Here is an 86,295-nt window from a genome sequence, read left to right as displayed (position 1 = left end):
ATCAACGTGCCGATTCCTGTTCCGATGGCCTGGCACTCGTTCGGCGGCTGGAAGCGTTCCTTGTTCGGCGATCACCACGCATACGGAGAAGAAGGCATTCGTTTCTACACACGCTACAAGAGCGTGATGCAGCGCTGGCCTGACAGCATCGCGAAGGGCGCGGAATTCACGATGCCGGTGGCAAAATAAGACGGAACCCTGCACGGGACCAGAGTAAGCGCAAAATCGCCAACTCTCGTCGACATGCTCTGCATGGGACCGACGTAAGCGCTAAAGCGCTAACTCCGGTCGACTTAGGAGACAACGATGAAACAAACCGCCCGCAAACCCGAAGGCGAATTCGACTACATCATTGTCGGCGCGGGCACGGCAGGCTGCGTGCTCGCCAGCCGCCTCACCGAAGACGCCGACGTGAGCGTTCTCCTGCTCGAAGCAGGCGGCAAGGACGACTATCACTGGATCCACGTCCCCGTCGGCTATCTGTATTGCATCGGCAATCCCCGCACCGACTGGCTCTACAAGACGCAAGCCGAACCGGGCCTGAACGGCCGCGCGCTGTCGTATCCACGCGGCCGCGTGCTCGGCGGCTGCTCGTCGATCAACGGCATGATCTACATGCGTGGCCAGCGCGAAGACTACGACGAGTGGGCGCACCTCACCGGCGACCCGAACTGGTCGTGGGACGCGGTGCTCCCCGTCTTCAAGCGCAGCGAGGATCACCACGGCGGCGCCAGCGAATTCCACGGCGCGGGCGGCGAATGGCGCGTCGAAAAGCAGCGCCTCAAGTGGAAGATCCTCGAGACGTTCTCGCAGGCGGCGCAGCAAACCGGCATCCCCGCTACGGACGACTTCAATCGCGGCGACAACACTGGCGTCGGCTATTTCGACGTCAACCAGAAAAGCGGCATCCGCTGGAACGCATCGAAGGCGTTCTTGCGCACCGCGATGAAGCGCTCCAATCTCACGACGATCACCGGCGCGCACACGCAGCGCCTCGTGTTCGAAGGAAAGCGCTGCGTCGGCGTGGAATATCGGGGCGGCGACGTCGACTACATCGCGAAGGCGCGTTGCGAGGTGATCCTGAGCGCGGGCGCGGTGAATTCGCCGCAGATCCTCGAACTGTCGGGCATCGGCAATGGCGCGCGGCTGCAGCGGCTCGGCATCGACGTGGTGCGCGACTTGCGCGGCGTCGGCGAGAACCTGCAGGACCATCTGCAATTGCGCATGGCGTATAAGGTGAACGGCGTGCGCACGCTCAACACGCTGTCCGCGCACTGGTGGGGCAAGCTTTTCATCGGGCTGCAATATGCGCTGACGCGCGGCGGGCCGATGTCGATGGCGCCGTCGCAACTCGGCGCGTTCGCGAAGTCGAACCCGAACGATGCATCGATCACGCGGCCCGATCTCGAATACCACGTGCAGCCGCTGTCGCTCGATCGCTTCGGCGAGCCGCTGCATGCGTTCAATGCGTTCACGGCATCGGTGTGCACGCTGCGTCCGACCTCGCGCGGCAGCGTGCATATCGCGTCGCCCGATGCGCACGCGGCGCCGCTGATCGCGCCGAACTATCTGTCGACGGAGCGCGACCGCGAAGTCGCAGCCAACGCGCTGCGGCTCACGCGCCGCATCGCCGCCGCGCCGGCGCTTGCGCGTTACGCACCACAGGAGATCCTGCCGGGCGTCGCGTTCCAGACCGACGAGGAACTCGCACAGGCGGCGGGCAACATCGGCACGACGATCTTCCACCCGGTCGGCACCTGCCGCATGGGAACGGACAACGATCCAGGCGCCGTCGTCGATAGCCGATTGCGCGTGATTGGCCTGCGCGGGCTGCGTATCGTCGATGCATCGATCATGCCGACTATCACGTCGGGCAACACGAATTCGCCGACGCTGATGATCGCGGAACGGGCCAGCGAAATGATTCGCGCGGACCGTCGGAATGTCGAAGTGCAGGAAGCGATCGCGACAGCGCTCGCATGACATCCGTGACAGCTTGGTGACCAGCTGCGCCAGCAATCTTCGCGCCTTCCAATGCGGCCCTTATGGGGCCGTTCGTACATCTGCGCTCCGTGTGGCAAGGCTGGCAAGCGCAAGCGCCGATGCCTCGAAACCGTGCGCGCGCAGCCTGTAACCACTAAGTGCAAATCCCGATGATTGCGCTGCATCATTGGCGCGACAATGGCGTCTGGCCTTTGAGTAATCGGTTTATCGCGTGCCGGGTTTTGTGCAGCACGCAATCCGCGGCGAAACGCACCCGAGAACCTGAAATAACGCACGTCTTGCCGCGCGCGAAGCAACCAAAAATATCGCGTGGGCAGCGGCATCGCCCAGCGGCTCATTTCGCATGGAAGGGGACATGATTCTCGGCGACACGATTCTTGAAACGCGTGGCCTCACAAAAGAATTCAAAGGCTTCACCGCCGTGAATGGCGTGAACCTGCGCGTGCGCCGTGGCTCGATCCACGCGCTGATCGGACCGAACGGCGCAGGCAAGACCACCTGCTTTAACCTGCTCACCAAATTCCTCGAACCCACCGCGGGACAGATCGTCTTCAACGGCGTCGACATCACGCGCGAACGTCCCGCGCATATCGCGCGGCGCGGCGTGATCCGCTCGTTCCAGATCTCCGCTGTGTTTCCGCATCTGACGGTTTTGCAGAACGTGCGCATCGGCTTGCAGCGGCAGCTCGGCACGTCGTTTCATTTCTGGCGTAGCGAGCGCTCGCTCGATACGCTCAACGACCGCGCGATGGACCTGCTCACGCAAGTCGGTCTCACCGATTTCGCGGACACGAAAACCGTCGAGCTTTCGTACGGACGCAAGCGCGCGCTCGAAATCGCCACGACGCTCTCGATGGAACCCGAACTGATGCTGCTCGACGAACCGACGCAAGGCATGGGGCACGAAGACGTCGATCGCGTGACCGCGTTGATCAAAAAGGTATCAGTGGGCCGCACGATTCTGATGGTCGAGCACAACATGAACGTGATCGCGGGCATCTCCGACACCATCACCGTGCTTCAGCGTGGCGAGGTGCTGGCCGAAGGCAGCTATGCGGAAGTGTCGAAGAATCCGCTCGTGATGGAAGCCTACATGGGCAGCGCCGATGCCGCGCTGGCGGGAGCGCACGCATGAGCACGACGGTAGAGGAACGACGTCCGCTCGATACATCGGGCGCCTCGGGCAACGCAGCCGCGCTCGAACTCAGCGGATTGAAGGCGTGGTACGGCGAATCGCACATTCTTCACGGCGTCGACCTGAAGGTGAATCGCGGCGAAGTCGTCACGCTGCTCGGGCGCAACGGCGCCGGGCGCACCACGACGCTGCGCGCGATCATGGGCCTCACCGGACGCCGCACCGGATCGATCCGCGTCGGCGGCCGCGAAACCATCGGCATGTCTACGCACAAGATCGCGCATTGCGGCATCGGCTATTGCCCGGAAGAGCGCGGCATCTTTTCGAGCCTCTCGTGCGAGGAAAACCTCATGTTGCCGCCGCTCGTCGGCAGCGCGAAAGAGGCGATGGCCCTCGATGAAATCTATTCGATGTTCCCGAACCTGAAGGAGCGCCGCAACAGCCAGGGCACGCGTCTCTCGGGCGGTGAACAGCAGATGCTCGCGGTCGCGCGCATCCTGCGTACCGGCGCGAACCTGCTGCTGCTCGACGAGATCTCGGAAGGGCTCGCGCCCGTCATCGTGCAGACACTCGCGCGCATGATCCTGATGCTCAAGTCGCGCGGCTACACGATCGTGATGGTGGAACAGAACTTTCGCTTTGCGGCGCCGCTCGCCGATCGCTTCTATGTGATGGAGCACGGGAATATCGTCGAGCACTTCAACGCAGGGGAACTCGAAGCGAAGATGCCGGTGCTGCACGAACTGCTCGGGGTGTGATCGTTCAACGTTCGTCGCAACGCGGCAAGCGCGGGCCTGACCACGCGCGGCAGCACGCAAGCAACAACCATAAACCCTTGGAGACTGGAATGAAAAAGAAGACCCTCGCGCGCCTCTCGTCCTTTTGCTTTGCGGCTGCGGCGGCGGGCGTCGCGTTGAGCTCCGGCAGCGTCCACGCCGCCGACGGCAACACAGTAAAGATCGGTTACGTCACCGACTTGTCGGGCCTTTATGCCGACATCGACGGCCCCGGCGGCCTCGAAGCGATCCGCATGGCGATTGCCGACTTCGGTGGCAAGGTGAACGGCAAGCCCATCGAACTCGTCTACGCGGACCACCAGAACAAGGCGGACATCGCGGCATCGCGCGCGCGTGAATGGATCGACCGCGACGGCGTGAACGTGATCATCGGCGGAACGAATTCGGCGACGGCGCTTTCGACGGCGCAAGTCGCGGCCGAGAAGAAGACGCCGTACATCAACATCGGCGCGGGCGCGGACAACCTGACGAACGAGCAGTGCTCGCCGTACACGGTCCACTACGCGTACGACACGATGGCGCTCGCGAAGGGCACGGGTTCGGCCGTGACGAAGCAGGGCGGCAAGTCGTGGTACTTCCTCACCGCCGACTACGCGTTCGGCAAGGCGCTGGAGAAAAACACGTCGGACGTCGTGAAGGCGAACGGCGGGCAGGTGCTCGGTCAAGTGCGGCATCCGTTGTCGGCGTCGGACTTTTCGTCGTTCCTGTTGCAGGCGCAGGGATCGAAGGCGCAGGTGCTCGGCCTCGCGAACGCGGGCGGCGACACGATCAACTCGATCAAGGCGGCGAAGGAATTCGGCGTCAGCAAGACGATGAAGATCGCGGCGCTCCTCATCTTCATCAACGATATCCACAGCCTCGGGCTCGAAACGACGCAGGGCCTCGTCGCGACGGATAGCTGGTACTGGAACAAGGACGACACCACCCGCAAGTGGGCGCAGCGCTACTTCGGCAAGATGAAGAAGATGCCGTCGAGCCTGCAGGCCGCCGACTACTCGGCCGTGACGACCTACCTGAAGGCGGTGCAGGCAGCCAACTCGACCGATAGCGACAAGGTCATGGAACAGCTTCGCAAGGCGAAGATCAACGACTTCTACGCGAAGGGCTATATCCGCGAAGACGGCAGCATGATCCACGACATGTACCTAATGGAAGTGAAGAAGCCGTCGGAATCGAAAGAGCCGTGGGACTACTACAAGATCACCGCGACCATTCCGGGCGACCAGGCGTTCGGCACGAAGGCGGAGTCGCGCTGCAAGCTGTGGAAGTAAGTGGCGTGCGCTGCATGGAATCAGAGTAGGCGCGTGGGATCAGAGTAGGCGCTAAAGCGCTAACTCTGATCGACAGCGCGAACTCTGATCGACAGAGTTAAGTAGCACGACGGCAGGTGAGGCGGCAGGCGGCTCGAGAGCGGCGTGCCGCCGTTTCTGCGCCAACACCACACTGACGGCAGAATCGATGGAAATTTTCGGCATTCCGCTCGCCGCGATGATGAGCCAGTTGCTGCTCGGGCTCGTCAACGGCTCGTTCTACGCGATCCTGAGTCTCGGGCTCGCCGTGATCTTCGGCTTGCTCAACGTGATCAACTTCGCGCACGGCGCGTTGTTCATGCTGGGCGCGATGCTCGCGTGGATGGGCTTTTCGTACTTCAATATCCCCTACTGGGCGATGCTTCTGCTCGCGCCGCTGATCGTCGGCGTGTTCGGCGTCGTGATCGAACGCACGATGCTGCGCTGGCTCTACAAGCTCGATCACCTCTACGGCCTCTTGCTGACCTTCGGCATCACGCTCGTGCTCGAAGGCGTGTTCCGCTCGATCTACGGATCGTCCGGCCAGCCCTACGATGTCCCCGCGATGCTCTCCGGCGCGACCAACATCGGCTTCATGTTCCTGCCGAATTACCGCGCGTGGGTCGTCGTCGCCTCGCTGATCGTGTGCTTCGCGACGTGGTTCGTGATCGAAAAGACGCGCCTCGGCGCCTATCTGCGCGCGGGCACGGAGAATCCGAAGCTCGTCGAGGCGTTCGGCATCAACGTGCCGCTGATGGTCACGCTCACTTACGGCTTCGGCGTCGCGCTCGCCGCGTTTGCGGGCGTGCTCGCGGCGCCGGTGATCCAGGTGTCGCCGCTCATGGGGCAGTCGATGATCATCACCGTGTTCGCAGTCGTCGTGATCGGCGGAATGGGATCGATCATGGGCTCGATCCTCACGGGCCTCCTGCTTGGGGTCATCGAAGGGCTCACGCGCGTGTTTTATCCGGAAGCGTCCGCGACGGTCGTGTTCGTGATCATGGCGCTCGTCTTGCTGGTGCGCCCGGCGGGACTCTTCGGCAAGGAAAAATAATGCAAAGAAAAGCGCTTTACGTGCTATTGCTGATCGGCCTGATCGCGGCGCCGTTCGCCGGCGTGTATCCGGTGTTCATGATGAAGGTGCTGTGCTTTGCGCTCTTCGCGGCAGCGTTCAACCTGCTGATCGGCTATACGGGCCTGCTGTCGTTCGGCCACGCGATGTTCCTTGCGAGCGCCGGCTACACGACGGGCTACGTGATCCAGACGCTCGGCTTCACGCCGGAAGTCGGTGTGCTCGCGGGCACGGCGGTGGCGACCGCGCTCGGGCTCGTGGTCGGCCTTTTCGCGATCCGCCGCCAGGGCATCTACTTCGCGATGATCACGCTTGCGCTCGCGCAGATGGTCTACTTCATCTTCCTGCAGGCGCCTTTCACGCATGGCGAAGACGGCCTGCAAGGCGTGCCGCGCGGCAAGTTGTTCGGTATCGTCGATCTCGGCTCTGACCTGACGCTCTACTACGTCGTGCTCGTCGTAATGGCGCTGGCGTTCGCGTTGATCGTACGGATCGTGCATTCGCCGTTCGGGCAGGTGCTGATCGCGATCAAGGAGAACGAGCCGCGCGCGATCTCGCTCGGCTACGACACGGCGCGCTTCAAGCTGCTGGCGTTCGTGCTGTCGGCGGGGCTCGCGGGGTTGGCGGGATCGTTGAAGGTGGTCGTGCTCGGCTTCGAAACGCTCGGCGACGCCTACTGGACGATGTCCGGTCTCGTCGTGCTGATGACGCTCGTCGGCGGCATGAGCACGATGTTCGGGCCGTTGCTCGGCGCGGCAATCATCATCGCGCTGGAGAACCGGCTCGGCGATATCGGCACTGGCATCGCGCGGATAACGGGCGTCGACTGGTTCAACTCGCTCGGCGAATCGGTGACGATCGTAACGGGGCTGATTTTCATCGCGTGCGTGCTGGCATTTCGGCGCGGCATCGTCGGAGAGATCATTGCGCGCGTGCGGCCATTGCAGGGTTAATACGACGCTTGGACGTTTGGGCGAATGGGCAGGCGTTTAGTTGATTAACGTTAAAATGCTGCCCATTTAAGGTGCGGTTTATGCACCACTAGGGTAAATGCTAGGTTGTGACGAGTCGTTTCACAATTTAATATGCGTCCTAGTTCTGTTGCACCGAATTTTTGAGGTGGAGAACGAGGAGACAACGAGGCACTAAGTGCCCGACCGAAAGCGCTGTTGGATGATTCCAACAGCGCTTTTTTATTTGTTTTTCGCATTTCCGTATTTATATTGTCGGCAGAAATCGCGGCTGTCTCATACTCGTTTTCCCTTATCATTTTCACCGGATTTTCCGGCGATTTTCGTAGCGGTTAAAAGCCGCACAACTCCCTTCAAAACGCTTGCACCACGCGGGTCGCCTCCGCTACACTCGCCATTCACCGACCGGATGGTCGGTAATTGAAAACGGTAAATCCTCGCTTAAATCATACGAACGCATTCACGGGGTAATAAGGCATGAGGTTGGCATTGCGCGTGAGCGCGGCGGCATTAATCGCCGCATTGGCGAGTACGCAGGTTCTGGCAGATGTGAAAGTGGGCGTTACCGTATCCGCGACCGGACCGGCCGCTTCGCTCGGCATTCCGGAGAAGAACACGATTGCGTTGTTGCCGAAGGAGATCGCGGGGCAAAAGATGCAATACATCGTCCTCGACGATGCCACCGATTCCACCCAGGCCGTGAAGAACGCCCGCAAGCTGACGAGCGAAGACAAGGTCGATGCGCTGATCGGTTCCACGGTCGTGCCGAACTCGCTTGCGATGATCGATATCGCCGCCGAAACTTCCACGCCGATGATCTCGATGGCCGCGGCCGCCACGATCGTCGAACCGATGGATGCGAAGCGCGCGTGGGTCTTCAAGACGCCGCAGAACGACATTCTGATGGCCACCGCCATTGCGCAGCACATGTCGAACCGCAACGTGACGACGGTGGCCTTCATCGGTTTCAGCGATGCGTACGGTGAGAGCTGGTTCAAGGAGTTCAGCAAGGCCGCCGACGTCAAGAAGATCAAGGTAGTCGCGAACGAGCGCTTTGCGCGCAACGATGCCTCGGTGACGGGGCAGGTGTTGAAGGCGATGTCGCAGAATCCGGATGCGGTGCTGATCGCCGGAGCGGGCACGCCCGCCGCGTTGCCGCAGAAGACGCTCAAGGAGCGCGGCTACAAGGGCACGATCTATCAGACGCACGGTGTCGCGAACAACGACTTCCTGCGCGTGTGCGGCAAGGATTGCGAAGGCACGTTCCTGCCGGCGGGGCCGTTGCTCGTCTCCGAACAGTTGCCTGATTCGAGCCCGGTGAAGGGCGCCGCGCTGACCTACAAGAAGGCTTATGAAGGTGCGTATGGCGCAGGCACCGTCTCGACGTTCGGCGGTCACGCGTGGGACGCGGGCCTCATCCTGCAGCGCGCGATTCCGATCGCGCTGAAGAAGGGCCAGCCCGGCACGCCCGCGTTTCGCGATGCGTTGCGCGCGGCCATTGAAGGCACGAAGGATCTTCCCGTTTCGCACGGCATCGTCAACATGAGCACGAACGATCACTCCGGCCTCGACCAGCGCGCACGCGTGATGGTTGAGATCGTGGGTGGGAAGTGGAAGCTCGTTACCAACTGACATCGAGAGCCACGATGAATTGAACGAGAAACCAAGGCGCGTTGCTTCATACGCGCCTTTTTTTCCGCACAAAGAAGCCCGCAAACATGCGGGACGCAATGAGAGAAGAGGGCAATCAGTCAGCGCGCGTACGGTCAGGGAAAACGATGCTAGGCATGCTGTACCGCGCTACATAGATTGTCGCAGCAGTCGAATTGATAACAACTCGCAGCAGCGCACCGTCCGGGTGCGCGACAGCATTTCGCGTTTGGAGACAGGACATGAAAACCACAAAGCAATGGGTACGCACGGGCATCGCCCTGGCGATCGCGGGCAGCGCGCTCTGCGGCACGAGCGCCGTGTTCGCGCAGGTGAAGATCGGGGTGACGCTGTCGGCGACGGGGCCGGCGGCATCGCTTGGGATTCCGGAGAAAAATACGATCGCGCTCTTGCCGAAGGAAATCGGCGGGAAATCGGTCGAATACATCGTGCTCGATGACGGTTCCGATACGAGCCGCGCCGTGCAGAACACGCGCAAGCTGATCGATGAAGATCACGTCGATGCGATCGTCGGCTCGACCGTCACGCCGAACTCGCTCGCGATGATCGATGCGGCTTCGTCAGCCAAGACGCCGATGATCTCGATGGCGGCATCGGCGGCGATCATCTCGCCGATGGACGCGAAGAAGGCGTGGGTCTTCAAGACGCCGCAGAACGACGCGCTGATGGCCGACGCCATCGCGAGCTACATGGAAAAGCGCGGCGTGAAGACGGTCGGTTTCATCGGCTTCGCGGATGCCTACGGCGACGGCTGGTACAACGTGTTCGACAAGGCGGCGACCGCGCACAAGTTGAAGATCGTGACGAACGAGCGCTACAACCGCACGGACACATCGGTCACCGGCCAGGTGCTGAAGACGATGGGCGCGAATCCGGACGCGGTGCTGATCGCGGGCGCGGGTACGCCGTCGGCGCTGCCGGCGAAGGTGCTGAAGGAGCGCGGCTACAAAGGCAAGGTCTATCAGACGCACGGCGTGGCGAACAACGACTTCCTGCGCGTGTGCGGCAAGGATTGCGAAGGCGAGCTGCTGCCCGCGGGTCCGGTGCTCGTCACCGATCAGTTGCCGGAGAGCAATCCGGTGAAGAAGTCGTCGGCGGCGTACAAAAACGCATATGAGAAGGCGTACGGTGCGGGTTCCCTCTCGACGTTCGGCGGTCACGCATGGGACGCCGGGCAGATGCTCCAACGCGCGATTCCCGAGGCGCTGAAGAAGGGCCAGCCGGGCACGCCGGAGTTCCGTGAGGCGCTGCGTGCGGCGCTCGAGAACCTGAAGGACCTGCCGGTCGCGCACGGCATCATGAACATGACGCCGACGGATCACAACGGCTTTGACGACCGCGCGCGCGTGATGGTGCAGATCGTCGACGGCAAGTGGAAGCTGCTGAACGACTGACGCGTTTCTCGACGCGCGCTCGTCAAAGGCGCGCTTCGATGTGCAAAGCGGCGCGCCGGGGGATCGGCGCGCCGCTTTACCTTGTTTTGCCGGACTGATTCTCCGTCTGGCTGATTCGAAGAGGAAGTATGGACCTATCGATTGCGGCGATTCTCGCGCAGGACGGGATCACCACGGGCGCCATCTACGCGTTGCTCGCGCTCGCGCTGGTGCTCGTGTTCTCCGTGACGCGCGTCATTTTCATTCCGCAGGGCGAGTTCGTCGCGTATGGCGCACTCACGCTCGCCGCCCTGCAGACCCAGAAGTTTCCCGCAACGTGCTATCTGCTGGTCGCGATGGGCGTCGGCTGCTTCGTCGCCGAACTGGCCGGCATCGCGCGGCATCCGTCGCGATATCGACAAGTTGCGCGCACGCTGGTCGCTCTGGCCGGCAAATATGTGCTGTTCCCGATCGCCGTCTACGCGCTGACTCAGGGCGTCTTCATGCAGACCCTGCCGATGTTCGCGCAGATCGCGCTGACGCTGCTGATCGTTGTGCCAATGGGGCCGTTCGTGTACCGGCTGGCCTACGAGCCGATCGCGGAGGCAAGCACGCTCTTGCTGCTGATCGTCGCGGTCGCGGTGCACTTCGCGATGGTCGGCTTAGGCCTCGTGATGTTCGGCGCGGAAGGGTCGCGCACCACCGCGTTCTCCGACGCGACGTTCTCGCTCGGAGATGTATCGATCTCTGGGCAGAGCTTGTGGGTCGTCGGCACGGCGGCCGTGCTGATCGTGGCGCTCTACGTCTACTTCGATCGCACGATTTCCGGCAAGGCGTTGCGAGCGACGTCGGTGAACCGTTTGGGCGCGCGGCTCGTCGGCATCGGCACGACGCAAGCGGGGCGCCTCGCGTTCACGCTCGCAGCCGGCCTCGGCGCGCTGTGCGGCGTCCTGGTCGCGCCGATCACGACGATCTATTACGACTCGGGCTTCCTGATCGGCCTGAAGGGCTTCGTAGGCGCGATCGTCGGCGGGCTGGTGAGTTATCCGCTGGCGGCGGCGGGGTCGCTGCTCGTCGGGCTGCTGGAGTCGTATTCGTCGTTCTGGGCGAGTGCTTACAAGGAGGTGATCGTTTTCACGCTGATCATTCCGGTGCTGCTGTGGCGGAGTCTCGCGAGCCCGCATTCGGATGAAGAAGAGGAGTGAAGCGATGAAATTTCTGGTCCAAAATAAATTCTTCTGGGTATTCCTGCTGGTGGTGTTCGCGCTGCCCGTTCTGCCGCAGCCGATCCGCGTGCCCGAGTACTGGGTGACGCTGCTGAACTACATCGGCTTGTATTCGATCGTCGCGATTGGCCTCGTGCTGCTTACCGGCATCGGCGGGATGACGAGCTTCGGGCAAGCGGCTTTCGTCGGCGTCGGGGCATATACGACGGCTTATCTGACGACGCAGTTCGGGGTCTCGCCGTGGCTCGCGTTGATCGTCGGCATCGTGCTGACAGGGCTCGTGGCGCTGCTGCTCGGCATGGTGACGATGCGGCTCTCGGGGCACTTCCTGCCGCTCGGAACGATTGCCTGGGGGTTGTCGCTGTTTTTCCTGTTCGGCAATCTCGAAATGCTCGGGAAGTACGACGGGATCAACGGGATTCCCGTGCTGAATCTGTTCGGGTGGCATCTGGAATCGGGGCGCAGCATTTATTACCTGATTTGGGTCGTCGTGCTGCTGGCGGTCGTATCTGTTCAAAATCTGCTTAACAGTCGCCCCGGACGCGCGATTCGCGCGCTGCGCGGCGGCGGCACGATGGCCGAAGCAATGGGCGTCAATACTGCGTGGATGCGCGTCGTGATCTTCGTTTATGCGGCGGTGCTCGCCGCGATTTCCGGATTTCTATACGCGCATTTGCAGCGCGCAGTGAATCCGACACCATTCGGGCTGAATCACGGCATCGAGTTTCTGTTCATGGCGGTGGTCGGCGGGGTGTCGCACGTCTGGGGTGCGGTTCTCGGCGCAACGATTCTCACCGTGCTTCAGGACTATCTGCAGACGCTGCTACCGAAGTTGCTCGGCGCGAATGGCAACTTCGAAATCATCGTGTTCGGTGTTTTGATGGTTTTGCTGCTCCAGTATGCACGTCAGGGCGTGTGGCCGTTCGTGTCGCGGATCTTTCCGAGCGGGCCACGGGCGCGCGTTCCGGACCACGCCGAGGCTTTGCCGCAGCGCAGCAAGCCGACGACGGGCGAGCGTCTGTTGATCGTCGATAAGGCCCGCAAAGAGTTCGGCGGGCTCGTTGCGGTCAACGACGTGAGCTTCGAGGTAAAGGCGGGCGAGATCATCGGCTTGATCGGGCCGAACGGGGCTGGCAAATCGACGACGTTCAATCTCGTGACCGGCGTCCTGCAAGCGACGAGTGGCTCGATCACCTTCCACGGCGAGCGAATCGATGCGCTGACTTCACGTGAAATCGTCAAGCGCGGCATCGGGCGGACGTTTCAGCACGTCAAGCTGCTGCCGGGCATGATGGTGCTGGAGAACGTGGCGATCGGCGCGCATCTGCGCGGCAATACGGGCGTGTGGCGAAGCATCGCGAAGCTGAACGCGGCCGAAGAGGCGCGGTTGATGGCCGAGGCGGCGCGGCAAATCGCGCGCGTCGGGCTGGAAAAGCATCTCTACGACGAAGCGGGGAGCCTCGCGCTCGGGCAGCAACGAATTCTTGAGATTGCGCGGGCGCTGTGCTGCGATCCGACTTTGCTGCTGCTTGATGAACCGGCCGCGGGTCTGCGGTATCAGGAGAAGCTGCAACTGGCCGACTTGCTGCGGAAGCTGAAGGCCGAAGGGATGAGTGTCCTTCTGGTCGAACACGATATGGATTTCGTGATGAATCTCACCGATCGGCTGGTCGTGATGGAGTTCGGAACGCGGATCGCCGAAGGGTTGCCGGAAGAGGTGCAGAAGGATCCGGCGGTTCTCGAAGCGTACTTGGGCGGGGTGGAATGAAATGAATCAACCAGTTAATGCAACCGATCCGATTTTGCAGGTTAGCGAATTGTCAGTGCGCTACGGGAAGGTCGAGGCGCTGCACGGCGGCAAGCTGACGGTTGGTGCAGGGCAGATAGTCTCGGTGATCGGACCGAACGGCGCGGGGAAATCCACTTTGCTCAATGCGATCATGGGTGCGCTGCCATCGACCGGGTTCGCCAAGGGCGCAGTGCGCTATCTCGGAGACGATATTTCTTCCCTAGCAATCGAGAAGCGTGTTTCACGTGGAATGTGTCTCGTGCCTGAAAAACGTGAGTTGTTCGCCAGCATGACGGTTGAGGACAATCTCGTGCTGGGCGCTTATCGGCGCAAGCGTGCCGGAGAGCGAAACTATCTCGATCAACTGCCACACGTGTTCGAACTATTCCCGCGGTTGAAGGAGCGCAGGAAGCAGGCGGCGGGGACGTTGTCGGGCGGTGAGCGGCAGATGTTGGCAGTGGGGCGCGCCCTGATGGGCAAGCCGCAGTTGCTAATGCTCGATGAGCCGAGCCTTGGCTTGGCGCCGCTGATCGTGAAGGAAATCTTCCATATCATTAGTGCTCTGCGTGAAACGGGCGTCGCTACGCTGCTGATTGAGCAAAATGCTCGTGCGGCGTTGCAGATTTCTGACTACGGTTACGTGCTGGAAACCGGTGAATTCGTGCTCGAGGGTGCGGCGGGGGATTTGGCGCACAATCCGCAGGTCATTGAAACGTATCTCGGATTGGCAAAGAAAGTCGCTTAATTTGCTTTGAAGCAGGTTCTGGACGGCGTGTTTCACGTGAAACACGCCGTTTTTTTATCGTTGGCCGTTCGACAGAATTCGAGTCGAAAGGTAAAGCTATATAATTCTGCGATATCTCTCTCAAGGCTCGCGTCGCTCGCACGCGAAATTTCCAATGCTTTTTCCGACAGAATTTGATGTGATCGTCGTTGGCGGCGGTCACGCCGGCACCGAAGCCGCGCTGGCTTCAGCTCGCATGGGCTCCAAGACGCTGCTTCTGACACACAATATCGAGACACTCGGCCAAATGAGCTGCAATCCGTCGATCGGCGGGATTGGCAAAGGCCATTTGGTCAAGGAAGTGGATGCGTTGGGCGGCGCGATGGCGGCTGCGACGGATGAGTCGGGAATCCAGTTCCGTATCTTGAATTCGTCGAAGGGGCCGGCGGTGCGGGCAACGCGCGCACAGGCGGATCGTTTGCTGTACAAGCAAGCAATTCGGCATCGGTTGGAGAATCAGCCCAACTTGTGGCTGTTCCAGCAGGCAGTCGATGACCTGATGGTCGAAGGGGACCGGGTGGTGGGAGCGGTCACGCAGGTCGGAGTTCGGTTTCGGGCGCGCGCAGTCGTGCTGACCGCTGGGACGTTCCTCGACGGGAAAATTCACGTCGGGTTGAACAATTACACCGGCGGACGAGCTGGCGATCCTGCCGCAGTGTCGCTTTCTGCGCGGCTCAAGGAGCTGAAGCTGCCGCAGGGGCGTTTGAAAACGGGTACGCCCCCGCGCATTGATGGTCGGACGATCGATTATTCGAAGCTCGAAGAGCAGCCTGGCGACTTCGATCCGATTCCGGTGTTCTCCTTCTTGGGACGCGTCGAGCAGCATCCCCGGCAAATGCCTTGTTGGGTAACCCATACGAACGCCCAAACGCATGACATCATCCGCTCCGGGCTGGATCGGTCGCCGATGTACACGGGGGTGATCGAGGGAGTAGGGCCGCGTTATTGCCCGTCGATCGAAGACAAGATCCACCGTTTCGCCTCCAAAGACGCGCATCAGATCTTTCTGGAACCGGAAGGGCTCACCACAAACGAGTTCTATCCCAACGGAATTTCGACCAGCTTGCCATTCGACGTCCAGCTTGAATTGGTACGTTCGATGGTCGGCCTTGAGCACGCGCATATCCTGCGGCCAGGCTACGCAATCGAATACGACTACTTCGACCCGCGAGCGTTGAAGGCGTCGCTGGAAACGAAGGCGATCGGCGGTCTTTTCTTCGCAGGTCAGATCAACGGCACCACGGGCTACGAGGAAGCTGCCGCTCAGGGCTTGCTGGCCGGCATCAACGCTGGATTACAAGTTCAAGGAAAAGAGGCGTGGACTCCACGCCGCGATCAGGCCTACGTCGGCGTTCTTGTAGACGATTTAGTGACCCGTGGTGTGTCCGAGCCGTACCGGATGTTCACGAGCCGCGCGGAGTACCGCCTTTCCCTCCGCGAAGACAATGCCGACATGCGTCTGACGGAAACCGGCCGAGAACTAGGCTTAGTCGACGACCTCCGTTGGGACGCCTTCAGCCGGAAGCGCGACGCTGTTTCACGTGAAACAGAACGCCTCCGCACGATTTGGGTCAATCCGAAAACCCTGCCTGCCGCAGACGCAACGGCACTGCTAGGCAAGCCGATCGATCACGAATACAGCCTTGCTGACCTGCTGCGCCGCCCGGGTGTTACGTATGAGGGAATTTGCGCGTTGCGCGAGGGTGCGTGCGGACCAGAGGCTCCACTCGCCGACGATCCCGTCTTGCTTGCGCAGATCAAAGAGCAGATCGAAATCGGTGTGAAGTACCAAGGCTATATCGATCGCCAAGCCGGGGAGATTGAGCGGAACGGCTCGCAAGAAAACACGCGTCTGCCGGAAAGTATCGACTACGCCGAGGTGAGAGGGCTGTCGTTCGAAGCTCGCCAGAAGCTCACGCAGCATCGTCCTGAGACCATCGGACAAGCCTCGCGAATCTCAGGCATTACGCCTGCCGCGATCTCCCTCTTGATGGTGCACCTCAAGCGTGGCCTCGGCCGCCGCGCCACGACGAACAAAGATGACACTGGCAGCGGAAACGCGCCGGCGATCCAGTGACGGGCCGTTCAGCCGGCGCGTCTGGCCTCGATGATCTAGCGCCGCTTCTTCGCGAAGGCGCCGTGGAATTGGGTCTCACGCTGTCCGATGCCACGCACGCGAAATTGCTCGACTACGTAGCGCTGCTCGGCAAGTGGAACGCTGTCTACAACCTGACTGCGATCCGCGATCCGCGCCAGATGCTGATCCAGCACATCCTGGATTCCCTCGCGATCGTCCCAGCGCTGGAGAAGCGCGGCGTATCCTCGGCACTCGACGTCGGATCGGGCGGCGGCTTGCCCGGCATCGTCATGGCAATCGTACTGCCGGACTGGCAGGTCACGCTGAACGATATCGTTCACAAGAAAACTGCCTTCCAGTCGCAGGCGAAGGTGCAGCTTGGTCTGACGAATCTTTCGGTCGTTACGGGACGCGTCGAGATTCTGAAGCCGGGCGTTGAAGTGCCGGAGAAATTCGATGTGATTGTGTCGCGCGCGTTCGCAGAGCTCTCCGATTTCGTTACACTTGCGCGTCACCTGGTCGCCGACAACGGACGTATCTTCGCGATGAAAGGCATTCGCCCGGATGCCGAAATCGCGCGTCTTCCAGCGGGCACGACGGTGTTGGGCATCAAACGGCTGAACGTGCCGATGCTCGATGCCGAGCGTCACCTGATCGAAATTGCCGTGACGCCGGATTAAATGAACGCCGCAAGCGTATTGAAGCACTTCACGCACGCCTGAACCACCGCTGATCTTCTGGCAGCGAAGAAACGAGGACACTAAACGATGGCAAAAATCTTCTGCGTCGCGAATCAGAAGGGCGGCGTTGGAAAGACGACGACGGCAGTCAACCTCGCAGCGAGCCTTGCGGCGCTCGACCAGCGGGTTCTGCTGATCGATTTGGATCCGCAGGGCAATGCCACGATGGGCAGCGGAATCGACAAGTCGGCCTGCGAAAACACGGTGTACGAAGTGCTGGTGGACGGCGTCACACTGCGCGACGCGCGCAAGCGCCCCGAAGCCGTCAACTACGATGTGCTGCCGGCGAATCGCGAACTCGCCGGCGCCGAAGTCGAACTGGTCACCATTGCGAATCGCGAGCACGTGCTGCGTGGTGCGATCGCCGAAGTCATCGAAGATTACGATTTCGTTCTCATCGACTGTCCGCCGGCTTTATCGCTTCTGACCCTTAACGGCCTGTGCGCCGCGCACGGCGTTGTGATTCCGATGCAGTGCGAGTACTTCGCGCTCGAAGGCCTGTCGGATCTCGTCAATACCATCAAGCAAGTCCACGCCAACCTCAATCGCGACTTGAAGGTGATCGGCCTGTTGCGCGTGATGTTCGATCCGCGCATTACCTTGCAACAGCAGGTTTCCGACCAGTTGAAGGAACATTTCGGCGACAAATTGTTCGACGTGGTGATCCCGCGCAACGTGCGTCTTGCCGAAGCACCGAGCTACGGATTGCCGGGCGTCGTGTTCGACAAATCGTCGCGCGGCGCACAGGCGTACATCCAGTTCGGCACGGAAATGATGGAGCGCGTGCGCGCTCTGTAACCAAACCCAATCGACGCGGCTCGAGCGGCTGCCGGAGGAACCAAGATGAGCGCTGTAATGAAGAAGAAGGGCTTGGGCCGCGGGCTCGATGCGTTGCTGGGCGGAAGCGTCGATATCACGGAGGCCGTTCGTAGCGAAGGCGTGCCGACTGTGCTGCCGCTGTCGAAGATGCAGGCGGGCAAGTACCAGCCGCGCACGCGCATGGACGAGGGCGGCCTGCAGGAACTCGCAGCGAGCATTCGCGCACAAGGTCTGATGCAGCCGATTCTCGTGCGCTCGATCGGCGAGGATCAGTACGAAATCATCGCGGGCGAGCGGCGGTTTCGCGCGGCCCGAATCGCCGGCCTCGATGAGGTTCCGGTCCTCGTGAAAAACGTGCCGGATCAGGCCGCCGCGGCGATGGCGCTGATCGAGAACATCCAGCGTGAGGATTTGAATCCACTGGAAGAGGCGCAGGGCATCCAGCGTCTGCTCGACGAATTCGATTTCACGCACGAACAGGCTGCTGAGTCGGTGGGACGGTCGCGCAGTGCAGTGTCGAATCTGCTGCGTCTGTTGAATCTCGCGACGCCCGTTCAGACGATGCTCCTCGCCGGCGATCTCGACATGGGCCACGCGCGCGCGCTACTCGCCGTCGATGCCGCGACGCAAATTCAGCTGGCCAACCAGGTGGTGAACAAGCGCATGTCGGTGCGCGAAACCGAAAAGCTGGTTTCGTCGACGACGAAGGAAGTGCCCGCGACGAAAGCGCGCGTCGCAAACGACGGCGGACGCGACACGCGCAGGCTCGAAGAGGAGTTGTCGGATTTGCTGTCGGCAAACGTGAAGATCAAGCTCGGCGGGCGGGGGCGCGGCAAGGTGACGATCGATTTTGGCGATCTCGATTCGCTCGAAGGCATTCTCAGCAGGCTGCGCGGCACCGCCGACGCGACGCGCGCGTAATCGTTTTGTCGAGCACGAAGGCAAAACTCATCGAACCGACGAGCACGCTCGCGCGTCTGTGGGCGCTCGTCAGCAAGGAACCGGTGCTCGCGATTCTCGTCGTCGCGTTGCTCGCCCTGCAGATTTTGCATCCGCGACCGTGGACGACGCTCCCCGCGCTCATCGACTGGCAGACGGTACTGACGCTCGCCGGTCTGCTCATGCTGACAAAAGCCGTCGAACTATCAGGATTCCTGATGTGGATGGCGCATCGGGTCGTGCATCGAATTCATAGTGAGCGGGCGCTCGCGTTTCTGCTGATCGGCCTGGCTGCGGCGCTCTCGACGCTCCTGACCAACGACGTCGCGCTGTTCGCCGTCGTGCCGCTCGCGCTCTCGCTGCACAAGCTCGCGCCGCTTCCGATCAAGCGGCTCGTCATCTTTATCGCGCTAGCGGTGAACGCGGGGTCCGTGCTAACTCCGCTCGGGAATCCTCAGAATCTCTTCCTCTGGCAAACGAGCGGCGTGTCGTTCGGCGCGTTCGTGTGGGCGCTCGCGCCGCTCTGCGCCGTGCTGATGGCGATGCTGTACGTGCTGAGCGCGTTCATGTTCCGCGCCGAACCGCTCGACCTCTCAGGCGACGTGGAGGAGCATCGCGTCGATCGGACGCTGTGCGTGGTGGCGGCGCTCGCCTTCATCGCGTTCGTTGCGCTCGCCGATGCGCATCACGCAGGTCCGGGAGTCGCTGCGGTCGCGATCGGCTTCTTGCTGTGGCGCAGGCAAGTGGTCCTGAGAATCGACTGGTTGCTGCTGCTCATCTTCGTGCTGATGTTCATCGTCTTGCGCAGCGCCGCGGCACTACCGCCGGTCCACGATGCCATCGCGCACATCGGCCTGAACACGCCGTTACGCGCGTATGGTGCAGGCGCCGTGCTTTCGCAAGGCATCAGCAACGTGCCGGCCGCGATCATGCTTGCCGAATTCTCGAAGGACTGGCGCGCGCTCGCATTCGGCGTGAGCGTTGGCGGCTTCGGTATCGCGATTGGTTCGCTCGCAAATTTGATCGCCGTGCGCCTCTCGGGCGAGAAGGGCATGTGGACGCCGTTTCACATCGTATCGATCCCGTTCTGGATCGTGGCAACGGCGATTGGTGCTCTTCTCGTATGAGTGCGCAGCACGCCTTACAGCCCCACACGAACTGGTCGCGAAAGCAAGATAATTCTTAGATAAAACGTGGCATTTTAGGCGATGTCTGCTTGCTTTTTGACGCACCTAAACTATTGAATCCGTGACAACAATCGCTTACAATCCCCCGGATTTATCAGCTTGGTGACCCCGAAAGCGCAGCGTAAACGCGGTGGTTGTGCGGCGGCTACGGGTGGGTGACAACGGGACTTTGAGCAGGCAGTGTGATGACGGTGCGAGAGCAGAATCGAGCGCCGAAAGGCGGGCAAGACGGGCGCCGCTCGCCATCCGAAGCTGACGAAGCGAATGGTTCAGGAAGTCAGCCGCACGGTTCGTTTGACGATTCGTGGGACGCCGAAGCGCAAGATAACAATATCGTTCCGCTCACGCGGGCACAGGCAGAAACGCTGTTTGGTCCCGGAGTGAGTCGTCCATCGCGGGTCACGCCATACAAGGTCGTGGCGGCGCAAATGGTTTTGTCCCTGGGTGCAACGCTGCTGTGGTGGCTGTTCTACAGTCCGCCGCGGGATGCCGCGCTGTCCGCCTTCCTGGGAGGAGCGATCTGCTGGGTGCCGAGCGCATTATTCGCGGCACGCTTGAAAGCGAAGAGCGGCGCCGAGACCATCGCGAGCTGGGTGATCGGCGAAGCCATCAAGATGGGTGCGACGATTGCTATGTTCGTCGCGATCGCGGTCTGGTACAAAGGCGCGCTATGGGTGCCGCTTCTGGTCACGTACCTGATCGCGCTGAAGACTTACTGGATTGCAATGGTCTGGCGATGAACGCGAGGCAGCGAAGCCGGGCTGCGGAGCGGTAGAGCAACAGTAACAGAGCAAATAAATACGTGCGGATTCCATATCCTGCACGCGGGCCTCGGCCCCCGGAGACGCAACGCCAACGCGGCGACTCGGGGGACAAGCAGGCGGCGGAAGATTTTTGACAATTTGGGTGGCTTTAACGATATGGCAGCTAGCGAAGGAACGCGCGCTCTGGATCCGTCCGAGTACATTGCGCACCACTTGCAGAATCTTTCCAATCACCATCAGACGGCGATTTTCGATATCCACGTCTGGAATCTCGATACGCTGTTCTGGTCGATTCTGTGCGGCCTGGCGACGATCGCGATTCTCGGCCTCGCCGCCCGCAAGGCGACGTCCGGCGTTCCGGGGCGCTTCCAGAGCGCGGTCGAGATGCTGGTCGAGATGGTCGAGGACCAGTCGAAGTCGATGATCCACGGCAACCGCCGCTTCATCGCGCCGCTCGCGCTGACGGTGTTCGTCTGGGTCGCCCTGATGAACGCGCTCGACTTCATCCCCGTCGACCTGCCGGGCCGCGTGATCGGCTGGCTGGGCCTGTCGGAAGTCATTCCGCATCATCGCATCGTGCCGACCGCCGACCTGAACGGCACGCTCGGGATCGCGCTCGGCGTCTTCGCGCTGATGATCTATTACAACCTCAAGATCAAGGGCGCCGGCGGCTTCGTGCACGAACTGCTGTCGGCACCGTTCGGCGCGCATCCGCTCCTGTGGATCCCGAACCTTGCACTGAACATCATCGAGTTCGTCGCCAAGACGGTTTCGCTCGGCATGCGGCTGTTCGGCAACATGTACGCAGGCGAACTGCTCTTCCTGCTGATCGCACTGCTCGGCAGCATGTGGCATTTCGGCGCGGACGCCTCTGTACTTGGCTTTATCGGCCATGTGGTCGCGGGTACGGTCTGGGCGATCTTCCACATTCTGATCGTTCTGCTGCAAGCGTTCATTTTCATGATGCTGACGCTGGTGTACATCGGCCAGGCGCATGACACCCATTAATACGCTTTAAGTAGTCCCAGAATCGCCTCAGGTTTCACGGTTTCGTCTTTTATAAATCCAGTTCCAAAGTCTTTAATCAAAGGAGTGATCATGCAAGCTTTCATCGCCAACATCCAGGGTCTGACCGCCATCGGTATCGGCATCATCATCGGCCTGGGTGCAATCGGCGCCTGTATCGGTATCGGCCTGATGGGCGGCAAGTACATCGAAGCGTGTGCCCGCCAGCCGGAACTGATGAACCCGCTGCAAACCAAGATGTTCCTCTTGGCTGGTCTGATCGACGCGGCGTTCCTGATTGGCGTTGGTGTGGCAATGCTGTTTGCGTTCGCGAACCCGCTGCTCTCGAAGCTCGCAGGCTGAGGTTCCTCGGAAGTGTGCGTCTAGCCGCAACGTGACGACGACGCAGGACGGAACCGGTGAGGGCGCTTAATCGATGCATCCCGTCGATGAGCGCCTTACCGTTTCACTCTCCCGAAAAAGCAACGTTTAAGGAAACACCGTGAATCTCAACGCAACCCTGTTTGCGCAAATGGTCGTGTTTCTGATCCTCGCGTGGTTCACGATGAAGTTCGTGTGGCCGCCGTTGATCAACGCCCTCGACGAGCGCGCGAAGAAAATCGCCGACGGCCTCGCTGCCGCCGAAAAGGGCAAGTCGGAACTCGAAGCCGCGCACAAGCGCGTCGACCAGGAACTCGCGCAAGCCCGCAACGACGGTCAGCAACGTATCGCCGACGCTGAAAAGCGTGCGGTCTCCGTCGCCGACGAAATCAAGGCTAACGCCCAAGCCGAAGCAGCGCGCATCATTGCGCAAGCGAAGGCCGACGCGGACCAGCAAGTCGTGAAGGCACGCGAAGCATTGCGCGCCGAAGTCGCGGCGCTGGCCGTGAAGGGCGCCGAGCAAATCCTGAAACGCGAAGTCGACCAGAAGGCGCACGCCGATCTGCTGAATCAACTCAAAACCGAGCTCTGATCATGGCCGAACTTGCAACCATCGCCCGTCCCTACGCAGAAGCGCTGTTCCGCGTGGCCGAAGCCGGTGATCTCGCGGCCTGGTCCAACTTCGTCGAGGAGCTGGCACAGGTTGCGCGTCTGCCCGAGCTGCTGTCGGTCGCCACGAGCCCGAAGGTCAGCCGCGATCAGGTCAGCGATCTGCTCCTGTCCGCCGTGCAATCGCCGCTCAAGGACAGCTCGCAGGCCAGGAACTTCGTGCATATGCTGGTCGACAATCATCGTCTGCCGCTGATGAACGAAATCGCCGTGCAGTTCGACGAGCTGAAAAACGCCCGTGAAGGCGCGGCCGACGCGCTGATCGTGAGCGCGTTCCCGCTCGAAGGCGATCAGTTGAACGACCTCGTCGCCAGTCTCGAACGCAAGTTCCAACGCAAGCTGAAACCTACTGTCGAAATCGACCCGTCGCTGATCGGCGGCGTGCGCGTGACGGTGGGCGACGAAGTGCTCGATACCTCGGTCCGCGCGCGCCTCGCCAGCATGCAGACGGCTCTGACTGCCTGACGCTTAAAAGCTGGCACGCAACAGAATTGACTATCAGGAGCGAATAATGCAACTCAATCCCTCTGAGATCAGCGAGCTGATCAAGAGCCGGATCCAGGGCCTTGAAGCGAGCGCAGACGTTCGCAACCAGGGCACCGTGATCTCCGTGACCGACGGTATCGTGCGTATCCACGGCCTGTCGGACGTGATGCAGGGCGAAATGCTCGAATTCCCGGGCAACACGTTCGGCCTCGCGCTGAACCTCGAGCGCGATTCGGTCGGCGCCGTGATTCTGGGCGAATACGAACACATCTCGGAAGGCGACATCGTCAAGACGACGGGCCGCATTCTCGAAGTGCCGGTGGGTCCGGAACTGCTCGGCCGCGTGGTCGATGCGCTCGGCAACCCGATCGACGGCAAGGGTCCGATCAACGCGAAGATGACCGACGCAGTCGAAAAGATTGCACCGGGCGTGATCTGGCGTAAGTCGGTTTCCGAGCCGGTCCAGACCGGCCTGAAGTCGATCGACGCGATGGTGCCGATCGGCCGTGGCCAGCGCGAGCTGATCATCGGCGACCGCCAGTGCGGCAAGACCGCCGTCGCGATCGACGCGATCATCAACCAGAAGGGCAAGAACCTCTTCTGTATCTACGTCGCGATCGGCCAGAAAGCTTCGTCGATCATGAACGTGGTGCGCAAGCTCGAAGAAACCGGCGCGATGGAATACACGATCGTCGTCGCGGCTTCGGCTTCGGAATCGGCCGCGATGCAATACCTCGCACCGTACTCCGGCTGCTCGATGGGCGAATACTTCCGCGATCGCGGTCAAGACGCGCTGATCGTGTACGACGACTTGACCAAGCAAGCATGGGCGTATCGCCAGATTTCGCTGCTGCTGCGCCGTCCGCCGGGCCGTGAAGCGTACCCGGGCGACGTGTTCTACCTGCACTCGCGTTTGTTGGAGCGTGCGGCTCGCGTGTCGGAAGACTACGTCGAGAAGTTCACCAACGGTGAAGTGAAAGGCAAGAGCGGTTCGCTGACGGCACTGCCGGTCATCGAAACGCAAGCCGGCGACGTGACCGCGTTCGTTCCGACGAACGTGATTTCGATTACCGACGGCCAGATCTTCCTGGAAACCGACCTGTTCAACGCCGGTATCCGCCCTGCAATCAACGCGGGCGTGTCGGTGTCGCGAGTCGGCGGTGCAGCGCAGACCAAGGTCGTGAAGAAGCTCTCGGGCGGTATCCGTACCGACCTGGCTCAATATCGTGAGCTGGCTGCGTTCTCGCAGTTCGCATCCGACCTCGACGAAGCCACCCGCAAGCAACTGGAGCGCGGCCGCCGCGTGACGGAACTGCTCAAGCAGCCCCAGTATCAGCCGCTGCAGGTGTGGGAACTGGCTATTGCGCTGTTCGCGGCGAACAACGGTTATCTCGATGACCTCGAAGTCAGCCAGGTGCTGCCGTTCGAAAAGGGTCTGCGCGAATACCTGAAGACGAAGCAGGCCGACATGGTCAAGCGCATCGAAGACAACAAAGACTTGTCGAAGGACGACGAAGGCGCATTGCATACCGCGCTGAAGGACTTCAAGAAGTCGGGCGCTTACTGATCTCAACATTGATCGAAACTTTGGAGCGGCGCGGGCCGCTTCGGGCGAAAAGAGCCGAAGCCACAACCCGCGCCACTTCGATCAGGGAGTAAGCAAATGGCTGGAATGAAGGAAATTCGCGGCAAGATCAAGAGCGTGCAGAACACGCGCAAGATCACGAAAGCGATGGAGATGGTGGCCGCGTCGAAGATGCGCCGCGCTCAGGAGCGCATGCGCGCCGCTCGTCCGTACGCCGACAAGGTTCGCGAGATCGCGGCGCACATGAGCGAAGCCAACCCCGAGTACCGCCACCCGTTCATGGTGAAGAACGAAGGCGCGAAAGTGGCCGGCATCATCCTCGTCACGACCGACAAGGGTCTGTGCGGCGGCATGAACACGAACATCCTGCGTGCGTCGGTTCAGAAGTTCAAGGATCTCGAGCAGGGCGGCGTGTCCATCGAGGCATCGGCGATCGGCAGCAAGGGTCTCGGTTTTCTGAATCGCCTGCGCGCGAAGGTCGTGTCGCAAGTCACGCACCTCGGCGACACGCCGCATCTGGAAAAGCTGATCGGCGCGGTCAAGGTGCAGCTCGACCTGTACTCGGAAGGCAAGATCAACGCGGTGTACCTGGCGTACACGCGCTTCGTCAACACGATGAAGCAGGAAGCGGTGATCGAGCAACTGCTGCCGCTCTCGACCGAGGACTTCAAGCGTCGCGACAGCGCGGACGGTGTTTCCGTCACGCCGAAGACGTCGTGGGACTACATCTACGAGCCGGACGCGCAAACCGTCGTCGATGAACTGCTCGTGCGTTATGTCGAGGCGCTCGTCTATCAGGCGGTCGCGGAGAACATGGCATCGGAGCAATCGGCCCGGATGGTGGCGATGAAGGCCGCGTCGGACAATGCGAAGACCGTGATCGGCGAATTGCAGCTCGTGTACAACAAGAGCCGGCAGGCCGCGATTACGAAGGAACTCTCGGAAATCGTCGGCGGCGCCGCTGCGGTCTGATGATCGCGTGAGCTGAATCAAACAGTATCTAAAGGAAATGCGATGAGTACCACTGCTTTGGTAGAAGGCAAGATCGTACAGTGCATCGGCGCCGTGATCGACGTGGAATTCCCCCGTTCGGACATGCCGAAGATTTACGACGCGCTCGTTTTGGAAGGCTCGGAACTGACGCTTGAAGTGCAGCAACAGTTGGGCGACGGCGTGGTCCGCACGATTTGTCTGGGTGCGTCGGACGGGCTGCGTCGCGGCACGGTCGTGAAGAACACGGGCAAGCCGATCAGCGTGCCGGTCGGCAAGCCGACACTCGGCCGGATCATGGACGTGCTGGGCCGCCCGATCGACGAAGCCGGTCCGATCAACTCGGACGTAACGCGCGGCATCCACCAGAAGGCGCCGAAGTTCGAAGATCTGTCGCCGTCTACGGAACTGCTGGAAACAGGCATCAAGGTTATCGACCTGATCTGCCCGTTTGCGAAGGGCGGCAAGGTTGGCCTCTTCGGTGGCGCCGGCGTGGGCAAGACCGTGAACATGATGGAACTGATCAACAACATCGCGAAGGAACACGGCGGTTATTCCGTGTTCGCCGGCGTTGGCGAGCGTACCCGCGAAGGGAACGACTTCTATCATGAAATGAAGGACTCGAACGTTCTCGACAAAGTGGCGCTCGTGTACGGCCAGATGAACGAGCCGCCGGGCAACCGTCTGCGCGTGGCGCTGACCGGCCTGACGATGGCCGAGCACTTCCGCGACGAAGGCCTCGATGTGCTGTTCTTCGTCGACAACATCTACCGTTTCACGCTGGCGGGCACGGAAGTGTCGGCACTGCTCGGCCGTATGCCGTCGGCAGTGGGCTACCAGCCGACGCTGGCTGAAGAAATGGGCAAGCTGCAAGAGCGTATTACGTCGACGAAGACGGGCTCGATTACGTCGGTGCAGGCCGTGTACGTCCCTGCGGATGACTTGACCGACCCGTCGCCGGCTACGACGTTCGGCCACCTGGACGCAACGGTCGTGTTGTCGCGTGACATCGCTTCGCTGGGTATTTACCCGGCCGTGGACCCGCTCGATTCGACCTCGCGTCAGATCGACCCGAACGTGATCGGCGAAGAGCACTACACGATCACGCGCGGCGTGCAGCAAACGCTGCAGCGCTACAAGGAACTGCGCGACATTATCGCGATTCTGGGCATGGACGAACTGTCGCCGGAAGACAAGCTGTCGGTCGCGCGCGCGCGGAAGATCCAGCGTTTCCTGTCGCAGCCGTTCCACGTCGCGGAAGTGTTCACGGGCTCGCCGGGCAAGTATGTGCCGCTGAAGGAAACGATCCGCGGCTTCAAGATGATCGTCGAAGGCGAGTGCGATCATCTGCCGGAGCAGGCGTTCTACATGGTCGGCACGATCGACGAAGCCTTCGAAAAGGCCAAGAAGATCCAGTAAAGGTCGGGTGTATCGAAGCGGACGCTGGCTTGATCAGGCGGCGTTCGCGCACCGCGTCTCATGGCGTGGTGTTCCAGCGATAGCGCTTGGCGGATTCCTCTGCGAGCGCGGAGATAGACCCCAGGAGTCGAGTCGATATGGCAACCATCAAAGTAGACGTCGTCAGCGCGGAAGAGCAGATCTTCTCGGGCCAGGCGAAGTTCGTCGCGCTGCCGGGCGAAGCGGGTGAACTCGGTATTTTGCCGGGCCACACGCCGCTCATCACACGCATTCGTCCGGGCGCCGTGCGCATCGAGGCGGAAGACGGCTCGGAAGAGTTCGTGTTCGTTGCGGGCGGGATTCTCGAGATTCAGCCGGGCGTCGTGACCGTGCTCGCCGATACGGCGATCCGCGGCGCGGACCTCGACGAAGCGAAGGCCGAGCAGGCAAAGAAGCGCGCGGAAGAAGCGCTGCAGAACACGGATTCGAATCTCGAATACGCGACCGCGCAAGCGGAACTCGCGTATGCGACGGCGCAGTTGGCCGCGATCCAGCGCCTGCGGAAACTTCGCGGGCAGCATTGAGCGCTGGCGACAGCATTTCCATGAAAAAGCAGCCTTCGGGCTGCTTTTTTATTTCTACCGCGCTTTTCTGCATAACAGATGTGCGGCGCTCCCTCAGCGTGCCTAAGTCATTGAATTCACACAATTGCGCGACTAAAGCCGCTAACCGTTGCGGGTAACACTCAATGCCGCCGGTTACTTTTACCGTGCAGAATAGTCTTCCAAATGGCCTGCAAAAAGCAGGTCGAATTCATTGCGGAGACATCGATGGCAATTCAACCGACGCAGGCCGACGCGCAGATCGCACCACGCGACGGCCTCTCTCAAGTCCGCGGTGCAACCGACATCCCCTTGAGCGACGCCACCGTCTCGCGATTCCTGCTCGACACCGTCGCACGATTTCCGGATCGTCCCGGCGTCACGTTCCGCGAGCAAAACATCCGCTGGACGTGGCGCCAGTTCGCCGATGAAGTCGATGTCCTCGCGAGCGGCCTGCTCGCGCTCGGCGTGGAAGCGGGCGATCGCGTCGGCATCTGGTCGCCGAATCGGGTGGAATGGCTGCTCACTCAGTTCGCGACGGCCCGGATCGGCGCGGTGCTCGTCAACATCAATCCGGCGTATCGGCTGGCCGAACTTGAATACGCACTGAACAAGGTCGGCTGCAAAGCGCTGATCGCGGCGGAGCAGTTCAAGACGTCGAAGTATCTCGAAATGCTTCAGACCCTCGCACCCGAACTCGCCGATGCCGAGCCGAACTCGCTGCAAGCGGCGAAGCTTCCCGAATTGCGCACCGTGATCCGCATGGGCGAGGCGAAGACGCCCGGCATGCTCAACTTCGGCGATGTGATGGCGCGCGGCCGCGATCAACTCGACACGGCGCTGCTCGAATCGCTCGAAGCAAAGCTCGACGCGCACGATCCGATCAACATCCAGTTCACGAGCGGCACGACCGGCAATCCGAAGGGCGCGACCCTCACGCACCACAACGTCGTGAACAACGCGCGCTATATCGCGATCGCGATGCTTCTCACCGAGAACGACTCACTCTGCATTCCCGTGCCGCTGTATCACTGCTTCGGAATGGTCTTGGCGGTGCTCGCGTGCGTATCGACGGGTTGCACGATGGTTTTCCCTGGCGAAGCCTTCGATCCCGCCGCGACGCTCGCCGCCGTCCACGAGGAGCGCTGTACCGCGCTGCACGGCGTGCCGACGATGTTCATCGCCGAGCTGGATCATCCGGACTTCGCGAAGTACGACTTCAGCCGCTTGCGCACGGGGATCATGGCGGGTTCGCCGTGCCCGATCGAAACGATGAAGCGCGTCGTTTCGACGATGAACCTGCGTGAAATCACCATCGCCTACGGGATGACGGAGACGAGCCCGGTGTCGTTCCAGAGCTCGACGACCGATCCGCTCGACAAGCGCACCACGACCGTGGGACGTATCCAGCCGCACCTGGAGGTAAAAATCATCGATCCGCTGGGCAACGTCGTCCAAGTCGGCGAGACGGGCGAACTGTGCACGCGCGGCTATTCGGTGATGAAAGGCTACTGGGACGACGAACCGAAGACGCGCGAAGCAATCGTCGACGGCTGGATGCACACCGGCGACCTCGCGACGATCGATGCCGAAGGCTACTGCAATATCGTTGGCCGCCTGAAGGACATGCTGATCCGCGGCGGCGAGAACGTGTATCCGCGCGAAATAGAGGAATTCTTGTTCCGGCATCCGAAGGTGCAGACAGTACAGGTATTCGGCGTGCCGGATCAGAAGTACGGCGAAGAGGTCTGCGCGTGGATCGTGCTACGACCGGGCGAGCAGGCGACGGCCGAGGACATCCGCGAGTTTTGCCAAGGGCAGATCGCGCACTACAAGATCCCGCGGTATATCCGCTTCGTCGACGAATTGCCGATGACGGTCACCGGCAAGGCGCAGAAATTCGTCATGCGCGCGCGGATGATCGAAGAACTGAAAATAGCGGAAGCTAAGACGGCGTGAGTTTGATTACTGGCCTGAAAGGAGAACGCAAGAACATGAAGGCGTTCTCCTTTCAGTTTCTGACGGAGCAACGATCGCGCGATTCATTTTGAAATGCGCGCAAACGTTTGTCCGGGCGAAAAAAAAGCGGGCCTGGAGCCCGCTAAAAACCACACGCTACGGGGTTAGCGCGAGGAGACCAAAGGTGGGAACAACTTCGATACCGCACTTGGACCGAAGAACGACCCCAGCAAAGATGTCCCAGGAGAGGGTTTCGGCTAGGCCGACAAGCAGGTACGTGGTCAAAAAAACACACCGCACCCAACACATCCGTGTTGAAACCGTTTGAACAGATTGTGGGCGAATTGATCTCGGGCGGCCGTAACAAAGTGTTTCAGGTTGTAACCCACGGTGCAAAAGGCGCGCCCGAAATATTCGACTGCCATTCAGGCCCATTCGGAAAATTAATTGCCCGCATCGAGCGCTTTGCGCGGGTGATTGGCAATTAATCGTCGATTGCTGTGTTAAAGCATAGTGCAGAGACTCTAATTTTCCGGGAAAATCGAACGAGCGGTCCTCATGAAATCGAAAAGCATTTTAGATGTGGAGGGAATAAAGCCGCCACACCACAAAAATCGGGAGATCAAATTGACCATCGACAGCGACCTGCTCGCCTATTACCGTGCGTCGGCGGAGGCATTTCCGCCCCTTCCCGCGGATGCCGACGCCCGCGCCGTCGGCCAGCGTTTTCAGGACGTGGCGCGCACGTTCGGACGTCCACGCGGCGCGGATATCGCCGTAAGCGAACTGACGGTGCCGCTGCAAGGACGCGAGCTGAACGCGCGGGTTTACCGCCCGGTTGCGGCGACTGATCCGCTGCCGCTCCTCGTGTATTTCCACGGCGGCGGATGGGTCGTGGGCGATCTGGATACGCACGACGCGCTCGCCGAGCGGCTGGCGATCGATGCCAATTGCGCCGTCGCGAGCGTCGATTATCGCCTCGCGCCCGAGCATCCGTTTCCCGCGCCGTGCGACGACGCCCTCGACGCCCTCATCTGGTTCGCCGAGCATCGCTCGCGGCTGGGTTTCGCGACGGACCGGCTCGCCGTCGGCGGGGACAGTGCGGGCGCGCACCTCGCGGTCGTCGCCGCGCGCGGGGCGAACGAGCGCGTGGCCGGGCTCGTCGGCGCGCAGTTGCTGCTGTATCCCGCGATCCGGCGTCAGTTCGAGAGCGCGAGCTGCCTCGCGAACGCGAACGGCCCCGGCCTCACGAACGAGGAAATGAAGTGGTACTGGCAGCAGTTTCTGTCCGGCGCCGCACCCGCCTCCGACGATGTCCGCGCCTTCCCGCTCGCCGAACCGTTCGAGCGGACGCCTGCGCCAGCGCTGATCGTCGCGGCGGCGCACGATCCGCTCTACGACGACGCGTTCGAACTCGGCCGCTTTCTGGAGAGCAACGGCGGCCGCGTTGAGTTGATCGACGCGCACGACATGACGCACGGCTTCGGCCGCATTCAGCAGCATTCGCCGGCGGCGGCCGCGTGGATGAAGGGCGCCGCCGAGCGCGTCGGGGCGATGCTGCACTAAACGCCGTTTACTTCAGCCATTTATCGACAACTGATTGGAACTCGCCGGTCGATCGCGCGAGGTGCAGCCACTGGTCGACGTACTGCTGAAACGCCACGTCGCCGCGTGGCACGAGATAGGCCTTTTCGCCGAACTGGAACGGCTTGTCGGGATGCACAGAGCACAGGCCGGGGTTGAGCTTCTGCTGGAGCAAAGTTTCAGAGGCGTCGGTGACCATCACGTCGGCGCGGCCGTCGAGGATCTGCTTGAAGATCGTCACGTTGTCCGGGTACTCGATCAGTTGCGAATGCGTAAAAAATTGCTTCGCGAAGCGCTCGTTCGTGCCACCCGGATTGACGATCGTCCGCACGCCCGGCTGGTCGATCTGCGCGACAGTCTGGTACTTCTCCACGTCGTCGCAACGCACGATCGCTGTTTTCCCGTCCACCATGTACGACTGCGTGAAGAAAGCACGCTTCTGCCGATCGAGCGTTGTCGAGACACCGCCCACCGCGATGTCGCATTTCGCGATGAAGTCGTTCATCAGGCTCGACCACGAAGTCTTCACGTAATCGGCCCTCACGCCAAGCGACTTGGCGAGGCTGTCGGCGAGATCGATGTCGATGCCTTCGAACTGGCCGTCAGGCTTCAGGAACGTGTACGGCTTGTAGTCGCCCGTCGTGCAGACGCGCAGCGTGTGGCGGGCGAGCACGTCGTCCAGACGCGACGTCGACGTAGCGGCGGCGGGCGTCGCGCCGGAAATGGTGCCGGCCTGCACCGTCTGCGCCTGCGCGCTGTTGAAGGCCAGAACTGCAGCGGCGATAGCGACAAGGTGTCTCATGGTCTTCTTATTTAATAGTGGCGAACGTCGATCATAGTCACCGATGCGCGCCTTCAACAATGCGCGAGTTCCCCGAGACGCCATCGCGAAATCGCGCTTCGGGGCGATGGCGTTGGCATCACGCGGCGTCCGCGCATCGCAAAAACGCGAGGCCGCTCCGGTAGAATGCTCCTTTGCCTTTCAGCACCGAGCGCCGTGGCCCATACCCTTCTCAACGATACTTTCCTGCGCGCGCTGCTGCGTCAGCCGACCGACTACACGCCGATCTGGCTGATGCGGCAGGCGGGCCGCTATCTGCCCGAGTACAACGCGACGCGCGCGCGCGCCGGAAGCTTTCTGGGTCTGGCGAAGAATCCCGATTACGCGACCGAAGTCACGCTCCAGCCGCTCGAGCGCTATCCGCTCGACGCCGCGATCCTTTTCTCCGACATCCTGACGATCCCCGACGCGATGGGCCTCGGCCTGAACTTCGTGCAGGGCGAAGGCCCGCGCTTCGAGCGCACGGTGCGCACGGAAGCGGACGTCGCGCGCCTGGCCGTGCCGGACATCGATTCGACGTTGCGCTACGTCACCGACGCGGTCCGCCAGATCCGCCGCGCGCTCACCGATGCCGAAGGCCGCCAGAAAGTGCCGCTGATCGGTTTTTCGGGTAGCCCGTGGACGCTCGCGTGCTACATGGTCGAAGGTGGCGGCTCGGACGACCATCGCACGGTCAAGTCGATGGCGTATGCGCGGCCGGACCTGATGCACCGCATTCTCGACGTCAACGCGCAGGCCGTGGTCGCGTACCTGAACGCGCAGATCGAAGCGGGCGCGCAGGCCGTGATGATCTTCGACACCTGGGGCGGTGCGCTCGCCGACGGCGCGTATCAGCGCTTTTCGCTCGATTACATCAGGAAGGTCGTCGCGGGGCTGAAGCGCGAGCACGACGGCGCGCGCGTGCCGGTCATCACGTTCACGAAGGGCGGCGGGCTGTGGCTGGACGAAATTGCGTCGATCGGCGTGGACGCGGTCGGGCTCGACTGGACCGTCAACCTCGGCGCGGCGCGGGCAAAGGTCGGCGATCGCGTGGCGTTGCAGGGCAATATCGATCCGAGCGTGCTGTTCGCGTCGCCCGCCGCGATCCGCTCGGAAGCGCGCGCCGTACTCGACAGCTTTGGTAACTTTCCAGGCCACGTCTTCAATCTGGGCCACGGCATCTCGCAATTCACGCCGCCGGAACACGTCGCCGAACTCGTCGACGAGGTGCATTCCCATAGCCGCGCGATCCGTAAAAAGGGCAGCGCCTGAGGCGTCGCTTGTTGCGATGCAACAGGCAGGGCTCGAAACAGTCGCGCGATGGGCAGCGGCACGCGTGCCCCAAACGGCGCCCCTTCGGCAGTCTCCCGATTGTCAAGAGTTGACTTATGCACATTTTTTACGCTGCGGCGCGCCATCATACGTATGGCCAAAAAGCACCGATAAAGCCGGTCTATGTGTATGGCAACCTCATGATTTAAAAGAGAAATATCTTAATCGACCCGCAATGTGGGCAAGCGCACAAAGCGACTCCACGCGCGGTTTTTGTGAACTGTCAACTAAAGTTCTCAACAAAGTTATCCACAGGCCTGTGGAAAGCCTCACTTTCTCAAAAATAATCCTGAACTTAGCGCCGATTGTGATGTTTCACTTTAAGTGCGCCGGGCAAAGCCTTGTGCTGTCGTCGGCGCGCGGCGGTGTCGGCGCATGGCGGCGGTGCAGCGAATGAGCGCGGTGTTCGTCCGCGTGGCGCTGGATCATCCGCTGCCCACGCTCTTCGACTATCGATACGACCTCGCGCCTCCGCCCGAGGCGGGGCTGCTCGTGCGCGTGCCGTTTGGGCGACGCGACGTCGTCGGGCTGATCTGCAAGGTGACGACGCAAAGCGATGTCCCCGTCGACAAGCTGCGCGCCGTCGAAGCGATCTGCGATGCCTGCGCGCCGCTCTCCGGCGAATGGCGCGCGCTCGCCGCGTTCGCCGCGGAGTATTACCAGCGCGGTTTGGGCGAAGTTGCGTTGCCCGCCTTGCCGCAGGCGTTGCGTGATGCGTCGCGCTGGGCGCGGCTTTTTGCGCCCGCGGAGCGCTACCGGCTGCTGCCGGCCGGCCGCGCCGCGTTGCCCGATGCGCTGCCGGTGCGCGCGAATGCGCTGCGTCGCCTGGCGGAAGCGCTCGCCGCCCAGCGAACGCTCGCCGCCGCCGATGCCCGCGCGCTGCATCCGAAGGCGGGCGCGACGCTGGCCGAGTGGCAATCGAAGGGCTGGGTCGTACTCGACAAAGGGGACGACGCCGCGCCCGAGTTGCCCCAAGCACTCACCAACGACGCCTTGCTCCCGCGTCTCACGCCCGAACAGCGAGAAGCCGTCGACGCGATCACCGCCGCGCGCAGCTTCGCTCCGTTCCTCTTGCACGGCGTGACGGGCAGCGGCAAGACCGAGGTCTATCTGCACGCGCTCGCGGGCTTGCTCCACGCGCGGCCGGACGCGCAGGCGCTCGTCCTCGTCCCCGAAATCAATCTGACGCCGCAGTTCGAGGCCGCGTTCCGCGCGCGTTTCGCCGCGCTGCCCGAAGGCGCGATCGTCACGATGCACAGCGGCCTCGCGGAAGGCGAGCGCGTGCGCAACTGGCTCGCCGCGCACACGGGACGCGCGCGCATCGTCCTGGGGACGCGGCTCGCGATTCTGGCGTCGCTGCCGGAACTGGCGCTGATCGTCGTCGATGAGGAGCACGATCCCGCCTACAAGCAGCAGGAAGGCTTGCGCTATTCCGCCCGCGACCTCGCGATCTACCGCGCAAAGCAGCGCGAGATCCCGGTCGTGCTCGGCTCGGCGACGCCGTCGCTCGAAAGCTGGTGGCAGGCCGAGCAGGGCCGCTACACGCGGCTCACGCTGTCGCGTCGTGCTGTCGCGGAAGCCGTACTGCCGAGCGTGCGGCTCGTCGATCTCGAAGAGGAGCGCAGGCGCGGGCGGGCGTCGATCGAAGGGTTGTCGGGCCCGCTCGTCGCCGCGCTGAAAAGCCGGCTGGAACGCGGCGAGCAAAGTCTCGTGTTCCTGAATCGCCGTGGCTACGCGCCGATCCTGTCATGCGATGCCTGCGGCTGGGTCGCCGGCTGTCCGCGTTGCAGCGCGTATGTCGTGCTGCATAAGCCGGAGAGGAATCTGCGCTGTCACCATTGCGGCTGGGAGGCGCGGATTCCGAAGTCGTGTCCGGATTGCGGCAACGTCGATATCGCGCCGATGGGACGTGGCACGCAGCGCGTCGAGGAGACGCTCGCGAGCGCGGTGCCGGGCGCGCGCGTGCTGCGCATCGATGCCGACAGCACGCGCCGCAAGGGCAGTGCGCAGGCGTTGTTCTCGGACGTGCACGCGGGCGAGGTCGATATCCTGGTCGGCACACAGATGATCGCGAAGGGCCACGACTTCCAGCGCGTGACGCTCGTCGGCGTGCTGAATGCCGATACGGCGCTCTTTTCCCACGATTTCCGCGCGAGCGAGCGCCTTTTCGCGCAGTTGATGCAGGTGAGTGGTCGGGCGGGGCGTTCAGGTTTGCCCGGCGAAGTGGTGATTCAGACGCGCTATCCGCGACACGCGCTGTATCACGCGCTGGCGCGGCACGACTACGTCGGTTTCGCGAATTCGACGCTGGCCGAGCGGCGCGACGCGCATTTGCCGCCGTTCGTCTATCAGGCGTTGTTGCGCGCCGAGGGGCGCACGCTGGAGGCGGCGCTCGGATTCTTGCAGCAGGCGGCCGCCGCGTTCGCGCCGCTACCGGGCGCGGACCGCGTGACGGTCTACGACGCCGTGCCGCTCACGATCGTCAAGGTCTTCAACGTGCATCGCGCGCAATTGCTGCTGGAATGCGCGTCCCGGGCCGCGTTGCAGACCGCTTTGCGCGCGTGGCAACCCGAACTGCGCAGCCTGAAAGGCGTTCTGCGCTGGGCCGTCGAAGTCGATCCGCTCGATATCTGAGCGGAAGGCGCTTCAGACGCCGCCGGGCGTGGCCTTGTCGCCCGTTGGATGCGGTGCCTCGGGAATCTCGTTCGCCTTTTCGCCCGCGTGCGCGACGCGCGACGTAGCGCCGCGAATGAACAGCACGACACACACTGCAAACATCGCCCAAATGCCGACGATCACCATCCACGTGCTCATATCCTTCTCCCCGAAACGACTGTTGGCACCCATTGGTCGGCGCGCATGGGAGGTATATCGGCGCGAAAAGAGGTTTTGCGTAGGGCAACTCCGACAATATCGAGACTAGGGAAAATACTAGGCGTTTGACGCCATCCGCCGCGCTCGCCCGCATCCGTCAAAGCCATGCTGGACAAGGGCCCCAAAGAGGTGCAACCCATCTCAAAAAGTAGGTTGCACCTTTTTTTGCGGCGGAGTACGATTCGCCAACTTTTTAGTCATCGGCCGGTCATACCGCGGCCAAACGAAGGAAATATGGCGAGCACTACCCTTGGCGTCAAAGTCGACGATCTCCTGCGCTCACGGCTGAAAGATGCCGCGACGCGCCTCGAGCGTACCCCCCACTGGCTCATCAAGCAGGCGATCTTCGCGTATCTCGAACGCATCGAGCACGGCCAGTTGCCGCCGGAGCTGTCGGGCGCGAACGGCGTGGCGGAGCTGGGCGAAACGCTCCCCGTCGAAAGCGACGACGACAGCGCCGCCCATCCTTTCCTCGATTTCGCGCAGAACGTGCAACCGCAGTCGGTGCTGCGCGCGGCGATCACGGCGGCGTATCGTCGGCCGGAGCCGGAGTGCGTGCCGTTCCTCGTCGGGCAGGCGCGTCTGCCGGCCGGCATCGCCACCGAGACGCAGGCGCTCGCAACGACGCTCGTCGAAGCCTTGCGCGCGAAGCATACGGGCGGCGGCGTCGAGGGGCTGATCCACGAGTTTTCGCTCTCCAGCCAGGAAGGCGTCGCGCTGATGTGTCTCGCGGAAGCACTGCTGCGCATCCCTGACCGCGCGACCCGCGACGCGCTGATCCGCGACAAGATCAGCAAGGGCGACTGGCGCTCGCACATGGGCCAGGCGCCGTCGCTGTTCGTGAACGCGGCGACGTGGGGCCTGATGATCACCGGCAAGCTGGTGACGACGAACAGCGAGACGGGATTGTCGTCGGCGCTGACGCGCCTGATCGGACGTGGCGGCGAACCGCTGATCCGCAAGGGCGTCGATATGGCGATGCGGCTGATGGGCGAGCAGTTCGTTACCGGCGAAACGATTTCGGAAGCGCTTGCGAATAGTCGCAAGTTCGAAGCGCGCGGTTTCCGTTATTCCTACGACATGCTCGGCGAAGCCGCGACGACCGAAGAAGACGCGCAACGCTACTACGCATCGTACGAGCAGGCGATCCACGCGATCGGCAAGGCGGCGGGCGGGCGCGGCATCTACGAAGGCCCGGGCATTTCGATCAAGCTCTCCGCGCTGCATCCGCGTTATTCGCGTTCGCAGCAGGAACGCACGATGAACGAACTGCTGCCGCGCGTGCGCTCGCTCGCGCAACTCGCGCGCCGCTACGACATCGGCCTGAACATTGACGCAGAAGAAGCCGATCGTCTCGAAATCTCGCTCGACCTGCTCGAAGCGCTCTGTTTCGATCCGGAACTGGCGGGCTGGAACGGCATCGGCTTCGTGGTGCAGGCTTATCAGAAGCGCTGCCCGTTCGTGATCGACTACCTGATCGACCTCGCGCGCCGCAGCCGTCATCGTCTGATGATCCGGCTCGTGAAGGGCGCTTACTGGGATTCGGAAATCAAGCGCGCGCAAGTCGATGGCCTCGAAGGCTATCCGGTCTACACGCGCAAGATATATACGGATATTTCCTACGTCGCCTGCGCGAAGAAGCTGCTCGGCGCGCCGGATGCGGTCTATCCGCAATTCGCGACGCACAACGCATACACGCTGTCGGCGATCTATCACCTCGCCGGCCACAATTACTATCCCGGCCAGTACGAATTCCAGTGCCTGCACGGCATGGGCGAGCCGCTGTACGAGGAAGTCACAGGGCGCGACAAGCTGAACCGGCCGTGTCGCGTGTATGCGCCGGTCGGCACGCACGAAACGCTGCTCGCATACTTGGTGCGGCGTCTGCTCGAAAACGGCGCGAACACGTCGTTCGTGAACCGCATCGCCGACGAGACGATTCCGGTCAGCGAACTCGTCGTCGACCCGATCGATGAAGCGTCGCGGCTTACGCCGCTCGGCGCGCCGCACGCGAAAATCCCGCTGCCGCGTCAGTTGTACGGCAACGAGCGCTCCAATTCGATGGGCTTCGATTTGTCGAACGAGCATCGGCTGGCGTCGCTGTCGTCGGCGTTGCTCGCGAGCGCGAACAATCCGTGGCGCGCGGTCCCGATGCTCGAAGGCGACGATCCGGGCAACGGCACGCCGCGCGACGTGCGCAACCCGGCGGATCTGCGCGACGTGGTCGGCACGGTGGTCGAGGCCTCGGCGGAACAGGTGAGCGCGGCGATCGCGCACGCCGTGGCCGCCGCGCCGATCTGGCAGGCGACGCCCGTCGAAGATCGCGCCGACTGCCTCGCGCGCGCCGCCGATCTTCTCGAAGCGCAGATGCATACGCTGATGGGCCTGGTCGTGCGTGAGGCGGGCAAGTCGCTGGCGAACGCGGTCTCCGAGATTCGCGAGGCGATCGATTTCCTGCGCTACTACTCCGCGCAGATTCGCGGCGAATTTTCGAACGACACGCATCGTCCGCTTGGGCCCGTAGTCTGCATCAGCCCGTGGAATTTCCCGCTGGCGATTTTCATGGGTCAGGTCGCCGCAGCGCTCGCCGCCGGCAATCCGGTGCTCGCGAAGCCGGCCGAACAGACGCCGCTGATCGCCGCTCAGGCCGTGCGCATTCTGCGCGAAGCCGGCGTGCCGTCGGGCGCGGTGCAACTGCTGCCGGGCAACGGCGAGACGGTGGGCGCGGCGCTGGTCGCCGATCCGCGCACCCGCGCCGTGATGTTCACCGGCTCGACCGAAGTGGCGCGCCTCATCAACAAGACGCTCTCGGAACGCCTCGATCCGGACGGCCGGCCAATCCCGCTGATCGCCGAAACGGGCGGCCAGAACGCGATGATCGTCGATTCGTCGGCGCTCGCGGAGCAAGTGGTCGCGGACGTGTTGCAGTCGTCGTTCGATTCCGCTGGTCAGCGCTGCTCGGCGCTGCGCGTGCTCTGCCTGCAGGACGACGTCGCCGATCGCACGCTCGAAATGCTCACCGGCGCGATGAAGCAACTCGCGGTGGGCAATCCGGATCGGCTGTCGACGGACGTCGGCCCGGTGATCGACGCCGACGCCAAGCGCGGCATCGATGCGCACGTCGCGTCGATGCGCGAGAAGGGCCGCAAGGTCGTGCAACTGCCGCTGCCGGATGGCTGCGCGCAAGGCACGTTCGTGCCGCCGACCTTGATCGAACTCGATTCCATCGATGAACTCAAGCGCGAGGTGTTCGGCCCGGTGCTGCATGTGGTGCGCTATCGCCGGGCTTCTCTTGATAAACTCCTCGACCAAATCAAAACGACGGGTTATGGGCTCACGCTCGGCATCCATACGCGTATCGATGAAACCATCGCGCATGTGATCGATCGCGCGCACGTGGGCAACATCTACGTGAACCGGAACGTGATCGGCGCGGTGGTCGGCGTGCAGCCGTTCGGCGGCGAAGGCTTGTCGGGCACGGGGCCGAAGGCGGGCGGTGCGCTGTATCTGCAACGTCTGCTGGCAAAGCGTCCGACTGGCTTGCCGAAGTCGCTGGCGAATGCGCTGGTGGTAAATCACGCGGCATCGACGGATACGCCGTCGGCGGCGTTGACCGCGCTGCGCGACTGGTCGATCGCCGAGCGCGATCCGCAGACGGCGGCACGTTGCGACGGCTATCTGCAACTCGTATTGGCCGGCGCCACCGCCGTGCTGCCCGGCCCGACCGGCGAGCGCAACACGTACACGCTCGGCGCGCGCGGCACGGTGCTGTGCGTGGCGTCGACGGCGAGCGGCGCGCGCGCCCAGTTCGCAGCGGTGCTCGCCACCGGCAACAAGGCGCTATTCTCGGGCGCGGCGGGCGAGCAGCTGGTGGCGTCGCTGCCGGCATCGCTCAAGGCGCATGCGAGCGCACGCAAGACCGGCGACACGGCATCGACGTTCGACGCCGTGCTGTTCGAAGGCGACAGCGATGAACTGCTGTCGCTGGTGAAGGAAGTCGCGAAGCGCCCGGGGCCGATCGTATCGGTGCAGGGCGTCGCGGCGGGGGCGTTCGCCGACGGCGGTCACGACGGCGAGGACTACGCGCTCGAACGGCTGCTGACGGAACGCTCGGTGAGCGTGAACACGGCGGCCGCGGGCGGCAACGCGAATTTGATGACGATCGGTTGAGCAATACTCGGCGCTCGGTTCAAACAAACGGCAGCAGGCACGGCGATCCCGGCACAGGCTGCCATCCACACTGGTACTAGGAGAAGGCTATGACGTACAAGATGAACAAGCTGGCGGCGGCTTTGGCGGTTGCAGGCCTGTCGCTCGCGGGGACCGCATTTGCAGAGCAGGTCGAAGACGTGAAGGTGGGTTTCGCCGCGCCGATGACGGGCGCCCAGGCCCACTACGGCAAGGACTTCGAGAACGGCATCACGCTCGCCGTCGAGGATTTCAACGCGACGAAGCCGGTGATCGGCGGCAAGCCGGTTCGCATCGTGCTGAACGCAGCCGACGACCAGGCCGACCCGCGCACGGGCACGACTGTCGCGCAGAAGCTCGTCGACGACGGCATCAAGGGTATGCTCGGCCACTTCAACTCGGGCACGACGATTCCCGCTTCGCGCATCTACGCGAACGCCGGCATCCCCGAGATCGCGATGGCGACGGCGCCCGAATACACCACGCAAGGCTACAAGACGACGTTCCGCATGATGACGTCGGACACGCAGCAGGGTTCGGTCGCGGGCGAATTCGCGGTGAAGAACCTGAAGGTCAAGAAGATCGCGATCGTCGACGACCGCACGGCCTACGGCCAGGGCCTCGCCGACCAGTTCGAGAAGGCGGCGAAGGCATCGGGCGGCACGATCGTCATGCGTGAATTCACGAACGACAAGGCCGTCGACTTCAAGGCGATTCTGACCAAGATCAAGTCGTCGAATCCGGACCTCGTGTACTACGGCGGCGCCGATTCGCAAGCCGCGCCGATGGTTCGCCAGATGAAGACGCTCGGCTTCCGCGCGCCGCTGATGGCGGGCGAAATGGTCAAGACCGACACGTTCGTGAAGATCGCCGGTGACGCAGCCGACGGCACCGTCGCGTCGCTCGCTGGCCTGCCGATGGACCAGATGCCGGGCGGCGCGACCTACGCGGCGAAGTACAAGAAGCGCTTCAACGAAGACGTGCAAACGTACTCGCCGTACGCCTACGACGGCGCGATGGCTATGTTCGACGCGATGAAGAAGGCGAACTCGACCGATCCGGCCAAGTACCTGCCGTTCCTCGCGAAGACCGAAATGCCGGGCGTGACGACGTCGAAGCTGGCGTACGACTCGAAGGGCGACCTGAAGAACGGCGGCATCACGCTGTACAAGGTCGTCGGCGGCAAGTGGACGACGCTGCAAAGCGTGGGCGGCAAGTAAGTTTTTGCTGCGAGTGTTTTACGAGGGGCCCCGTTTCTGCGGGGCCTTTTTGTTTTCAGGGACGCTCCGCCTGAAGCCGGTCAGCATCGCGCCGATCAGGTTTTCGCGCGTCCAGACGCTCATCAAGAGCGCCGCCGCGATATGCACAGAGACGCAAAGTTCCAGCATGATTGACAGAATCGTATGCAGCTCCTGCGGCCAGTCTTCACCCCAGAAGGCGTCGAGGCGCATCAGCCAGCCACTCACGCCGAGCGCGAGAATCAGCAGCCACAGCGCGATCGCCATCAAGCCGCCGAGCGGATTATGCGAAAGGTGATGCATCGGCTTGCCGCGCGCGAGCGAGCGCACGTAGTCGATCAGATGCGCGGGCGTCGGCCACCACGCCGAGAAGCGCGCGTAGCGCGTGCCGACGAAGCCCCACACGATGCGCACCCCGACGAGCCCCGCTGCGATATAGCCAAGCACGCGATGCGTTGCATCGGTCGGGCCGAACAGATTCCACGCGACGATGCCCGCGACCGTCCAGTGCGTCAGCCGCACCCAGAGGTCCCAGGTTTTCACGCGGCCTTCGTGCATCGTCTTACGGCCTTCAGTCGATTCAATCGATTTCCGACTTCACGACGGCGAGCGTCTTGGTGTCGTAATAGATTTCCACCTTCTTGCCTTCCTTGTTGTGGCCGTAGATCTCGTAGCAGTTGCCATCGACCTTGAACTTCTTGATCTTGTAGCCCTGCGCTTCGAGCTGTGCGCGCGCATCTGCCTCCTTGATCCACTCGCTCTTCGGATGTGCCGTGCAATCGGCCTTTGCGAACGCCGCGCCCGAAAAACCAACCGCCACCAGCAATGCCACGAACTTGAACATCGGCCATCTCCTCGATATTTGTCGAGCGGACACTCTACTGCCGATGAGAATCGTTCGCAAGCGAATCGTAAGCTTAGGTCAGCCCTGCTTCCGGCCTTGCTCGCGAATCTGATCGAGCGTCGCGCCGGGCGTGCTCTGGTTCTGCGGAATCCTGATCTCGATCACGGCGGGCAAGCCCGATTCCACCGCTCGCTCGAACGCGGGCAGAAACTCGTCGGTCGTCGCGACAAGCTCGCCGTGCGCGCCGAACGCGCGCGCGAACGCGGCGAAGTCGGGATTCGTGAGCCCCGTGCCGTGCACGCGATTTGGGTAATGCCGCTCCTGATGCATGCGGATCGTCCCGTACTGCGCGTTGTTCACGACGACAAAAATCACCGGCAACGCATATTGCATGGCCGTCGCGAGTTCCTGGCTCGACATCATGAAACAGCCGTCGCCCGCGAACGCCACGACCGTGCGCTCCGGATGCAGCGATTTCGCCGCGATCGCCGCGGGCACGCCGTAGCCCATCGCCCCGCTCGTCGGGGCGACCTGCGAGCGGAAATGCCGGTACGAATAGTGCCGATGCAGCCAGGTCGCGTAGTTGCCCGCGCCGTTGGTGATGATCGAGTCGGGCGGCAGGCGCTCGCTCAACTGGCGCATGATTTCGCCGAGTTGCACGTCGCCGAGCATGGGTTTCGGCTTGCGCCATTCGACATACGCCTCGTGCGCGGTGGCAGCGGCGCCTGACCAGTTGATCGTCAGGGGCGGCACGAGCGCGGCGAGCGCCGACGCGATTTCCGGCATGCCCGAGACGATCGGCAGATCGGCGGAATAGACGCGGCCCAGCTCCTCCGCGCCCTGATGGACGTGGATCAGCGTCTGCTTCGTCTTCGGGATATCGAGGAGCGTGTAGCCGCCTGTGGTCGATTCGCCGAGGCGCGGGCCGATCACGAGGAGCAAATCGGCATCGCGGATGCGCGCGGCGAGCGCCGGATTGATCCCGAGGCCGACATCGCCCGCGTAGTTCGGATGCTCGTTGTTCAGCGTGTCCTGAAAGCGGAACGCGCAGCCGACCGGCAACTGCCATTGCTCGGCGAAACGCGCGAAATCCTGCGTCGCGGCTTCGGTCCAGCCACTTCCGCCCGCGATCACGAACGGCCGTTGCGCTTCGGCGAGCATCGTCCGGAGCCGTTCGATCTGCGCCGGCGCGGGCGCCGCCGCCACGCGCTGATAGCGCGGCGCGCCCGGCACGGCGTCGCAGGCTTCGCTCAGCATGTCCTCGGGCAGCGCGAGCACGACCGGGCCGGGCCGCCCCGAGGTCGCGACGTGAAATGCGTGGCTCATGTATTCCGGCACGCGGCGCGGATCGTCGATTTGCGCGACCCACTTCGCCATCTGCCCGAACATCCGCCGATAGTCGATTTCCTGGAACGCCTCGCGGTCCATGTGTTCGCGTGCGCACTGCCCGATCAGCAGGATCATCGGCGTCGAATCCTGGAAGGCGGTGTGTACGCCGATCGACGCGTGCGTCGCGCCCGGCCCGCGCGTGACGATCGCGACGCCCGGACGGCCCGTCAGCTTGCCGACCGCCTCGGCCATGTTGGCGGCGCCCGCCTCGTGACGGCAGACGATCGTGTGGATCTGGCTGGTTTCGTCGTGCAGCGAATCGAGGACGGCGAGAAAGCTCTCGCCGGGCACGCAAAAGACGCGCTCGACGCCGTGCGTGATCAGCGCATCGACAACGAGTCGCGCGCCGGTGGTTTGCGGGGAATCGGAAGAAACGACAGCGGACGCCATGCGGTGAAGTCTCCGTGAATGGTTCGCGCGGGGCGATTTTTAGGATGGGAGCTGACAGCTTACGCTGTCCGGGCGGTGCGGAGCCAGAGGCGGGCGTGTCAGCGGCGCCGCCTGAACCGGGCGATCGCCGGGGCGGCTTGAAAGGAGATGGGGACCGTGCGCCAGCCGAAACGTCTCGAACGCCGCCTGAAGCGAAACCGCCCGCAGCCGCCAAGGCAACCTGCTCAAGCGCCGCGGCCTCCGAACGCCGAGGCAACCTCCAACCCCATTCCAAACCGAACGCCCGTCCGCCCCTCGCCGGAAAGCCCCGCCGACCCCATCACCCGAATTACCCCTCTTTCTCGCCCCTTATCGCCAGATAGTCACCCGGTGAGATTCGGAATAATGGCTTCAATGGAAAACGGGCTGCGGCATCAGACGAGCGGCTCAAACGCAAAGATTGAAGTAATCAAACCTCATCGGGGGCAAGCTTGAACATTCGTAAATTCGTAGGCGCCACAAGCCGCGACGCGCTGCGTCAGGTCCGTGAAGCCCTTGGCCCCGATGCGGTCGTTCTGTCGAATCGCACGCTGGAAGACGGCACGGTGGAAATCGTCAGCGTCGCCGACAGCGATCTGGCGAGCATCTCGCCGTCGGCTGAAGAAAGCAGCGCGCCGCTGGCACCGCAAGCAAAAGCCATCGCCACGCCGATGAACCCCTACGCCAGCGGCGACGTCTTCTCGTCGGTGTTCGGCTCGAACCCGGAAGCGGACGACGACGAAGACTTCGCCGAAGCGCAGCGCGAACCCGCGCCGAAGCGTCGTGCGGCAGTCGAAGAAGCGCCGCGCACGATGGCCGAATCGAATCCGTGGCTGATCGAGCATGCGCGCCGAGTGGCTCAACAAGCCGCCGCGCCGGCTCCGGCTCCGGCCAACCGCATCCTGACGCCCGCCGCCGCCATCGCACGCGGCCTCGGTGCACCGGTCACGGTACAGCCGGTGGAAAGGACAGAACAAGCGCAAGCGCAACAGCAACCGCAGCAACCGAAGATCGACACACCCGACTGGGCACGCGAAGCCGCACAACTCGCCGCACGCCGCGCTGCGCAGAAAATCGCCCCCGCGCCGATGCCGCAACCCGCAGCGACGCCCGAAGGCGCCTTCGCCGGCCTGCCGGCCAGCGCGGCGGCCGCCGTCACGGAAGCGATCCGCGCCCGTATGGAGCAGGTCGTCAACGATACGGTGATGAACGAACTCTCGTCGATGCGCGGGATGATGGAAGAGCACTTCGCCGGCCTCCTGTGGGGCGACCGCCAGCGCCGCAGCCCGACCAACGCCGCGTTGACCAAGCGCCTCTTCGCCGCCGGTTTCTCGGCGCAACTGGTACGCATGGTCATCGACAACATGCCGGAGATGGAGCACGTCGAAGCCGCGCTGGAATGGGTTCAGCAAGTGCTCGAATCGAATCTCCCCGTGATGGATAGCGAAGAAGCACTGATGGAGCGCGGCGGCGTGTTCGCGCTGATGGGCCCGACGGGCGTCGGCAAGACGACGACCACCGCCAAGCTCGCCGCGCGCTGCGTGATGCGCTTCGGCGCGAGCAAGGTGGCGCTCCTCACGACCGACAGCTACCGGATCGGCGCGCACGAGCAACTGCGCATCTTCGGCAAGATCCTCGGCGTCTCGGTGCACGCGGTTAAAGACGGCGCCGACCTGCAACTCGCGCTTTCCGAACTGCGCAACAAACACATCGTCCTGATCGACACGATCGGCATGAGCCAGCGCGACCGCATGGTCTCCGACCAGATCGCGATGCTCTGCGGCGCCGGTCATCCGGTTCAGCGCCTGTTGCTGCTGAACGCGACGAGCCACGGCGACACGCTGAACGAAGTCGTGCAGGCGTACCAGAGCACGCCGGACCAGCCGCCGCTCGCGGGCTGCATCCTGACGAAGCTCGACGAAGCCACCAATCTCGGCGGCGTGCTCGACACCGTGATCCGCTACAAGCTGCCCGTGCATTACGTCTCGACGGGTCAGAAGGTGCCGGAAAACCTGTACGTCGCCACCAAGCGTTTCCTGATCAAGAGCGCGTTCTGCATTCCGCGCGACGGATCGCCGTTCGTGCCGCAGGACGAAGAAGTGCCGGCACTGCTCTCCGCGCTTTCCGCGCGTGCTTCCACCGAACTGCATGAGGTTCACTTTGGATAAGTTCGTGCTCGATCAGGCGGAAGGCCTGAGACGGCTCCTGACGCGCGCCGGTTCGCGCGTGGTCGCGGTGACGGGGGCGCCCGCCGGCATAGGGTGCACGTCGGCGGTAGCGAACCTCGGCGCGGCGCTGGCGATTCAGGGGAAGGACGTGCTCGTGATCGACGAGCGGCAGAACGGCGGCTCGATCAGCAGGATGCTCGGCCACGACGATACCGGCGCGCTCGCCTCGGTGATCTCCGGCAAGCGCTTTTTGCAGGACGCGGTGACGCGCACGTCGCTCGGGTTTTCGCTGCTCGCAGCACCCCGCGACGAACGCATCAGCCAGGACGCCGCCCATTGCCGCGCGCTGCTCGACGGCCCGGCGGACATCGTCCTGATCGATGCACAGCTCGATCGCAACGGCGCGCTGTCGTCGCTCGCGGCGCAGGCGAACGATTTCCTGATCGTCACGCGGGCGGCTGCCGCGGCGATCACCGAGGCTTACGCCTGCATCAAGCGCCTGCACTACGCGCACGCCATCGGACAGTTTCGCGTCCTGGTGAACCATGTGCAGAACGCAGCCGATGCCGCCGTCGCGTTCGACAACCTGTCGGGCGTCGCGAGCCGGTATCTCGCTGTGGCGCTCACGCAGGCGGGCTGCGTCGCGGAGGATGCGCGAGTCGGTCGGGCGCGGGAACTGGCGCGCTGTGCGGTGGAAGCGTTTCCGGCGACGGCAGCCTCGCGCGATTACCGGCAGATCGCCGCCGAATTGCTGCACTGGCCGATGCGGCCGGCGCAGGTTTCACGCGCGAATTCAAGAGAGCTGACGGACGGATCGGCAGCACTGCAAGCAATGACGGGCGCGACCGGCGGATCGACCGCCGCACGCCGCGCCGGGGCTCCGGCTGCTCATGAATTGAGCAGCTCGGCCTCGATGTGACATAGGAAAGGGGAACACGATGTACAACGCCCAAGGCAAGCTCTCGCAATCCGAAGTGCTCACGCGGTATGCGCCGCTCGTGCGCCGGCTCGGCCTTCAGCTCGTCGCCAAGATGCCGGCGAGCGTCGATCTCGACGACCTGATCCAGGCCGGCATGATCGGTCTGATGGACGCCGCGAACCGCTACAAGGAAGACCAGGGCGCGCAGTTCGAAACCTACGCGAGCCAGCGGATTCGCGGCGCGATGCTCGACGAGCTGCGTGCCAACGACTGGCTCCCGCGCAGCATGCGCAAGACGTCGCGCGAGGTGGAATCGGCGGTGCACAAGGTCGAGCAGAACCTCGGCCGGTCGGCGAGCGAGCAGGAAGTCGCCGACCACCTGAAGATGCCGCTCGACGAATACCAGACGATGCTGCAGGACCTGCACGGCAGCCAGCTCATCTATTACGAAGACTTCGACCGCTCCGCCGACGACGAGCCGTTCCTCGACCGCTATTGCGTCGACCGCTCGGACCCGCTCTCGGCGCTGCTCGACGGCAGCCTGCGATCGGCGCTGATCGAAGCCATCGACAAGCTGCCGGAACGCGAAAAGCTGCTGATGGGCCTCTATTACGAACGCGGCCTGAACCTGCGCGAAATCGGCGCGGTGATGGAAGTGAGCGAATCGCGGGTCTGCCAGCTGCACAGCCAGGCTGTCGCCCGGCTGCGCGCGAAGTTGCGCGAGCAATCGTGGTCGAGCGTGGAAGCTTGAGACAGCGCGTTTAGTCTGTTTCAGCCTGTTTCGAAGTCGCCGCCATCGGCGAAGACGGTTTGCCCCTGGCCGAGCGTCTTCGCGCGATACATCGCGCGGTCGGCGGCGCGCATGAGCGTCGCGACGTCGCGATGCTGCGCCCCGATGCCGCCGTAGATCATGCACGCGCCGACACTCGCCGACACGCGCACCGTGCGGTCCTCGACCGACGTCAGCGTGGCGAGCATCGCATGGATGCTGTCCGCGACGGCCAGCACGGCCGCGCGGTCCAGCACGTTACGCGCGAGCACGATGAATTCGTCGCCGCCCAGGCGCGCGACCGTGTCCGTCTTGCGCATGCGGCGCGTGAGAAGCGCGGCGAAGCCTTGCAGCAGGAGGTCGCCGGTCGCGTGGCCGTAGGTATCGTTCACTTCCTTGAAGCCGTCGAGATCGATCAGGAGCAGCGCGGACATGTCGGCTGCATCGGCGGAAATCGCCGACATCGCCCGGCCGACGGTCTGTTCCAGTGCGTAACGGTTCGACAGGCCGGTGAGCGGATCGGTCGATGCCTGGCGCGCGAGATCGCGGTTCGCGTTGCCGAGCCGGTCGACGAGCACGCTCAAATACACCGACGCCCCCAGCACCGACAGCGCCACTCCCAGCGCCGCCGGGCGATTCGCTTGCCACCACGGCTGCCAGCCTGCGAGCGCGGCGATCGCGATTAGCGCCGTCGCGCATGAGACGGCGAGCGTCGTCTTGCCGTAACGGCAGCCCGATCCGATCAGAAACCAGAACACGACCCACAGCAGCGGCAGGCCGAGCGCCCCGCCGATCGCGATCCCGACCGCGACGAGCGCCTGATCCGAGATGGTCGTGATCACGAGCCGCACGCGCGACGGGCCGGCCATCGTCCGCACGGCGATCAGGCTCGCGGCCCCGTAGGCGACGTACACGGCGACGAAGATCACCATTTCCGCCGAATCGTGCGTCGGATGAAACCACGCGTACGCAAGGTACGCGACGAGCACCATCGCACCCATCCAGACGCGCAAAGTCGCCTGCTCGTGCTCGGGATTCCGATGCGCCGACCATGCGAACGCATACCCCTGGCGCGCGGGTTCTTGCACCTGCTCCTTACTGGCTCCCCTTGGTCTGGGTCTTGGCCTTTTGTTTTGATGCCGATGGCTGCTCGATGGCTATTAAATGCGCTCATCGGACGAAGCGATATTCTGCATTTTTTTGAGACGCTACTGTGTTTGCTGTCTCGTGTGGAGCGGGACGGATTTGTTATCGGCCGGACGCTTGCGCTGTAAAGCTTTCGGGACGTAACGTGCGAGGTTCTTACAGGCTTTTCAGGCGTTCATGCGAAACGATTCCCAGCTTTTCAGCGAATGGCTCCCCGTCTGCAACAGCGCCGACGTGCTCGCCGATCACGCGTACGCATTCGTCGTCGCGGACGAGCGGCTCGTCGTGTGGCGCGATACGGCGGGCACGGCACATCTATGGCGCGACTACTGTCCGCACCGTGGCGCGCAACTGTCCCTCGGGACGGTCGCGGGCGACCAGATCACGTGTCCGTACCACGGATGGCGCTACGACATCGAAGGGCAGTGTCTCCACATTCCGTCGAATCCGTCGATCCGCCCGTCGAAGCGCGCTTGTACGAAGACCTATCTCGCGGAGGAGAAGTACGGCGTGGTGTGGGTATGTCTCGGCGAGCCGGCGTATGCGCTCGATTTCTTCCCCGAATACGCGACGGCCGGCGCGCGCACGATCAATCTCGCGCCGCAGGACGTGCGTTCGTCGGCCCCGCGCGTCGTTGAGAATTTTCTCGATATGGCGCACTTTCCGTTCGTGCACACGGGAATTCTCGGCGAGCACTCGTTCGCGGAGGTGCCGGATTACGAGGTATCGGAGACGAACGACGGGCTCGTCGCGCGGCAGTGCCGGTTCTGGCAGCCGGCGGGCTTGCCGGGGCAGGGCGGCGGGGCATTGATCGAGTATGCGTATCGGGTGAAGCGGCCGTTGATCGCGAGTCTCACCAAGATGGCGGCGGGTGGGCAGGGCGCGCTACATATCATGCTGGCCGCGTCGCCGGTGAGCGGGGAGCAGACGCGGGCGTGGCTCGTGTCGGTGCACGAGGATGAGACTGCGCACTCGGATCAGGAGCTTTACGACTTCAATATGGAGATATTGATGCAGGACACGCCGATCGTGGAGTCGCAATATCCGAAGTATTTGCCCCTGGATCCGGCGGCGGAGCTGCATCAGCGGTGCGATCGGATGTCGGTGGCTTATCGGAGGTGGCTGGCGGGGATGGGGTTTGGGTATGGGACTTCGCTGGGGGTTTGAGGCTTTAGTCTTGCGAGAGTTTGTTGCCGTTGAAGTCGATGGTGGTGAGGGCGGCTTGAAAGGCGTTGAACCCTCGATGAATCGTGAGTCTCGCTTTGGTGGGTTCGCATCACCGTCGTTTAGCACAAGACGCGAAACGGATAGAGATAACCGCTTAGACGGTAGTATCCAAGCTTATCGAGGCGACATTGCGTGTTGCTCGTCGTCGATACGCAGGCCGCTTTCTCTAAGCAATGCAAGTTGAGCGTCATAGGGCAGGTGCGGTTTCGTGTACGGCATCGGCATTTCTTCTCTACTTCTAGTATCCCTAAACGAGAAAACCCAACCGTGCAAACTTCGCAGAGGGCTGGGTCGCATTGATGCTTACTGTTTGAGCGTCGTCGAAACCCTCAATAAGGGAGCGAGCAGGGGGTGACGTTTTGATCCTATCGATGGTTTAACAGTCTACCTTTCACATGCAGGGGCGTCGTCCAACAGAAATGCCCGTCAATCACCTTGCGGGCGGATAGACAGGACAACAAGTCTCTGTAGATGATTGACGACGATTAAGGAAACCGACCGACCGATAACCGACGGATCATAAGGCTTAACTTTGGTGCGCCCGGCTGGGATCGAACCAGCAACCCCTGCCTTCGGAGGGCAGTACTCTATCCATTGAGCTACGGGCGCATTTGAAGCGAAGGCACCGCCAAACCAGCGTGAAAGAAGCCTGGAGCAGCGCCCATGCGAGTCCGAGAGGATACCTGTTTTCGCTCGATCCGTCCATCGGACGGGGCTGGACAGCCCTTTCCGACGCCCTCGAACAGCCCGCCGCGATGCGGGTAAACGCGCCTCACCCGCACTGGGCGGCGCGCGCCGTCCGTTAAGCGTTCCGTCTATAATCGTCCGTGCTGTACGGAAGTTGCCGTTGCTGTCACGCTGTCGCTGAACGACTCACACATAAAACGGGAGACGAGACAAGCATGAGTGAAGCACCCCACGGAGCCCTGATCAAAACGCCCGGCCAGCTCATCGCAGCGGTCATCGCCGGGTTTGCCGTCCCCATCGTCATCATCATTCTGCTCGCGGTGTACGTGAACAACACGACACGCACCGGCGCGGGCACCGACCTGTTCTCCGATGCATCCGTCGCGGCGCGCATCGCGCCCGTCGCACAAGTCGATATCCGCGATGCCAACGCGCCGCGCGTCTTCAAGACGGGCGAAGCCGTCTACAAGGCCGTCTGCTCGACCTGCCACGCGGCGGGCACGGCAGGCGCCCCGAAATTCGGCGATGCCGGCAGTTGGGCGCCACGCATCGCCGAGGGCTATGACGCGCTGCTGCACAACGCGCTGAACGGCAAGGGCGCGATGCCGGCGCGCGGCGGCACGAGTCCCGACGATTACAGCGACTTCGAGATCGGCCGGGCGATCGTCTATATGGCGAACGGCAGCGGCGGCAAGCTCGAAGAGCCCAAGCAACCTGCGCCGGGAGCGGCGGCGGCTACGGCGGCGGCTCCTGCAGCGCCCGCTTCGGGTGCGCAGGGCGATTCGCAAGCCGCGGCCGCCGTCGCCGCACTGGCTTCCGTACCGCAGACGGCCGCGGCACCGGAGGCGGGCGCGCAGAGCGCGGATGCATCCCAGGCGGGCAAAGCGCTCTACACGCAGGTGTGTCAGGCGTGCCACGCGGCGGGCGTGCTGAACGCGCCCAAGTTTGGCGACAAGGCCGCCTGGGCTGAGCGCCTGAAGGAACCGATGGACACCGTCTACGGCTACGCGCTGAAGGGCAAGGGCGCGATGCCGCCGAAGGGCGGATCGAATGCGTCCGACGCCGATGTGAAAGCCGCGGTCGACTATATGGTCAGCGCGGCGAAGTAGGCGGATCGGCGGCAAAAGCAAAGGCCCTGCGAATGCCAGCATTCGCAGGGCCTTTTCGCCTGAGACAGTGTCACCCTTTCTGCAACATCGCCTTCAGCATCGCCATCCGGTCTTTCGGCGTCATCGGCGCTTCGTCTTCGGTCGGCGGCGGCGCATCGTCGAGCAGCATCTCCGGGATGAACCGCGACGGTTCGCACACCACCGTCTCCCGCGCCCGCTTCCTCTTCTTGCACCAGTTCAGATGCAAACTGCGCTGCGCCCGCGTGATCGCGACATACATCAGCCGCCGCTCCTCCTCGATCCGCCCCTCGTCGACGGGACCATCGTCCGAGCCGCCCCGGTGCGGCATGATCCCTTCCTCGACGCCCACCAGAAACACGTGCGGATACTCCAGCCCCTTCGACGCATGCACCGTCGAGAGCCGCACCGCGTCGGGGTCTTCGTCCTTGCCTTCGAGCATCGACATCAGCGCGACCGTCTGGATCAGCCCGAGCAGGTTCTTGCCCTCGTCGCCGAAACCGTCGGCGTTGTCGTAGCCGGTCTGCTCGGCATCGCCCGTGCGCTCAGGCTTCGTGCCCTTGCGCTTCAGCCACTCGCAGAACTCCAGCACGTTCTGCCACTTCGACTGCGCCTGCCGCTCGTCGTGGGCATCGTAGAGATACGCCTCGTAATGGATCGCTTCCATCATGTCGTCGAGGACGGTCGTCGCCGGGTCGCGTGCGGCGCGGTCGGAGAGGCGCTGCATCCAGTCGCAGAATGTGCGCAGCGGCTCGACCTGCCGCGCCGACAGCCGCGCCTCGATGCCGCCCATGAACACCGCCTCGAACAGCGACACCTTCGCCGCGCCCGCAAACGATCCGAGCGCTTCGAGCGTCGTGTTGCCGACGCCTCGGCGCGGCGTCGTGATCGCGCGGATGAACGCGGGATCGTCGTTGGGGTTCGCGATTAGGCGCAGGTACGCGATGATGTCCTTGATCTCGGCCTTGTCGAAGAACGACTGGCCGCCCGAGAGCACGTACGGAATGCGCTCGCGCCGCAACACCTGCTCGAAGATGCGCGCCTGAAAATTCCCGCGATACAGGATGGCGTAGTCGCGAAACGCCGCGCGCCGCTCGAACTTGTGCGCCGAGAGACGGAACACGACCGATTCCGCCTCGTGTTCCTCATCGTTGCAGCCGGTGACGGTGATCGTGTCGCCCATGCCGTGCTCGGACCAGAGCTTCTTCTCGAAGAGCTTCGGATTGTTCGCGATCACGTTGTTCGCGGCGGTCAGAATTCGCACCGTCGAGCGGTAGTTCTGCTCCAGCTTCACGACGTGCAGCTTCGGGAAATCCTTGCCGAGCTGCGCGAGATTTTCCAGCGTGGCGCCGCGCCAGCCGTAGATGGCCTGATCGTCGTCGCCAACCGCCGTGAACGCCGCGCGCGGGCCGGCCAGCAACTTAAGCAGCTCGTACTGGCAGGCGTTCGTATCCTGATATTCATCGATGAGCAGATAGCGCAGGCGGTTCTGCCACTTGTCGCGCACTTGCTCGTTTTCCGCGAAAAGCTGCGCGGGGCGCAGGATCAGGTCGTCGAAATCGAGCGCCTGGTACGCGTGCAGCGTTGCGGCGTAGCTGCGGTAGACGATCGCCGCCTGATGCTCGTCCTCGGTCGCGGCCAGCACCGACGCCTGATCCGGCGACACCATCGCGTTCTTCCACAGCGAGATGATCGACTGGATCTTGCGGATCAGGCCCTTGTCGGTGGTGCCGAGCTGTTCCTGCACCATGCCGAAGCAATCGTCGGAATCCATGATCGAGAACTGCGGCTTCAGCCCGACGTGCGCCGCTTCTTGCCGCATGATCTGCACGCCAAGCGAGTGAAAGGTGCAGATCGTCAACTGGTTGACGGGCACCTTGCGGCCTTCCTTGCCGGGCGTGGTGAGCGTCTTGCCGTCGAGGAGCTTCGCTGTGCGCTCGCGCATTTCCAGCGCGGCCTTGTTCGTGAAGGTGAGCGCGGCGATGTGCTTCGGCTCGAAACCCTTGCGTTCGATCAAATGCGCGATCTTCTGCGTGATCACGCGCGTCTTGCCGCTGCCGGCCCCGGCGAGGACAAGACAGGGACCGTCGAGATAGCGCACCGCTTCGTTTTGCGCGGCGTTGAGACCTGCGGACATCGTGTGTGGACTTTGAGAGGCGTTGGGCGGAAGGCAACGGCGGCCGCCGGATGGACAGCGAAACTGGCGTTTCAAAAGCGCGCGCAATTTCGAGAAGCGCGATGTTAACACGGATAAATCGGGCGCTTGATGGGGCTCGATCGGGCTCGGAGGACTGCAGTTGCGTGTGCCATTGACTCTTTTTTGCGCGTCGTGGCCCGCAAAATGCCCCGTGTTTGCGTGGGAGCCGAGGGCGCACCAACCTCCGCTCTGGCATGCAAGCGGAGGCCATTGTTTCTCCGGTGCGCGCTGTGCCTCGGCCGCCCGGGCACGCCGGTAAAAACTGCGGTCGTCCACGCGCGCCGTGCCACAATATTGACATCGCTAAAACGAAGGATGCCCGCATGAATTCACTACTGAGAGTCGGCGTGATGGGCTACGGCCTGGCCGGCGCGACGTTTCACGCGCCCGTCATCGAGCACTGCGGCCGCGCGACGGTCGCGGCCATCGCGACGAGCCAAACGGAGCGGGCGCAGGCTGATTTCCCGAAGGCCGCGATCGTCCCCGATTTCGACGCACTGCTCGCGCTCGGCGACATCGAATGCATCGTGATCGCGACGCCCAACGACACGCACTTCGACCTCGCGCGCCGCGCGCTGGAAGCAGGCAAGCATGTAGTCGTCGACAAGCCGGTGACACTCTCCGCGCGCGATGCCCGCACGCTCGCCGACCTCGCCGCCTCGCGCGGTTTGCTTTTCGCGCCGTTCCACAATCGTCGCTGGGATGGTGATTTCATGACTTTGCGCGGGCTGATCGAAAGCGGGCGGCTCGGGCGGGTGACGCACTTCGAGTCACATTTCGACCGTTTTCGTCCGAAAGTGCCGCAGCGCTGGCGCGAGGAGAGCGCGCGCGGAGGCGGTTTGCTGTTCGATCTCGGGCCGCATCTGATCGATCAGGCGCTCGTGCTGTTCGGCACGCCGAAGACGGTTTTCGCGACGGTGCGCCAGCATCGCGACCACGCGCACGCGCCGGATTACGTGCATCTGCTGCTCGGCTACGGCGACAAGGAGGTCGTGCTCCACGCGACCGCTTTGGCGGCGCTCGAGCCGCCGCGCTTTTCGGTGCACGGCACGCGCGGCAGCTACGTGAAAACCGGCCTCGACACGCAAGAGGATCAACTAAAGGCCGGTCTGCGTCCGGGCGATACCGCCTTCGGCAAGAATCCGCCGGGTCTCCTGCGCGAAGTCGACGGCGATCACGATTTGCGCCACGAATTCGCCACGCGCGACGGCGCGTATGCCGACTACTACCGGTCGCTCGCGGCATCGATCCTCGATAAAAAGCCGTTCCCGGTATCGGCTGAAGACGCCGTCGACGTGATGACGATCATCGAACTCGCGATGCAAAGCGACGCCGAAGGGCGGCGCGTGGACTTCGCGCGGATCGGGTGAGCGGTGTCACTCAGCCGACTCCCAAATTGGTTTGACAACGCCAATTCGGTCGCGTAAATTCGGCCGCACGCGTCGGGAGAGCGCGTGGCCGCTGGTTTTCGCGTGCCGCGCCGCCGAAGGGGCACACCCACAAACTCTCAGGCAAAAGGACCGGCCGCGTCGAAGAAATTGCTCGTTTTGCGCCGTTTCTTCGCACTCTGGAGAGCGGCACGGCCTCGACTTGGTCAATAAGTCGGCCAGTGCCCACCGAAGGGGCGCGCGACGGATCGTTTTCAACGGTCCGCGCAATCTCTCAGGTACCGAGGACAGAGGGGTCATGCTTCGATCCGCCACGCGGTTTGAGCTTTGCATGCTGCATCGGCACACGCCGCCGCCGCCTGAAAAGCCGAAACCACGGGCGCAGTCGCTGCATGGCCTTTTTTGTTTTTGCGAACCGAGGCCCCGATGACCGAACTTCAACACACGCCTTTGCACGCCGCACACCTCGCGCTCAACGCCCGCATGGTGGACTTCGGCGGCTGGGACATGCCCGTCAACTACGGTTCGCAGATCGACGAACACAAGGCCGTGCGCACCGACGCCGGCATGTTCGACGTGTCGCACATGCGCGTCGTCGATTTCAACGGCGACGCCGCGCGCCACTTCTTCAAGCTCGCCATCGCGAACAACGTCGACAAGCTCACCACGCCCGGCAAGGCGCTCTACTCGTGCCTGCTCAACAGCAAGGGCGGCGTGATCGACGACCTCATCGTCTATTACTTCGCTGAGGACAACTTTCGCGTCGTCGTGAACGCGGGCACCGCCGAGAAGGACATCGCGTGGTTCGGCCAGTTGAACGCCGAAGCCGAATTCGGCCTCACGATCACGCCGCGCCGCGATCTGGCCATCGTCGCCGTGCAGGGCCCGAACGCACGCGAGAAAGTCTGGCAAGTGCTGCCCGAAACACGCGCCGCCACCGAATCCATCAAGCCGTTCAACGCCGTGCAGTTCCCGTCGACGCCGTTCGGCGAAGTCATGCTCGCGCGCACCGGCTACACCGGCGAGGACGGTTTCGAGATCGTCGTCCCGGCGGAGCACGTCGAGGCGTTCTGGAACGCGCTTAAGGACGCCGGCGTGAAGCCCGCCGGCCTCGGCGCGCGCGACACGCTGCGCCTGGAGGCCGGCATGAACCTGTACGGCCAGGACATGGACGAAACGGTCTCGCCGCTCGACGCGGGCCTCGCCTGGACCGTCGACATGAAATCGTCGCGCGACTTCATCGGGCGCACGGCGCTGGAAGCGGACGGCCAGAAGTCGAACTTCGTCGGATTGATCCTGCACAAGGAAAACGGCCGCGCCGGTGGCGTGCTTCGTGCTCACCAGAAAGTGGTCACGCCGGCGGGCGAGGGCGAGATCACGAGTGGCACGTTTTCTCCGTCGATGCAGGAATCGGTCGCGTTCGCGCGCGTGCCCGCGAGCGTGAATCCCGGCGACATCGTGCAGGTCGTGATCCGCGACAAGCAACTTCCCGCCAGCGTGGTAAAACTGCCCTTCGTGCGCAACGGAAAGGTGCTCGCGAGCCTGTAAACAGGCGTTTCGCACCTTTTCGCGCACGTCCCGATCCATCACGAAGAACCACGCACAGGAGCATCCAATGAGCATCCCGGCCGAACTGAAATACACCGAATCGCACGAATGGGTCCGCACCGAGGCCGACGGCACGCTCGCCATCGGCATCACCGATCACGCGCAGGAAGCGCTTGGCGACATCGTGTTCGTCGAACTGCCGGCAGCGGGCAAGACTGTCGCGGCGGGCGATGCGATCGCGGTCATCGAATCGGTGAAGGCTGCGTCCGACATTTATGCACCGGTGGCGGGCGAAATCGTCGCGGCCAACGACGGACTGACGGGCGCGCCCGATCAGATCAACGGCGCGCCGTACGAAAGCTGGCTCTTCAAGATCAAGCCCGCCGCCGACGCCAGCACCGACAAGCTGCTCGACGCCGCCGCCTACGGCAACTCGATCGGCGAATAACCTTTTAATCGACGGTGCGGTTTCTCCAGGCGGAAGCCGCCGAAACCGCACCCGCAGGAATTCACATGAAGCTCGAACACCCGGATCGTCTGATGAACCGCTCATCCCTGTCACTCGCCGCGCTCGAATGCCACGATGCATTTGCCGAGCGGCACATCGGCCCCGATTCGGCCGACCAGCGCGCGATGCTCGACGCGCTCGGCTTCGCCACGCGCGCGGCGTTCATCGACGCGGTGATCCCGGAATCGATCCGCCGCCATGAAACGCTGCCGCTCGGCGCGTTCACACAGCCGAAGAGCGAGGCGGAAGCGCTGGCGTCGCTCAGGAAGCTGGCGGACCAGAACCTGGTGTTCCGGACCTACATCGGTCAGGGCTATTACGGTACGCACACGCCGGCCGTGATCTTGCGCAACGTTCTGGAAAATCCGGCGTGGTACACGGCCTACACGCCGTATCAGCCTGAGATTTCGCAAGGGCGTCTCGAAGCGCTCCTGAACTTCCAGCAGATGATCATCGACTTGACCGGCCTCGCGATCTCGAACGCGTCGCTGCTCGACGAAGCCACCGCCGCCGCCGAAGCGATGACGCTCCTGCAACGCATCGGCAAGCCGAAGTCGAACGTGTTCTACGTCGCCGACGACGTGCTGCCGCAAACCATCGAAGTCGTGCGCACGCGGGCGAAGCCGGTCGGCGTCGAGGTGAAGGTTGGTCCGGCCGCCGATGCCGCCACGGCGAACGCGTTCGGCGTGCTGCTGCAATATCCGGGCGCAAATGGCGACGTGCGCGACTACCGCGCGCTCACCGAAGCGATCCACACGGCGGGCGGCCATGTCGTCGTCGCCGCCGATCTGCTCGCGCTCACGCTTCTCACGCCGCCTGGCGAATGGGGCGCGGACGTCGCGATCGGCAATACGCAGCGTTTCGGCGTGCCGGTCGGCTTCGGCGGCCCGCACGCGGCATACATGGCCGTGCGCGACGAATTCAAGCGCCAGATGCCGGGGCGCCTCGTCGGCGTGACCGTCGACGCGCAGGGCAAATCCGCGCTGCGTCTCGCGCTGCAAACGCGCGAACAGCACATTCGCCGCGAGAAGGCGACGTCGAACGTGTGTACCGCGCAGGCGCTGCTCGCGATCATGGCGAGCATGTACGCCGTCTACCACGGCCCGCACGGCCTGAAGACGATTGCTTTGCGTGTGAACCGCGTCGCGTCGATCTTCGCGGCCGGCGTGCAGAAGCTCGGCTACGCGCTCGCGAACGACACGTTCTTCGACACTGTCACGATCGAAAGCGGCCCGAACACGACGGCGCTGCATCAGGCGGCGTCGGGCTCGCACATCAACCTGCGTCACATCGATGCGAACCGCGTCGGCGTTTCGGTGGATGAAACGACCACGCGTGACGATCTCACGAAGCTCTTCGCGCTGTTCGCGGAAGTCGCGGGCAAGACGGAGACCTTCGACATCGACGCCCTCGATGCCGCACTCGCCGAATCGCTGCCGGCCGAACTGCATCGCACGAGCGAGTTCCTGACGCATCCGGTTTTCAACCGCCATCATTCCGAGCACGAGATGCTGCGCTACCTGCGCAGCTTGGCCGACAAGGACCTCGCGCTCGACCGCACGATGATCCCGCTCGGCTCCTGCACGATGAAGCTCAACGCCACTTCGGAAATGCTGCCGGTGACGTGGCCCGAGTTCGCGCAGATTCATCCGTTCGCGCCCGCCGAGCAGACCGTCGGCTACCGGACGATGATCGACCAGCTCGAACAGATGCTCGTCGCGTGCACGGGTTACGCCGCCGTTTCGCTGCAGCCGAACGCCGGTTCGCAAGGCGAGTACGCGGGCTTGCTGATCATCCACGCGTATCACGCGTCACGCGGCGAAGGGCATCGCAACGTCTGCCTGATTCCGGCGTCCGCGCACGGCACGAATCCGGCGTCGGCACAGATGGCGGGCATGCAGGTGGTCGTGGTCGCGTGCGACGCGAACGGCAACGTCGATATCGACGACCTGAAGGCGAAGGCCGAAAAGCATTCGACGAATCTCGCGGCGATCATGATCACGTATCCGTCGACGCACGGCGTGTTCGAGCGCAACGTCCGCGAAATCTGCGAGATCGTGCACGGCCACGGCGGCCAGGTGTACGTCGACGGCGCGAACATGAACGCGATGGTCGGTCTCACCGCGCCCGGCCAGTTCGGCGGCGACGTCTCGCACCTGAACCTGCACAAGACGTTCTGCATTCCGCATGGCGGCGGCGGACCGGGTGTCGGTCCGGTCGCGGTCGGCGCGCATCTCGCGAAGTTCCTGCCGAACCAGCATTCGACCGGCTACCAGCGCGACGAGAGCGGCATCGGCGCGGTGTCGGCAGCGCCTTACGGCTCGGCCGCGATCCTGCCGATCTCGTGGATGTATATCGCGATGATGGGCGCGAAGGGCCTCACCGCTGCGACCGAGACAGCGATTCTCGCGGCGAACTACGTCGCGAAGCGCCTCGCGCCGCACTATCCTGTGCTCTACAGCGGCGCGGGCGGGCTGGTCGCGCACGAGTGCATTCTCGACGTGCGCCAGATCAAGGAATCGAGCGGCATTTCGGTGGAAGACGTCGCCAAGCGCCTGATCGACTTCGGCTTCCACGCCCCGACGATGAGCTTCCCGGTGCCCGGCACGCTGATGGTCGAGCCGACGGAATCGGAATCGAAGGAAGAGCTCGACCGGTTCATCGACGCGATGATCGGGATTCGCGAGGAAATCCGCGCGGTGGAGGAAGGCCGCGCCGATCGCGAGGACAATCCGCTGAAGCACGCGCCGCATACGGCGGCCGTCGTGACCGCCGATGAATGGACGCACAAGTACTCGCGCGAGGAAGCGGCGTATCCGCTGAAGTCGCTGGTCGAGCGCAAGTACTGGCCGCCGGTCGGCCGCGCGGACAACGCCTACGGCGACCGCAACCTGATGTGCTCGTGTGTGCCGGTATCGGAATACGACGACTAAGCCTGTTTCAAGGAAGCCGCCCGGACCACCGGGCGATTTTGCTCCACACGACCAAACCCGGCTAACATCTCTCCCCGAACCAAAGCCAATCAAGGAGTTCGCATGGCGCTCAAGGTGCGAGAGGGGAATGAAGCGGGACGTCGACGGGGAATGCAGGCGATTCAGGCGACCTTCGCCTTGCTGGCCGCGAGCGCGATCGGAAGCACGGCCGCGCACGCCGCGATGAATTTTTGCGCCGCGCCCGCGATGCAGTCGAGCGAGCGCACGAACGCCGATCCGGGCGTGAAGGCGCTGGTTGCGATGGTGCAATCGCACGTCAACGATCAGCCGAAGGCGCGCGCGAAACTACACACCGAAGGCACGCTGCCGCACGAGGGCATCTACGACGAGAGCGTCGAAGCGGAGAAGGACTTGGGCCTCATGCGCGACGCCGCGCTCGCGTGGCGCGCGACGGGCGACGAGCGCTATCTGCGGCTCGTCGACCGTTTCATGCTCGCGTGGGTCACGACTTACCAGCCGAGCTTCAACCCGATCGACGAAACCAATTTCGAGTCGCTGATCCTCGCCTACGATCTCACCGCGAGTGCGCTGCCCGTGCGCACGCGCAACCCGGCGAACGCGTTCATCACGAAGATGGTGACGGGCTACGTCGCCGATATCGACGAGCAGAAGCGGCCGCTCACGGGCACTTATCGCGACAACTGGCAGAGTCACCGGATCAAGCTGATTTCGATGGGCGCGTTCACCATCGACGACCGCAAGCTGATCAACGCGGCGCAGCGTCTCTACGTGGAGCATGTCGGCGACAACATCGCGCCGGACGGCTCGACCGTCGATTTCGCCGAACGCGACGCGCTGCGCTACGTCACCTACGATCTCCAGCCGCTCGTGACGGCGGCGCTCGCCGCGCGCCGTCACAACCGCAACTGGATCGCCGAGCGCGCACCGACGGGCGCGACGCTCGCGAGCGCGCTCAACTGGCTCACGCCTTACGCGCTCGGCACGCGGTCGCACGATGAATTCGTGCACTCGTCCGTTCCCTTCGACGCCAAGCGGCGCGAGGCCGGTCTGCCCGGCTATTCGGGCCAGTGGGACCCGAAAAACTCGGCTGAATTGTTTCATCTGGCGGCGCGTCTCGACGGCCGCTACGCGCCCGTTGCCTTGCGGCTCGCCCCGACGCCGCCGGCGTGGCTCGCGGTCTGCCTGCCGCTGGCGGCGCGCTCATCCTAATCCGTAATTTGCAATCGAAGCAGGAGCAGTCATGGCAGTCAGCGTTTTCGACCTTTTCAAAATCGGCATCGGTCCGTCGAGCTCGCATACGGTCGGGCCGATGCGCGCGGCACTGATGTTCGTGCAAGGGCTCGATCGCGACGGACTGCTCGACGCGGTGGCATCGGTGAAGTGCGAGCTGTACGGCTCGCTCGGCGCGACCGGCAAGGGCCACGGCACGGATCGCGGCGTGATGCTCGGCCTGATGGGCGACGCCCCCGATACCGTCGATGCCCAGACGATCAGCCCGCGGCTCGATACCGTGCGCATGTCGAAAAAACTGTCGTTGCTGGGCAAGCATGAGATCGGCTTCGTGCAGAAGGAGCACATCGGGTTTTATCGGCAGGCGCTCGCCGAGCATCCGAACGGCATGAAACTCCACGCCTTCGATGCGAGCGGCGCGTTGCTGCGCGAGGCGACTTATTTGTCGGTGGGCGGTGGTTTCGTCGTGACGGCGGGCGCGGCAAATACGGCGGTGCTGACAGCGCATGAACACTTGCCGTATCCGTTTTTGACCGGCGACGAGTTGCTGAAGATGTGCAACGAATCGGGCAAGTCGATCGCGCAACTCATGTGGGCGAACGAGCGCGTGTGGCGCAGCGAGGACGAGATCCGCTCGGGCCTGTTGCGCATCTGGGATGTGATGCAGGCGTGTGTAGCGCGCGGCTGCGGCATCGATAACCCGGAAGCCGATGGCAATCTGCCTGGGCCGTTTCAGGTCAAGCGCCGCGCGCCGCTGTTGTATCGCGCGCTGGTGGGCAAGCCGGAACAGGCGCTGCGTGATCCGCTATCGATGATCGACTGGATCAACCTGTATGCGATCGCGGTGAACGAGGAGAACGCGGTCGGCGGGCGCGTCGTGACGGCGCCGACCAACGGCGCCGCCGGGATCATTCCCGCTGTGCTGCATTACTACGACCGGTTCTTGCCGGGATCGAACTCGCAGGGCGTGGTGGATTTTCTGCTGACTGCGGCGGCAATCGGCATCCTTTACAAGATGAACGCGTCGATTTCGGGCGCGGAAGTCGGGTGCCAGGGGGAAGTGGGCGTCGCGTGCTCGATGGCGGCGGGCGCTCTTGCGGCCGTGATGGGCGGGACGCCAGCGCAAGTCGAGAACGCCGCCGAGATCGGCATGGAACACAACCTCGGACTGACGTGCGATCCCGTCGGCGGGATGGTGCAGATTCCGTGCATCGAACGGAATGCGATGGGATCGGTGAAGGCCGTCAACGCCGCGCGCATGGCGATGCGCGGGGACGGGTCGCATTATGTGTCGCTGGATTCGGTTATCAAGACGATGCGGGAAACCGGCGCCGATATGAAGACGAAGTACAAGGAGACGTCGCGGGGTGGGTTGGCGGTGAATATCGTGGAGTGTTGAGGCGCAAGCTGACGTGCTTCATGGGGAGCGGATCGGCAGCAAAGTCTGGAATTTCGGAGTCGTCTCAAAAATTTGAGTTAAATCCTATTCGTCGGTGATCTTGAAAAAGCGAACATGACGGCTCTTCAATCTGGAGCAGGACATGAGCCGCCGAATCGACCGTCGCATTTATCTGGGAAAGAGCTTGGCCTTTTTGGTTGGCGCATTGGTGAGCCTGTTCATGACCGAGCCGGCGATGGCCACCTGTAGTGAGTCCTCTCAGGACTCAGGGCGCATTACCATGCCTGCCAGTCTTGCTGTACCCCGCAACGTAGCCCCTGGCCAAATTTTGTGGGACAGCAATTGGCTTGCGAAATCGGGGAGTCCGGTGATTTGCAATAGTGCCGCGGATACTCGTTCATACACGTTTGGCAGCGCCAAGGTTTCAGTGCCTGGCTTCGACGCAGTGTACGAAAGCGGCATTCCAGGCGTCGGCATCAAGTCGGCGGTCGCTCTGGGAGCATCGCAACCCGCGGATATCAACGCCGCGAACTTGATTCGATACCCCGCTGTTCCGGAAGTAGCCGGTGCTGGGAGTTTCGATGCGGTGGGAAGCGTCCGCGTTCAGTTAATTGCCACGGGTCCTGTGTCAGCCGGTACGTCGAATCTTCCCAGCGCTTTTGGCGGGCAACTTTATAACGGAGCGACCCGGGGCATTGTTCTCCAACTGGCGAACGCTCGTTTTACGGTGACCGCGAAGGCCTGCACGGTCCAGAATTCCGCGTTGGCTGTGCCCGTCCCCAAGGCCAAGGTTTCCGATTTCGGCGCAGTTGGATCGACGGCGGGCGAAGCCACGTTCAGCCTCTCGCTCGATTGCCCCGCCGGCATCGCCGCGGCGATCACCTTCACTGACGCGTTCAACCCCGGCAACCGCACCGCGAACCTCACGCTCTCGCCGGATTCGAGTGCGGCCGGACTGGCCTACCAGATCGAGCAGGAATCGCGGATCATCGCGTACGGCCCGGATTCCGCCGATGCCGGCACGGTCAATCAGATCCCGCTCAACGCGCTGAACGCGCCCGGCGTGACAGTCGTGCCGTTCAAGGTGCACTACGTGAAGACCGGTTTGATCACGCCCGGATCGGCGAATGCGAAGGCCACCTTTACGTTGAGTTACCAGTGACCGGCCGGTGAAACCGGGCAACTCACCCCCCAATCAGATTCACCACCTTCACATTCCGCGTATCCGGCACTTCGGCATACGACAATACCTTCAACTGCGGCAAACTCCGTCGCAAGAACCGCGCAAGCATCGCGCGCAGCGAATGCTGCACCAATAATACCGGCGGCAGTCCCAGATTCTGCTGGCGCATGATCGCGTTCTGCGTCGAGTTCAGCAGAGTCTGCGCGAGCCCCGGCTCCAGTCCCGGATTCGCCCCCGTCGACAGCGCCTGCGACAACACCCGCTCCAGCATCGGATCAAGCCCCATCACCTGCAAGTCGCCATTGCCCGGATACCACTGCTGCGTGATTGCGCGGCCCAGCGCGAGACGCACGGCCGCTGTGAGATCGTAGGCATCGGCGATGCGCGGCGCGTGTTCCTGCACCGAATCGAGGATCGTGCGCATGTCGCGGATCGGCACGCCTTCGTCCAGCAGGTTCTGCAGAATCTTCTGCAAGGTCGTGAGCGCGATGGTCTTCGGCACGAGATCGTCGGTGAGCGACGGCGTGTCCTTGCCGATGCGCTCCAGCAGGGCCTGCACTTCCTGGCGCCCGAGCAGCTCGGCCGCGTGCGTCACGACGAGATGATTCAAGTGCGTCGCGACGACCGTGCTCGCATCCACCACCGTGTAGCCATAGACCTGCGCCTGTTCGCGCATGTTCGTATCGATCCACACCGCCGGCAGGCCGAACGCCGGGTCCTGCGTCTGCGTACCCGGCAGCGCTGCGGACACTTGCCCTGGATTGATCGCGAGCCACTGTCCCGGATACGCCTCGCCGACGCCCACTTCCACGCCCTTCAGCGCAATCCGGTAGCCGTTCGGCCGCAATTCGAGGTTGTCGCGGATATGAATCACCGGCGGCAGGAAGCCGATTTCCTGCGCGAACTTCTTTCGGATGCCCTTGATGCGCTTGAGCAACTCGCCATCCGTATTGCGGTCGACGAGCGGAATCAGCCGATAGCCAACTTCGAGGCCCAGCGGATCGATCAGCGCGACGTCGTCCCAGCTCGCTTCCGCGTTCTCGACCGGCGCGGCCGCAGCCGGCGCGATTTCTGCGATCGAACCGGTCTTCCGCTTTTCGGCGGCGCGCTTGTTCATCGTTCGCGCGGCGTAGATGAGCCCGCCTCCGAGCGACATGAAGGCGAAGTGCGGCATGCCCGGGATCAAGCCCATCACGCTGATGATCACGCCCGTGATCATCAGGACGCGTGGGTTGTTGAACAACTGGCCGGTCAACTGCGTGCCGATGTCTTCCTCGGTCGCGACGCGCGACACGATCACGCCGGCCGCGGTCGAGATGATGAGCGACGGGATCTGCGCGACGAGGCCGTCGCCGATTGTGAGCAGCGTGTAGTTCGTGGCCGCGTGGGAGAAGTCCATGTCGTGCTGGAGCATCCCGACGATCAGCCCGCCGACGATGTTGATCACCATGATCAGCAAGCCCGCGATCGCGTCGCCGCGCACGAACTTGCTCGCGCCGTCCATCGAGCCGTAGAACTCGGCTTCCTGCGCGACTTCGAGACGACGCTTCTTCGCCTGCTGCTCGTTGATGAGGCCGGCGTTCAGGTCGGCGTCGATTGCCATCTGCTTGCCGGGCATCGCGTCGAGCGTGAAGCGCGCGCCCACTTCGGCGATCCGCCCCGCGCCCTTCGTGATCACCATGAAGTTGATGATCATCAGAATCACGAACACGACGATACCGACCGCGAAATTCCCGCCGACGAGAAAGTGGCCGAACGCTTCGATCACCTGGCCGGCGGCATCAGGCCCGGAGTGGCCTTCGAGCAGCACGATACGCGTCGATGCGACGTTCAGCGACAGCCGCAGCAGCGTCGAAAAGAGCAGAACGCTTGGGAAGGCGGCGAAATCGAGCGGCTTTTGCGTGTACATGCTGACGAGCAGCACCATCACGGAAAGTGCGATGTTGAAAGTGAACAGCAGATCGAGCAGGAACGCCGGCAACGGCAAGATCATCATGCCGAGGATCATGCAGATCAGAATCGGGCCGGCGAGGGCCCGAATGTTCTGAGTGCCGAGCGCGTCGGGGCGTTTCGAGAAGAATCCAGCGCGCGCGTTCATGCTGCGGCTCCATCGGTTGGGTTGTCGGCAGCAAGCGCGTCGGCGGCTTCCTGTTCTGCTTCGGCGTCGGAGACGGCGCCCTTGTCGAGTTCCTTCGGCACGTCGAGCTCGGTCGGCTCGTCGGGCTTGTCGCCGCCGTCTTCCTTGAAGCGCTTCAACTGGTAGACCCACGCCAGCACCTGCGCGACGGCGCCGTACAGCGCACCCGGAATCTCGCGATTGATTTCGACGTTGTGATACAGCGCCCGCGCGAGCGGCGGCGCTTCGAGCAGCGGCACGTTGTGCTCGCGGCCGATTTCGCGGATGCGCGCGGCCACGAGATTCACGCCTTTCGCGACGACCTTCGGCGCGCGCATCTGGCCGTCGGCGTACTTGAGCGCGACGGCGAAGTGCGTGGGGTTCGTCACAATGACGTCGGCGGTCGGGATCGCGGCGATCATGCGGCGGCGGGCGGCGGCGCGCTGCTGCGAACGGATGCGGCCCTTGATGTGCGGATCGCCCTCGGCGTCCTTGTGCTCGCGCTTCACTTCTTCCTTGCTCATGCGCAGCTTTTTCGCGTGCGAATACATTTGCCAGGGCACGTCGAGCGCGGCGATCACGAAGAGACCTGCGATCGCCGTCCCGCAGCAGACGACGATCAGATGCATCGTCTCGGCAAGCGCGATGTCGAGCGGCTTGGTGGAGAGGCCGAGCACTTCGGCCTTGCGGCCCCACATCGTCCAGCCGGCCATCCCGCCTACAACGACCGTCTTCATCAGCGACATGCCGAGCTGAATCGGGCCGTCGATCGAGAAGATCTTCTTGAGGCCGCTGATCGGGTTGAGGCGCCCGAAGTTCGGCGCGAGGGTTTTGGTGGTGAGCAGCAGGCCGCCGATCGCCATCGGTGCGGTGAGGGCGGCGAGGCCGGTGAGCGCGAACACGGGCAGCAGGATCATGAAGCCTTCCTTGCTGGCGTTGCCGGCGCCGATCATCATCTGGTGGGTATCGAAGACGGTGGCGTGATCGAACGTGAACGCGCCGCGCAGGATGGACTGCATGTGCAGGCTCATCGGACCGGAAAAGACCCAAACGGCGGCGAAACCTGCGGCGAGGAGGGCGAACGAGGCGAAATCCCGCGAGCGCACGATCTGCCCTTCCTCGTGCGCCTTTTCGAGGCGTTTGGGGGTCGCTGACTCGGTCTTTTCGAGATCGCTATCGTCTGACACTGCGCTTCGCTCCGTGCTCCCCGGCGACATGCCGGATTGGGTTGACGGTGATTATTGCGAAAAGCGCAGGGTAACTATCGGGGGAGAAGGGGAGGGAAAGAGGGGTTATTCGGGTGATGGGGGTGCGAGTTCGGAGTGGCCGGGCGTGGTTTGCGCTCTCCCTTTCGCGCGTCGAGCCGCGAATTCTGCTTCGACCTCGTCGTCCGGACGGCCCAGACCGGCACGTAGCGAGGCGCGCGCGCCTTCTACCTTTTGACGCAGGAAATCGCCGTATTCGTCAGTCGCGATCAGGTTGGTTTGTCATCGGCATGCTTTCCTGGCGCCTCCACCGTCCCCGTCTCCCAATCAATCTGCCCGACGTCCCACCCGCCGCCGAGCGCCTTCACCAGCCCAACCGACGACACCATCCGCTGCCCCGCGATGCTCGCAAGTTTCTGCTGCGCGGTGAAAGCCGTCGTCTGCGCGGTCAAAACGCTGACAAAAGCCACCGTCCCCGCCTTGTACTGGTTGTTGACGATGGCCAGCGCCTGCTGCGCCGATTCCACCGCCTGCTGCTGAATCACGATCTCGTTCTCCAGAATCCGCAGCGACGCCAGATTGTCTTCCACGTCCTGAAACGCCGTCAGCACTGTCTGCCGGTAAGTCGCGACGTTCTGATCGTAGACAGCGCGTGCCGCGTCGGTCTGCGCGCGGCGCAAGCCGCCGTCGAAGATCGTCGCCGCGAGGTCGGGCCCGAGCGTCCAGAAGCGCGACGGCGCGCGCAACAACTGCGACAGCACCGTGCTCTGGAATCCACCCGACGCCGATAGCGTCAGCGTCGGAAAGAACGCCGCGATCGCGACGCCGATCTGCTCGTTCGCCGCCGCCGCCTTGCGTTCGGCGGAAGCGACGTCCGGCCGCCGCTCCAGAATTGCCGACGGCATCTGCGCGGGCACGGCCGGCGGCGTCGCGTTGAGCGGCGACGCGGGCAGCGAAAACGCCGACGCCGGCTCGCCGACGAGCACCGCGATCGCGTGCTCGTACTGCGCGCGCGCGACGCCGTTATCGATCGCCGACGCCTGCGCCGACTGCAACTGCGTCTGCGCCTGAATTACGTCCGCGCGCGCGACGATCCCCTGCGCGTACTGGTTCCGCGTGAGCTGCAACGAGCGCTGATAGGCGACGACCGTGTCATCGAGCAACTGCTGCTGCAAGTCGAGCGCGCGCAACTGGAAGTAGGTCTGCGCGAGCGTGGCCTGCGCGGAGAGGCGCGCGTTCGCGAGATCGGCGGCGGCGCTTTGCTCGCCCGCCTTCTGCGCGTTGACGGAGCGGCTGACGCTGCCCCACAGGTCGGGTTCCCAGGTGGCGTCGAGTGCGAGACTGTAGCTGTTGCCGATCGACGTCGAAGTATTAGTGGTCGAGCGCGCGCCGCTGCCGTATCCCGAGCGCGACCCCGACGCACTCGCGCCGACGATCGGAAAGTAAGCCGCGCGCGCCTCGCCGACAAGCGCTCGCGCCTGCCGGTAAGCCGCCGCGAACTGCGCGATGCTCTGGTTCGACGCGTTCAGCCGCGTTTCGAGATCGTCGAGCTGCGGATCGGCGTAGATCGCCCACCAGTTACCGCGATCGGCCTGATCGGCGGGTTGCGCGACTTTCCAGCCCTCGGGCGCTTCCCTATAGGACGCGGGAATCGCCGCCGACGGCCGCTGGTAATCGGGGCCGACCGCGCAGCCGGCGACGAGCAAGGCGAACGCCGACGCGAGAGCGAGAGCGGTGAAACGAGGCGTGACGGACTGAATGGGGCTGAACGGCATCTGCTTCTAGAATTCCTGTCGGAGCCGGAGGGATTCATCGAAAAGAATCGCGGCGAACCGAAATGGTAACGGAACGCCCGCGCAGAGCGGGCGCCAGGCAGACGTTAGCGTACCGGCTGGCCAGGCGCGTTGTGTTACCTGCCGGCGTGAATCGGTTACCGAGGGTTACGAGGGGGCGCTCAGCACTTGCCGTGCGAACAGGGCGTCGGGCCGGGAAGCAGCTTCGGCACGCGAGCCGGGGCGGGTTTCGGCGCGCGCCGCCGACGCTGCCGGTTTTCGAACCAGCCGAGACCCAGCACCGCGAACGAACCGCCCGGCAGCAGGAACACGATGACATACAGCGCGAGTTTCCACGACTTCAGATTCGGCGGAACGACGTGTCGGGAGGCGCTGGCGATCGTGCTGCTGACAGTGCCGAAACGTCGGCGGGCGGTGCGTGCAAAGCGGGTCATGGGAATCCTTCGGGCATCGTCGCGGCGATGCGTCTTGCGTGAAACGGCGTCAAAACATGGTGTCGGGCGGCGCGAAATCCGCGTAACTCGGTGTCTCAAATAATATTGACTGTGCAAGTAATTTTCAAGATACTCCTCAGCACATTTTTAAGACCGTTGTTTTAGACGGACGCGCTGGGTAAGGCGCGCGCATTAAAATGCCTCGCCCGCGACGTTTTGTCCTACCGACCGAGCAATTGATGAGCAGCGAACCCCTCTACGACCCGGCTTCGATCCAGTTGGAGACGAGCCTCGGCTACTACCTGGCGAAGGCCCGCAACGTGCTGATCGCGCGTACGGATCAGGCGTTGAAGCCGCTCGATCTGACCTCGCAGCAGATCGGCGTGATCATGATGCTGGCGTCGGGGCGTGCGCGCACGCCGCTGGAGCTGTCGCGGGAGATGTCGTACGACAGCGGGTCGATGACGCGCATGCTCGACCGGCTGGAGAAGAAGGGCTTCGTCACGCGCGGACGCAGCGATGCGGACCGGCGGGTGGTCGAACTGAAGCTGACCGAACGCGGCGCCGATGCCGCCACGCGCCTGCCAGTGCTTGGAGCGGCAGTGCTGAACGAGCAGCTGGCGGGCTTCAGTCGCGCGGAACTCGATACGCTGACGAGCTTGCTAGGGCGATTGATCGAGAACTCGCCATTGTGCGGCTTTGTCGAGGACGATTCGCCCTGAAGCTGGACGCTGAGACAAGTTTCGCGCCCTGATAACTGTCTGGGCAGAGAATGCCGCTGCATCGAAAATATCGGAGACTTTTACTATGGCCGCAACCGCCGCGCCTCCCGACGAAAAGAAGCCCGCGCCGATCACCGGCGGCCTGCTCGCGCTGCTCACGATGGGCCTCGCCCTCGGCACGTTCATGGAAGTGCTCGACACGTCGATCGCGAACGTCGCCGTGCCGACGATTTCCGGCAGCCTCGGCGTCGCGACGAGCGAAGGCACATGGGTGATCTCGTCGTACTCGGTGGCATCGGCGATCGCGGTGCCGTTGACGGGCTGGCTTGCGCGGCGCGTTGGCGAGGTCAAGCTGTTCACGATTTCCGTCGTGCTCTTCTCGATCGCTTCGGCGCTGTGCGGACTCGCGCATAACTTCGAATCGCTGATCGCGTTCCGGCTCTTGCAAGGGCTTGTGTCCGGCCCGATGGTGCCGCTCTCGCAGACGATTCTGATGAGAAGTTATCCGCCGGAAAAACGTGGCCTCGCGCTCGGCCTCTGGGCGATGACCGTGATCGTCGCGCCGATCTTCGGCCCGGTGATGGGCGGATATATCACCGACAATTTCAGTTGGCCGTGGATCTTCTACATTAACGTGCCGATCGGCCTCTTTTCGGCGCTCATCGCGTATTTCCTGCTTCGCGGCCACGAGACGAAAACGACCAAGCAGCGCATCGACGCGGTCGGTCTCGCGCTACTCGTGATCGGCGTGTCGAGCCTGCAGATGATGCTCGACCTCGGCAAGGATCACGATTGGTTCAATTCGAGCTTCATCGTCGCGCTCGCGATCGTCGCGGCGGTCGCGCTGGCGTTCATGTTTGCGTGGGAAATCACGGAGAAAGAGCCGGTCATCGACCTCTCGCTCTTCCGCGACCGCAATTTCGCGATGGGCGTGCTGATCACGTCTCTCGGATTTCTGGCGTTTTTCGGCTCGGTCGTCGTGTTGCCGTTGTGGCTGCAGACGGTGATGGGCTACACGCCAGGGCTCGCGGGCCTCGCGACCGCGCCGGTCGGCATTCTCGCGCTCGTGATTTCGCCGGTGCTCGGGCGCAACATGCATCGGCTCGATCTGCGCGTGGTGGCGAGTTTCGCGTTTCTCGTGTTCGCGTTCGTGTCGCACTGGAACTCGACGTTCACGCTCGATACGCCGTTCAGCCAGATCGTGGTGCCGCGGCTGATTCAGGGCATCGGCGTGGCGTGCTTCTTCGTGCCGATGACGACGATCACGCTCTCCAGCGTCCCCGACGACCGGCTGGCCGGTGCGGCGGGGCTGTCGAACTTTCTGCGGACGTTGTCGGGCGCGATCGGGACGGCGGTCAGCACGACGTACTGGGAGAACGACATGATTCGCCACCACGCGGTGCTGACCGAATCTGTGAGCGCTTACTCAGCGAATACGAGCGCTTACACGGGTGCGTTGTCGGATTTGGGGCTGGCGGGACAGGCGCTGACGGCACAGCTAGACAGGGTTGTGACCGCGCAGGCGTACATGATGTCGACGAACGATTTTTTCCGGATCTCGTTCTATGGATTTCTGGGGCTGGCGGTGCTGGTGTGGCTGACGAAGCCGAGGAAGGGCGCGGGGCCGTCGATGGGGCATTGATCGACCCTGCGCGGCTTCTTACTCTGGCGTTAGCACTCGTCCCGACTGTCCGGGCTGGCTTTCAAGCACAGGCGGCATCGGCCTGACAGGCGGATTCGACTGCGCCTTCGGCGCCGGTGCGGGCGCGACGGGCGGCAACGTCGTCGCCGCCCCCGCCTGCGAAGCCGCCGGACCGCGCACGAATTGCTTGAAGTCCGCGCCGGCCTTCCACGGATTCGGCTCGCAGCCGAGCATATTGTCGCAATGGGCCGCGAAGCCTATCGTGGCGGTGCCTTCGTTACTCGGCGTCTTGGTGATCTGATAAGCGAGCGCGCGCTTGCCGCCCGAAGGTCCCGCTGTCTGGATGATCGAATCCGTCACGGTCTGCAACTTGTATTCGGAGTGATTCGTGACCCAGACCTGCGCGCGGCCCCACCACGCGTCGCATTCGGCTCGGTCCATGCAGGTAAGCGGCGCGGTGGCTTGCTCCATCGTTTCGGCGCTGACCTGGCCTTGCGTCGAGCAGCCGGCAAAGAGCGCGATCGACGCGGCCGCAGCCAGCGTCGATGCCGATAGCATCGTCATTTTCATTGTTTCCCCTTGCAACAGCTGTTGGTCGTGATGGTCGATAAGACACTATTTTTCGACCCGTCCGCGACCCGCGTGTTTCGGCAGGTTGCGCTCTGTTGCAAAAGGGGTAAGTCTTGCCGCTTTTTTATTGCCGCGACATGGAAAAACGGCGTCAGACGCTCACGCGATTCAGCGTGTAAGCGCGATAAGCGGCGACGAAGGCGTCGAATGAACCGGCTTCCCCGCGCTCGATAGCGGTCTGCTGCGTGAGCGACTTCGCTGCCGATTCTTCGAATTCGCGCATTTCCTGCTCTGGAAGCGGCCGATCGCGGAAGAATTCGGCATGCTGTTGGCTTATATCGAGCGCGAAGTCACCAAAGCTCTGCTGTTTGCTGCGCATTGTTTCGAGGACCCGTGCCGACGGCGTCAGCGACACATCCGCGAGCCGCGCCCGCTGTGTGTCGAGCGCGCGCATGTGTTCGTCGCCGCCGCCGAGAGCATCCAATGCCTGCGCCGCCGGTTCGATCTGGTCGAGCAACTCGACGCCCCACGCGGTCATCGGCACGTCGCGCCCGTCACGCGACAGCGTGAGCCCCGGCTTGCGCCCTTCCTTCGCGACGCGGCTGAAGTTGTCGTTGGCTTCGGCGCTCGCGTTCTGCGGCAGGAGCGGGCTGTCGTCGAGCGCGCAGAAGAGCAGATAAGCGTCCAGAAAGCGTGACGTTTGCAGCGAAATCCCGGCCGGCTCGAACGGATTGATATCGAGACAGCGCACTTCGATGTACTGCACGCCGCGCGCCGACAGCGCGTGCAACGGCCGCTCGCCCGGCTGCGTGATCCGTTTCGGACGGATCGTCGAGTAGAACTCGTTCTCGATCTGCAGCACGTTCGTGTTGATCTGGACCCACTCGCCGTCGCGCTGCGTGCCGATCGCCTCGTAGGGCGGATACGGCTGGCTGACGGCCTTGCCGAGCACGTCGAGATAGGCGTCGAGATTGTCGTAGCTCGGCAGCAGCGCCGATTGCGCCGGATTGTTCGTGTAGCCGAGATCGCTCATGCGCAGGCTGGTGGCGTGCGGCAGATAGAAGGTGTCGGCATCGAAGGCGTCGAGCGTGTGGCGCTTGCCGCGCACGAAACCCGCATCCAGCGCCGGCGATGCCCCGAACAGATACATCAGCAGCCAGCTCGTGCGGCGGAAATTGCGGATCAACGCGAAATAGCGCTCCGACTGGAAATCGACCTCGGACAGCGTGTTGTCCTCATCGAGCGCCTGCCATGCGCGCCAGACGTCCTCGTGCAGCGAATAGTTGTAATGGATGCCCGCGATGCACTGCATCGTGCGGCCATAGCGCAGCGCGAGGCCGCGCCGATAGACGTGCTTCAGCATGCCGATGTTCGACGTGCCGTACCAGCCGATCGGGATTTGATCGTCGGGAGGCAGGTCGCAGGGCATCGAATCGTTCCAGAGCAGCTCGTCGCCGAGCTTCGCGTAGACGTAGCGATGCAGCTTGTCCAGATGGTCGAGCGTGGCGGCGGAGTCGGTCATCGCGTCGGTGATGAGCTCGATGAGCGCTTCGGAGTAGTCCGTCGTGATGAGCGGATGCGTCAGCGGCGAGCCGAGCGCGCGCGGATGCGGCGTCATCGCGAGCTTGCCCTCCGGCGTGACACGCAGGCTCTCCCGCTCGATGCCGCGCAGACCCTGGCGCAGCGCGGCTGCGCGCGGGCCCGCGGAGAGCGCCGAGAGGCGGTGCCGGAAGGCGTCGGTGGCGAGGTGGGCGGAATTCGTGTTTGGCATCTAGGGCGGCGCGTGCGACCGGGCGCAATAGGATTCGCCCGATTCGATTTTTGAATAGCGGGCACTTTAACATCTCGGTGTTGAGCGTGCTTGGAGCCAATGCTGGTAAGGGTTTGAGGGGTTTTGGGGCGGGCAGTTCGGGCGGGTTCGGGCGGTTATTGCGGGGCTTTCGCGTCTGCCTCAGCCCCCCTTCGCACCGCCCGCCTTATCCGCGATCTCGTTCCACACATGCAGCGCGGCATATGCGCGATACGGCCGCCACGCGTCGGCCCGCGCGCGTAATGCCTTCGCCTTCGCCATCGACGGATCGCGCGCCGCCAGCGATTGCATCAGGATCAGATCGGTGCCGGGCCACGCGTCGGGGTCACGCAGCGCGCGCATCGCGACGTACTCGACGGTCCACGGCCCGATGCCAGGCATCGCGAGGAGGGCGGCGCGCAGTTCGTCGCGGTCGGCGCGCGGGTCGTCGAGCGGCAGCGCGCCCGATGCCACCTCGCGCGCGAAGCCCTGCAACGCCGCGACGCGCTTGCCCGGCATGCCGATTTTGTCCATGTCGGCGGCGGCGAGCGCGGCGGGCGTCGGGAAGCGCCAGGCGGTGTCGGCGTGCGGGTGATCGGCGAGTTGCGTGCCGGTGCGCTCGACGATCCGCCCGATGATCGTCGATGCCGCCTTCACGCTGACCTGCTGCCCGACGATCGCCCGCACGACCAGCTCGAAGCCCGACCACGCGCCGGGCACGCGCAGCCCGGGCGCGGCATCGACGAGCGGTGCGAACCAGGGGTCTCGGGCGAGGTGCGCGCCGATCGCGGGGGCGTCGGCGCGCAGGTCGAACATGCGAGTGAGATGCTTGCCGATTGCTTTCGCGTGGCGGGCGACGTCTCCTTCGAGCGTCGCGACGAGGCATGCTTTTTTGGGATGACGAGTGACGCTCAGGGTGCCGGCGGCGACGGTGCCATCGTTGGCATCGGCGTCGGGCCATTCGATCGCGCGCCGGTAAGCGCCCGCTTCGATCGTTTCGACGCCGCGCGTCGCGCGTCCGGCGAAAAAGCGCAGGACGCGCGGCCAGTCGTAGGGTTCGACGAAGGGGAGGGTTACCGTCGCGGTGGGTGCTGGGGCGGCTTTTGCGCCATTTCTACCGCTGCCACTGGTCGGTGCGGGCGGCGCATGCGCTGCGGCTAGCACACCGGCCGCGCCGGCAGCACCAGACGCACGTACCTTACCTACTGCATCAGATGCACCGGCCGCACCAGACGCACCGGCCGCACCAGACGCACCCGACGCACCCGACGCACCCGACGCACCCGACGCACCCGACGCACCCGATGCACCCGATGCACCCGATGCACCCGATGCACCCGCCGGCTCAATTGCATGAGCCGCACAAGACGCATCAGCCGCGCGCGCGGCAGTCGCCCCCGCCGCCGCCGCGCTCGAACTCCGCCGTTGACCGCGGCTCCCGCTCACGCGACCTCATCCTTATCACTGCCACCAGCCGCACCCCTCGACCGCTCGGCCTTCAACAACGCGGCCTTGCGCGGCGCGCCCCACCGATACCCCGCCAACCCGCCGCCCTTCTGCACGACGCGATGACAAGGAATCGCCAGCGCCACGGGATTCGACGCACACGCATTCGCCACCGCCCGTACAGCACGCGGCGAGCCGAGCGCATCGGCGATATCGGTATAACTGCGCGTCTCGCCATAAGGAATACGCCGCAGCGCATCCCACACGCGCTGCTGGAAAGCGGTCGCACCGATGTCGAGCGGCAGGTCGAAGCGCTCGCGCGTGCCGTCGAGATACGCGCGAATCTGCGCGACGAACGGCGCCAGCCGCTCGCGATCCTCTACGCGCGCCGCCTCCGACAGTTCCGCCGCCAGTTCGCCCTCCAGCGCGCGCGGATCGTCGCCGAAAGCGATCTTGCAGATGCCCTTGTCCGTCGCGGCGACGAGCACGATGCCGAGCGGCGTCGCGTCGGTGGCGAAGCGCACGGTGAGCCCGGCACCTTTCCTCCGATACACCGAAGGCGTCATCCCGAGCTCGGCCGGCGCCGCTTCATACATCCGCGACGGCGAGCCAAAGCCCGCATCGTGACTCGCGCGGGTGACGTTCTGTCCGCGCTGCAAGCCGTCGCGCAACGCCTCGGCGCGGCGCGCGGCCTGATACTGCCGCGGCGAAACGCCGACCACGCGCGAAAACAACCGCTGCAAGTGAAACGGACTGACGTGAACCGCGTCGCTCAGTTGCGCGAGCGTGAGGCGCTGCTGCGGATCGGCGTCGAGCGCCTTGCATGCGCGCTCGACGATCGCCAGTTCGCGCGGCAGGCTCGTCGGCTGGCAGCGCTTGCACGGTCGATAGCCGGCATTTTCGGCGGCATTCGTCGTGGAAAAGAACTCGACGTTCTCCCGGCGCGGCGCCCGCGACGCGCACGAAGGCCGGCAGAACACGCCAGTCGTGCGTACGGCGAAGAAGAAGGCGCCGTCGGCGTGGGCGTCGCGTTGCACGACGGCCTGCCAGCGGGTTTCATCGGAGGAAAAAGCGGTATCGGACGGGATTTCGAAAGCGGTGTTCATGACAAACCTCGATGGCTCTGGGTACGCGACTACTGTAGAGCGTCGCCTTCGAGGGTACGCGCCGGTTCTTGCGCTGTCATTTGTCGATTGAGGCGCGCGAGTGTGTCTCAGATGCGACAAATTGGCGCCATAGGGGTTTGCACTAAAAAAACTATTGCGTCGCACCAAGTCGCTATGTATTATTGGAACTGTCTCCTCCATGTCTCCTCCTGATATGGATTCAGCCCGCTCCGCAACGAGCGGGCTTTTTTTCGCCTGTACGCTTTGCAGCAGGCCGTTCCACAGGGCGCTGTACACTCGTTTTTCAAGCTCAAAGAAACAAGGAGCGGCGATGCCCTTCACCATCCGCGACATCGATCACGTCGTGATTCGCTGTGCCGATCTCGACAATATGGTTCGCTTTTACGAAGCCGTGCTCGGATGTCCGGTGGAGAAAGAGCAGCGCGACTTGGGCCTCGTGCAATTACGTGCAGGCCGCGCGCTGATCGATTTGCTGCAGATTGGCGCGAAGATCGATAGGCCGGAGAGCGGCCCGGCCGGCGCGGGACGCAACATGGACCACTTGTGCCTGCGCATCGAACCATTCGATCCAACCGCGCTGCACGACCATTTGACCGAAAATGGCGCGCGAATCGGCGAAGAAGCCCGTCGGTACGGCGCCGAGGGCTTCGGCCCGTCGCTGTATTTCTTCGACCCCGAAGGCAACATGATCGAACTGAAAGGGCCGTCCGAGAAATGACCGCTATTTCCCCGGCGCCTTCAACACCGTCCATGAGATCGCCACCGGATCGACCGTCGCGCTTCCAAGTGATACCTCGCCGTCCTGCACGGTCATTTGCAGGCGCATCGTCCGCTCAGCAAGCGCGCGCAGCCGTTCCGCGACGCCATCCGCCAGCGACCACACCGTCACGTTCTGCATCCGCTCGACCTTGGCCCTGACGCCCTGCCACCAGATATCGGCGGTGCGTCCCGCGTACGCGATCACGATTACGCGATCCGCGCGCCCACTCGCCTTCGCAATGCGCCGCTCGTCCGGCTGGCCGACGTCGATCCACGTCTCGATTTGCCCCGTCAGGTCCTTCTGCCAGAGGTCGGGCTCGTCCGTGTCGGACAAGCCCTTGCAGAATTCGAGCCGCTCGCTCGCGAACATGCCAAACGCGGCGACGCGCACCATCATCCGCTCGTCGGTTTCCGACGGATGGCGCGCGATTGTCAGCGAATGATCGCCGTAGTAGTGCCGATCCATGTCGGCAATCTGGAGTTCCGCTTTGTAAATCGTCGATTTGAGGGCCATGCAACACCAAAAAGCCGTCCGTGCGGGCCGGCTGAGTAAGAAGTTTTAAGCGGACGAGGCCTCGAAGGACGTGCCGTAGACCTCGATGGCCGCGTCGCGCAACGCGTTGAGCACGACGGTCGCTGCCGGCGACAGCAGTTGCGTTTGCCGCGTGATGATACCGAAAGCGTCCATCCGGCAAGGCAAATCGATCGCCAAGCGTTTCAAGACGCCGAATTGCTCGTACTGGCGCGCGACTTCCTCGGGCACGACCGCCAGCATGTCGCTTTGCAGGAGCAGGCTCGAAATCGCCAGAAAATTGTTGGTATTAACGACATTTTGCGGCGGATTGAGCCCGATTTGCGAAAACGCCAAATCGAAGCGATGCCGCAGCACGCTCCCCGGCGGATGCAGCACCCAGCTCGCGTTCACGATCGCACGCAGTGTGAGGCCGGTCGCGTTCTCCATCGGATGGCCGGGGCGCGCGACCACGCACAGCGGCTCGTCGGCGAGCGGCTCATAGCGCACGGCGTCCTTGAACTGGCCCTGCCGCTCGAGCACGCGGCCGATCATGATGTCGAGCTCGCCCTGCGCGACGCGCGGCAGCATCACGTCCGAGGTTTCCACCTGCAGCCAGATTTCGAGTTGCGGATAGCGCGCCTTCACCCGCGACAAAGCGATCGGCACCATCGTCGCGACGGCGGTCGCGATCGAACCGATCTGCACCTGTCCGACGAGCCCCGCGCGCAACGCCGAGATTTCGTCGTGCGCCTGGCTCAGGTTCGACAGCACCATCCGCGCGTGGCGGATCATCACTTCGCCGTAGAGCGTCGCGTGCATCCCGTGTGGCGTGCGGTCGAAAAGGCGCACTTCGAGCACGTCCTCCAGTTCCTTCAGAAGCCGCGATGCCGCCGGCTGCGTCATGCCGAGGACGTCGGCGGCGCGGCGCACGTTGCCTTCCTCCTCCATCGCGGCGAGTAGCAGCAACTGGCGCGTCTTCAGCCGCGCGCGCACGAACCAGTTCGAATAACTCTGAGGCATGGCATCTGCTCGATTTTGAGATGCACGATGATGACATGCCAACTTTGATATGGCTACGGGCCGAAAACTGATTGGAAAGTCATCGCGCGACTGGTTACGCTGCGAGCACTTACCCATGCATCGCTAGTCCACGCCCACGCCGATGAAACGCGAATCCCACGTTCCGCCGCTTTTCAAGCACTACCTGAACGGTGGCTGGGAGACCAGCGCGACCGTCGGGCTGTCGCAGAATCCGTCGGATCTGGACGAACCCGTCGGCGAGTACGTGCGCGCCGATGCGCGTCAGGCCGACGCCGCCATCGATGCCGCCAGCGCCGCGTTTCGCGAGTGGTCGCAGTCGAACGTCGCGCGGCGCGCCGAGGCGCTCGATGCGATCGGCAGCGAAATTCTCGCGCGCAAAACGGAGCTCGGACGGCTTCTCGCACGCGAAGAGGGCAAGACGCTGCCCGAGGCCGTTGCGGAAGCGGCGCGCGCCGGGCACATCTTCAAGTTTTTTGCGGGCGAGGCGCTGCGCATCCCGGGCGAGCATCGCAGCTCGGTGCGCTCGAATATCGATATCGATATCACGCGCGAGCCGGTCGGCGTGATCGGCATCGTCACGCCGTGGAATTTTCCGCTCGCGATTCCCGCGTGGAAGATCGCGCCCGCGCTCGCCTATGGCAACTGCGTGGTGTTCAAGCCGGCGGAGCTCGTGCCGGCCTGCGCGTGGGCGATCGCCGACATCATCAGCCGCTCGGCGCTGCCCGCCGGCGTGTTCAACCTCGTGCTCGGCAGCGGGCGGCAGGCGGGCGCGCGCATCGTCGGGAACCCGCTGGTGCAGGGCGTGAGTTTCACCGGATCGATGACGACCGGGAGCGCCGTTTTGCAGGCCGCCGCCGCGCGCCACGCTCGCGTGCAGTTGGAGATGGGCGGCAAGAACCCGCTCGTCATATTGAACGACGCCGATCTCGACACCGCCGTCGATGCCGCCATCAACGGCGCGTATTTCTCCACCGGACAGCGCTGCACGGCATCGTCGCGGCTGATCGTGGAGGCGGGCATCCACGATCGTTTCGTCGACGCGATGCTCGCGCGCCTCGCTGCGTTGAACGTCGATCACGCGCTGAAAAAGGGCGCCGACATCGGCCCGGTCGCCGACGAGCGGCAATTGCAGCAGAACCTCGATTACGTCCTGATCGGGGAGAAGGAAGGCGCGCAACTGCTGCACGGCGGCCGCGTGCTGGAACGCGCGACGCGCGGCTATTTCATGGAGCCCGCGCTTTTCACCGGCACGCCGGACATGCGGATCGCGCGGGAGGAGATTTTCGGGCCGGTCGCCGTGGTGATCCCCGCCGACGACTACGCCCACGCGCTGCATCTCGCGAACGACACGCCGTTCGGCCTGTGCGCGGGCATCTGCACGCAGTCGCTCAAGTACGCGCGCCATTTCAAGCGCCACAGCCAGAGCGGCATGGTGATGGTGAACCTGCCGACGGCGGGCGTCGATTTTCACGTTCCGTTCGGCGGCACGAAGGCGTCGAGCTACGGCGCGCGCGAGCAGGGCGCGTACGCGGCCGATTTCTACGCGACGATCAAGACCGCCTATGTAGCGGGCTAGAACCCGGGCATCACGGGGCGAACGGGCTGGAAGCCTGCGTCCATCGATTCATCCAATGGAGACAAGCACCATGACCAGCAAGCTTCGCCGCCTAACCCTGTCCGCGATCGCGGCCGCCACGCTCGCCGCGCCGTTCGCGGCGCAAATGTCCGCACGCGCCGACGAGCCCGTCAAAGTCGGCTTCCTCGTGAAGATGCCGGAGCAGGCGTGGTTCATCAACGAGCAGAAAGCCGCGAGCGCGCTCGGGCAGAAGGAGAACTTCTCGGTCGTGAACATCGGCACGCCGGACGGCGAGAAAGTGCTCGCCGCCATCGACAACCTCGGCGCCCAGGGCGCGCAGGGCTTCGTGATCTGCGCCCCTGACGTGCGTCTCGGACCGGCGATCGCGCAGCGCGCGAAGCGCTACAACATGAAATCCGTCACGGTCGACGACCAGCTCGTCGATTCCAGCGGCAAGCCGCTGCCGAACGTGCCGCATCTCGGGATGTCGGCGTTCAAGATCGGCAACCAGGTCGGCACGGCGATCGCCGAGGAAATGAAGCGGCGCGGCTGGAAGCCGGAGGAAGTCGGCGCGCTGCGCATCACGAACTACGAATTGCCGACCGCGAAACTGCGCACCGACGGCGCCACCGAGTCGCTGCTGGCCGGTGGCTTCAAGAAGGAAAACATCTTTGACGCCCCGCAAAAGACGACCGACGACGAAGGCGGCTTCAACGCGGCATCGCCCGTGCTCTCGCAGCATCCGGACATCAAGAAGTGGGTGGTCTACGCGATCAACGAAGAAACCGTGCTCGGCGCCGTGCGCGCGACCGAGCAACTGAAGATTCCCAGCAAGGACGTGATCGGGGTCGGCATCAACGGGGCGGGCGAGGCGTTCGCCGAATTCCAGAAGAAGGAGCAGACGGGCTTCTACGGCACGATCGCCGTCAGCTCGACGATGCACGGCAAGGACAGCACGCAGAACCTCGTCGACTGGATCAAGAACGGCAAGCAGCCGGCCGTCGACACGCAAACCACCGGCAAGCTGATGGTGCGCGGCAACTGGCAGGAAGTGCGCAAGGAACTGGGAATTTGAGTTTTTTTGTGCGAGGGCCGCGCTTTGGACGCGGCCCCGGCTCCCTGCATTCAGAGGTCGCTTCATGACGGAAATCGCGGTCGCCACGGCCGATCTCTATCTCTCGCTCGACAACATCACCGTGCGCTTTCCCGGCGTGCTCGCCCTCGATTCCGTGTCGCTCGGCGTGTGCACGGGCGAAGTCCACGGCCTGATGGGCGAAAACGGCGCGGGCAAATCGACGCTGCTCAAGGTGCTCTCGGGCGTCAACCAGCCGGCGGGCGGCGGGTTGTCGCTGAACGGCGTCGAACAGCAGTTCACGACGACGAAGGCCGCCATCGATGCAGGCGTCGCGATCATCTATCAGGAACTGCACCTCGTGCCGGAGCTAACGGTCGCGGAAAACCTGATGCTCGGCGCGATGCCGAACCGCTTCGGCGTGCTCGACGAGAAGGGCCTCGTCAAGCGCGCGATCGCGGAACTCGACCGGCTCGGCGAGAAGATCGATCCGAACATGCCGGTGAAGCATCTGTCGATCGGGCAGCGGCAGATGATCGAGATCGGAAAGGCGCTGATGCGCAACGCACGCGTGATCGCCTTCGATGAACCGACGAGCTCGCTGTCGTCGCGCGAGACCACGCAGCTCTTTCGTATCATCAGCACGTTGCGTGCGGAAGGGCGTGCGATCATCTACGTTACGCACCGGATGGACGAGGCTTACGAACTTTGCGATCGCGTGACCGTATTTCGAGACGGACGGCGCATCGAGACTTTCGAGGAAGTCGACGGACTCGATCGCGACCGGCTGATCAGCTGCATGGTCGGCCGCTCGATCCGCGACGTGTACGGCTACCGGACGCGCGACATCGGCGAAGTGCAACTCGACGTGAAAGGGCTGATGGGGCCGGGTCTTTCGGAACCGGCATCGTTCAGTGCGCGAAAGGGTGAAATTGTCGGCTTCTTCGGGCTGGTCGGCGCGGGGCGTTCGGAACTGATGAAGCTGATCTACGGCGCGGTGAAGCCGTCCGCTGGCGAAATCGTGCTCAAGGGCGAAAAGCGCAAGTTCAACACGCCGCGCGACGCCGTGCGTGCGGGTGTCGCGCTGTGTCCGGAGGATCGCAAGCAGGAAGGCATCGTCGCGATCGCGTCGGTATCGGACAACATGAACATCAGTTGCCGTCGCCATCACAGCGCGCTGCACATCCTCGATGCGCGCAAGGAAGCGGCCACCACCACCGATTTCATCGCAAAACTCGCGATCAAGACGCGCAACGGCAACACGCCGATCGGCACGCTCTCCGGCGGCAACCAAAGGAAGGTGATCTTGTCGCGCTGGCTCGCGGAGCAAATCGACGTCTTCCTGATGGACGAACCGACGCGCGGCATCGACGTTGGCGCGCGCAGCGAAATCTACGGCCTGCTCTACGGACTCGCGGAAGCGGGACGCACGGTGATCGTCGTGTCGAGCGACCTGGCCGAGGTGATCGGCGTGGCCGACCGCGTGATCGTGATGCGCGAAGGAAAGATCGTCGGCAACTTGCCGAAGGCGCAGGCGTCGCCGGATCAACTGATCAAGCTCGCGCTGCCCGGCTGAATTCACGGACCAGGACATCATGCAGACCACCAATGCACCCGTCACCAATCAGCCGAATCCGAAGGAAAGCGTCGGCGCCCGGGCGCACGCCGCGCGCACGTGGGACCTCATCAACAAGTCGGGCATCGTGATGGTGTTCGTGATCCTGTTCGTCGCGCTCTCGCTGTCAGTGCCGGGTTTCTTAAGCTCGCGCAACATGCAGGGCCTGCTGCTCTCGGTCACGCTGATCGGCTCCATCTCCGTCACGATGATGTTCGTGCTCGCGCTCGGCGAAGTGGATCTGTCGGTGGCGTCGATCGTCGCGTTTTCGGGCGCCACGGCCTCGACGCTGATCACCGCGACGCACAGCGTCGCGCTCGGCATCGCGGGCGGCGTGCTGGCGGGCGGCGCGGTCGGCCTCGTCAACGGCGTGCTGATTGCGCTACCGGATCAACTCGCTGATCGTCACGCTCGCGATGATGGAAGTCGTGCGCGGCCTCGCCTACATCACTTCCCACGGCGACGCCGTCATGATCTCCGAGGAATCGTTCTTCGAACTCGGCGGCGGCTCGTTTCTCGGCATTCCCTATCCGATCTGGTCGAACATCGTCGGCTTCGTCTTGTTCGGCTTTCTTCTCAAAAAGACCGTGTTTGGCAAGAACGTGCTCGCGGTCGGCGGCAACGGCGAGGCGGCGCTGCTTGCCGGGCTGCCGGTCACGCGCATCAAGATCACGGTGTTCGTGCTGCAGGGACTCGTGACCGGCTTTGCTGGCGTGATGCTTGCGTCGCGGATGAGTCTCGGCGATCCGAAGACGTCCGTCGGACTCGAACTCGGCGTGATTTCGGCTTGCGTGCTCGGCGGCGTGTCGCTGACGGGCGGCGTCGCGACGATTTCCGGCGTGCTCGTCGGTGTGCTGATCATGGGCTCGGTGCAGGACGCGATGAGCCTCATGAACGTACCAACGTTCTATCAATACCTGATCCGCGGCGGCATCCTGCTGCTCGCGGTGCTGTTCGACCAGTTCCGCCGCAGCAAGCGCGTGGTCTGAAGCCGGACGACGAGAATATCTGGAGGAGCAACGATGGCTGATTCGAACAAGAAGCCGCTGCGCAGTCAGGCGTGGTTCGGCTTGCAGGACCGCGACGGGTTTCTACACCGTTCGTGGATGAAGAACCAGGGCATTCCGCACGACAATTTCGATGGCCGGCCGGTGATCGGCATCTGCAATACGTGGTCGGAACTGACGCCCTGCAACGCGCATTTTCGCGAACTCGCCGAGTATGTGAAGCGCGGCGTGCGCGAGGCGGGCGGCCTGCCGCTCGAGTTTCCGGTGATGTCGCTCGGCGAGACGAACCTGCGCCCCACCGCGATGCTGTTTCGCAATCTGGCTTCGATGGACGTCGAGGAATCGATTCGCGGCAATCCGATGGACGGCGTGATCCTGCTCGTCGGTTGCGACAAGACGACGCCCGCGCTGCTGATGGGCGCCGCGTCGTGCAATCTGCCGGCGCTGGCGGTCTCCGGCGGGCCGATGCTGAACGGCAAGTTCCGCGGCAAGAACATCGGCTCGGGCACGGGCGTGTGGCAGATGTCGGAGGAAGTGCGCGCCGGGACGATGACGCAGGAAGAATTCACCGAAGCCGAATCGTGCATGAACCGCTCGCGCGGCCACTGCATGACGATGGGCACGGCCTCCACGATGGCGTCGATGGTCGAATCGCTCGGCATGGGCCTGCCGCACAACGCGGCGATTCCGGCCGTCGATGCACGGCGTCAGGTGCTCGCGCATATGGCGGGGCGGCGCATCGTCGATATGGTTCGCGAAGACCTCACGATGGACAAGATCCTCACGCGCGAAGCCTTCGAGAACGCGATCCGCACGAACGCGGCGATCGGCGGATCGACGAATGCGGTGCTGCATCTGATCGCGTTGGCGAAGCGGATCGGTGTCGAGCTCAATCTCGACGATTGGGAGTTGGGCTCGGACGTGCCGTGTCTCGTGAACTTGCAGCCATCGGGCGAGTTTCTGATGGAGGATTTTTACTACGCGGGCGGTTTGCCTGCGGTCCTGAAACTGATGGGCGACCAGGGGCT

Annotated in this window: 68 protein-coding genes, 1 tRNA gene, 2 pseudogenes and 2 riboswitches; of the genes and pseudogenes, 53 read left to right on the top strand and 18 right to left on the bottom strand. The window is 63.5% G+C overall.

Going from position 1 to position 86,295, the window contains the following annotated elements:
- The 29 genes and pseudogenes from AWB67_RS20610 to AWB67_RS20475 form a co-directional block, all read left to right on the top strand.
- Positions 1-189, top strand: a pseudogene (locus AWB67_RS20610) (methylmalonate-semialdehyde dehydrogenase (CoA acylating)); the annotation flags it as partial.
- 117 nt (positions 190-306) lie between these two features.
- Entirely contained in the window at positions 307-1,983 is a 1,677-nt protein-coding gene (locus AWB67_RS20605; RefSeq protein WP_087658082.1) for a GMC family oxidoreductase, read from the top strand.
- Between the two features lie 376 nt (positions 1,984-2,359).
- The gene (locus AWB67_RS20600; protein WP_087658081.1) at positions 2,360-3,139 is read left to right on the top strand and encodes an ABC transporter ATP-binding protein; all 780 of its coding nucleotides are present in this window, start codon (positions 2,360-2,362) and stop codon (positions 3,137-3,139) included.
- Positions 3,136-3,897 carry an ABC transporter ATP-binding protein gene (locus AWB67_RS20595; RefSeq protein ID WP_087658080.1) on the top strand — a complete coding sequence of 254 codons (762 nt, stop codon included), beginning with the start codon at positions 3,136-3,138 and terminating at the stop codon, positions 3,895-3,897. Before AWB67_RS20600 ends, AWB67_RS20595 begins: the two co-directional genes overlap by 4 nt.
- Positions 3,898-3,986: 89 nt before the next feature.
- The gene (locus tag AWB67_RS20590; protein ID WP_087658079.1) at positions 3,987-5,207 is read left to right on the top strand and encodes an ABC transporter substrate-binding protein; all 1,221 of its coding nucleotides are present in this window, start codon (positions 3,987-3,989) and stop codon (positions 5,205-5,207) included.
- Between the two features lie 187 nt (positions 5,208-5,394).
- Entirely contained in the window at positions 5,395-6,279 is an 885-nt protein-coding gene (locus AWB67_RS20585; protein ID WP_087658078.1) for a branched-chain amino acid ABC transporter permease, read from the top strand.
- The gene (locus AWB67_RS20580) at positions 6,279-7,250 is read left to right on the top strand and encodes a branched-chain amino acid ABC transporter permease (protein WP_087658077.1); all 972 of its coding nucleotides are present in this window, start codon (positions 6,279-6,281) and stop codon (positions 7,248-7,250) included. Before AWB67_RS20585 ends, AWB67_RS20580 begins: the two co-directional genes overlap by 1 nt.
- Positions 7,251-7,745: 495 nt before the next feature.
- Complete coding sequence (locus AWB67_RS20575) at positions 7,746-8,900, top strand: ABC transporter substrate-binding protein (protein WP_087658076.1); 1,155 nt, start codon at positions 7,746-7,748, stop codon at positions 8,898-8,900.
- Between the two features lie 260 nt (positions 8,901-9,160).
- Entirely contained in the window at positions 9,161-10,333 is a 1,173-nt protein-coding gene (locus AWB67_RS20570; protein ID WP_087658075.1) for an ABC transporter substrate-binding protein, read from the top strand.
- 128 nt (positions 10,334-10,461) lie between these two features.
- Positions 10,462-11,517 carry a branched-chain amino acid ABC transporter permease gene (locus tag AWB67_RS20565; protein ID WP_087658074.1) on the top strand — a complete coding sequence of 352 codons (1,056 nt, stop codon included), beginning with the start codon at positions 10,462-10,464 and terminating at the stop codon, positions 11,515-11,517.
- A 4-nt stretch (positions 11,518-11,521) separates the two neighbouring features.
- A complete protein-coding gene (locus tag AWB67_RS20560; protein ID WP_087658073.1) occupies positions 11,522-13,306 on the top strand; it encodes a branched-chain amino acid ABC transporter ATP-binding protein/permease in 1,785 nt (594 codons plus the stop codon).
- 1 nt (position 13,307) lies between these two features.
- On the top strand, positions 13,308-14,072 hold the full coding sequence (locus tag AWB67_RS20555) for an ABC transporter ATP-binding protein (RefSeq protein ID WP_087658072.1): 765 nt from the start codon (positions 13,308-13,310) through the stop codon (positions 14,070-14,072).
- A 154-nt stretch (positions 14,073-14,226) separates the two neighbouring features.
- Positions 14,227-16,188, top strand: a complete 1,962-nt coding sequence (gene mnmG, locus AWB67_RS20550) for a tRNA uridine-5-carboxymethylaminomethyl(34) synthesis enzyme MnmG (RefSeq protein ID WP_087658071.1) — start codon at positions 14,227-14,229, stop codon at positions 16,186-16,188.
- A gap of 62 nt (positions 16,189-16,250) precedes the next feature.
- Positions 16,251-16,868, top strand: coding sequence for a 16S rRNA (guanine(527)-N(7))-methyltransferase RsmG (gene rsmG, locus AWB67_RS20545; protein ID WP_235025235.1), 618 nt, complete (start codon positions 16,251-16,253; stop codon positions 16,866-16,868).
- An 87-nt stretch (positions 16,869-16,955) separates the two neighbouring features.
- The gene (locus tag AWB67_RS20540; protein WP_087658069.1) at positions 16,956-17,726 is read left to right on the top strand and encodes a ParA family protein; all 771 of its coding nucleotides are present in this window, start codon (positions 16,956-16,958) and stop codon (positions 17,724-17,726) included.
- Positions 17,727-17,771: 45 nt separating this feature from the next.
- On the top strand, positions 17,772-18,668 hold the full coding sequence (locus AWB67_RS20535) for a ParB/RepB/Spo0J family partition protein (RefSeq protein WP_087658068.1): 897 nt from the start codon (positions 17,772-17,774) through the stop codon (positions 18,666-18,668).
- A gap of 29 nt (positions 18,669-18,697) precedes the next feature.
- Entirely contained in the window at positions 18,698-19,813 is a 1,116-nt protein-coding gene (locus AWB67_RS20530; protein ID WP_087658086.1) for an SLC13 family permease, read from the top strand.
- A gap of 245 nt (positions 19,814-20,058) precedes the next feature.
- On the top strand, positions 20,059-20,613 hold the full coding sequence (locus AWB67_RS20525; RefSeq protein WP_087658067.1) for an ATP synthase subunit I: 555 nt from the start codon (positions 20,059-20,061) through the stop codon (positions 20,611-20,613).
- A gap of 180 nt (positions 20,614-20,793) precedes the next feature.
- Entirely contained in the window at positions 20,794-21,645 is an 852-nt protein-coding gene (gene atpB / locus AWB67_RS20520; protein WP_087658066.1) for a F0F1 ATP synthase subunit A, read from the top strand.
- 90 nt (positions 21,646-21,735) lie between these two features.
- Positions 21,736-22,005, top strand: a complete 270-nt coding sequence (gene atpE / locus AWB67_RS20515; RefSeq protein WP_007180033.1) for a F0F1 ATP synthase subunit C — start codon at positions 21,736-21,738, stop codon at positions 22,003-22,005.
- A gap of 139 nt (positions 22,006-22,144) precedes the next feature.
- Positions 22,145-22,615, top strand: coding sequence for a F0F1 ATP synthase subunit B (locus AWB67_RS20510; RefSeq protein WP_087658065.1), 471 nt, complete (start codon positions 22,145-22,147; stop codon positions 22,613-22,615).
- A 2-nt stretch (positions 22,616-22,617) separates the two neighbouring features.
- Positions 22,618-23,157, top strand: coding sequence for a F0F1 ATP synthase subunit delta (locus tag AWB67_RS20505; protein WP_087658064.1), 540 nt, complete (start codon positions 22,618-22,620; stop codon positions 23,155-23,157).
- Between the two features lie 46 nt (positions 23,158-23,203).
- Complete coding sequence (atpA, locus tag AWB67_RS20500; protein WP_087658063.1) at positions 23,204-24,745, top strand: F0F1 ATP synthase subunit alpha; 1,542 nt, start codon at positions 23,204-23,206, stop codon at positions 24,743-24,745.
- Between the two features lie 96 nt (positions 24,746-24,841).
- Positions 24,842-25,735: a F0F1 ATP synthase subunit gamma gene (gene atpG / locus AWB67_RS20495; protein ID WP_087658062.1), complete on the top strand. Its 894-nt coding sequence runs from the start codon at positions 24,842-24,844 to the stop codon at positions 25,733-25,735.
- Between the two features lie 42 nt (positions 25,736-25,777).
- On the top strand, positions 25,778-27,172 hold the full coding sequence (gene atpD / locus AWB67_RS20490) for a F0F1 ATP synthase subunit beta (RefSeq protein WP_087658061.1): 1,395 nt from the start codon (positions 25,778-25,780) through the stop codon (positions 27,170-27,172).
- A gap of 137 nt (positions 27,173-27,309) precedes the next feature.
- Entirely contained in the window at positions 27,310-27,735 is a 426-nt protein-coding gene (locus tag AWB67_RS20485; RefSeq protein ID WP_087658060.1) for a F0F1 ATP synthase subunit epsilon, read from the top strand.
- A gap of 246 nt (positions 27,736-27,981) precedes the next feature.
- Entirely contained in the window at positions 27,982-29,712 is a 1,731-nt protein-coding gene (locus tag AWB67_RS20480; protein ID WP_087658085.1) for an AMP-binding protein, read from the top strand.
- Positions 29,713-30,026: 314 nt separating this feature from the next.
- The gene (locus AWB67_RS40835; RefSeq protein WP_235025234.1) at positions 30,027-30,200 is read left to right on the top strand and encodes a hypothetical protein; all 174 of its coding nucleotides are present in this window, start codon (positions 30,027-30,029) and stop codon (positions 30,198-30,200) included.
- Between the two features lie 139 nt (positions 30,201-30,339).
- Positions 30,340-31,278, top strand: coding sequence for an alpha/beta hydrolase (locus AWB67_RS20475; protein WP_087658084.1), 939 nt, complete (start codon positions 30,340-30,342; stop codon positions 31,276-31,278).
- 7 nt (positions 31,279-31,285) lie between these two features.
- Here the strand turns inward: AWB67_RS20475 and AWB67_RS20470 are convergent, their stop codons facing one another.
- A complete protein-coding gene (locus AWB67_RS20470; protein WP_087658059.1) occupies positions 31,286-32,098 on the bottom strand; it encodes a transporter substrate-binding domain-containing protein in 813 nt (270 codons plus the stop codon).
- A gap of 195 nt (positions 32,099-32,293) precedes the next feature.
- On the opposite strand from AWB67_RS20470, the gene hemE reads away from it, so the two are divergent.
- Entirely contained in the window at positions 32,294-33,388 is a 1,095-nt protein-coding gene (hemE, locus tag AWB67_RS20465; RefSeq protein ID WP_087658058.1) for a uroporphyrinogen decarboxylase, read from the top strand.
- A gap of 453 nt (positions 33,389-33,841) precedes the next feature.
- On the top strand, positions 33,842-36,082 hold the full coding sequence (locus AWB67_RS20460) for a primosomal protein N' (RefSeq protein WP_087658057.1): 2,241 nt from the start codon (positions 33,842-33,844) through the stop codon (positions 36,080-36,082).
- Positions 36,083-36,094: 12 nt separating this feature from the next.
- Here the strand turns inward: AWB67_RS20460 and AWB67_RS40830 are convergent, their stop codons facing one another.
- On the bottom strand, positions 36,095-36,262 hold the full coding sequence (locus AWB67_RS40830) for a hypothetical protein (RefSeq protein ID WP_159964882.1): 168 nt from the start codon (positions 36,260-36,262) through the stop codon (positions 36,095-36,097).
- Positions 36,263-36,556: 294 nt separating this feature from the next.
- Between AWB67_RS40830 and putA the strand changes: the two genes are divergently transcribed.
- Both putA and AWB67_RS20450 read left to right on the top strand, forming a co-directional pair.
- Positions 36,557-40,492, top strand: a complete 3,936-nt coding sequence (gene putA / locus AWB67_RS20455; RefSeq protein ID WP_087658056.1) for a trifunctional transcriptional regulator/proline dehydrogenase/L-glutamate gamma-semialdehyde dehydrogenase — start codon at positions 36,557-36,559, stop codon at positions 40,490-40,492.
- A gap of 89 nt (positions 40,493-40,581) precedes the next feature.
- Positions 40,582-41,730: a branched-chain amino acid ABC transporter substrate-binding protein gene (locus AWB67_RS20450; protein WP_087658055.1), complete on the top strand. Its 1,149-nt coding sequence runs from the start codon at positions 40,582-40,584 to the stop codon at positions 41,728-41,730.
- A gap of 18 nt (positions 41,731-41,748) precedes the next feature.
- Here AWB67_RS20450 and AWB67_RS20445 read toward each other — a convergent pair whose 3' ends face one another.
- The 3 genes from AWB67_RS20445 to AWB67_RS20435 form a co-directional block, all read right to left on the bottom strand.
- Positions 41,749-42,306, bottom strand: coding sequence for a cytochrome b/b6 domain-containing protein (locus AWB67_RS20445; RefSeq protein ID WP_087658054.1), 558 nt, complete (start codon positions 42,304-42,306; stop codon positions 41,749-41,751).
- 22 nt (positions 42,307-42,328) lie between these two features.
- A complete protein-coding gene (locus tag AWB67_RS20440; protein WP_087658053.1) occupies positions 42,329-42,592 on the bottom strand; it encodes a PepSY domain-containing protein in 264 nt (87 codons plus the stop codon).
- Between the two features lie 78 nt (positions 42,593-42,670).
- On the bottom strand, positions 42,671-44,371 hold the full coding sequence (locus AWB67_RS20435; protein ID WP_087658052.1) for a thiamine pyrophosphate-binding protein: 1,701 nt from the start codon (positions 44,369-44,371) through the stop codon (positions 42,671-42,673).
- A gap of 470 nt (positions 44,372-44,841) precedes the next feature.
- Between AWB67_RS20435 and flhF the strand changes: the two genes are divergently transcribed.
- From flhF to AWB67_RS20420, 3 genes are read left to right on the top strand one after another with little or no spacing between them, the layout of a single operon-like run.
- Positions 44,842-46,557 (top strand): flagellar biosynthesis GTPase FlhF, encoded by a 1,716-nt coding sequence (gene flhF, locus AWB67_RS20430; protein WP_087658051.1) that lies wholly within the window; start codon positions 44,842-44,844, stop codon positions 46,555-46,557.
- A complete protein-coding gene (locus AWB67_RS20425) occupies positions 46,550-47,476 on the top strand; it encodes a MinD/ParA family ATP-binding protein (protein ID WP_125477627.1) in 927 nt (308 codons plus the stop codon). Before flhF ends, AWB67_RS20425 begins: the two co-directional genes overlap by 8 nt.
- 19 nt (positions 47,477-47,495) lie before the next feature.
- Positions 47,496-48,227, top strand: a complete 732-nt coding sequence (locus AWB67_RS20420) for an RNA polymerase sigma factor FliA (protein ID WP_087658050.1) — start codon at positions 47,496-47,498, stop codon at positions 48,225-48,227.
- A gap of 20 nt (positions 48,228-48,247) precedes the next feature.
- Here AWB67_RS20420 and AWB67_RS20415 read toward each other — a convergent pair whose 3' ends face one another.
- On the bottom strand, positions 48,248-49,333 hold the full coding sequence (locus AWB67_RS20415; protein ID WP_087658049.1) for a GGDEF domain-containing protein: 1,086 nt from the start codon (positions 49,331-49,333) through the stop codon (positions 48,248-48,250).
- Between the two features lie 235 nt (positions 49,334-49,568).
- Here AWB67_RS20415 and AWB67_RS20410 point away from each other — a divergent pair, with 235 nt between their 5' ends.
- Complete coding sequence (locus AWB67_RS20410) at positions 49,569-50,558, top strand: aromatic ring-hydroxylating dioxygenase subunit alpha (RefSeq protein ID WP_087658048.1); 990 nt, start codon at positions 49,569-49,571, stop codon at positions 50,556-50,558.
- Positions 50,559-51,151: 593 nt separating this feature from the next.
- Here the strand turns inward: AWB67_RS20410 and AWB67_RS20405 are convergent.
- Positions 51,152-51,227: transfer RNA gene (locus AWB67_RS20405), tRNA-Arg, on the bottom strand.
- A gap of 293 nt (positions 51,228-51,520) precedes the next feature.
- Here AWB67_RS20405 and AWB67_RS20400 point away from each other — a divergent pair.
- On the top strand, positions 51,521-52,414 hold the full coding sequence (locus AWB67_RS20400) for a c-type cytochrome (protein ID WP_087658047.1): 894 nt from the start codon (positions 51,521-51,523) through the stop codon (positions 52,412-52,414).
- 70 nt (positions 52,415-52,484) lie between these two features.
- Here the strand turns inward: AWB67_RS20400 and AWB67_RS20395 are convergent, their stop codons facing one another.
- The gene (locus tag AWB67_RS20395; RefSeq protein ID WP_087658046.1) at positions 52,485-54,569 is read right to left on the bottom strand and encodes a UvrD-helicase domain-containing protein; all 2,085 of its coding nucleotides are present in this window, start codon (positions 54,567-54,569) and stop codon (positions 52,485-52,487) included.
- Between the two features lie 383 nt (positions 54,570-54,952).
- On the opposite strand from AWB67_RS20395, the gene AWB67_RS20390 reads away from it, so the two are divergent.
- The 7 genes from AWB67_RS20390 (at position 54,953) to AWB67_RS20360 (ending at position 64,818) form a co-directional block, all read left to right on the top strand.
- Positions 54,953-55,999: an oxidoreductase gene (locus AWB67_RS20390; RefSeq protein ID WP_087658045.1), complete on the top strand. Its 1,047-nt coding sequence runs from the start codon at positions 54,953-54,955 to the stop codon at positions 55,997-55,999.
- Between the two features lie 63 nt (positions 56,000-56,062).
- Positions 56,063-56,163: riboswitch (glycine riboswitch) on the top strand.
- 23 nt (positions 56,164-56,186) lie between these two features.
- Positions 56,187-56,318: riboswitch (glycine riboswitch) on the top strand.
- Between the two features lie 125 nt (positions 56,319-56,443).
- Complete coding sequence (gene gcvT, locus AWB67_RS20385) at positions 56,444-57,565, top strand: glycine cleavage system aminomethyltransferase GcvT (RefSeq protein WP_087658044.1); 1,122 nt, start codon at positions 56,444-56,446, stop codon at positions 57,563-57,565.
- Between the two features lie 67 nt (positions 57,566-57,632).
- The gene (gcvH, locus tag AWB67_RS20380; protein WP_087658043.1) at positions 57,633-58,013 is read left to right on the top strand and encodes a glycine cleavage system protein GcvH; all 381 of its coding nucleotides are present in this window, start codon (positions 57,633-57,635) and stop codon (positions 58,011-58,013) included.
- 65 nt (positions 58,014-58,078) lie between these two features.
- Positions 58,079-61,006, top strand: coding sequence for an aminomethyl-transferring glycine dehydrogenase (gene gcvP, locus AWB67_RS20375; protein WP_087658042.1), 2,928 nt, complete (start codon positions 58,079-58,081; stop codon positions 61,004-61,006).
- Between the two features lie 150 nt (positions 61,007-61,156).
- Complete coding sequence (locus AWB67_RS20370; RefSeq protein WP_087658083.1) at positions 61,157-62,236, top strand: alginate lyase family protein; 1,080 nt, start codon at positions 61,157-61,159, stop codon at positions 62,234-62,236.
- A gap of 31 nt (positions 62,237-62,267) precedes the next feature.
- Entirely contained in the window at positions 62,268-63,656 is a 1,389-nt protein-coding gene (locus AWB67_RS20365; RefSeq protein ID WP_087658041.1) for an L-serine ammonia-lyase, read from the top strand.
- 142 nt (positions 63,657-63,798) lie between these two features.
- A complete protein-coding gene (locus AWB67_RS20360; RefSeq protein WP_087658040.1) occupies positions 63,799-64,818 on the top strand; it encodes a fimbrial protein in 1,020 nt (339 codons plus the stop codon).
- A 22-nt stretch (positions 64,819-64,840) separates the two neighbouring features.
- Here AWB67_RS20360 and flhA read toward each other — a convergent pair whose 3' ends face one another.
- From flhA to AWB67_RS20340, 4 genes are all read right to left on the bottom strand, one after another.
- Positions 64,841-66,937: a flagellar biosynthesis protein FlhA gene (flhA, locus tag AWB67_RS20355; RefSeq protein WP_087658039.1), complete on the bottom strand. Its 2,097-nt coding sequence runs from the start codon at positions 66,935-66,937 to the stop codon at positions 64,841-64,843.
- Entirely contained in the window at positions 66,934-68,142 is a 1,209-nt protein-coding gene (gene flhB, locus AWB67_RS20350) for a flagellar biosynthesis protein FlhB (RefSeq protein WP_087658038.1), read from the bottom strand. The genes flhA and flhB overlap by 4 nt, the downstream gene beginning before the upstream one ends.
- A 287-nt stretch (positions 68,143-68,429) precedes the next feature.
- Positions 68,430-69,935 (bottom strand): efflux transporter outer membrane subunit, encoded by a 1,506-nt coding sequence (locus AWB67_RS20345; protein ID WP_087658037.1) that lies wholly within the window; start codon positions 69,933-69,935, stop codon positions 68,430-68,432.
- Positions 69,936-70,114: 179 nt separating this feature from the next.
- Positions 70,115-70,387, bottom strand: a complete 273-nt coding sequence (locus tag AWB67_RS20340) for a hypothetical protein (RefSeq protein WP_087658036.1) — start codon at positions 70,385-70,387, stop codon at positions 70,115-70,117.
- 239 nt (positions 70,388-70,626) lie between these two features.
- Here AWB67_RS20340 and AWB67_RS20335 point away from each other — a divergent pair, with 239 nt between their 5' ends.
- The gene (locus AWB67_RS20335; protein WP_087658035.1) at positions 70,627-71,109 is read left to right on the top strand and encodes a MarR family winged helix-turn-helix transcriptional regulator; all 483 of its coding nucleotides are present in this window, start codon (positions 70,627-70,629) and stop codon (positions 71,107-71,109) included.
- A gap of 85 nt (positions 71,110-71,194) precedes the next feature.
- Positions 71,195-72,751, top strand: coding sequence for a DHA2 family efflux MFS transporter permease subunit (locus AWB67_RS20330; RefSeq protein WP_087658034.1), 1,557 nt, complete (start codon positions 71,195-71,197; stop codon positions 72,749-72,751).
- An 18-nt stretch (positions 72,752-72,769) separates the two neighbouring features.
- Here the strand turns inward: AWB67_RS20330 and AWB67_RS20325 are convergent, their stop codons facing one another.
- The 4 genes from AWB67_RS20325 to ada all read right to left on the bottom strand — a co-directional run bounded on the left by AWB67_RS20325 (position 72,770) and on the right by ada (position 77,662).
- Positions 72,770-73,321 carry a hypothetical protein gene (locus AWB67_RS20325; RefSeq protein ID WP_087658033.1) on the bottom strand — a complete coding sequence of 184 codons (552 nt, stop codon included), beginning with the start codon at positions 73,319-73,321 and terminating at the stop codon, positions 72,770-72,772.
- 151 nt (positions 73,322-73,472) lie between these two features.
- Positions 73,473-75,092 (bottom strand): glutamate--cysteine ligase, encoded by a 1,620-nt coding sequence (gene gshA, locus AWB67_RS20320; RefSeq protein ID WP_087658032.1) that lies wholly within the window; start codon positions 75,090-75,092, stop codon positions 73,473-73,475.
- Positions 75,093-75,272: 180 nt separating this feature from the next.
- Positions 75,273-76,274, bottom strand: coding sequence for a DNA-3-methyladenine glycosylase family protein (locus tag AWB67_RS20315; protein WP_087658031.1), 1,002 nt, complete (start codon positions 76,272-76,274; stop codon positions 75,273-75,275).
- 278 nt (positions 76,275-76,552) lie between these two features.
- Positions 76,553-77,662: a bifunctional DNA-binding transcriptional regulator/O6-methylguanine-DNA methyltransferase Ada gene (gene ada, locus AWB67_RS20310; RefSeq protein ID WP_087658030.1), complete on the bottom strand. Its 1,110-nt coding sequence runs from the start codon at positions 77,660-77,662 to the stop codon at positions 76,553-76,555.
- A 331-nt stretch (positions 77,663-77,993) separates the two neighbouring features.
- Here ada and AWB67_RS20305 point away from each other — a divergent pair, with 331 nt between their 5' ends.
- Entirely contained in the window at positions 77,994-78,401 is a 408-nt protein-coding gene (locus tag AWB67_RS20305) for a VOC family protein (RefSeq protein ID WP_087658029.1), read from the top strand.
- Positions 78,402-78,404: 3 nt separating this feature from the next.
- Here the strand turns inward: AWB67_RS20305 and AWB67_RS20300 are convergent, their stop codons facing one another.
- Positions 78,405-78,956 carry a YaeQ family protein gene (locus AWB67_RS20300; protein ID WP_087658028.1) on the bottom strand — a complete coding sequence of 184 codons (552 nt, stop codon included), beginning with the start codon at positions 78,954-78,956 and terminating at the stop codon, positions 78,405-78,407.
- A gap of 45 nt (positions 78,957-79,001) precedes the next feature.
- Positions 79,002-79,976 (bottom strand): LysR family transcriptional regulator, encoded by a 975-nt coding sequence (locus AWB67_RS20295; protein ID WP_087658027.1) that lies wholly within the window; start codon positions 79,974-79,976, stop codon positions 79,002-79,004.
- Between the two features lie 142 nt (positions 79,977-80,118).
- Between AWB67_RS20295 and AWB67_RS20290 the strand changes: the two genes are divergently transcribed.
- From AWB67_RS20290 to AWB67_RS20270, 5 genes and pseudogenes are all read left to right on the top strand, one after another.
- On the top strand, positions 80,119-81,573 hold the full coding sequence (locus tag AWB67_RS20290) for an aldehyde dehydrogenase family protein (RefSeq protein WP_087658026.1): 1,455 nt from the start codon (positions 80,119-80,121) through the stop codon (positions 81,571-81,573).
- 70 nt (positions 81,574-81,643) lie between these two features.
- A complete protein-coding gene (locus AWB67_RS20285; RefSeq protein ID WP_087658025.1) occupies positions 81,644-82,648 on the top strand; it encodes an arabinose ABC transporter substrate-binding protein in 1,005 nt (334 codons plus the stop codon).
- Positions 82,649-82,712: 64 nt separating this feature from the next.
- Positions 82,713-84,221, top strand: a complete 1,509-nt coding sequence (gene araG, locus AWB67_RS20280; RefSeq protein ID WP_087658024.1) for an L-arabinose ABC transporter ATP-binding protein AraG — start codon at positions 82,713-82,715, stop codon at positions 84,219-84,221.
- Positions 84,222-84,351: 130 nt separating this feature from the next.
- Positions 84,352-85,249, top strand: a pseudogene (araH, locus tag AWB67_RS20275) (L-arabinose ABC transporter permease AraH).
- A 33-nt stretch (positions 85,250-85,282) separates the two neighbouring features.
- Positions 85,283-86,295, top strand: a 1,013-nt coding sequence (locus AWB67_RS20270; RefSeq protein WP_200822269.1) for a dihydroxy-acid dehydratase, incomplete at its 3' end; no start/stop codon positions are given.

This window comes from Caballeronia terrestris, assembly GCF_001544515.1.
Classification (GTDB): Bacteria; Pseudomonadota; Gammaproteobacteria; order Burkholderiales; family Burkholderiaceae; genus Caballeronia; species Caballeronia terrestris.
The sequence above is the reverse complement of the archived record's forward strand: the minus strand, read 5'-3'. Positions and strand labels throughout refer to the sequence as shown.

Bases quoted from the DNA above. Each gene is read 5' to 3' on its own strand.
- AWB67_RS20325 (WP_087658033.1), bottom strand. From the start codon at position 73,321: ATGAAAATGACGATGCTATCGGCATCGACGCTGGCTGCGGCCGCGTCG.
- AWB67_RS20335 (WP_087658035.1), top strand. From the start codon at position 70,627: ATGAGCAGCGAACCCCTCTACGACCCGGCTTCGATCCAGTTGGAGACG.
- gcvH (WP_087658043.1), top strand. From the start codon at position 57,633: ATGAGCATCCCGGCCGAACTGAAATACACCGAATCGCACGAATGGGTC.
- AWB67_RS20555 (WP_087658072.1), top strand. From the start codon at position 13,308: ATGAATCAACCAGTTAATGCAACCGATCCGATTTTGCAGGTTAGCGAA.
- AWB67_RS20305 (WP_087658029.1), top strand. From the start codon at position 77,994: ATGCCCTTCACCATCCGCGACATCGATCACGTCGTGATTCGCTGTGCC.
- AWB67_RS20460 (WP_087658057.1), top strand. From the start codon at position 33,842: ATGAGCGCGGTGTTCGTCCGCGTGGCGCTGGATCATCCGCTGCCCACG.
- AWB67_RS20485 (WP_087658060.1), top strand. From the start codon at position 27,310: ATGGCAACCATCAAAGTAGACGTCGTCAGCGCGGAAGAGCAGATCTTC.
- AWB67_RS20590 (WP_087658079.1), top strand. From the start codon at position 3,987: ATGAAAAAGAAGACCCTCGCGCGCCTCTCGTCCTTTTGCTTTGCGGCT.
- AWB67_RS20395 (WP_087658046.1), bottom strand. From the start codon at position 54,569: ATGTCCGCAGGTCTCAACGCCGCGCAAAACGAAGCGGTGCGCTATCTC.
- AWB67_RS40830 (WP_159964882.1), bottom strand. From the start codon at position 36,262: ATGAGCACGTGGATGGTGATCGTCGGCATTTGGGCGATGTTTGCAGTG.
- AWB67_RS20580 (WP_087658077.1), top strand. From the start codon at position 6,279: ATGCAAAGAAAAGCGCTTTACGTGCTATTGCTGATCGGCCTGATCGCG.
- AWB67_RS20300 (WP_087658028.1), bottom strand. From the start codon at position 78,956: ATGGCCCTCAAATCGACGATTTACAAAGCGGAACTCCAGATTGCCGAC.
- putA (WP_087658056.1), top strand. From the start codon at position 36,557: ATGGCGAGCACTACCCTTGGCGTCAAAGTCGACGATCTCCTGCGCTCA.
- AWB67_RS20445 (WP_087658054.1), bottom strand. From the start codon at position 42,306: ATGCACGAAGGCCGCGTGAAAACCTGGGACCTCTGGGTGCGGCTGACG.
- AWB67_RS20390 (WP_087658045.1), top strand. From the start codon at position 54,953: ATGAATTCACTACTGAGAGTCGGCGTGATGGGCTACGGCCTGGCCGGC.
- AWB67_RS20470 (WP_087658059.1), bottom strand. From the start codon at position 32,098: ATGAGACACCTTGTCGCTATCGCCGCTGCAGTTCTGGCCTTCAACAGC.
- AWB67_RS20435 (WP_087658052.1), bottom strand. From the start codon at position 44,371: ATGGCGTCCGCTGTCGTTTCTTCCGATTCCCCGCAAACCACCGGCGCG.
- AWB67_RS20285 (WP_087658025.1), top strand. From the start codon at position 81,644: ATGACCAGCAAGCTTCGCCGCCTAACCCTGTCCGCGATCGCGGCCGCC.
- atpG (WP_087658062.1), top strand. From the start codon at position 24,842: ATGGCTGGAATGAAGGAAATTCGCGGCAAGATCAAGAGCGTGCAGAAC.
- AWB67_RS20570 (WP_087658075.1), top strand. From the start codon at position 9,161: ATGAAAACCACAAAGCAATGGGTACGCACGGGCATCGCCCTGGCGATC.
- AWB67_RS20440 (WP_087658053.1), bottom strand. From the start codon at position 42,592: ATGTTCAAGTTCGTGGCATTGCTGGTGGCGGTTGGTTTTTCGGGCGCG.
- gcvT (WP_087658044.1), top strand. From the start codon at position 56,444: ATGACCGAACTTCAACACACGCCTTTGCACGCCGCACACCTCGCGCTC.
- atpD (WP_087658061.1), top strand. From the start codon at position 25,778: ATGAGTACCACTGCTTTGGTAGAAGGCAAGATCGTACAGTGCATCGGC.
- AWB67_RS20575 (WP_087658076.1), top strand. From the start codon at position 7,746: ATGAGGTTGGCATTGCGCGTGAGCGCGGCGGCATTAATCGCCGCATTG.
- AWB67_RS20560 (WP_087658073.1), top strand. From the start codon at position 11,522: ATGAAATTTCTGGTCCAAAATAAATTCTTCTGGGTATTCCTGCTGGTG.
- AWB67_RS20410 (WP_087658048.1), top strand. From the start codon at position 49,569: ATGCGAAACGATTCCCAGCTTTTCAGCGAATGGCTCCCCGTCTGCAAC.
- AWB67_RS20340 (WP_087658036.1), bottom strand. From the start codon at position 70,387: ATGACCCGCTTTGCACGCACCGCCCGCCGACGTTTCGGCACTGTCAGC.
- AWB67_RS20480 (WP_087658085.1), top strand. From the start codon at position 27,982: ATGGCAATTCAACCGACGCAGGCCGACGCGCAGATCGCACCACGCGAC.
- AWB67_RS20330 (WP_087658034.1), top strand. From the start codon at position 71,195: ATGGCCGCAACCGCCGCGCCTCCCGACGAAAAGAAGCCCGCGCCGATC.
- AWB67_RS20420 (WP_087658050.1), top strand. From the start codon at position 47,496: ATGTACAACGCCCAAGGCAAGCTCTCGCAATCCGAAGTGCTCACGCGG.
- AWB67_RS20600 (WP_087658081.1), top strand. From the start codon at position 2,360: ATGATTCTCGGCGACACGATTCTTGAAACGCGTGGCCTCACAAAAGAA.
- AWB67_RS20565 (WP_087658074.1), top strand. From the start codon at position 10,462: ATGGACCTATCGATTGCGGCGATTCTCGCGCAGGACGGGATCACCACG.
- AWB67_RS20525 (WP_087658067.1), top strand. From the start codon at position 20,059: ATGACGGTGCGAGAGCAGAATCGAGCGCCGAAAGGCGGGCAAGACGGG.
- AWB67_RS20360 (WP_087658040.1), top strand. From the start codon at position 63,799: ATGAGCCGCCGAATCGACCGTCGCATTTATCTGGGAAAGAGCTTGGCC.
- gcvP (WP_087658042.1), top strand. From the start codon at position 58,079: ATGAAGCTCGAACACCCGGATCGTCTGATGAACCGCTCATCCCTGTCA.
- atpE (WP_007180033.1), top strand. From the start codon at position 21,736: ATGCAAGCTTTCATCGCCAACATCCAGGGTCTGACCGCCATCGGTATC.
- AWB67_RS20595 (WP_087658080.1), top strand. From the start codon at position 3,136: ATGAGCACGACGGTAGAGGAACGACGTCCGCTCGATACATCGGGCGCC.
- AWB67_RS20585 (WP_087658078.1), top strand. From the start codon at position 5,395: ATGGAAATTTTCGGCATTCCGCTCGCCGCGATGATGAGCCAGTTGCTG.
- AWB67_RS20295 (WP_087658027.1), bottom strand. From the start codon at position 79,976: ATGCCTCAGAGTTATTCGAACTGGTTCGTGCGCGCGCGGCTGAAGACG.
- gshA (WP_087658032.1), bottom strand. From the start codon at position 75,092: ATGCCAAACACGAATTCCGCCCACCTCGCCACCGACGCCTTCCGGCAC.
- mnmG (WP_087658071.1), top strand. From the start codon at position 14,227: ATGCTTTTTCCGACAGAATTTGATGTGATCGTCGTTGGCGGCGGTCAC.
- AWB67_RS20540 (WP_087658069.1), top strand. From the start codon at position 16,956: ATGGCAAAAATCTTCTGCGTCGCGAATCAGAAGGGCGGCGTTGGAAAG.
- atpB (WP_087658066.1), top strand. From the start codon at position 20,794: ATGGCAGCTAGCGAAGGAACGCGCGCTCTGGATCCGTCCGAGTACATT.
- AWB67_RS20365 (WP_087658041.1), top strand. From the start codon at position 62,268: ATGGCAGTCAGCGTTTTCGACCTTTTCAAAATCGGCATCGGTCCGTCG.
- AWB67_RS20535 (WP_087658068.1), top strand. From the start codon at position 17,772: ATGAGCGCTGTAATGAAGAAGAAGGGCTTGGGCCGCGGGCTCGATGCG.
- flhA (WP_087658039.1), bottom strand. From the start codon at position 66,937: ATGAACGCGCGCGCTGGATTCTTCTCGAAACGCCCCGACGCGCTCGGC.
- araG (WP_087658024.1), top strand. From the start codon at position 82,713: ATGACGGAAATCGCGGTCGCCACGGCCGATCTCTATCTCTCGCTCGAC.
- atpA (WP_087658063.1), top strand. From the start codon at position 23,204: ATGCAACTCAATCCCTCTGAGATCAGCGAGCTGATCAAGAGCCGGATC.
- AWB67_RS20290 (WP_087658026.1), top strand. From the start codon at position 80,119: ATGAAACGCGAATCCCACGTTCCGCCGCTTTTCAAGCACTACCTGAAC.
- AWB67_RS20370 (WP_087658083.1), top strand. From the start codon at position 61,157: ATGCAGGCGATTCAGGCGACCTTCGCCTTGCTGGCCGCGAGCGCGATC.
- AWB67_RS20605 (WP_087658082.1), top strand. From the start codon at position 307: ATGAAACAAACCGCCCGCAAACCCGAAGGCGAATTCGACTACATCATT.
- ada (WP_087658030.1), bottom strand. From the start codon at position 77,662: ATGAACACCGCTTTCGAAATCCCGTCCGATACCGCTTTTTCCTCCGAT.
- AWB67_RS20345 (WP_087658037.1), bottom strand. From the start codon at position 69,935: ATGCCGTTCAGCCCCATTCAGTCCGTCACGCCTCGTTTCACCGCTCTC.
- AWB67_RS20450 (WP_087658055.1), top strand. From the start codon at position 40,582: ATGACGTACAAGATGAACAAGCTGGCGGCGGCTTTGGCGGTTGCAGGC.
- AWB67_RS20505 (WP_087658064.1), top strand. From the start codon at position 22,618: ATGGCCGAACTTGCAACCATCGCCCGTCCCTACGCAGAAGCGCTGTTC.
- AWB67_RS20400 (WP_087658047.1), top strand. From the start codon at position 51,521: ATGAGTGAAGCACCCCACGGAGCCCTGATCAAAACGCCCGGCCAGCTC.